The sequence below is a fragment of the Streptomyces sp. NPDC101237 genome (assembly GCF_044767465.1).
GTDB lineage: Bacteria > Actinomycetota > Actinomycetes > Streptomycetales > Streptomycetaceae > Streptomyces > Streptomyces gramineus.
The window spans coordinates 7,619-88,908 of sequence record NZ_JBIWNY010000017.1; the positions used below are offsets into that span (position 1 = coordinate 7,619).

General features: G+C 72.7%; 73 protein-coding genes, 1 tRNA gene and 1 pseudogene. 48 read left to right on the forward strand and 27 right to left on the reverse strand.

Annotated elements, in window-relative coordinates; translation table 11 throughout:
* The first annotated feature begins 544 nt into the window (after positions 1–544).
* The 4 genes from ACIRQ9_RS24995 to ACIRQ9_RS25010 all read left to right on the forward strand — a co-directional run bounded on the left by ACIRQ9_RS24995 (position 545) and on the right by ACIRQ9_RS25010 (position 5,613).
* Positions 545–1,732 (forward strand): acyltransferase family protein, encoded by a 1,188-nt coding sequence (locus ACIRQ9_RS24995; protein ID WP_404177521.1) that lies wholly within the window; start codon positions 545–547, stop codon positions 1,730–1,732.
* 188 nt (positions 1,733–1,920) lie between these two features.
* The gene (locus tag ACIRQ9_RS25000) at positions 1,921–2,727 is read left to right on the forward strand and encodes an SAM-dependent methyltransferase (RefSeq protein WP_404177524.1); all 807 of its coding nucleotides are present in this window, start codon (positions 1,921–1,923) and stop codon (positions 2,725–2,727) included.
* Between the two features lie 433 nt (positions 2,728–3,160).
* Complete coding sequence (locus ACIRQ9_RS25005) at positions 3,161–3,820, forward strand: hemerythrin domain-containing protein (protein WP_404177527.1); 660 nt, start codon at positions 3,161–3,163, stop codon at positions 3,818–3,820.
* 1,160 nt (positions 3,821–4,980) lie between these two features.
* Entirely contained in the window at positions 4,981–5,613 is a 633-nt protein-coding gene (locus tag ACIRQ9_RS25010; RefSeq protein WP_351935344.1) for a ScbR family autoregulator-binding transcription factor, read from the forward strand.
* An 89-nt stretch (positions 5,614–5,702) separates the two neighbouring features.
* Here the strand turns inward: ACIRQ9_RS25010 and ACIRQ9_RS25015 are convergent, their stop codons facing one another.
* Positions 5,703–6,284, reverse strand: a complete 582-nt coding sequence (locus ACIRQ9_RS25015; RefSeq protein ID WP_404177531.1) for a TetR family transcriptional regulator — start codon at positions 6,282–6,284, stop codon at positions 5,703–5,705.
* A gap of 399 nt (positions 6,285–6,683) precedes the next feature.
* On the opposite strand from ACIRQ9_RS25015, the gene ACIRQ9_RS25020 reads away from it, so the two are divergent.
* The 30 genes from ACIRQ9_RS25020 (at position 6,684) to ACIRQ9_RS25165 (ending at position 36,789) form a co-directional block, all read left to right on the forward strand.
* Positions 6,684–7,313 (forward strand): OvmZ protein, encoded by a 630-nt coding sequence (locus ACIRQ9_RS25020; protein ID WP_404177534.1) that lies wholly within the window; start codon positions 6,684–6,686, stop codon positions 7,311–7,313.
* Complete coding sequence (locus tag ACIRQ9_RS25025; protein ID WP_404177537.1) at positions 7,313–7,522, forward strand: hypothetical protein; 210 nt, start codon at positions 7,313–7,315, stop codon at positions 7,520–7,522. Before ACIRQ9_RS25020 ends, ACIRQ9_RS25025 begins: the two co-directional genes overlap by 1 nt.
* Positions 7,523–7,828: 306 nt before the next feature.
* Positions 7,829–8,200, forward strand: a complete 372-nt coding sequence (locus ACIRQ9_RS25030) for a dehydrogenase (RefSeq protein WP_351328170.1) — start codon at positions 7,829–7,831, stop codon at positions 8,198–8,200.
* Positions 8,197–9,183 (forward strand): ester cyclase, encoded by a 987-nt coding sequence (locus tag ACIRQ9_RS25035; RefSeq protein ID WP_404177540.1) that lies wholly within the window; start codon positions 8,197–8,199, stop codon positions 9,181–9,183. Before ACIRQ9_RS25030 ends, ACIRQ9_RS25035 begins: the two co-directional genes overlap by 4 nt.
* A gap of 157 nt (positions 9,184–9,340) precedes the next feature.
* Positions 9,341–9,745, forward strand: coding sequence for a nitroreductase family deazaflavin-dependent oxidoreductase (locus tag ACIRQ9_RS25040; RefSeq protein WP_404177543.1), 405 nt, complete (start codon positions 9,341–9,343; stop codon positions 9,743–9,745).
* Positions 9,742–10,335 (forward strand): NADPH-dependent FMN reductase, encoded by a 594-nt coding sequence (locus ACIRQ9_RS25045; RefSeq protein ID WP_404177546.1) that lies wholly within the window; start codon positions 9,742–9,744, stop codon positions 10,333–10,335. The genes ACIRQ9_RS25040 and ACIRQ9_RS25045 overlap by 4 nt, the downstream gene beginning before the upstream one ends.
* A 79-nt stretch (positions 10,336–10,414) precedes the next feature.
* The gene (locus ACIRQ9_RS25050; protein WP_404177549.1) at positions 10,415–11,734 is read left to right on the forward strand and encodes a cation:proton antiporter; all 1,320 of its coding nucleotides are present in this window, start codon (positions 10,415–10,417) and stop codon (positions 11,732–11,734) included.
* 276 nt (positions 11,735–12,010) lie between these two features.
* Positions 12,011–13,480: an MFS transporter gene (locus tag ACIRQ9_RS25055; RefSeq protein ID WP_404177552.1), complete on the forward strand. Its 1,470-nt coding sequence runs from the start codon at positions 12,011–12,013 to the stop codon at positions 13,478–13,480.
* An 88-nt stretch (positions 13,481–13,568) separates the two neighbouring features.
* A complete protein-coding gene (locus ACIRQ9_RS25060) occupies positions 13,569–14,609 on the forward strand; it encodes a methyltransferase (protein WP_404177555.1) in 1,041 nt (346 codons plus the stop codon).
* A 139-nt stretch (positions 14,610–14,748) separates the two neighbouring features.
* On the forward strand, positions 14,749–15,669 hold the full coding sequence (locus tag ACIRQ9_RS25065; protein WP_404177558.1) for a MarR family winged helix-turn-helix transcriptional regulator: 921 nt from the start codon (positions 14,749–14,751) through the stop codon (positions 15,667–15,669).
* A gap of 166 nt (positions 15,670–15,835) precedes the next feature.
* Positions 15,836–17,551, forward strand: a complete 1,716-nt coding sequence (locus ACIRQ9_RS25070) for an NAD(P)/FAD-dependent oxidoreductase (RefSeq protein ID WP_404177561.1) — start codon at positions 15,836–15,838, stop codon at positions 17,549–17,551.
* Between the two features lie 45 nt (positions 17,552–17,596).
* Positions 17,597–18,172, forward strand: a complete 576-nt coding sequence (locus tag ACIRQ9_RS25075; RefSeq protein ID WP_404177564.1) for a flavin reductase family protein — start codon at positions 17,597–17,599, stop codon at positions 18,170–18,172.
* Between the two features lies 1 nt (position 18,173).
* Entirely contained in the window at positions 18,174–19,943 is a 1,770-nt protein-coding gene (locus tag ACIRQ9_RS25080) for an acetyl/propionyl/methylcrotonyl-CoA carboxylase subunit alpha (RefSeq protein WP_404177567.1), read from the forward strand.
* A 29-nt stretch (positions 19,944–19,972) separates the two neighbouring features.
* Positions 19,973–20,917 (forward strand): hypothetical protein, encoded by a 945-nt coding sequence (locus ACIRQ9_RS25085; RefSeq protein WP_404177570.1) that lies wholly within the window; start codon positions 19,973–19,975, stop codon positions 20,915–20,917.
* Positions 20,918–20,976: 59 nt separating this feature from the next.
* A complete protein-coding gene (locus ACIRQ9_RS25090) occupies positions 20,977–22,443 on the forward strand; it encodes an FAD-dependent monooxygenase (RefSeq protein ID WP_404177573.1) in 1,467 nt (488 codons plus the stop codon).
* A 97-nt stretch (positions 22,444–22,540) separates the two neighbouring features.
* Positions 22,541–22,870, forward strand: a complete 330-nt coding sequence (locus ACIRQ9_RS25095; protein WP_351328191.1) for a TcmI family type II polyketide cyclase — start codon at positions 22,541–22,543, stop codon at positions 22,868–22,870.
* Positions 22,867–24,141: a beta-ketoacyl-[acyl-carrier-protein] synthase family protein gene (locus ACIRQ9_RS25100; RefSeq protein ID WP_404177576.1), complete on the forward strand. Its 1,275-nt coding sequence runs from the start codon at positions 22,867–22,869 to the stop codon at positions 24,139–24,141. Before ACIRQ9_RS25095 ends, ACIRQ9_RS25100 begins: the two co-directional genes overlap by 4 nt.
* Positions 24,138–25,346 carry a ketosynthase chain-length factor gene (locus tag ACIRQ9_RS25105; protein ID WP_404177579.1) on the forward strand — a complete coding sequence of 403 codons (1,209 nt, stop codon included), beginning with the start codon at positions 24,138–24,140 and terminating at the stop codon, positions 25,344–25,346. Before ACIRQ9_RS25100 ends, ACIRQ9_RS25105 begins: the two co-directional genes overlap by 4 nt.
* Before the next feature lie 373 nt (positions 25,347–25,719).
* Positions 25,720–25,995, forward strand: coding sequence for an acyl carrier protein (locus ACIRQ9_RS25110; protein WP_404177582.1), 276 nt, complete (start codon positions 25,720–25,722; stop codon positions 25,993–25,995).
* Between the two features lie 130 nt (positions 25,996–26,125).
* On the forward strand, positions 26,126–26,911 hold the full coding sequence (gene fabG, locus ACIRQ9_RS25115; protein ID WP_404177585.1) for a 3-oxoacyl-ACP reductase FabG: 786 nt from the start codon (positions 26,126–26,128) through the stop codon (positions 26,909–26,911).
* A gap of 29 nt (positions 26,912–26,940) precedes the next feature.
* Positions 26,941–27,879 carry an aromatase/cyclase gene (locus ACIRQ9_RS25120; protein ID WP_404177588.1) on the forward strand — a complete coding sequence of 313 codons (939 nt, stop codon included), beginning with the start codon at positions 26,941–26,943 and terminating at the stop codon, positions 27,877–27,879.
* A gap of 3 nt (positions 27,880–27,882) precedes the next feature.
* A complete protein-coding gene (locus ACIRQ9_RS25125; RefSeq protein WP_404177591.1) occupies positions 27,883–30,186 on the forward strand; it encodes an SDR family oxidoreductase in 2,304 nt (767 codons plus the stop codon).
* Positions 30,187–30,190: 4 nt separating this feature from the next.
* Positions 30,191–31,759: an MFS transporter gene (locus ACIRQ9_RS25130; protein ID WP_404177594.1), complete on the forward strand. Its 1,569-nt coding sequence runs from the start codon at positions 30,191–30,193 to the stop codon at positions 31,757–31,759.
* Positions 31,760–31,761: 2 nt separating this feature from the next.
* Complete coding sequence (locus ACIRQ9_RS25135; RefSeq protein WP_404177597.1) at positions 31,762–32,217, forward strand: acyl carrier protein; 456 nt, start codon at positions 31,762–31,764, stop codon at positions 32,215–32,217.
* Positions 32,214–33,071 carry a 4'-phosphopantetheinyl transferase family protein gene (locus ACIRQ9_RS25140; protein ID WP_404177600.1) on the forward strand — a complete coding sequence of 286 codons (858 nt, stop codon included), beginning with the start codon at positions 32,214–32,216 and terminating at the stop codon, positions 33,069–33,071. Before ACIRQ9_RS25135 ends, ACIRQ9_RS25140 begins: the two co-directional genes overlap by 4 nt.
* A 103-nt stretch (positions 33,072–33,174) precedes the next feature.
* Complete coding sequence (locus ACIRQ9_RS25145; RefSeq protein ID WP_404177942.1) at positions 33,175–34,686, forward strand: acyl-CoA carboxylase subunit beta; 1,512 nt, start codon at positions 33,175–33,177, stop codon at positions 34,684–34,686.
* A complete protein-coding gene (locus tag ACIRQ9_RS25150) occupies positions 34,683–35,012 on the forward strand; it encodes an acyl-CoA carboxylase epsilon subunit (RefSeq protein ID WP_404177603.1) in 330 nt (109 codons plus the stop codon). The genes ACIRQ9_RS25145 and ACIRQ9_RS25150 overlap by 4 nt, the downstream gene beginning before the upstream one ends.
* A gap of 35 nt (positions 35,013–35,047) precedes the next feature.
* Positions 35,048–35,623, forward strand: a complete 576-nt coding sequence (locus tag ACIRQ9_RS25155) for a nuclear transport factor 2 family protein (protein ID WP_404177606.1) — start codon at positions 35,048–35,050, stop codon at positions 35,621–35,623.
* A gap of 4 nt (positions 35,624–35,627) precedes the next feature.
* Positions 35,628–35,936: an acyl carrier protein gene (locus ACIRQ9_RS25160; RefSeq protein ID WP_404177609.1), complete on the forward strand. Its 309-nt coding sequence runs from the start codon at positions 35,628–35,630 to the stop codon at positions 35,934–35,936.
* A 163-nt stretch (positions 35,937–36,099) separates the two neighbouring features.
* Positions 36,100–36,789 carry a GAF and ANTAR domain-containing protein gene (locus ACIRQ9_RS25165; RefSeq protein WP_404177612.1) on the forward strand — a complete coding sequence of 230 codons (690 nt, stop codon included), beginning with the start codon at positions 36,100–36,102 and terminating at the stop codon, positions 36,787–36,789.
* 79 nt (positions 36,790–36,868) lie between these two features.
* Here ACIRQ9_RS25165 and ACIRQ9_RS25170 read toward each other — a convergent pair.
* Positions 36,869–36,941, reverse strand: a tRNA-Arg gene (locus ACIRQ9_RS25170).
* Positions 36,942–37,261: 320 nt separating this feature from the next.
* Here ACIRQ9_RS25170 and ACIRQ9_RS25175 point away from each other — a divergent pair.
* From ACIRQ9_RS25175 to ACIRQ9_RS25195, 5 genes are all read left to right on the forward strand, one after another.
* Positions 37,262–38,869: a dynamin family protein gene (locus ACIRQ9_RS25175; protein ID WP_404177615.1), complete on the forward strand. Its 1,608-nt coding sequence runs from the start codon at positions 37,262–37,264 to the stop codon at positions 38,867–38,869.
* A gap of 3 nt (positions 38,870–38,872) precedes the next feature.
* Entirely contained in the window at positions 38,873–41,254 is a 2,382-nt protein-coding gene (locus tag ACIRQ9_RS25180) for a GTPase (RefSeq protein ID WP_404177618.1), read from the forward strand.
* A gap of 216 nt (positions 41,255–41,470) precedes the next feature.
* Positions 41,471–41,938, forward strand: coding sequence for a single-stranded DNA-binding protein (locus tag ACIRQ9_RS25185; protein ID WP_404177622.1), 468 nt, complete (start codon positions 41,471–41,473; stop codon positions 41,936–41,938).
* Positions 41,939–42,309: 371 nt separating this feature from the next.
* Positions 42,310–43,692: a Cys-Gln thioester bond-forming surface protein gene (locus ACIRQ9_RS25190; RefSeq protein WP_404177625.1), complete on the forward strand. Its 1,383-nt coding sequence runs from the start codon at positions 42,310–42,312 to the stop codon at positions 43,690–43,692.
* 44 nt (positions 43,693–43,736) lie between these two features.
* Positions 43,737–44,105, forward strand: coding sequence for a hypothetical protein (locus ACIRQ9_RS25195; protein WP_404177628.1), 369 nt, complete (start codon positions 43,737–43,739; stop codon positions 44,103–44,105).
* Positions 44,106–44,154: 49 nt separating this feature from the next.
* On the opposite strand, the gene ACIRQ9_RS25200 is transcribed toward ACIRQ9_RS25195, so the two are convergent.
* From ACIRQ9_RS25200 to ACIRQ9_RS25225, 6 genes and pseudogenes are all read right to left on the reverse strand, one after another.
* A complete protein-coding gene (locus ACIRQ9_RS25200; RefSeq protein WP_404177631.1) occupies positions 44,155–44,646 on the reverse strand; it encodes a DUF3761 domain-containing protein in 492 nt (163 codons plus the stop codon).
* 198 nt (positions 44,647–44,844) lie between these two features.
* The gene (locus ACIRQ9_RS25205; protein WP_404177634.1) at positions 44,845–45,516 is read right to left on the reverse strand and encodes a hypothetical protein; all 672 of its coding nucleotides are present in this window, start codon (positions 45,514–45,516) and stop codon (positions 44,845–44,847) included.
* Positions 45,517–45,553: 37 nt separating this feature from the next.
* Positions 45,554–46,198: a DUF6000 family protein gene (locus ACIRQ9_RS25210; RefSeq protein WP_404177637.1), complete on the reverse strand. Its 645-nt coding sequence runs from the start codon at positions 46,196–46,198 to the stop codon at positions 45,554–45,556.
* Between the two features lie 311 nt (positions 46,199–46,509).
* On the reverse strand, positions 46,510–46,680 hold the full coding sequence (locus ACIRQ9_RS25215) for a hypothetical protein (protein ID WP_404177640.1): 171 nt from the start codon (positions 46,678–46,680) through the stop codon (positions 46,510–46,512).
* 331 nt (positions 46,681–47,011) lie between these two features.
* The gene (locus tag ACIRQ9_RS25220; RefSeq protein ID WP_404177945.1) at positions 47,012–47,335 is read right to left on the reverse strand and encodes a hypothetical protein; all 324 of its coding nucleotides are present in this window, start codon (positions 47,333–47,335) and stop codon (positions 47,012–47,014) included.
* Positions 47,336–47,928: 593 nt separating this feature from the next.
* Positions 47,929–48,206, reverse strand: a pseudogene (locus ACIRQ9_RS25225) (hypothetical protein).
* Positions 48,207–48,284: 78 nt separating this feature from the next.
* Here ACIRQ9_RS25225 and ACIRQ9_RS25230 point away from each other — a divergent pair.
* From ACIRQ9_RS25230 to ACIRQ9_RS25245, 4 genes are all read left to right on the forward strand, one after another.
* Entirely contained in the window at positions 48,285–49,040 is a 756-nt protein-coding gene (locus ACIRQ9_RS25230; protein WP_404177643.1) for a GntR family transcriptional regulator, read from the forward strand.
* Between the two features lie 595 nt (positions 49,041–49,635).
* The gene (gene ettA, locus ACIRQ9_RS25235) at positions 49,636–51,300 is read left to right on the forward strand and encodes an energy-dependent translational throttle protein EttA (RefSeq protein ID WP_404177646.1); all 1,665 of its coding nucleotides are present in this window, start codon (positions 49,636–49,638) and stop codon (positions 51,298–51,300) included.
* Between the two features lie 6 nt (positions 51,301–51,306).
* Positions 51,307–51,717: an acyl-CoA thioesterase gene (locus tag ACIRQ9_RS25240; protein ID WP_404177649.1), complete on the forward strand. Its 411-nt coding sequence runs from the start codon at positions 51,307–51,309 to the stop codon at positions 51,715–51,717.
* Positions 51,714–52,382, forward strand: coding sequence for a hypothetical protein (locus ACIRQ9_RS25245; protein ID WP_404177652.1), 669 nt, complete (start codon positions 51,714–51,716; stop codon positions 52,380–52,382). The genes ACIRQ9_RS25240 and ACIRQ9_RS25245 overlap by 4 nt, the downstream gene beginning before the upstream one ends.
* 15 nt (positions 52,383–52,397) lie before the next feature.
* Here ACIRQ9_RS25245 and ACIRQ9_RS25250 read toward each other — a convergent pair whose 3' ends face one another.
* Positions 52,398–52,802, reverse strand: coding sequence for a globin (locus ACIRQ9_RS25250; RefSeq protein ID WP_404177655.1), 405 nt, complete (start codon positions 52,800–52,802; stop codon positions 52,398–52,400).
* A 78-nt stretch (positions 52,803–52,880) separates the two neighbouring features.
* On the opposite strand from ACIRQ9_RS25250, the gene ACIRQ9_RS25255 reads away from it, so the two are divergent.
* Positions 52,881–53,864 (forward strand): methyltransferase domain-containing protein, encoded by a 984-nt coding sequence (locus ACIRQ9_RS25255; RefSeq protein WP_404177658.1) that lies wholly within the window; start codon positions 52,881–52,883, stop codon positions 53,862–53,864.
* Positions 53,865–53,885: 21 nt separating this feature from the next.
* On the opposite strand, the gene ACIRQ9_RS25260 is transcribed toward ACIRQ9_RS25255, so the two are convergent.
* From ACIRQ9_RS25260 to ACIRQ9_RS25325, 14 genes are all read right to left on the reverse strand, one after another.
* Entirely contained in the window at positions 53,886–55,388 is a 1,503-nt protein-coding gene (locus ACIRQ9_RS25260) for an FHA domain-containing protein (protein WP_404177661.1), read from the reverse strand.
* Between the two features lie 66 nt (positions 55,389–55,454).
* Complete coding sequence (locus tag ACIRQ9_RS25265; protein ID WP_404177664.1) at positions 55,455–56,795, reverse strand: VWA domain-containing protein; 1,341 nt, start codon at positions 56,793–56,795, stop codon at positions 55,455–55,457.
* 124 nt (positions 56,796–56,919) lie between these two features.
* Complete coding sequence (locus ACIRQ9_RS25270) at positions 56,920–58,233, reverse strand: PP2C family serine/threonine-protein phosphatase (protein WP_404177667.1); 1,314 nt, start codon at positions 58,231–58,233, stop codon at positions 56,920–56,922.
* Positions 58,234–58,236: 3 nt separating this feature from the next.
* Positions 58,237–60,747, reverse strand: coding sequence for a tetratricopeptide repeat protein (locus ACIRQ9_RS25275; protein WP_404177947.1), 2,511 nt, complete (start codon positions 60,745–60,747; stop codon positions 58,237–58,239).
* A gap of 23 nt (positions 60,748–60,770) precedes the next feature.
* Entirely contained in the window at positions 60,771–62,102 is a 1,332-nt protein-coding gene (locus tag ACIRQ9_RS25280) for a hypothetical protein (protein WP_404177670.1), read from the reverse strand.
* A gap of 47 nt (positions 62,103–62,149) precedes the next feature.
* On the reverse strand, positions 62,150–63,175 hold the full coding sequence (locus tag ACIRQ9_RS25285) for a glutamate ABC transporter substrate-binding protein (protein WP_404177673.1): 1,026 nt from the start codon (positions 63,173–63,175) through the stop codon (positions 62,150–62,152).
* Between the two features lie 29 nt (positions 63,176–63,204).
* Positions 63,205–64,617: a hypothetical protein gene (locus ACIRQ9_RS25290; protein WP_404177676.1), complete on the reverse strand. Its 1,413-nt coding sequence runs from the start codon at positions 64,615–64,617 to the stop codon at positions 63,205–63,207.
* Positions 64,618–64,931: 314 nt separating this feature from the next.
* Entirely contained in the window at positions 64,932–65,903 is a 972-nt protein-coding gene (locus ACIRQ9_RS25295; protein WP_404177679.1) for an N-acetylglucosamine kinase, read from the reverse strand.
* On the reverse strand, positions 65,894–67,162 hold the full coding sequence (locus tag ACIRQ9_RS25300) for a 6-phospho-beta-glucosidase (protein WP_404177682.1): 1,269 nt from the start codon (positions 67,160–67,162) through the stop codon (positions 65,894–65,896). The genes ACIRQ9_RS25295 and ACIRQ9_RS25300 overlap by 10 nt, the downstream gene beginning before the upstream one ends.
* A gap of 7 nt (positions 67,163–67,169) precedes the next feature.
* A complete protein-coding gene (locus ACIRQ9_RS25305) occupies positions 67,170–68,066 on the reverse strand; it encodes a carbohydrate ABC transporter permease (protein ID WP_404177685.1) in 897 nt (298 codons plus the stop codon).
* 2 nt (positions 68,067–68,068) lie between these two features.
* Entirely contained in the window at positions 68,069–69,010 is a 942-nt protein-coding gene (locus tag ACIRQ9_RS25310) for a sugar ABC transporter permease (RefSeq protein WP_351319291.1), read from the reverse strand.
* Positions 69,011–69,012: 2 nt separating this feature from the next.
* Positions 69,013–70,362: an ABC transporter substrate-binding protein gene (locus tag ACIRQ9_RS25315; protein WP_404177688.1), complete on the reverse strand. Its 1,350-nt coding sequence runs from the start codon at positions 70,360–70,362 to the stop codon at positions 69,013–69,015.
* A 73-nt stretch (positions 70,363–70,435) separates the two neighbouring features.
* Positions 70,436–71,647, reverse strand: a complete 1,212-nt coding sequence (locus ACIRQ9_RS25320; RefSeq protein WP_404177691.1) for an ROK family protein — start codon at positions 71,645–71,647, stop codon at positions 70,436–70,438.
* 506 nt (positions 71,648–72,153) lie between these two features.
* Entirely contained in the window at positions 72,154–73,257 is a 1,104-nt protein-coding gene (locus ACIRQ9_RS25325) for a mechanosensitive ion channel family protein (RefSeq protein ID WP_404177694.1), read from the reverse strand.
* Between the two features lie 347 nt (positions 73,258–73,604).
* Between ACIRQ9_RS25325 and ACIRQ9_RS25330 the strand changes: the two genes are divergently transcribed.
* Positions 73,605–74,141 (forward strand): HNH endonuclease, encoded by a 537-nt coding sequence (locus ACIRQ9_RS25330; RefSeq protein ID WP_351319301.1) that lies wholly within the window; start codon positions 73,605–73,607, stop codon positions 74,139–74,141.
* Positions 74,142–74,785: 644 nt separating this feature from the next.
* Here ACIRQ9_RS25330 and ACIRQ9_RS25335 read toward each other — a convergent pair.
* Genes ACIRQ9_RS25335 through ACIRQ9_RS25350 form a run of 4 tightly spaced genes read right to left on the reverse strand, consistent with a single transcriptional unit; the run spans position 74,786 to position 78,358 of the window.
* Positions 74,786–76,099 carry a hypothetical protein gene (locus tag ACIRQ9_RS25335; RefSeq protein ID WP_404177697.1) on the reverse strand — a complete coding sequence of 438 codons (1,314 nt, stop codon included), beginning with the start codon at positions 76,097–76,099 and terminating at the stop codon, positions 74,786–74,788.
* Positions 76,096–76,860, reverse strand: coding sequence for an ATP-binding cassette domain-containing protein (locus ACIRQ9_RS25340; protein WP_404177700.1), 765 nt, complete (start codon positions 76,858–76,860; stop codon positions 76,096–76,098). The genes ACIRQ9_RS25335 and ACIRQ9_RS25340 overlap by 4 nt, the downstream gene beginning before the upstream one ends.
* Positions 76,857–77,780: a zf-HC2 domain-containing protein gene (locus ACIRQ9_RS25345; protein ID WP_404177703.1), complete on the reverse strand. Its 924-nt coding sequence runs from the start codon at positions 77,778–77,780 to the stop codon at positions 76,857–76,859. The genes ACIRQ9_RS25340 and ACIRQ9_RS25345 overlap by 4 nt, the downstream gene beginning before the upstream one ends.
* Entirely contained in the window at positions 77,777–78,358 is a 582-nt protein-coding gene (locus ACIRQ9_RS25350; RefSeq protein ID WP_404177950.1) for an RNA polymerase sigma factor, read from the reverse strand. Before ACIRQ9_RS25350 ends, ACIRQ9_RS25345 begins: the two co-directional genes overlap by 4 nt.
* A gap of 179 nt (positions 78,359–78,537) precedes the next feature.
* Between ACIRQ9_RS25350 and ACIRQ9_RS25355 the strand changes: the two genes are divergently transcribed.
* The 3 genes from ACIRQ9_RS25355 to ACIRQ9_RS25365 all read left to right on the forward strand — a co-directional run bounded on the left by ACIRQ9_RS25355 (position 78,538) and on the right by ACIRQ9_RS25365 (position 81,176).
* Positions 78,538–78,726 carry a hypothetical protein gene (locus ACIRQ9_RS25355; RefSeq protein WP_404177953.1) on the forward strand — a complete coding sequence of 63 codons (189 nt, stop codon included), beginning with the start codon at positions 78,538–78,540 and terminating at the stop codon, positions 78,724–78,726.
* A complete protein-coding gene (gene malQ, locus ACIRQ9_RS25360; protein WP_404177706.1) occupies positions 78,727–80,817 on the forward strand; it encodes a 4-alpha-glucanotransferase in 2,091 nt (696 codons plus the stop codon).
* A gap of 92 nt (positions 80,818–80,909) precedes the next feature.
* On the forward strand, positions 80,910–81,176 hold the full coding sequence (locus ACIRQ9_RS25365; RefSeq protein WP_404177709.1) for a hypothetical protein: 267 nt from the start codon (positions 80,910–80,912) through the stop codon (positions 81,174–81,176).
* Positions 81,177–81,290 lie beyond the last annotated feature (114 nt).

Below are 81,290 nucleotides of genomic sequence, written 5' to 3' on the forward strand. Positions count from 1 at the left end.
CGGGGGGGGGTGGTGGGGGGGGGGGGGGGGGGGGGGGCGCCCGGGCCCCCCCCCGGGGCCCGCGGCCGCCGGCGCGCCGCGCGGGGGGGGCCCGGGCGTCCGGCGGCGGCTGACCCCGGCCGGCGGGCGACCGGGCGCCCCGCACGCGCGGCCCGGTGCCGCCGCCCGCGCCCCGCCGTCACCGGTGTGCCGGAACGGGGCGCGGAACTCCGGCACGCCCTCCCGTCGGACGCCCGCGCACCGCCCCTCTCCCGGGCCGGAAGACCCACCGCGGGGCCGTGCCGGGAACGGGTTGACTTCCGTGAAGCGGTCCTGTCACGCTCTTCGCGGCGGTCGATGTGCGTCTCCAGCACGCCCGTGGCCTCTCAGGCAGCCGGGCCCGCCGCCGTCGCTCCTCTCTCGTCGCGCTCTTCCCACCGCGCCTTCCACCGCGCTTCACCGTGCGCCGCCGACACCGCGCGGCGGGCCCTCGGGCCCGCCGCGCGGTGTTCGTCGTACGGCGCCAGCGCTTCCGTGCCGTTCGTGCCGTACGAAGGAGAGATCCATGACCATCCCCACCCAGCGTTCCCGAGCGGAGGCGCCCGGCCGGTCCGGGCGGGCGGTGTCGCTCGCCGGACTGCCCTCGCTCACCGGCCTGAGGTTCTACGCGGCGACGGCCGTGTTCCTATACCACGTCACGAGCCCCCAGCTCAGCCCGTTCAGCGGCAGCACCGCGCACGACGCGGCCCGGCTGTTCGGCATCGCCGGCGGCCTCGGGGTGTCGTTCTTCTTCCTCCTCAGCGGGTTCATCCTCACCTGGTCCGCCCGCACCACGGACACCCCGGGCCGGTTCATGCGCCGCCGCCTGGTCAAGCTGTTCCCCAACCACCTGGTCACCTTCGTGGTCGCGCTGCTGGTCTTCGCGGGCGCCACCGTCACCTCGGTGCGCCAGTGGCTGCCCAACCTGCTGCTCGTGCAGACCTGGTCCTGGGACCCGTCGGTCTCCTTCAGCGTCAACGCCCCGAGCTGGTCGCTCGGTTGCGAGCTGCTGTTCTACCTGTGCTTCCCGCTGCTGCTGCGTGCGGTGAACGCGATATCCCCGCGCCGGCTGTGGGCCTGGGCGATCGGCTTCGCCGTGGCCGTCGTCGCCGTACCCGCGTTCGCGTACGCCGTGCTGCCCGGCCGGGTGACCATTCCCGGCTGGCAGGTCAGCACCGTGCAGAACTGGTTCGTGTACCAGCTGCCGCCGGTGCGGATGCTGGAGTTCGTGCTCGGCATGCTGCTCGCCCGGGTCGTGCTGACCGGCCGGTGGGTGGGCGTCCGGCTGTGGCAGGCGGTGGTGCTGTGCGTCGCCGCGTACGCCGTCGCGCTCTACGTGCCCTACCTGTACGCCCTGTCCGCGGTCTGGGTGATCCCGCTCGGCCTGCTCATCCCGGCCGCCGCGGTCGCCGACACGGGCGGGCTGCGCTCGCCGTTCCGGGGACGGGTGATGACGTGGCTCGGCGAGGTGTCGTTCGCCTTCTACCTGTTGCAGGCCACCGTGCTGATAGGGGGCAACAAGTACCTCGCCGGGCACGCCCCGTACGGCGTCGGCGAGGCGGTCGGGCTGAGCCTGCTCGCCTGGGCGCTCACCACCGTTCTCGCGTACCTGCTGTACACCCTCGTGGAGCGGCCGGCGATGAAGCACCTGAGCCGTCCCCGCCGGAAGGCCGCACAGGCGCCCGCAACTGAACGGCCGGTCAGCATCCGTTGACAACGGAAGCGTGCACATGTCACGCTTTTCCGCAGAGCCCTTATGCCTTGAAACGGCACGACAAAGGCGATGTCCACCGGTAAGCACCGGTTCGGACATCGCCTTTTCTGTGTGCCCGTCCACGTGCCGGCCGGTCCCGCACGGGCTCCTCCGCAGCAAATCCAGCCCCTCACCAAGGATGTGTGGCCATGCCCGAGACCCCCACCCCCGACCAGATCCCGCACGCCGCGCGCATCATGGACTACTTCCTGGGAGGTTCCGAGAACCTCCCGGTGGACCGCGCCGCGGCGGACGGCATCGTCAAGCTGCTGCCCGGCGGCCCGCTGGGGGCGCGTGCCAACCGGCGCTTCCTCAACCGCGCGGTGCGCGAGGCCACCCGGCGCGGCATCACCCAGTTCCTCGACATCGGCAGCGGCATCCCGGCCGCCGAGGCCACGCACGAGGTGGCGCCCGAGGCCCAGGTCGTCTACGTCGACAACGACCAGGTCGTCGGCGTCATCGCGCGCCGGCTCCTGGGTGAGGCCTCGGACGGCCGCACCGCCTACGTCGACGCGGACTTCCGCGAGCCCGAGGCCGTGCTGTCGGCGCCCGCGACCAAGGAACTGCTGGACTTCTCCCAGCCGGTGGCGGTGCTCTTCGGCGCACTGCTGCACTTCATCGTGGACGCCGACGACCCGTACGCCACGGTCGAGCGCTACAAGGAGGCGCTGGCCCCCGGCAGCCTCGTCATCCTCACCCACTCCAGCCCCGACTACGTCTCCGCGCCGGTGCGGGCCGCCGTCGACGAGCTGTACACGAACCTGCGGGTCGACCTCGCCTCGCGGTCCCGTGCGGAGATCGCGCGGTTCGTGGAGACCGACGGCTGGACGGTGCTCGACCCGGGTGTGGTCTCCGTCAACGAGTGGGAGACCGAGAACGAGCGGGCCGCCGACGCGGACTACCAGACCAACCGCGAGGACACGGCCGGCTTCGCCGCCGTCGCCGTGAAGAACTGATCCACCGTGCCGCGGCCGGCCCGGCCCCCGCGGGCCGGCCGTACGGGTGGTTCGACCGCAAGTCGCTGCTGAAGAAGCCGAGTTGACGGCTCTCCGGGCGAAGTGTCACACTTTTTTCGGCGGCTCCATGCCCTGAATCCTGTTCCGTGTCCGATCGGTGTCCCCGACCCGGGCGCGGTTTTTTCGTTTCGCCCGCGCGGCCGGACCTGCCGGGGTCCGGATCCGGACCACAACCCGTCCGGAATCAGCCAAGAAGGGCCGGGCCGGGCTTCTTCCCCGACCGGGCCGAGGGCCCTCGCACCGCATCTGACCTGCCGTTTCAGGTACTAGTGGGCGGCTCTGATAGTTGGCTAACTGCTAGTTAGCAAGTTGATGGATAAGCAGGTTGACGATACCCTCGGGGTACGGCAACGCAGCAGTGAGGGAGACAGCGATGAGCCAGGAGTTCAAGAACCACGACATGACGATGATGTTCGCAATCCACGACGCCCTGCGGCGTGAGCTGGAGCGGATCGCCCGGATCACCGCCCGGGTCGACGAGGACCCCCGTCATGTGCTGAGCACCGCGGTGGGCTGGGAGCTGTTCAAGAAGTTCCTGACCATCCACCACACCTCCGAGGACGTCACCGTCTGGCCCGTGATGCAGCGGGCGCTGGCCGGGCAGCCGGACGAACTGGCCCTGCTGGACGCGATGGAGGCCGAGCACGCGGTCATCGACCCGCTGCTCGCCGACATCGACGCGGCCCTCGCCGACCGGGACTCCGGGCTGGAGCGCCTCGGCGGTCTGACCGACACCCTGTACACCCAGCTCGGCGGCCACCTCGACCACGAGGAGGGCGAGGCGCTGAAGCTCATGGACATCACCATGACCACGGAGGAGTGGGTGACGTTCTCCAAGGAGCAGAGCGGCCGCGTCGGCGACGACGCCCGCCGCTACCTGCCCTGGCTGCTCGACGACATGGCCGCCGCCAAGGTCGCCGGCATCCTCGGCAAGATGCCGGAGCACCTGCGCAACGCCTACGAGACCGAGTGGCGCGCGGCCTACGAGGACCTGGACATCTGGGGGACCCGCGCCCACACCAGCGCCCGCTGACACCCTCCCGGCGACGTCCCGCCCACGGCCGGAGCCGAGCCCCGCGGGTTCGGGGCGGTACCGGCCGGGGCGTCCGCCCCGGGCCCCCGCCCCAGGGCGGGCGTGCCCGGCGGGCGCCGGCCACGCCGGTGGGCGCCCTGCCGACGGTCCCACGCCCGGACGGCCGCTCTCACCCGGAGCAACCGCTTCACTCCACCTCATCGCCGAGGCCGCCCGCCGTCGGTCGCCCGCCGTCGGCGCGGACCCCGCGAGGCCCCCTCGGAAGGCGCCACTCCCGGGAGATGCCCGCGCGGATGGCGTCAACTCCGTGAGCCGCCGGTCGACGGACCGCCGGTCCCGTGAGGCGCCCGCCTGGAAGCCGGGTCCGGGAGCCGTCTGCCCGGCAGGCGTCGGTCCCACCAGATGCCCGCCCGGAAGGCCAACCCGTGAGCCGCCCTGTCGGCGGACCGCCGGGTCCGTGACGACCGCCCGGACGCCGGTCCCGCCGGCGGTGCGCGGGAAGCCGCCGGTCCGTGTGGCGCCGCCCGCCCGGCCGCCGCCGCTCTCCCAGCCGCCCGCCCGAGGTCGCCGGGCCCGTGAGCACCCCGCAGGCGTCGCTCCCGCGAGCCGCCCGCCCGGTGGCCGCCGGGCCGAACTGCCGGCCGGCGTGGTCGGGTCCCCGGCCCCGCTTCGGCCCCGCGCCCGAGGTGACGCGCATCCATGACGATCCCGTGTGCCTCCGGCCCCCGCGGCTTCGCCGGGGTTCCGCCGACCGGCAAGGCCCCCCGGCCCCCGCCCCCGTCGGCGCGCGAGCCTCACCGCCGGGTCCGGTCATCCCCCTCGGCCGATCGCCACCCCGCACGTCCCCCCGCCGCGCCACTCCACCGTCCCCCGGAGGGGCTCCCGGTGGGCTTTCCGGTGGGCTTTCCGGTGGGCGCGTCGACCCGCCGTCTCCCGTGCGGGGTCCGCCCCGCCTCTCCCCGTACCGTGATCGCGCCCGGAGCGCCCCGGTGACTCTTCCCGGCCGGATCCGCATGTCGCCAGGTCACGCCCGGTTCCGGTGAGGGTTCCCGGAACCGCTTTCACGACAACTCCCCACGTGCCACTGACCGTATGCCGGGTCCGGGGCATACGATACAGACAAGTCTGTTGAATTCAGTGGGAGAGCGTAAGGAACTGGCATGGCTCAGCAAGAACGCGGGAAGCGGTCACGGCGTTCGATCCTGGAGGCGGCGGCCCAGGTCTTCGACGAGCGCGGCTACGACGCCGCCAGCACCAACGAGATCCTGGCCCGTACCGGCCTCACCCGGGGTTCCCTCTATCATCACTTCCCCTCCAAGGAGGCCATCGCGCTCGCCCTGGTGCAGGCGCACGGCGAGGCCCTGGAGGTCCCCGACCGGCCGGTGCGGCTGCAGTCGGTCATCGACCTGACCCTCGAATTCGCCCGCCGCCTCCAGCACGACGCGGTGCTGCGCGCGAGCGTGCGGCTGACCATAGAGCAGACGTCGTTCGACTGTCCGCCGAGGACCACCTACGAACAGTCCACGGACACCATCCTGATGCTGCTCCAGGAGGCCGAGAAGCGCGACGAGATACTCCCCGGTGTCGACGTGCGGGAGGTCACCTCCCTGATCGTCGGCTCCTTCACCGGCCTGCAGATCATGTCCCAGGCCTACAGCAACCGCGCCGATCTGCCCGAACGCACCGGCGTCTTCTGGAAGTTCCTGCTCCCGGGCCTCGCCACGCCCGGCCTGATCGGCCGGCTGCGCGTCACGCCTCCGGACGTCTCCGAGATCCCCGACCCCCTGAACTGACCTGCCCCGCCCCGCGCTTCGGCCGGCGATCTGCCGGCCCGCGCGTGCGCGGCCCCGTGCCGGGTGGACGACCGCCCGGGCACGGATCCTCAGATCCGGCGCTCGCCGCCCCGGTTGGGCCGGTCGCGGTCGAAGAGCGGCCGCAGCAGCCGCCACAGCCGATCGGCTATCTCCCCGTCCCACCAGCTCGGATCGGTGTGGCCGAGCGTCTCGATGCCCGCCGCCACCACCACGGCCAGATCGGCCAGATCCTCCGCCGGTTCCTCCGCCGCCTTCTGCGCCTGCGTGACCCGCTCGTGCACGGTGGCCAGCAGGTCGTCGCGCAGCCGGGGCGGGCCCGCCGAGCCGTCGGCGGCCAGCTGCATCCCCGCCCGGACCACCTTCTCCGTGCGCATCGCCTCGCCGAGCGCCGCCAGGAAGCGCCGGGGCGTGTCCGCCACCGGCCCCTTGAACGCCTCCTCCGTCAACGCCTCGACCCGCTGCCGGGCCTCCTCGTAGACGGCGGCGGTCAGGGCGGCGGTCGAGGAGAAGTGGTGGTACAGCGCGCCCCGGCTGACCCCGGCGCGTCGGCAGATGTTGATCAGCCCCGCGTCCGACAGGCCGCCGTCCGCGATGAGTTCGGCGGTGGCCTGGACGAGAACCTGACGTGTCTGTTCGGATCGCGCCTGCATCCGGTGGCACCTGCCTTCTCTCCCTGGTGCGCTGGCTCCGCACATCTCCCCGCAGGCGCTGCCGTCGACGGTGCAGCGAATCATACAGGCATGCCTGTTTATGGAGGGACCCCTCGTACAGTGCTACCCGTGTGCGATCTCCAGGGAATCCAAATGCGCGGATTATGGCGGTCTTTGTCCGGAAAGTGGCCCATCGGGCCGAGGCGTCGACGATCTTCAATCAGATAGGTCTGTTTGGTATGAGTGATCCATTCCGGTCACTTGACGCGGGTTTGACACTGCGCTGACACAGCTGCGGAGGATTGTGGGAACCCTGAACCGCCGTCCGTTGAAGCCGTCCGCACCCCCCGTGAGACTGGATGCAGTTCCGGTTGGACCAAGGAAACGGGGGAGATTCGAATGGAAGAGACCGAGCGGCTGACGACCGGACATCGCAGCCGCGACTGCCGACGGCTCTGCGGCCGGATCTGCGCCCGCTGCGTGGACCGGATCGACAGCGCACTGCGCACCCTGCTCGACCTGTACCGGGAGAGCGACCAGGCGCTGGTGCCCGGCGCGCCGGTGCTGCGCGAGCGGGTGAGCGGCAGCCGCGCCTCCGTCGGCATCGTCCTCGACGAGCGGGCCCTGGCGCTGCGGACCCGTACGGCCGAGGTGATGACGCTGTGGGCGCGGATGGTCGTGGACGAGCGGGCCGGCGCCCGGCCCGGCTCCGGCGAACGCGGGGTGGCCGCGCTGGTGCGGTTCCTGCGCCGCCAGCTGCCCTGGCTCGCCGGGCACCCGGCGGGAGCCGACTTCGACGAGGAACTCATCGAACTGCTCGGGGAGTTCGGCGGCCTGCTCGGCCCCGGACCGGCCCGCAGGCTCGAACTCGGGCCGTGCACCAGGCCGGAGTGCGCCGGCACCCTGTACGGCGTGCTGCCGGCCGACGACGGTGACCGGGTGCCGTCCCAGGTGTCCTGCGACGGCGGCCACTCGCTGCCGCCGCGCCAGTGGCTGCTGGTGGCCGGCCGGATGCGGGAGGCGGCCTGATGGCGGCCGGGTTCGAGAGGACGGCGGGCGGCAGGGCCCGCACGCGCCGGGTGCCGACCGAACTGGCCGCCCTGGCGATGGGGGTGACCCCGGCGACCATCCGCAAATGGGCCAGCCGCGGCAAGATCACCCGCCATGGCGGCCCGCAGCGCGCCGAGTACGACCTCGACGAACTGTTCGCGATCGCCCGACGGGACGCGGACGAGTAGACCATCACCGAGAGACGCGGATCCGTGCGGGGATCCGTGCGAAGAAGCCCCTGCGGCCCATCCCCCCGCCGCAGGGGCTTCTTTGGTGCATTGATAATCAACTAACCATATTCTAGAAGAAGTTGACTCCATCCGAGCATGGGTGTCACACTTTTCCCGGCGCCCCATGCCCGAATCCGGGCGGCGCCCGTCCCGGGCTCCGGTCTCCGAGCCCGCAGGACCCTTCACAACCCTCGCGAATCCGCGTCCCGTCCGGGGCGCGGATTTTCTGTTTCCTTCTCGCCCCGACTTGAGGAAGTGTGGTCCATGCCTGTTTCCACCTGGACACCCGTCGGTCAATGGACGGGGACGGTCACGCACGACGGTGAGGTGGACGAGTACACCGTCACCTTCGTGCCGGACGGTTCCCTCTCGGTCACCACCAAGAAGAGCACCGGCTACGGCTCCTGGACCGTCACCGGCGAGGACTCGCTCCAGTTCTCCCTGCGCGAGGACTTCAACCTCGACGTCACCCAGATCAGCCCCAACGGCCACCGGGCCGCCTACATACAGATCGACATCGACGCGCGGCACGACGACGGCGCGCTCACCGGCGAGGGCAAGGCCGTCGTGCACGGCCCGGACGACGTCGTGATCTACGCGACGGGCGCCCAGACCGAAGCACGCCGGGTGTCATGACGTCCGAGGTCGCCCGGCTGGCCGACCTGGTGAGCCTCAGGAACCTGGTCGGGCACTATCTGGCCAGCCTCGACGAGGGTGGCTTCGACGAGGCCTGGGCCCGGTCCCTGTTCACCGAGGACATCGAGATGACGTTCCCGGTGGGCAGCCACGGCGGCCTGGCCGGCGTGGCCGGGTTCACCGCGGAGATCATGGCGCGCTGGGGACGCACCCACCACCACGGCTCGGAGAGCCAGGTGGAGGTGGACGGTGACACGGCCCGGCTCAGCTGGAGCCTGATCGCCTCCCACGTGCACCACGGCTCGCCGCTCCCGCCGGACCCCACGCAGTACTTCCAGCTCGGCGGCCGGTTCACCGGCACCGCCCGGCGCACCCCCGACGGCTGGCGCTTCGACCGGCTGGGGCTGCGGATCGTCTGGACCACCGGAGCCGTGCCCAAGGGCGTCACCCAGGTGGACCGGCAGACGCTCGACACCCGGGGCAACACCACCACTTCAGCAGAGGAGAACGCACCCATGCCCACCACGCTCACCCCCGCGCAGCAGAGGGAACTGATCGAGAAGGTCTTCCACGAGGGCCTGGACCTGGGCGACCTCTCGGCCGCCGACCGCTACCTGACGGCGGACTTCCGCAACAACGGCAGCCACGACGACTCCATGCGGGGCCCGGAGGCCTTCAAGCACACCATCCGGATCCAGCAGTCCGCGTTCAGCGAGATCAAGTACGAGATCCTCGACTTCATCGCGGACGGCGACAAGGCCGCCATCCGCTGGGTCATGCACGGCAAGCACACCGGTCCGTTCATCGGCATCCAGCCGACCGGGCTCCAGGTGCAGCACCAGGCGATCATCTGGTTCCGCTTCGAGGGCGACAAGATCGCCGAGCGCTGGGGCATCGTCGACAACTTCTCGCTCCAGAAGTTCCTCCAGTCCGGCGGCAAGCCGGTCGGCCCGCTGACCCCCGCGGGCAAGCCCGGGGCCTGAGCAGGCCGCCCGGCGCGCCCGGCCCCCGCCGACGGTGCGGGGGCCGGGCGCGCCCGTGCCGCGGGGCCTACCGCCGACGGAAACCGCGCGGATCCGCGAGCGCCCGGATCCGTGTCGCACGAAATCGAAGGAACCGACGGAGCAAGGGACCAAGACCATGCCGATCGACAGAAAAGTCGCCCGTTTCAACCGGCGGTTCGCCAACCATCTCGTCGGGCCGCTGTTCAGCCGGCTGCCCGGGTTCGGGAAGGTCCACCACCGCGGCCGCAAGTCCGGGCGGGAGTTCGCCACGCCGGTGAAGCTGTTCCGGCGCGGCTCGGACATCATCATCACGCTGCCGTACGGACCCGGCTCCGACTGGGTCAAGAACGTGCTGGCGGCGGGCGGTTGCGAGATCACCACCCGCGGCCGCCGGATCCAGCTCGGCAACCCGGTGGTCTTCAGCGACGACGGTACGACGAAGATGCCCGCCCTGACCCGGCGGATCCTCTCCCGGGTCGAGGCCACCGAGTTCATCGCGCTGACGCCGGTCCAGGCGTCGGTGCCGGCGGCCCGGCCGTGACCGCCGCCGGCCTGGTGACCCGGCCGGCACGGGTCGCGCTGCTGGTCGGCTCCGCCCGGGACGGCCGGCTCGCCCCGGACGTCGCGGGCTGGTTCGCGCGGGTCGTCGCCCGCCGCGACGACCTCGTCCTCGACGTCGTCGACGTGGCCGAGCACCCGCTGCCGGCAAGCCTGGACGCCGACGACCCGAGGGCCGCGGCGCTGCGCCCCCGGCTCGCCGGCGCCGAGGCGTACGTCGTCGTCGTACCGGAGTACAACCGCAGCGTTCCCGGTCCGCTGAAGACCCTCATCGACAGCTTCCAGAGCGAGTGGGAGGCCAAGCCGGTCGGCTTCGTGGGCTACGGGCTCGGCATGGCCGGCGGGGTGCGGGCGATCGAGCACCTGCGGCAGATCTTCGCCGAGTTCCACTGCGTGGGGATGAAGGACACCGTCACGTTCCCGCGCGTGCTCGACCACTACGACGCGGACGGCGCCTTCCCGGCGGAGCCGGCCGGCGCCGAGGCCGCCGCCAAGCTGATGCTGGACCAACTCCTCTGGTGGGCGACGGCGCTGCGCGACGCCAAGGCCGTCCGGCCGTACAGCGCCCCGTGAGGGCGCGGGGAACCCGCGGTTCCCCGCGCCCCGGAAAAAAGGGGCGTTCCCCTCACCCCCTCTTCACCAGGAGAACGCGATGGCTGCTGCCGCCGCCCCCGATCCCCTCACCCCGCTCCTCGTCGCCGTACCGGTCGTGATCCTCGCCTGCCGGGCCGGCGCCCAGCTCCTCCGACGGCTCGGACAGCCGCCCGTGGTCGGCGAGATACTCGTCGGCATCCTGCTCGGCCCCTCGCTGCTCGGCTGGCTCTGGCCCGCGGCGCAGACCTGGCTGTTCCCGGCGGCGGCGCTGCCCTACATCGGCGTGCTCGGCAACATCGGGCTGCTGGTGTTCATGTTCCTCGTCGGGCTCGAACTCGACCTCAAGTCGCTGCGCGGCAACAGCAGAACCGCCGTCGCCGTCTCCCAGGCCGGGATCGCGCTGCCGCTGCTGCTGGGCACGCTGCTGGCGCTCGGCATGTACGGCGACTTCGCGCCGGAGGGCACGAAGAAGCTGCCGTTCGTGCTGTTCATCGCCGTGTCCATGAGCATCACCGCGTTCCCGGTGCTGGCCCGCATCCTCACCGACCGCGGTCTGTACCGCACGAAGGTCGGCGCGCTCGCCATGGCCGCCGCCGCGGTGGACGACGTCAGCGCCTGGTGCCTGCTGGCCGTCGTGGTGGCGGTGACCAAGAGCAACTCGCCCATGGACGCGCTCACCACGGCCGGATACGCCGTCGCCTTCGTGGCCGTCATGCTCCTCGTCGTACGGCCGCTGCTGGCCCGGTGGGCCGCGCGGGCCGAGCGCCGCCACTCCGACGGCGTCGTGCTGGTCGTGCTGTTCAGCGGGCTGAGCGTGGCCGCCTACGCCACCGACCGGATCGGCGTGCACGCGCTGTTCGGGGCCTTCCTGTTCGGAGTGGTGACCCCGCGCGGCAGCCGGCGGGTCGAGGCGACCGCGGCCCGGATGCGGGCCTTCGCCGTGCCCGTGCTGCTGCCGCTGTTCTTCGTCAGCACCGGGCTGAAGACCGACGTCGGACTGCTCGGCGGCGGCGCGGCCCAGTGGCTGTGGACGGCCGCGGTGCTCGTGGTCGCGGTGGTCGGCAAGTTCGGCGGCGGCGCGCTCGCCGCCCGGCTGTCCGGCCGCGGCTGGCGGGACTCCCTGTCGCTCGGCGCGCTCATGAACTGCCGGGGCCTGACCGAGCTGATCGTGCTGAACATCGGCCTCGGCCTCGGGGTGATCGGCCCCGGCCTGTTCACCGTCCTGGTGCTGATGGCGCTGCTCACCACGGCCATGACCACGCCCGCGCTGAGCCGGTTCCGCAAGGGGATCGACGAGGAGCGGGAGGGAGACCAGAACCAGGAAGCGAACGGAATCGGTCAGGACGAACCGGCCCTCGGAGCGACCGCAGGCCGTTGACCTGCGGGCTCGGCGCGGGCGCGGTCCGAGGCGCCTCCCCGGCGCATAGTTCAGGCCCTGATGGTTGGAAAACTGCTGGTTGCCTGGTTGATAGATAAGCACGTTGACGATACGATCGCTGTGCGAAACCGAAGCAGTGACGAGCCAGACCCGCGGGACTCCCGGCGACCGGGACAGCGCGGCCGGCTCCACCAGCCGCGGAACCCGAGGGCCGGCCGCCGCTCGGCGTACGGCCAGTCCACCCCCCAAAGTCCCGAGAAGACACGGAGACATCTCATGTCGCTGCAAGACCGCACTCAGGCCGTCCCCAAGGCCGCGGCTCCGCCGCAGCAGGACGGCAAACTCGGCCTCGCATTGCTGGTCATCGCCGCAGCCCAGCTCATGCTCGTCCTCGACAACACGATCGTCACCGTCGCCCTGCCGAGCATGCAGAGCGCCCTGGGCCTGAGCGAGTCCAGCCTCGGCTGGATCGTCACCGCCTACGCCCTCGCCTTCGGCGGGCTGCTGCTGGCCGGCGGACGCGCCGGCGACCTCTTCGGCCGCCGCCGGGTCTTCCGCATCGGACTGATCCTGTTCACCGGCGCCTCGCTGCTCGGCGGCCTGGCGCAGAGCGGGGAACTGCTGATCACGGCCCGTGTCATCCAGGGCGCCGGAGCCGCCATCGCGGCACCCACCGCCCTGTCCCTGCTGGCCACCACCTTCCCGGCGGGCCCCGCCCGCAACAAGGCGCTCGGCGTGTACGGCGCGATGGGCGGCCTCGGCTCGGTCGTCGGCCTGCTGCTCGGCGGCGCGCTCACCGAGTACCTCAGCTGGCGCTGGGTGATGTTCGTGAACATCCCGATCGCGCTCGCCGTCCTGATCGGCACCGGCGTCCTCGTCGAGGGCGGCCGTGAGCGCGGCAAGGTCGACTTCCTCGGCGCCCTCACCGCCACCCTGGGCTTCGGCTCGCTCGTCTACGCCATCAACCGCGCCGGCGACAAGGGCTTCGACGGCGTCACCCTGATCGGCCTCGGCGCCGCGCTCGTCCTGCTCCTCGCCTTCGTCCTGATCCAGCGCAGCAGCTCCGCGCCGATGATCCCGCGCGGTGTGCTGGCCGACCGCAGCCGCGTCGGCGCCAACCTGATCATGCTGCTGGTCGGCGCGGGCATGCTCGCCACCTTCTACTTCCTGACCCTCTACATGCAGGTCGTCAAGGGCTACGCCCCCATGATCACCGGTGTCGCCTACCTGCCCTTCGCGCTCGGCATGGGCATCGCGGCCGGCGGCATCGGCCCGCAGCTGCTCGCCCGGATGTCCGAGCGCAAGGTCGTCGCCCTCGGCCTGCTGATCGGCATCCTCGGCATGGTCTGGTTCAGCTTCATCGAGCCCGGCCAGAACCCGTGGGCGGTCCTGCTGCCGGCCCAGCTGGTCGCCGGTCTCGGCCTCGGTTCGGTCTTCGTGGCCGTCACCATCGTCAGCGTCCGCGGCGTCGAGCCCCAGGCCACCGGCGCGGCCTCCGGCCTGGTCAACACCGCCCAGCAGATCGGTGGCGCCATCGGCCTCGCCGGCCTCGCGGCGGCGGCCACCGCCATCACCGACCACGAGCTGCCCGGCAACGTGTCGCACGCCCTGACCACCGGCTACTCCTACGGGTTCCTGCTCGGCGGCGCGCTGTACCTGGTGGCCCTGATCGTGGCGCTGACCACGCTCCCGGCCACGGCCCCGCAGCACCACCAGGAGGGCGAGGCCGCGCCCGCCGCCCTGTGATCCGGCCCCGGCGGCCCCGCCCTGTCCACTCGGGCGGGGCCGCCGGCACCCCCCTCTCCCATCCCCCCACGCACGCCAGGAGGCCGACATGACCGACCGGAGCGCATCCCAGGGACAGCGGCGTTCCCTCGCCCTGTGGGAGCTGGCCGACCTCGTCACCCCGATGGCCGTGCGGGTGGCCGCCACCTACCGCGTCGCCGACCACGTCGCCGCCGGAACGGCCACCGCGTCCGGCATCGCCCGGGCCGAGCGGCTGCACGCCGAGTCCCTCGACCGGGTGCTGCGCCACCTCGTCACCGCCGGCGTCCTCACCCGGGCCGAGGACGGCTCGGCCTACGGACTGACCGGGCTGGGCGAGCAGCTGCGCTCGGACCACCCCGACGGCCAGGTCCTGCTGCTAGACGCCGCGGGCGCGCTCGGCCGCGGCGACCTCAGCCTGACCGACCTGGCCCACACCGTCCGCACCGGCGACCCCGCCTACCCGGCGCGCTACCGGACCGGCTTCTGGGACGACCTGGACGCCGACCGCGCGCTCGCCGAGTCCTTCGACCGGGTGATGGCCGACAACCTCTCCCGCGACCTCCCCTCGATCGCCGCCGCCTACGACTGGTCCGCACGCGGTCACGTCTACGACCTCGGCGGCGGCAGCGGGGCGCTGCTCGCCGGTCTGCTCCACGCCCACCCGGCGCTGCGCGGCACGGTCGTGGACCTGCCCGGCACGGTGGCCCGCGCCCAGGCGCACTTCCGGGCGGCGGGACTGGCCGACCGCGCCGACGTCGTGCCCGGCAGCTTCTTCGACGAGCTGCCCGCGGGCGGCGGCGCCTACGTGCTCTCCTCCGTCCTGCACAACTGGACCGACAAGGAGGCCGTGCAGATCCTGCGGCGCTGCGCCGACGCCGTCGCCGACGACGGACGGGTCGTCGTCGTCGAGGAGACCGGCGAGGGCTCCGAGACCGGCATGGACCTGCGGATGATGGCCTACTTCGGCGGCGCCGAACGCACCCGGGACGAGCTGGCACGGCTCGCCGCGCAGGCGGGTCTCGCGGTCGTGGGGGTGTACCGGGCCGGCGGCCAGGCGGCCGCCGTCCGCACCTTGATCGAACTGGTGCGCGACGATCGAGCACGGTGACCCATCGGGGCCGCGGACCGCTCCGGGCGTGCTCCCGGGGCGGTCCAGCGGGCCGAACGGTGTGCGGGCCGGTGCATATACTTGCGAAGGAGGTGCTGTCGTGCGGAGTTCGGGCGATTCAGGTGGTGCGCACGGTCCGGTGACCCGGACCGAGGAGACCGCGGAGGTTCCCGGAGCCCTCCCGGAGTCACTCACGGACTTCATCAGCTATCTCCTGCGCCGGGTCTACGCGCAGTTCTCGTCCACCGGTGACGGCGGCGACAGCGACTCCCGGGACTTCCTGGTCCTCGACGCGCTCACCGGCCGCGACTGGGAGTCCCAGCTCGACCTCGCGGAGCGGCTCGGCATCAACCGCACCATCATGGTCTCGGTCATCGACCGGCTGGAGGCCCGCGGCGAGGTCCGGCGCACCCGCAACCCCGACAACCGCCGCCAGTACGTGCTGTCCCTGACCGACCGGGGGCGCGAGGCCGTCGAGGCCAGACGCCGCACGGTCGCCGCCCGGGACGCCCGGCTCACCGCCGTCCTGACCGACGAGGAGACCGCCCGGCTCGACGAGCTGCTGGCCCGGCTGCTGCCCGAGTCGGCGCAGCCCCTGGTGCAGGGCACCGAGTACCTGGTCGCCCAGGCCCACCACCGGCTGCGCAAGCACGGTGACGACAAGCTGGCCGGCACCGGTCTCAGGGTGCGCCACTACGGCCCGCTCTCCGCCCTCGACGTCTTCGGGCCCATCTCCCAGCAGCGGCTCGCCGAACTGCTCGCCATCACCGGGCCGGCCGCCTCCCAGCTGGTCGACGAACTGGTCAAGCTGGGCCTGGTCCAGCGCGGCCGCGACCCGCACGACCGGCGCCGGTACGCGCTCGAAGTGACCGCGACGGGCCGGGAGAAGCTCGCCCTCATCGCGGAGGCCGTCGCCGAACTCGCCACCGACATCTCCGACCGGCTCGGCCCGGACGGCGACGAGGAACTGCGCGCCCTGCTGGTGAAGCTGCTGGCTCCCACGCATTCCGGACCGGCATTCTCAGGCACCGTCAAGTCATCGGTTTCCGCCAGGGGTTGATTCTCTGGCCAAAGGCTGTCACGCTTGATTCGGCGGTAGACGCACGCCTTTCCCAGGCTCCTCGTATCCACGAGGGGCCTTTTTTCATGCGGACTTTTCCACGGATTCGACACGGACGTTCACGCGGATTTCCGACCCTCGACGCCTTCGACGAAGGAGACAGCTCATGGTCGCGCAGAAGACCGACGGCTCGCCCGAGCCGGCGCGCATACCCGAGGACATGACCTACGACGTCATCATCCTCGGCTCGGGCCTCGCCGGCTCCGTCACCGGCACCATCCTCGCCAAGCACGGCGCCAAGGTGCTGCTGGTCGACGCGGCCGCCCACCCGCGCTTCGCCATCGGCGAGTCCATGACCCCGCAGCTCGTGGAATGGATCCACATCCTCTCCGAGCGCCACGACATCCCCGAGCTGAAAAGCCTGTCCAGTGTCCAGGCCTCCACCCGGGACATCGGGCCGACCTTCGGCACCAAGGCGCATTTCGGCTTCATGAAGCACGAGGTGGGAAAGGAACCCGACCCGCGCGCCGCCACCCAGCTCGCCCTGCCGAAGATATTCCACCAGAACAGCCACATGTTCCGGCAGGACAGCGACGCATTCATGTTCCACGTCGCGATCAAATACGGCTGCACCCCGCGGCAGAACTGGCGCGCCAACGAGGTCGATTTCGACGACGACGGCGTCACCGTCACCGGAAAGAGCGCCGCACCGGGCGCCGCGTCCGAGCAGTACCGTGCCAAGTACCTGGTGGACGCCTCCGGTTTCCGCTCGCCGCTGGCCGACAAGTTCGACCTGCGCGACAAGCCCACCGCCCGCTTCAAGCACCACTCCCGCTCGATGTTCACGCACTACGTCGGCATCAAGCGGTTCGACGACGTCAGCGGCCACCCGCAGAACCTGCGCCCGCCGGCCGACTGGCACACCGGCACCATGCACCACCTCATCGAACGCGGCTGGTTCTGGATCATCCCGTTCGACAACCACCCCGACTCCCGCAACCCGCTGTGCAGCATCGGCCTGACCATGGACGAGCGCACCTACCCCAAGCCCAAGGACATCACCCCGGAGCAGGAGTTCCAGCTCTTCCTCGACAAGTACCCGGCGGTCAAGCGCCAGTTCGACGGCGCCACCCGGGTCCGCGAGTGGATCTCCACCGACCGGCTGCAGTACTCCTCGAAGCAGACCATCGGCGACCGCTGGTGCCTGATGTCCCACGCGGCCGGCTTCCTGGACCCGCTGTTCTCCCGCGGCCTGTCCAACACCCTGGAGGTCGTCGACGCCCTCACCTCCCGGCTGATCCCCGCCCTCGGGGACGGCGACTTCTCCGCCGAGCGCTTCGAGTACGTCGAGCGGGTCGAGCAGGGCCTGCTCCAGTACAACGACGACCTGGTCAACAGCTCCTTCATCGCCTTCTCCCACTTCCGCCTGTGGAACGCGGTGTTCCGGGTCTGGGGCTCCTTCATCACCCCCGGCACCATGCGGCTGACCCGGGCCCGCCTCAAGCACTTCAAGGACCACGACGTCCGGCACTTCGACGAGCTGGAGAACGTGCCCTACCCGGGCCTGTGGTGGCCGCAGAGCGACTCCTTCAAGAAGATCCTGGAGGCCACCGCCGAGACCTGTGAGAAGTACGAGGCCGGCGCGCTCACCGGCGACGAGGCCGCCGACATCGTCTTCGGGCTGCTCAAGGAGTCGCCCGTCGTCAACCCGGTCTTCGGCTGGAAGGACGAGGAGCAGCGCTTCATCTACCCGTCGGTCGGGACGATGGCCCGCTTCCTGTACTGGGCCTCGGTCCAGGCCCCGCCCGAGATGAACAGCGTCGGCCGCGAGTTCCTGCTCGGCATCGTCAAGGCCGGGGCGAAGGTCCGCAAGCTCCTCTGACCCGCGCGGCACCCCCCTCGACACACACCCCAGAAAGGGATGCGCATGTCCGCAGCAGCGCGGTCACTGACCCGCGCCCAGGAGACCCGGACCGCCGAGCAGACCCGGAGCGTCGAGCCACTGAGCCTGCGCCGCGTGTGCGGTCTGTTCACGACCGGTGTCACGGTCATCACCACCGGCCCGGACGGCGACGCGGACGGTACCACCGTCAACTCCTTCACCTCCGTCTCGCTGGAACCCCCGCTGGTGCTGTTCTGTCTGCACCGCAACTCCCGGCTGCACACGCTCCTGGAGCAGAGCGGCGGGTTCACCGTCAACTTCCTGTCCGGGCGCCAGCAGCCGCTGGCCCGGCACTTCGCCGGGCGCCGCGCCACCGCCTTCGAGGGCATCCCGCACCACTTCACCGAGGACGGGCTGCCCGTGCTCAGCGAGGCCCTCGCCTACCTGACCTGCACCACGGTCGACATCCACACGGCCGGCGACCACGAGATCGTCATCGGCGAGGTGGTCGACCTCGGCGTGCCCGAGCACGGCCTGGAGCCGCTGGTCTTCTTCGACGGCTCACTCGGCCCGCTGCAGTCCGGCACGGACCGCTTCCACCACACCGAACAGGCGTCCTGACATGCGCCGGGTGCTCATCGCCAACCGTGGCGAGATAGCCGTACGTGTCGCCCGGGCCTGCCGGGACGCCGGGATCGCCAGCGTCGCCGTCTACGCGGACCCCGACCGGGACGCCCTGCACGTCCGGGTCGCCGACGCGGCCTACGCCCTGGGCGGTGACACTCCGGCCACCAGCTACCTGGACATCGACAAGGTCCTGCGGGCCGCCCGGGAGACCGGCGCGGACGCCGTCCACCCGGGCTACGGCTTCCTCTCCGAGAACGCGGAGTTCGCCCAGGCCGTGCTGGACGCGGGCCTGACGTGGATCGGGCCGCCGCCGCAGGCCATCCGCGACCTCGGCGACAAGGTCGCCGCCCGGCACATCGCCCAGCGCGCCGGCGCGCCGCTGGTCGCCGGCACCCCGGACCCGGTCTCGGGCTCGGACGAGGTCGTGGCCTTCGCGGAGGAGCACGGCCTGCCGATCGCCATCAAGGCCGCCTTCGGCGGCGGCGGGCGCGGGCTGAAGGTCGCCCGGACGCTGGAGGAGGTGCCGGAGCTCTATGAGTCGGCGGTGCGGGAGGCGGTGGCCGCCTTCGGGCGCGGCGAATGTTTCGTGGAGCGCTACCTGGACCGGCCGCGGCATGTGGAGACGCAGTGCCTCGCCGACGGGCACGGCAACGTGGTCGTCGTATCGACGCGTGACTGTTCGCTGCAGCGTCGGCACCAGAAGCTCGTGGAGGAGGCGCCGGCACCGTTCCTGACGGCGGAGCAGACCGCCGAGCTGTACCGCGCCTCCAAGGCGATCCTGCGGGAGGCCGGCTATGTCGGCGCCGGGACCTGCGAGTTCCTGGTCGGCCAGGACGGCACGGTCTCCTTCCTGGAGGTCAACACCCGGCTCCAGGTCGAGCACCCGGTGTCCGAGGAGGTCGCCGGCATCGACCTGGTCCGCGAGATGTTCCGGATCGCCGACGGCGAGGAACTCGGCTACGACGACCCCGAGCTGCGCGGTCATTCGTTCGAGTTCCGGATCAACGGCGAGGATCCGGGCCGGGGCTTCCTGCCCGCTCCGGGCACGGTCACCCGCTTCGACCCGCCGTCGGGTCCGGGCGTCCGCCTGGACGCGGGCGTGGAGTCGGGCAGCGTGATCGGCCCGGCCTGGGACTCCCTGCTGGCCAAGCTGATCGTCACCGGCCGCACCCGCGAGGAGGCCCTGGAGCGGGCCGCCCGCGCCCTGGACGAGTTCCGGGTCGAGGGCATGGCCACGGCCATCCCGTTCCACCGGGTCGTCGTCCGGGATCCGGCGTTCGCCCCGCAGGCGGGCCCGTTCACCGTCCACACCCGGTGGATCGAGACCGAGTTCGCCAACGGGATCGAACCCTTCACCCCGCCCGCCCCCGGCGCCGCTCCGGCGGCGGACGACCGCGAGACCGTGGTCGTCGAGGTCGGCGGACACCGCCTGGAGGTCTCGCTGCCCGCGGTCCTCGGCCGGGTCCCGGACCGGATGCCGGGCCTGGTGGGGGCGCCCGCGCCGCGGACCCGGCGCCGCGGCGCGGGCGGCCCCGCGCCGGCCGCGTCCGGCGACACGCTCACCTCGCCGATGCAGGGCACCGTCGTCAAGGTCGCCGTCACCGACGGGCAGAGCGTCGAGAAGGGCGACCTGATCGTGGTCGTCGAGGCCATGAAGATGGAACAGCCGCTCACCGCGCACCGCTCCGGCACCGTGACCGGGATCGCCGCCGAGGTGGGGCAGGCCCTCGCCGCCGGCGCCACCGTGTGCGCCATCAAGGACTGAACCAGCCGACGGATCGAGGACCGGTCGACGTGGCACACCTCACCTACACCGACGCCATGGACGAAGCGCTGGACCGGCTGCGTTCCGTGGGATACGAGCACGGGCGCAGCTTCGTCAACCACGCGCCGATGGCCGCCGAGGCCCTGGCGCACATGGGATACGCCGACGAGGTGCCCGGCTGGGTGGAGGGGCACCTGCGCAGCCACTCCTTCCACGACGTGCCCGAGCGGCGGTTCGCCATCGACCCGGCGGACGAGGCCGAATGGCGCCACGCGCTCGGCGAGTTCGGCCGGGTCGCCGACTGGACCGCCCTGTTCGAGAGGGAACTGGCCGAGGACCCGTGGACCGAGGTGCTGGCCCGCTGGTGGCCCCGGCTGCTGCCCGGCATGTCCGGGATGCTCACCCACGGGGTGATCCGCACCGCGCACGCGGTCCGCGCGGTGGCGACGGCCGGCCCCGGCCACCGCAGGCAACTGACCGAACTGGCCCAGGGCCTGGGCTACTGGGCGGCCCGCTACTCCGAGGGCGGCGTCGTCGTCGAGGCGGATCCGGGCGAGGACCCGGACCTGGACGCGACGGCGGCCCTGGACGGACTCGTCGCCGAATTCTCCGGGATCTACGCCACCCTCTCCCACCGTCACCCCGTCCCGCTGATCCACTCGGTCACCGGGCCCGCCGCCGTACGCCTGGTGGTGGAACACCTGCCGCCGGAGCAGCGCCTGCCCTCCTACCGGGTCGCGCGGGCCGTCAGCCGCACCATGCTCGACTGGTTCCACGCCGTGCCCCGGCCCGCCGCCCCGCTGCCCGACGCCCCCGACGTGGCCGCCCTGTTCGCCGAGGCCGTGCAGATCGGCGACGAGCACGCCATCAAGCTCGCCGAAGTGGCCGTACGGCACGAGGCGGCGGCGCCCGATCCGCGGCACGCGGCGGCCGCGCACGTCGCCAACCGGGCCATCGGGCGCTTCAACCGCTGACAGATCGTCTTCGACGGTCCCGCAGACCGGACCGTACGGAACCGTTCCCGAGGAGTGTCATGGACGCACAAGTCATCGTCGTGGGCGCCGGTCCGGCCGGCATGATGCTCGCGGGCGAGCTACGGCTCGCGGGCGCCGACGTCATCGTTCTGGAGAAGCTGCCCGCGCGCACCGGAGAGTCGCGCGGCCTCGGCTTCACCGCCCGCACCATGGAGGTCTTCGACCAGCGTGGCCTGCTGCCCCGCTTCGGGGACATCGAGGTCAGCAACGTGGGCCACTTCGGCGGCCTGCCCGTCGACTTCGGTGTCCTGGACGGCGCCCACCAGGCCGCCAAAACGATCCCTCAGTCGGTCACCGAGACCGTCCTGGAGGAGTGGGCCGGCCGCCTCGGCGCCGACATCCGCCGCCGGCACGAGGTGCTGTCCGTCAAGGAGAAGGAGGACAGCGTCGAGGTCGAGGTGCGCGGCCCCGAGGGTGTGCACCGGCTGCGCGCCGAATACCTGGTGGGCTGCGACGGCGGCCGCTCGACCATCCGCAAGGCGGCCGGCTTCGACTTCCCCGGCACCCCCTCGACGCTGGAGATGTACCTCGCCGACGTCAAGGGCATCGAGCTGGAGCCCCGGATGATCGGCGAGACCCTGCCCGGCGGCATGGTCATGGTCGGCCCGCTGCCCGGCGGCATCACCCGCCTGATCATCTGCGAGCGCGGCACCCCGCCGCAGCGCCGGGACAAGCCGCCCACCTGGGCCGAGGCCGCGGCCGCCTGGGAGCGGCTGACCGGCGACGACATCTCGCACGCCGAAGCGGTGTGGGTCTCCTCCTTCGGTGACGGCACCCGCCTGGTCACCGAGTACCGGCGCGGCCGGATCCTGCTCGCCGGCGACTCCGCGCACATCCACCTCCCGGCCGGCGGCCAGGGCATGAACACGAGCATCCAGGACGCCGTGAACCTGGGCTGGAAACTCGGCGCGGTGGTCGGCGGCCGGGCCCCGGAGGGCTTGCTCGACACCTACCACGACGAACGGCACCCGGTCGGCGAGCGGCTGATGATGAACACCCGCGCCCAGGGCCTGCTGTTCCTGTCCGGCCCCGAGGTGCAGCCGCTGCGCGACGTGCTGAACGAACTGATCCGCTACCCCGAGGTCAGCAAGCACCTGGCCGCGATGGTCTCCGGCCTGGAGATCCACTACGACCTGGACGGCGGCGCGGGCGCCCTGCTCGGCCGGCGGCTGCCGAACGTGCCGCTCACCGGCCACTCCAGGGTGGCCTCCAGCACGGAGGCGCTGCGCGCCGGGCGGGGCGTGCTGCTCGACCTGGCCGGCAACCCGCGGCTGCGGGAGCGGGCCTGGGCCTGGCGGGACCGGGTGGACGTGGTGACGGCGACGGCGGACCTGCCGGCCGGCAGCCCGCTCGCGGACACCACGGCCGTGCTGGTCCGGCCCGACGGCTACGTGGCCTGGGTGGCGCCGGGCAGCCACGCGGATCTGCCGATGGCGCTGGAGCGGTGGTTCGGGCCGGCCCGGTGAGGCCGTGCCGCGGTTTGTCGTCGTGCGGCTGCCCCGCCGTCGTGGCTTGTCGCGCAGTTCCCCACGCCCCTTCGGGCGCTTTCCTCGAGGAGTTCTCATGCACAGCACCCTGATAGTCGCCCGGATGGAGCCGGCCCACAGCCAGGAAGTGGCCCGGCTGTTCAAGGAGTTCGACGAGACCGAGATGCCGCACCTGATGGGCACCCGGCGACGTGAGCTGTTCGCCTACCGCGGGCTGTACTTCCACCTCCAGCACTTCGACACCGACAACGGCGGCGAGCTGATCGAGTCGGCCAAGACCGACCCGCGGTTCGTGCAGATCAGCGAGGACCTGAAGCCGTTCATCCAGGCGTACGACCCGGCCACCTGGCGGTCTCCCGCCGACGCGGTCGCCACGCGCTTCTACGACTGGGAGGGCCGGGCGTGAACGCCAGGCGAGTGGTCATCACCGGGGTCGGGGTCATCGCCCCGGGCGGTGTCGGCACCAAGAACTTCTGGAACCTGCTCAGCGAGGGCCGCACCGCGACCCGCGGCATCACCTTCTTCGACCCGTCGTCCTTCCGGTCCCGGGTCGCCGCCGAGGTCGACTTCGACCCGGAGGAGCACGGGCTGAGCCCGCAGGAGATACGGCGCATGGACCGGGCGGCGCAACTGGCCGTCGTCAGCGCCCGCGAGGCCCTCGCCGACAGCGGCCTGGACCTGTCCGGCGCCGACCCGCACCGGGTCGGGGTCACCATCGGCAGCGCGGTCGGCGCGACCATGGGCCTGGACCAGGAGTACCGCGTGGTCAGCGACGGCGGCCGGCTCGACCTGGTCGACCACACCTACGCCGTCCCGCACCTCTACAACTACCTGGTGCCCAGCTCCTTCGCCGCCGAGGTCGCCTGGTCGGTGGGCGCCGAGGGCCCGGCCACCGTCGTCTCCACCGGCTGCACCTCGGGTCTGGACTCCGTCGGGCACGCCGTCGAGCTGATCCGGGAGGGCTCCGCCTGCGCGGTGATCGCCGGCGCCACCGACGCCCCGATCTCCCCGATCACGCTGGCCTGCTTCGACGCCATCAAGGCCACCACCCCGCGCAACGACGACCCCGAGCACGCCTCGCGCCCCTTCGACGGCACCCGCAACGGGTTCGTGCTGGGCGAGGGATCGGCCGTCTTCGTCCTGGAGGAGCTGGAGTCGGCCCGCAGCCGCGGCGCGCACATCTACGCCGAGATCGCCGGGTACGCCTCGCGCTGCAACGCCTTCCACATGACCGGACTGCGGCCGGACGGCGCCGAGATGGCCGAGGCGATCTCGGTCGCCCTGGACGAGGCCCGCCTGAACCCCGAGGCCATCGACTACATCAACGCGCACGGCTCAGGCACCAAGCAGAACGACCGGCACGAGACCGCCGCGTTCAAGAAGAGCCTCGGCGACCACGCGTACCGGACCCCGGTCTCCTCCATCAAGTCGATGGTCGGACACTCGCTCGGCGCGATCGGCTCCATCGAGATCGCCGCGTCCGTCCTCGCCATGGAGCACCACGTGGTGCCCCCGACCGCGAACCTGCACACCCCCGACCCCGAGTGCGACCTGGACTACGTCCCGCTCACCGCCCGCGAGCACCGCACCGACGCGGTGCTCACCGTGGGCAGCGGGTTCGGCGGCTTCCAGAGCGCGATGGTGCTCGCCCGACCGGAGAGGAACACGGCAGCATGAGCACGCGCACGGTTGTCACCGGGCTCGGCATCGCCGCGCCCAACGGACTGGGAACCGCCGACTACTGGGCGGCGGCCCGCGCCGGCAAGAGCGGCATTGCCCGGATCACCCGGTTCGACCCGTCCGGCTACCCGGCGAAACTGGCCGGGGAGGTCCCCGGGTTCAACGCCGGGGAGCACCTGCCGAGCCGGCTGCTCGCCCAGACCGACCACATGACCCGCCTCGCGCTCGTCGCGACGGACTGGGCGCTGGCCGACGCCGACGTCACCCCGGCCGACCTGCCCGCGTACGACATGGGCGTGGTCACCGCCAGTTCCTCCGGCGGCTTCGAGTTCGGCCAGGGGGAGCTGCAGAAGCTGTGGAGCCAGGGCAGTCAGTTCGTCTCGGCATACCAGTCGTTCGCCTGGTTCTACGCGGTCAACAGCGGTCAGATCTCCATCCGCAACGGGATGAAGGGGCCCAGCGGGGTCGTCGTCTCGGACCAGGCGGGCGGGCTCGAGGCACTGGCCCACGCCCGGCGGCAGATCCGCAAGGGGACCCAGCTCATCGTCTCCGGGGCGATCGACGCGTCCGTCTGCCCGTGGGGGTGGGTGGCGCAGCTGGCCAGCGACCGGCTGTCCACGTCCGAGGAGCCCGAGCGCTCCTACCTGCCGTTCGATCCGGCCGCGGCCGGGCACGTGGCCGGCGAGGGCGGGGCGATCCTGATCCTGGAGGCCGAGGAGACGGCCGTACGGCGCGGCGCGCGGGTGTACGGGGAGATCGCCGGGTACGGCGCCACCTTCGACCCGGCGCCGGGCAGCGAGCGGCCGCCGGGGCTGCGCAAGGCCGTCGAACTGGCCCTCGCCGACGCCGGCGTGGACGCGGCCGACGTGGACGTCGTGTTCGCCGACGCGGCGGCCGTGCCGGAGCTGGACCGGGTGGAGGCGGACGCGCTGAGCGACGTCTTCGGCCCGCACGGCGTGCCGGTGACCGCGCCGAAGACGATGACCGGGCGGCTGTACTCGGGTGCGGCGCCGCTGGACGTGGCGACGGCACTCCTCGCCATCAGGGACGGGGTCGTGCCGGCGACGGTGCACGTCTCGCCGGAGGCGGGCTACGACCTCGACCTGGTGGTGGGGGAGGCCCGGCTGACCGAGGTGCGCACGGCGCTGGTGCTGGCGCGCGGCCACGGCGGCTTCAACTCGGCGATGGTCGTGCGGGCCTGACGCGCCGTGGGGGGGCGCGGCCGGGGGCCGGGCGCCGGCCCGCCCGGGCCGCGCGCGCCGGTGCCCGCCCCCCCCCAGGGCCCGGGCGGCTACACCGGGGCGTGGGGGGGGCGGGCCTGCGGCGCGGGGGGGGCGCGCGCCGGGGCCCCGGCCGCGCCCCCGCCGTGGCCGAGCTCGCGGTTCCCCGCGCCCCCGAGGGGGCGCGGCGGCACTGCGCAAGCGCCGGTCAGCGTCCCCACCCTCAGCCCCCGCCGTCCCCCGCCCCCCAAAGACACACCCGCCCTTCCGGCCCACCACTCTCTCCCACGCCGGGCCGGAAGGGCGGGTGTTCCCGTTCGTGGAAACGATTCGCAGAACCGAAAGGAAGATCACCGTGGCCACCCAGTCCTTCACCCTCGACGACCTCAAGCGGATCCTGCTGGAGGCCGCCGGTGCCGACGAGAGCGTCGACCTCGACGGGGACATCCTCGACACCGACTTCGAGGAGCTCAGCTACGAGTCGCTCGCCATCCTGGAGACCTGCGGGCGCATCGAGCGGGAGTACGCCATCACGCTCGACGACTCCGTGGTGACCGAGGCCAAGACCCCCCGCGAGCTGCTCGCCCTCGTCAACACCCAGCTCGGTGACGTCACCGCCACCGCCGCCTGACCACGCTCCGTCCCCTCCTGCCGCCGGCGCCCGCCCCCGATCGTTCCGGGCGCCGGCGGCACCCCCACGCCCTGTGCACGACCCCCACGCCCTGTGCACGACCCGAACGCCCTGAAAGGGAGCGGCAGACATGTCCGAACAGCAGCAGAAGGTCGCCCTGGTCTCCGGGGCCACCAGCGGGATCGGCCTCGCCTCGGCGCGGCTGCTGGCCCAGCAGGGCCACCGCGTCTTCATCGGCTCCCGCGACGCCGCCAACGTGGAGCGGACCGTCAAGGAACTGCGCGCGGAGGGCCTGGAGGTCGACGGCGCCACCCTCGACGTCCGGTCCGCGCTGTCCATCGCGAACTTCGTCCAGGCCGCCGTCGACCGCTACGGCACCGTCGACGTCCTGGTCAACAACGCCGGCCGGTCCGGCGGCGGGGTCACCGCCGACATCGACGACGAACTCTGGTACGACGTCGTCGAGACCAACCTCAACAGCGTCTTCCGCCTCACCCGCGCCGTCCTCACCACCGGCGGCATGCGGGACAAGAGCCGCGGCCGGATCATCAACATCGCCTCGACCGCCGGCAAGCAGGGCGTGGTCCTCGGTGCGCCGTACTCCGCCTCCAAGCACGGCGTGGTGGGCTTCACCAAGGCCCTCGGCAACGAGCTGGCCCCCACCGGCATCACCGTCAACGCGGTCTGCCCGGGATACGTCGAGACGCCCATGGCCCAGCGCGTCCGGGCCGGCTACGCGGCCGCCTACGCCACCTCCGAGGACGCCATCCTCGACAAGTTCCAGGCGAAGATCCCGCTCGGCCGCTACTCCACGCCCGAGGAGGTCGCCGGACTCGTCGGCTACCTCGCCTCCGACACCGCCGCCTCCATCACCGCCCAGGCCCTGAACGTCTGCGGCGGCCTCGGCAACTTCTGAAAACCCCGGCACCCTCTAGGAGTTCACGCATGTCCGAGCCGAAGGAAGTCGAGCACGAGATCACGATCTCGGCGCCGGCCGCCGAGGTCTACCGGCTGATCGCCGACGTGGCCAACTGGCCGCGGATCTTTCCGCCGACCATCTACGTCGACCACCTGGAGCGCTCCGCCGACCAGGAGCTGATCGGGATCTGGGCCACCGCCAACGGCGAGGCCAAGAACTGGACGTCGCACCGGGTGCTGGACCCCGCCGGTCTGCGGATCACCTTCCGGCAGACGGTCTCCACCCCGCCCGTCGCGAGCATGGGCGGCACCTGGATCATCGAGCCGCTCGACGACGCCAGTGCCCGGGTCCGGCTGCTGCACGACTACACCGCCGTCGACGACGACCCGGCCGGGCTCGCCTGGATCGACGAGGCCGTCGACCGCAACTCCCGCTCCGAACTGGCCGCGCTGAAGACCAACATCGAACTCGCCACCGCCTCCGAGGAACTGACCTTCTCCTTCGAGGACACCGTCGAGGTCGACGGCTCCGCCAAGGACCTCTACGACTTCGTCAACGAGGCCGACCGCTGGTCCGAGCGGCTGCCGCACGTGGCGACCGTCCGCCTCACCGAGGACACCCCGGGCCTGCAGACCCTGGAGATGGACACCCGCGCCAAGGACGGCTCGACGCACACCACCAAGTCCTACCGGGTCTGCCTGGACGGCCGGAAGATCGCCTACAAGCAGACCACCCTGCCGGCCCTGATGAACCTGCACACCGGCTACTGGACGTTCCGCGAGACCGACGAGGGCACCTTCGCCTCCTCGCAGCACACCGTCGTGCTGCGCCCGGAGAACATCGAGAAGATCCTCGGCCCGGACGCCGGAGTCGCCGAGGCCCGCGCGTACGTGCAGGGCGCGCTCAGCACCAACAGCCGCGCCACCCTGAACCACGCCAAGGCGTACGCCGAAGCGAGGCGCTGACCCATGGCCGGTGCCGACGCTGTCGAGACGCATGTCGTGGTGGTCGGCGCCGGACCCGTCGGGCTGATGCTCGCCGGGGAACTGCTGCTCGGCGGCGCCGAAGTGACCGTACTGGAAAGCCTGGACGCCCCGACCACGGAGTCGCGGGCGTCCACCCTGCACGCCCGCACCATGGAACTGCTGCGCCAGCGCGGCCTGCTCGACGGGCCCGGCGGCTTCGGCGACCCCGAGCCGCCGCCCCAGGAGCCGCGCGGCCACTTCGGCGGCCTCCCGCTCGACCTCACCCTGCCCAGCAGCCACCCCGGCCAGTGGAAGGTGCCGCAGACCCGCACCGAGGAACTCCTCGGCGCCTGGGCGCGCCGGCTCGGGGCCCGGGTGCTGCGCGGCCACCGGGTCGTGGCGCTGCGGCAGGAGCCCGACCGGGTGCTCGTCACCGCCGAACGCGGCGGCGAACGGCGGGAGTTCACCGCACGGTACGTGGTCGGCTGCGACGGCGAGCACTCCGTCGTACGCCGCCTCGCGGGCATCGCCTTCCCCGGCGACGACGCCGGACGGGAGCTGATCCGCGCCGACGTCGACGGCATCGACATCCAGAACCGGCGCTTCCAGCGGCTCCCGAACGGACTCGCCATCGCGGCCCGCCGCGGCGACGGCGTCACCCGCGTCATGGTCCACCGGTTCGGCACCCCGCCCCGCGGCTCGGGCGAGGCGGAGTTCGCCGACATCGTGACCGCCTGGCGGGACGTCACCGGCGAGGACATCGCCCACGGCACCCCGCTGTGGGTCAACTCCTTCGGCGACGCCTCCCGGCAGGCCGAGCAGTACCGCACCGGCCGCGTGCTGCTGGCCGGCGACGCGGCCCACCAGCAGATGCCGATCGGCGGCCAGGCCCTGAACCTCGGCCTCCAGGACGCCGTCAACCTGGGCTGGAAGCTAGCGGCCACCGTCCTCGGCCGGGCCCCGGCGCACCTGCTGGACACCTATCACGACGAACGGCACGCGGTCGGACGGCGCGTCCTGTCCAACATCCGCGCCCAGGCCCGGCTGCTGCTCGGCGGCCCCGAGGTGGACCCGGTCCGCTCGGTCGTCGGCGAACTCACCTCGTACGAGAACGTCCGCGCCCACCTCGCCGGGATGATCAGCGGTCTCGACGTGCGGTACGGCGACGCCCCGCCGGGCGACGAGCCCGGTCCCGTCGGCGCACGGCTGCCCGAGCTGCGGCTCGACTCGGGCGCGACCACCGCCGACCTGCTGCACTCCGCGCGCGGGCTGCTGCTCGTCACGGACGGGTCGCTGACCGGGGCGGCCGGCGACTGGTCGGCCTCCGTCGACACGGTCACCGCCCGCCCCCGGGACACCGGCCCGCTCTCCTTCGGAGCCGTGCTCGTACGACCCGACGGTTACGTCGCCTGGGCGGGCGGCTCCGCGGACGGACTGCGCGAGGCCCTCGGCCGCTGGTTCGCACCCGTGACGGCCGTCCCGGCCGCCCCGTCCGCCGCGCACACCGGCACGCGATCACCACAACTGACTGGCAGGAGAAGAAAGATGGGCAACCTGACGGGAAAGACCGCCCTGGTCACCGGCGCCAGCCGGGGCATGGGCCGGGCCACCGCCGAGCGGCTCGCCGCCGACGGCGCGCTGGTCGCCGTGCACTACGGCACCAGCGAGGAGGCCGCCGCCGAGGTGGTCACCGGGATCGAGAAGGACGGCGGCCGGGCGTTCGCGGTCAAGGCCGAACTGGGCACGCCCGGCGACGTCCACGAGCTGTTCCTGGCCGTCGAGGCCGGGCTGAAGGAGCGCACCGGCGAGACCGACCTGAACATCCTGGTCAACAACGCCGGTGTGATGGGCGGTGTCAAGGCCGAGGACACCACCCCGGAGCAGTTCGACCGGATCTTCGCCGTCAACGCGAAGGCGCCGTTCTTCGTCATCCAGCGCGCCCTGGCCAACATGCCCGACGGCGGCCGCATCGTGAACATCTCCTCGGGCCTGACCCGGTTCGCCAACCCGGACGAGATCGCCTACGCCATGAGCAAGGGCGCGGTGGAGCAGCTGGCGCTCCACTACGCCAAGCTGCTCGGCCCGCGCGGGATCACCGTCAACAGCGTCGCCCCGGGCATCACCCGCAACGGCAACCCGGTGTTCGGCATCCCCGAGGCCGTCGAGGCCATGTCGGCGCTGTCCACCTTCAACCGGGTCGGCGAACCGCAGGACGTCGCCGACGTCATCGCCTTCCTCGTCTCCGACGACGCCCGCTGGGTCACCGGCTCCTTCGTCGACGCGAGCGGCGGCACGCTCCTCGGGTGACGCGGTGACCAGGACCCTTCCGTCACCGGTCGCCGCCGGTCCGGACGAGCGGTTCGGCCCCCGCCTGTGGGGCCTGCTGCTCGTCCTCGCCGGCAACATGCTCATCGACGCGCTGGAGGTGTCCGTCGCGGTGGTGGCGCTGCCCGCCATCGGCACGGACCTCGGCGCCGCGCCGACCGTCACCCAGTGGGCGATGACCGGCTTCGCCGCGGGCTTCGGCGGACTGCTGCTGTTCGGCGCCCGCGCGGTGACCCTGCTCGGCCGCCGCCCGGTCTACCTCGCGGCGCTGCTCGCCTTCGCCGCGGCCTCCGTGCTCAGCGCCCTCGCCCAGGACCCGTGGCTGCTGCTGGCCACCCGCCTGGTCAAGGGCTTCTGCGCGGCCCTCACCGCCCCCACCGGCCTCGCCATCATCACCAGCACCTTCCCCGAGGGCAGGCAGCGCAGCCGGGCGGTCTCGGTCTACACCCTGTTCGGCGCGGGCGGCTTCACGGCCGGCCTGATCCTCTCCGGCTGGCTGACGGAGACCTCCTGGCGCTGGGCGTTCGCGTTCCCGGCGCCGGTGGTGCTGGTGCTGTTCGCGTTCGGGCTGGCCGTGATTCCGAAGGAAGCCGACCCGAACTTCCCGACGAGGAGCGGTGACAGCGCCCCGAAGGGGCGCGGGGCCGTCCTGGACCTGCGGCCACCGCCGCGCGGGCGCGACCTGCCCCAGCGGCGCCGCACCATCGCCACGACGGCACAGCGCTACGACCTCCCCGGCGCCCTCACCCTCCTGGCGGCCCTCCTCGCCCTCGTCCAGGGCATCACCCGGCTCCCCGGCCACGGCTGGAGCGACCCGAGAGCCGTCGGGCCGCTCTGCCTGGCCGTCGTGCTGCTGGCGGTGTTCTGCCTCGTCGAGCGCGGCGCGCCCCACCCGCTGCTCACGTTCGGCCCCTCCGTGCGCGGCAACCCCGCCCTGCTCCGCTCCGCCGCGGGCGCCGCCTGTCTCAACGGCTCCTACCTGGGCCTCCTGTTCGTCCTCACCTACCAGACCCAGACCCTGGCCCACTGGTCCCCGCTGCGCGCGGCCCTCGCCCTCACCCCGGCCGCCGTACCCCCGGCACTGACCGCGCTGGCCTCCGGCCGCCTGGTCGCCAGGTTCGGCGCCCCTCGCCTGATCGTGGCCGGTGCCGCCTGCGCGTTCGCCGGTTACCTGCTCCAACTGCGGCCGCACTCCTGGCCGTTGGACTATCCCGGCCGGATGCTGCCCACGCTGCTGCTGGTCGGCGCCGGCTTCGTGCTGTCCTTCGCCGCGCTGAACATGCAGGCGATGTCCCGCCTCGCGCCCGCGGACAGGCTCACCGGCAGTGGCCTGTACCAGACGGCCGTACAGCTCGCCGCGGTCGTCACCGTCGCCGTCGTCGCCGCCCTGCTCGTCGCCGGGACACCCGCGGCGGGCGCCGGCCCGGCCGCCGCGGCGGACGCCTGCCGGCCCGCGCTGACCCTGGTCGCCGTCCTCGGCTTCCTGGGCCTGCTCGTCGGCCTCACCGGCCTGCTCCGGAGAACCCCACCCTCCTCACTCCATCACGGGGAATGACCATGGACCAGACAACGCAGAGCTGGGTCTTCGACGACCTGGAGGACGAATTAGACGATCTGGACTACGAGTTCGAGCGCGACCAGGTCGTCGAGGTGATCCCGCCCAGCCTGCCGCACCTCGCCTCCGCCGGCCTCGCCGAACGCACCCGGATCATCGACGCGTACGTGCGCGGCGAACTCGCCCGGGTCCTGCGGGTGTCACCCGAGAGCATCGACACCGTGGGCCGCCCGATGAACAGCCTGGGCATCGGCTCCATCAACGGCCTGGAACTCCAGCGCCGGATGGAGGCCGCGCTCGGCGTGGACGTCAACCTCAACCGGCTGCTGCGCGCCAACAGCGCCGCCGAGCTGGTGGAGTGCCTGGCCGGACAGCTCGGTCCGGAGGACAGCCCGCACAAGCACGCCGGGAGGGCCGAGTACCACCTGGTCGCGCACGACATACCGAGCCCGACGTGATCGGGCGGATGCCGGTCCTGCGGTCCGGCACCGAAACCCTCGCGGCCGCGCCCCGGCTGCCGGCCGTCGGGCAGCTGGACGTCTGGATGGTCCGCCGGGCGCCGCTGGAGACCGCGGCCGAACTGCTCGACCTGACCGAGCTGAGCGAGGCGGAACGACGGCGGACCGCGTCCTTCGTCCGGCCCACGGACGGGGTGACGTACGCCTCCGCGCACGTCGCCCTGCGCCGGCTGCTCGGCGCCTACCTGGGGCTGGCCCCCCAGGACGTGCCGTTCGTGCGCGAGCCCTGCCCGGGCTGCGCCGAGCCGCACGGCCGCCCGGCCGTCGCCCACCCCGACCCGCCGCTGCACTTCTCGCTGGCGCACAGCCACGGCATGGCCGTGATCGCCGTCTCCCGGACGGTCGTCGGCGCCGACGTGGAGCGGCTGCCGCGGGCCGAGACGGTCGAGGTGTGCGCCCCGGCCCTCCACCCCGGGGAGCAGGCGGAGCTGGCGGCGCTCGACGACGCGAGCCGGCGGCGCGCGGCCTTCGGGCGGCTGTGGACCCGCAAGGAGGCCTACCTCAAGGCGCTGGGCACCGGTCTGTCCCGCGACCCCGGCCACGACTACCTCGGTGCCGACCGGCACCGCAGGCCGGCCGGCTGGACGCTGCTCGACCTGCCGTCCGGGCCCCGGCACAACGCGGCCGTCGCCGTGCGCGGCGGGGCCCCCGAGCAGGTCACCGTGCGCTGGGTGCCGCCCTACGCGCTGTACGCCGGACAGACGGTCGACCTGGACGCCGACGGCACCGTGGGCGTGCCCGTGCACCGGGGCACCGACGGCACGAACACCGCAGTATCCGACTGGGGAGCGTGACCCACCAATGTCACTCGAACAGAAAGCCGACCGACCGAGCCTGCACGACCGCGAGCACCGCGGCCAGTGGAGCGCCACCGAGCGGATCGAGGAACTCGGTCTCATGAAGGAGGCCGCCCGGCACGGCGATCCGCTCGCCACCGAGCGCCAGCACGCCAAGGGCAAGCTCACCGCCTACGAGCGCATCGAACTCCTGCTCGACGAGGGGTCGTTCAACGAGGTCGAGATGCTCCGCCGGCACCGGGCCACCGGCTTCGGCCTGGAGAAGAAGCGGCCGTACACCGACGGCGTGATCACCGGCTGGGGCACCGTCCACGGCCGTACCGTCTTCGTCTACGCGCACGACTTCCGCATCTTCGGCGGTGCCCTCGGCGAGGCCCACGCCCAGAAGATCCACAAGATCATGGACATGGCCGTCTCGGCCGGCGCCCCGCTGGTGTCCCTCAACGACGGCGCCGGCGCCCGGATCCAGGAGGGCGTCTCCGCGCTCGCCGGCTACGGCGGCATCTTCCAGCGCAACACCCGCGCCTCCGGGGTGATCCCGCAGATCAGCGTGATGCTCGGCCCGTGCGCGGGCGGCGCCGCCTACTCGCCGGCGCTGACCGACTTCGTCTTCATGGTCCGGGACATCGCGCAGATGTTCATCACCGGACCGGACGTCGTCAAGGCGGTGACCGGCGAGGAGATCAGCCAGAACGACCTCGGCGGCGCCGACGTCCACGCCACCGCCTCCGGCGTCGCCCACTTCGCCTACGACGACGTGCGCAGCTGCCTGGAGGACGTACGGCACCTGCTGTCGCTGCTGCCCTCCAACAACCGCGACCTGCCGCCCCGGGTGCCGACCGAGGACCCCGCCGACCGGCGCACCGACCGCCTCCTGGAACTGGTCCCGGACGATCCCGGCCGGGTCTACGACATCCGGTCCGTCATCGAGGAGATCGTCGACGACGGCGACTACTTCGAGATCCAGCCCAGCTTCGCGACCAACGTGGTGTGCGCGCTGTCCCGGCTGGACGGCGAGGTCGTCGGCATCGTCGCCAGCCAGCCGGCGTCCTTCGCGGGCGTCCTGGACATCGACGCCAGCGAGAAGGCGGCGCGGTTCGTGCAGTTCTGCGACGCGTTCAACATCCCGCTGGTCACCCTGATCGACGTGCCGGGCTTCCTGCCGGGCGTCGACCAGGAGCACAACGGCATCATCCGGCGCGGCGCGAAGCTGCTGTACGCCTACTGCAACGCCACCGTGCCGCGCATCTCCCTGGTGCTGCGCAAGGCCTACGGCGGCGCCTACATCGTCATGGACTCCCGTTCCATCGGCACCGACCTGGCGCTGGCCTGGCCGTCCAACGAGATCGCCGTGATGGGCGCGGAGGGCGCGGCGAACGTCATCTTCCGCCGGGAGATCGCGGCCGCGGACGACCCCGAGTCCACCCGCGCGCAGAAGATCAAGGAGTACCAGGCGGAGCTGATGCACCCCTACTACGCGGCCGAACGCGGTCTGATCGACGACGTCATCGACCCGCGGCAGACCCGTGGCACCCTGATCCGCGCCCTCGCGATGCTGCGCGGCAAGCAGGCCGACCTGCCGTGCCGCAAGCACGGCAACCCGCCGCAGTGACGGCCGCCCGGACCGCGGCGCCCGCCGCGGTGGACGCCACCCTCACCGGCGGCCCGCGCGTCGCCGGCGGCGCGAAGGCCGCCGGCGGTGCCACCGGTCCCGCCGGCCAGGACGGCGCGCTGGTCATCAAGGTCGTCAAGGGCACGGCGGGCCCCGCCGAGCTGGCCGCGCTGACCACCGTCCTGCTGGCCCGCGCGGCCGCCCTGGCCGCCGCGGACCCGTGCCCGCTGGAGCCCCGCCCGGTGGCCGGCTGGCGCCGCCCGGAACGCCTCGCGGCGCACCGCGACCCCCGCGGCTGGCGGGTCGCGGGTTCACCCGCGGCCTGACCCGGCCCCTCACCCGAATTGGAGCCACGGACCCCATGACGTCCCCGTCCCTCGACCGGGCCGCCACGGTCCTCGAACTGCGTGCCGAACTCGACGCCCTGCGCGCCGAGTTCACCGCACTCGCGGACCGTGCGGCCGTCGCCGAACTGATCGACCGCTACATCACCCTGCTCGACACCCAGGACGAGAACGGCTTCGACCCCGCCTGGCCGGCCGCGGTCTTCACCGAGGACTGCCGCCTGGAGTTCCCGGTCGGCACCGTCGAGGGCCGCGACCAGGCCGCCGCCTTCCACTACGACCGCAAGTCCCGCTTCGCCCGCACCCACCACCTGGCCGCCAACTACGGCATCCGGGTGGACGGGGACACCGCGCGGATCCGCATCCACCTCGTCGCGTCCCACGTGCACCACGGCGACGGTCCGGACCCGGACGGCCGCTTCGACATCGGCGGCCACAGCGAGGGCGAGGCGGTCCGCACCCCGGAGGGCTGGCGGCTCAGCCGCTGGCGCTTCCACCTGATGTGGTCCGACGGCGCGGGCCCGCGCCCCGGCCCCGACCCCGACGTACTGCGCAGTTCCCAGCCCCGCCCACGCCAGACGAAAGGACGATGAGACCGTGTCAGGTACACCGACCACCGCGCTCGACCTGGGCGCCCTGCGCGAGACTCCCGGCGACGACCGCCGGCGCGCCTTCGAGACCTTCCTCTGCCGGAATCTGGCCCAGCACCTGGACATCCCGCCGGCCCACCGCATCGCCCGCGACCGTCCCCTCTACACCCAGGGCATCGACTCCCTCACGGCCCTGACCCTCCAGCGCACCCTGGAGTCGGCCCTGAACATCCCGGTGCCCGCCCACCACCTCCTGCGCGAGCAGTCGGTGGGCGAACTGGCCGCGACACTCAGCGACTTGGTGGACCGGACCTGAGCCTCGCGGACGCTCCTGTGCCGTTGGGTGCGAGATGCCCGGCATCTGGCACCCAACGGCACAGCAGCCCTCCGACAACGATGTCGGAATCGGGTTCGCGCCGGGCCCGGCGCGCGGCGCGTGGCATGCTGAGGGCCGGACGGACCGAGAGGCGGCGGACGCGATGGACTGGGCGCGGTTCGCGCAGCAGCTGGCGGCGATGGCGCGCGACCTGCTGGCGCAGGAGTCGGTCGACGCCACCCTGGCGCGGATCACCGGCTCGGCCACGGAACTGGTGGAGGGCTGCGACGCGGCCGGCATCCTGGTGCTGCGCGGCACGGAGGTGCGCACGCTCGCGCCCACGGACCGGCTGGTCGTCGAGAGCGACCGGCTCCAGGAGCGGCTCGCCGAGGGGCCGTGCTTCGACGTCGCCCAGGCCGAGACCGACGAGCGGGTGTTCCGCATCCGCGACTTCACCCGCGAGCAGCCCCGCTGGCCCGCCTACGCGCCCGCGGCCCACCGGCTGGGCGTGGGCAGCATGATGGGCTTCCTGCTGTACACCGAGGACGAGGAACTGGGCGCGCTGAACGTCTACTCCCGCCGCCCCGGGGCCTTCACTGAGGCCAGTGAACTGGCCGGCTGGCTGCTCGCCTCCCACGGGGCGGTCGCCTTCTCCAGCGCCCGCACCCAGGCCCAGCTGGAACAGGCCGTCGCCACTCGGCACGTGATCGGCGAGGCCATGGGCATCCTGATGGGCGGCCACCACCTCTCCGAGGAGGAGGCCTTCGGCGTGCTGCGCCGCTACTCGCAGGAGAACAACGTCAAACTCCGCGAGGTCGCCCGCCGGATCTGCGAAGAGGGCCCGCTGCCCTGAGCACCGCGGGTGACCGGTGACCGGCCTTCCGTGCCCGCGGGCGCCGCGTGCGCCCGGTGGGGACGAGCCGTCTTCTGGGCGCCCCCGGCAGGACTCGAACCTGCGGCCAAGCGCTTAGAAGGCGCCTGCTCTATCCACTGAGCTACGGGGGCTCGCTGTGCTGGCCTCGCACGTCCTGCCCTGGCCGGACCGGACCGTGACGGTGCCGGGGACAAGGATAGAACTCCCCGGTCCTCGTCCCGGTTGCTTCGCCTCCGTGGCTCGATGTGGAGGTTCGGTGAAGCGGTCCTGATAATCGCAGGCAGGTACGAATCGTGCATCGCTTTTGGCGCCTGACGCACCGGGTGTTGTGCACTCGTTATGCCTGGACTGTGCCTCCGTCCCGGTCGTCCCTTCCGCCCGTTGTGTCCTGTCGGCGCGCAGACATGTCTATATGCTTCAGAATTCCCCTAAAATTGGGCATTCTTCGCATGTGGTGACCTTGGACGTACGGCCCCAGCTGCTCGACACGCTCTCCGCTCTGCGCGACCGTGTCGCCGCCGCACGCTTCCCGCTGCCCCTGGCCGGGGCCGCACGCGCGCGTGCCAATCGCGACGAACTGCTCGCCCAGCTCGACGACTATCTGGTGCCCCGGCTCAAAGAGCCCGAAGCGCCACTGCTCGCCGTCGTGGGCGGCTCCACCGGCGCGGGCAAGTCGACCCTCGTCAACTCCCTGGTGGGCCGCCGGGTCAGTGAGGCCGGCGTGCTGCGGCCCACGACCCGCACACCGGTACTGGTCTGTCATCCCGAGGACCATCACTGGTTCAGCGGCATGCGCGTGCTGCCCGAACTCACGCGCGTGTGGGTGCCGCACCAGGAGCCCGGCGACGACCCCCTCCTCCCCGGCGAGAACCCCGCGCGCGTGCTGCGGGTCGAGACCGTCGACAGCCTCCCGCGCGGACTGGCCCTCCTCGACGCACCCGACATCGACTCCCTCGTCGTCGACAACCGGGTCCTCGCCGCCGAACTGATCTGCGCCGCCGACATCTGGGTGATGGTCACGACGGCCGCGCGCTACGCGGACGCCGTCCCCTGGCACCTGCTGCGCACCGCCAAGGAGTACGACGCCACCCTGGTGACGGTCCTCGACCGGGTACCGCACACGGTCGTCTCGGAGGTCTCCCGGCAGTACGGCGCCCTCCTCACCAAGGCCGGACTCGGCGAGGTGCCCCGGTTCACGGTGCCCGAGCTGCCCGAGTCCGCCTGGGGCGGCGGCCTGCTCCCGGCCACCGCCGTCGCCCCGCTGCGCGCCTGGCTCCTGCAGCAGGCCCAGGACCCCGGCGCCCGCCGGCAGACCCTGGCCCGCACCGCCCACGGCGTCCTCGACTCCCTCAAGGCCCGGCTGCCCGAGCTGGCCGGCGCCGCCGCCGCCCAGTACGCCGCGGCCCTTCGGCTGAACTCCGCCGTCGAGACGGCCTACGACAGCGAGCACACGCGCGTGCGCGGCCGGCTCCAGAGCGGCGCGGTCCTCGCCGGGGACGCCCTCAAACGCTGGCGCGCCTTCCCCGTCGACTGCGCCGCGGGCGAACTCCTGGACGCCCTGGTGGAGAGCCTCGCCGCGCTGCTGCTGTGCGCCGTCACCGCCGCCGACGAGCGGGTCGACGACTCCTGGCGCCGCGAACCCGCCTCCTCCGCCCCCGGACTCACCGACCGGGACCCCTCCCTGGAGAGCGCCGAGCACCGCATCGGCATCGCCGTCCGGCGCTGGCGGCGCGAGCTGGAGGAGTGCGCCGACGACGAGGTGCGCGAGCTGGACCGCAGCGTCGCACCGGACTCCGAGGGCGTCGCCGCCCTGGTGGCCACCGCGCTGCTCGGCGGGCGCCGCACCCGGGCCGCGGGGGAGCGGCTCGCCGAGCGCATCGGCGCCCACGGCGCGCTGCGGCTGCGGGACCGCGCCGGACGGCTGCTCGGGGAGCACGTGGACCGCGTCATGCACACCGAACGCGAACGCCGCCTCGCCCCGCTGGACGCCCTGGACGTCCACCCCGAGCCGCAGGCCGAACTCATCGCCGCCCTGTCCGTCCTCCAGAAGGAGAGGTGACCGGTGACCGCCGTCACTGACCACGACCACACGGATCGCATGGAACGCATGGATCACACCGGTGACTACACAGGCGACCGTCCGGGTGACGGCACCGGCGGGTACGCCGCCGACCGCGAGGGCGCCCCGACGGTGCCCGGCTCCGCGCAGGAACCGGGACGCGAGCCCGCGCGCGAGCCGGGACGACAGGCGGGGCACCGGCCGGGACGGGCGCCCGGACGGGAGACGGGCCGGGACGCCGGACACGAGACCGTGCCGGACCCCGGCCACGAACGGGGCGAGGACCCGGTGAGGGCCGCCGCGAAGGACACCGCGAAGGGCACCGCGATGGAGTCGGTCAGGGATTCGGGGAGGGACGCGGGGCAGGTCCGGGGACGGGAGCCGGGGACCGGCTCCGCGCAGGGCGCCGGGACGGACGCGTCCGCACCGGACCACCGCGGGGACGCCGCGCCCCGCCTCGCGAAGGACCCGGCACCGGAGGCGTCCGGCGACCGGCGTGAGGGGACCGGCGCGGACCCCGCGGACCGGCCCGGGGGTGCCGAGGGGACCGACACCGAGACCGTCCCGCACGCGCGCGGGCGGGAACAACGCGAGCAGCCGCAGCGCGATCAGCGGCAGGAGCGGCAGGAGCGGCAGCAGCCGGGCGAGACCGGCGGGGACGGCAGGGACGGCGAGGCCGGTGCCGAGGAGGACGTCTGGGACGACGGCCTCATCGCCCGCCGGGTCACCGAGACCGCCAAACCCGCCGTCCCCGTCGTGGAGACCCGGGGTCCGGGCGCCCCGCCCCCGGCCCCGCTGGCCTACGAGGGCCCGCTGCGCTCCCGCCTCGACGCGCTGCGCGAACTGGTCGGCCTCTCCCGCACCCGCCTCGACAGCCAGACCCTCTCCGAGGCCGGCCGGGTCCTCGACGAGGCCGCCGCCCGGCGCCGGCTCTCCGGCCAGCACACCGTCATCGCCATCGCCGGCGCCACCGGAAGCGGCAAGTCGCAGCTGTTCAACGCGCTCGCCGGCGTCGCCATCTCGGAGACCGGCGTACGGCGCCCGACCACCGCCGCGCCCATCGCGTGCAGCTGGAGCGACGGCAGCGCCGCCCTCATCGACCGGCTCGGCATCCCGGGCCGGCTGCGCCGCCGCCCCGTGCACAACCCGGAGGCGGACGCCCAGCTGCGCGGCCTGATCCTGATCGACCTGCCCGACCACGACTCGGCGGTGGTCCAGCACCGCGAACACGTCGACCGGATCCTGAAGCTGGTGGACGCGGTGATCTGGGTCGTCGACCCGGAGAAGTACGCCGACGCGGTGCTCCACGAGCGCTACCTGCGGCCCCTGTCCGGCCACGCCGAGGTCATGTTCATCGTCCTCAACCAGACCGACCGGCTGCCCGGCGAGGCCGCCGACCTGGTCCTGGACGACCTGCGCCGGGTGCTGGACGAGGACGGCGTCGCGCTCGGCGAGTACGGCGAACCGGGCGCCACGGTGCTGGCGCTGTCCGCGCTCACCGGCGAGGGCGTCGGCGAACTGCGCGAGTCCCTCGGCCAGTTCGTCTCCGAGCGGGGCGCCGCGGCGCGCCGGGTCGCCGCCGACGTCGACGCCGCCGCGGCCGGGCTGCGGCCCGTGTACGCCACCGGGCGCCGCGCCGGACTCAGCGAGGAGGCGCGCGAGGACTTCGCGGCCCGGCTCGCCGACGCGGTGGGCGCCACCGCCGCCGGCGACGCCGCCGAACGCGCCTGGCTGCGCAACGCCAACCGGGCCTGCGGCACCCCGTGGCTGAGGCTGTGGCGCTGGCACCAGGGACGCGCCGACCAGCCCACCGGACGCCTCCAGCAGGCCCAGCCGGAGGAGGAGGCCACCGCCCGCCAGCGCGTCGAGCAGGCCGTGCGCACGGTCTCCGACCGGGCCTCGGCGGGACTGCCCGCGCCGTGGGCACAGGCGGTGCGCGAGGCGGCCGTCCGCGGATCGCAGGGCCTACCGGAGGCGCTGGACGACCTCGCCACCCAGGCCGGGCTGCCGCCGGGCCGCCCGCCGCGGCCCGGCTGGTGGCCGGTGGCGGTGCTCGCCCAGGCCGCCATGACGCTCCTCCAGGTGGTCGGCGGGCTGTGGCTGGTCGGGCAGATCGCCGGGATGATGGCGCCCAATCTGGGCGTGCCGGTGCTGCTGATGGTCGCCGGCATCGTCGGCGGACCCCTGGTCGAATGGGGCTGCCGGATGGCCGCCCGGGGACCGGCCCGGCGGTACGGACTGGAGGCGGAACGCCGGCTGCGGGAGGCGGCGGCCGGGTGCGGCCGGGCCCGGGTGCTGGATCCGGTGGCGGCTGAGCTGCTGCGCTACCAGGAGGTGCGCGAGCAGTACGCGAGGGTGGCGCGCACGGGGGCCGGCGTGGGGTGAGGCCGCCTGGGGGAAACGGATCACTCGTGCGGGTGGTGGAGTTCTCCACAGGCCGGCGGCGGTCCACAGCGCTCGGCGGGGCCGCTCCGGCGGCGGCAGTCTGGGTCCCGCGGCGATCGCCACGAGGGCGGTGGCCGCGCAGGACACAGCCGTACGGGACGGGCCCGTGGGCGGATCCGGCCCGGCCGTGGCGGCCGGGCGAGGGAGGGATGCCTGATGAACGAGACACTGGTCTGCGCGGTGGGCAACGTGGCGACGCAGCCGGTCTACCGGGAACTGGCGGCGGGACCGTCGGCGCGGTTCCGGCTGGCGGTGACCTCGCGTTACTGGGACCGCGACAAGAACACCTGGACGGACGGCCACACCAACTTCTTCACGGTGTGGGCCAACCGGCAGCTCGCCACCAACGCGGCCGCCTCGCTCTCCGTCGGCGATCCGGTCGTCGTGCAGGGGCGGCTCAAGGTGCGCACCGAGACGCGCGAGGGCCAGCAGTGGACCTCCGCCGACATCGACGCGGTGGCGATCGGCCACGACCTCGCCCGCGGCACGGCGGCCTTCCGGCGGGCGGCCAAGCCGGAGACGGCGGCACCGGCACCGCCCCGCCCGGAGCCGGACTGGCAGACACCCGAGGAACCCGCCGACGCCTCGGAGCGACAGCGGTCGGAACCTGTGGCGGTGACGTGAAGCCCCTGTGCGGGACGCTCCGTTCGCGCCAGGTCCCACGAACTGCCGCCTGTTGACGCCCCCTTGACGGTGTATCGGCGGCTGAGCTCGCAAGTGTCCGCCGCGAAGGCCGAGTGGGGGCGCCGACGGCAGCCGCCCGCCCGGCGTCCCGCGATAACGATTACGGATCGGATCGCTCATCGGACCATCTCACCGGGAGGGGGCGGTCCGGCTGATCCATAGGATGCCGGGCGTGGCCCCTGGGGTCGCTGATTCTGCTGGTGGGACCACCCCCCGCGTTCAAGGGGTCCTGCTCGAAGGGGAATTCTGTGCTCGTTGCGTTCTCTGGTCCCTCGGCGCCCGGTGCGTCGGCCAGGCACTCCGGCACGCCCGTGGCCGCGAGAGGCGTGGCCCGCCTCGCCGCCGCGGTGCTGGCGTCCGGGCTGGTGGCGGCCGCCGTGCTGACCGGCGCCGGCCGGGCCGCGGCCGACGACGGGACCGGGCAGAGCCAGAGCGGGGCGACGGCGACCATTGGCGCCCTGAAGACCTACGGCGAGGCCGTCGTGCACGGCGCGGACGGCGACGAACGGGTCTCCGCGGGCCTGTTCGAGATGTCCGTGGACGGCGGCGGCACGCTCCAGACGTACTGCGTCGACCTCCACAACCCCACCCAGCGGGACGCCAAGTACCACGAGACGCCCTGGAGCGGCACGTCGCTGGGTGCCAACACGAACGCCGGCCGGATCCGCTGGATCCTGCAGAACTCCTACCCGCAGGTCAACGACCTCGCCGCGCTCGCCCGCAAGGCCGGGGCCGGCGCCCTCAGCGAGCAGGACGCGGCGGCCGGCACCCAGGTGGCGATCTGGCGCTACTCCGACGGCGCGCACGTCGACGCCGTGGACCCGCAGGCCGAGAAGCTCGCCGACTACCTGGAGAGGAACGCCCGCGGCCAGTCGGAGCCCGAGGCGTCGCTGACCCTGGACCCGCCCGCGGTCTCCGGCCGGCCCGGCGCCCTGCTCGGCCCGGTCACGGTGCACACCAACGCGCGCACCGTCACGGTGGTCCCGCCCGCCGACGCGGCCCTGACCGGCGTACGCATCACCGACAAGAGCGGCCGGCCCGTCACCGCGGCGCGCAACGGCGCCGAGCTGTACTTCCAGGTTCCCGACGACGCCACGGACGCCTCCGCCGAACTCACCGTGCAGGCGTCGACCACCGTCCCGGTCGGCCGCGCCTTCACCTCCGAGAGCCGCAGCCAGACGCAGATCCTGGCCGGGTCCAGCGAGTCCACGGTCGCCGCGACCGCGAACGCGACCTGGGCGGCACAGGGCGCGATACCGGCGCTGTCCGCCGAGAAGAACTGCGCCAAGGGCGGCGTGGACATCACCGCGGCCAACACCGGCGACCAGCCGTTCACCTTCGAGCTGATGGACACCGAGCACACCATCCCCGCGAACACCTCGCGGACGGTGACCATCCCGCTCCAGGAGGACCAGGTCTACGACTTCACGATCACCGGCGCGGGCGGCCTGGAGCGGCGCTTCACCGGCGTCTTCGACTGCAAGACCCAGGCCGCCGACAGCGGGCTCGCCGCCCAGACCCTCAGCGAGCCGAGCCCCGCCTCGGTCGGCGGCACCGCCTCCGACGTCAACCTCGCCGCGACCGGCGGTGACTCCGCGACCGGCGTGATCACCGGTGTCGCCATCGGCCTGGTGGTGATCGGCGGCGCGGTCCTGGTGATCCTCCGCCGCCGCGAGAACCCGACGGCCGACTGACCGACCCGCCTCCGCCGAGGGGCCGCGCGGGGCAGTATGGCCCCATGACCAAGTCATCCCGCGGCACCTCGTCCGGCTCGGTGCTGTCCCTGTGGTCCGAGGACTCGGTCCTGTCGATCGGCTCCGTGGGATCCGTCCTGTCCATCGGCTCGGTCGGCTCGGCCCTGTCCGTCGGCTCGATCGGCAGCGCCCTGTCGGTCGGCTCCATCGGCTCGGCCCTGTCCCTGATCTCGGCGGGCTCATGGCTGAGCACGGGCTCCGTCCTGTCGGCCCAGTCCCGCTGGTCGGTCCTGTCCTGGCGCTCGTCCTCGGCCTTCCGCACGGCCGGGACCCTCGCCGCGGCCACCCTGACCGCCACCCTCCTGCACCACTCCCTGAACAGCCCGCGGCTCGGCACCGCGCGGAAGGGATGACGCCGAGGAAGGCCCGCGCGAGCGGTACGAAGACCCCGGGCCGCCGGGACTACCGGTAGAAGACGGCCACGCCGCCGTGGTGGGAGCAGGCCCCCTGATGGTGGGCGGCGTACGAGTACGTACCGTCGTTGCACCTGGCCGTAGCACCGCCGCCGGCGGAACCGGACCCACCCGACGAGCCGGACCCACCGCCGGACGTTCCCGACCCCGACCCCGCGGCGGCGGCATGCGCGGTGACGGTCACCTTCACTTTGACCTTGACCGTCTTCGTCACCGTCGGAGCGGGCTCAGGCCGCGCGGTCTCCGTGGCCGTGGCCGTCGCGGTGACGGTGGCCGTCGCCGCGGGCCGCGCCCGATGGTCGGCCACCGTCTTTGTCGCGTTCGAGTCCTGGCCGTCCGCGCCGGCGCTCCCCACGCCGATGACGAACGCGAGGCCGAGCGCGGGCAGCACGAACCGCTTCCGGGCCCACTTGGGCGCCGGCCGAACGGGCGGCGGCCCGGCCGGAGGCTGGAACGGCGGCTGAGGCGGGTAGTAGCTCACAGGATCCCCCCTGCTCAAGTACGAGAGGGGCGAAGCTACCTACGCGAGCACGTCGGATGTGAGGGACCTGTGAACAAGGTGACCGAGTTGTGACATCCGCGCTGTCTGCGCCCTGCCGCCCTGCCCGGCGCGTCCCTGACCGGTCGGCACGGGTGCCACAGGGCGGACCGCGGTGAAGTCATGGAACTCGTAGCAAGCTCAGGGCTCGTCTACGCGACCGTTCAGATGGAAGAGAAGCCACTCAAGCCAGTCCGCCGTGACTCCCAGAGACGAGGCCCAGCCGTGCATGGAGCTGACGTAGGCGGCGTATCGAGTGGGCCAGTGGCGTGTGCCGGCCGCCTTCCAACTGGTCCACCCGAGGGCGTTCAGCGAGCGAAAGACCCGGTCGTCGAGGATCAAGGCCCGGTCACACATGGCGTCTCGGTCGTCCACCGCCGCGAACCACTTGGTGAAGAAGGACCGCCCCACCCCGTTGAGGACGAACTGCCGGTAGGCCCCGCTCAGGTCGCCATCTCGGACCGCTTCGCGCGTGGCCCGGAGGACCGTGGGCATGCGGACGTCGGACAGGGCCACTTCGGTATACCGGGGCCCGCGTCCGTTTGTGGTGCCCGAACCCCAGATCATGACGGCTACGAACAGGTCACGCAGGCTGTCGGGATCGTCGCCGACACGGTCACGAAGATGTGTCAGGTCACCCCTGCCGATGAGGCGGTCACCGTTCGGTCCATTTGCACATTCCACGCCGATGTCGAGTACGTGCGCCGCGTCGTGCGGCTCCAGCCGTGAGCGCCACGTTCCTGGACGGAAGCGCACGGGCTTCTGTTCGCAATCGCCGTAGCGGACGACGAGCTTGTGAAGCTGCTCCATCATGCTCCCCTCTGGTCATGACAGCGGCGTGGTGTGGTGGCTATATACGGCGAAATATCACACCGTGCCTGCCCTTCTGGCAGTGCTCGGCACTTTCATCAGCGAAAGAGCAGAGCCGGCCGATGAACTCTCGGTAGCTGCCGGGGGTATCGCGGTCTTTCCGGGGCGGCCCTTCGATCCACTGCTGCCAGAGCCCATTCGGGGTGAGGAACCGGGCCGCCTGGTCAGCACCGAGCCTGGTATCGAGCAACAAGAGCGCGCCGAGGGCGGCCGTCTGGTCGTAGTAGAGGTCATGGCGCGGCAGGTAGCGGTCAAGGTAGGCGACCAAGGGGTCTGCGTCGGCCGAGGTGCCGAAGGTAGCCAGAGCGACGCAGTACGCCTGCCCCGCGTACGGCCCTTCACTGGCGAGCAGGAGTTCGCCCAGACGTTCCCGGAACTCGGATCGGCCGGCAACGGCGATGAGCCAGGCTGCCGTCTTCCGCTCGCGCCATCCTCCGTCGAGCAGCAAGCCCAGTTCACGAGGACTGATCTCACCGGCGTCCTGGCCCAGCTTCCGCATGAACTTGGCACGGTCCCGCCCGCCCATACCGAGAAGGACGCCCCCTAGTTTGAGGTACCGCCGGTCGGGCGTGACGTAGCGGCGGATCAACTTGAGCCGCTCGTCGTCTTCGTCGGTACCACGCATGGCAGCATCCTCGTATGGACGAAGCTGTCAGACCAGCAATCTGGCAGGTCGGACGCCTCGACCCTGCGTACCCATCCGTCTCAGTTTCCGTCTCATTCAGCGCCGTTCGCGCCGTTCAGACGGGACCGAAGCCCGTAGCCACTCCCGCAAGCGGCCGCCCATGAACCCAGGTGAACGGCCCCGAACGACACCCAAGACCCCACCACCACAGTTGGAAAGCGTGCGAGTGGTCTTGACGGTGGTGTGGTGCGCGGCCAGTGCCGCTCAGTCGGGTTCTTCCCGAGTTCGGAACTTCATCGGGGGACCGGCTTTCAGTAGACGGTGACTCGCCAACGGTCGACCCACAGCAGCCATTCACCGGCCGCTCCGCGCACTTGGACACGGTCGGCTTCCACCCGCCAGACGGTGCCGTAGAGCGTGGCGTCGGGGAGGTCCACCCGGACGACGTCATAGACGTCGAGATCATCCTCAACGGGTCGCACCCATGCACTCGCGCAGTGATCACAGCGGTAGCCGACCACATTGTGTCCATCAACGGTCATCGAGTTGCCAGGACGGACCGCTTCGACGAGGCACCGGGGGCACGGGTCGGCGGTGTGCGCGCCTACTGATCGTGACATCGTCCGATCCTGCGGTACAGCAGCGAAGTACAGCAACCCCCGCAACCGTCAACAACCGGCACTGGCCCTCACAACCCTCCCAGGGGTCCGTATGACTACCAATGACCGATCTCTACAGAGCTACGGATCAGAAGGTTTCGGGGTGGGACAACCCGGCCTCTTGCGGGGGCGTCCCACCCTGTCCCAACTCCATCTACCCAGTTTGTAAGCCGGATTCAGCGTCCGCGTTCAAGCTGGGCGCATGATCGCTGCCGCGGCTGGTAGCCACCCGCAGCACATCACGCAGTGCGCCAGCTAGCTGCGCGGCGAGGAGACTCAACTCCTCCCGATTCGCTGTCTCGTCATCAAGTACGGGATGTGCTTGCTTCAGGAGTTCGGACGCCATGCCGAGTTGAATCGACTCGATATGGTCCGCGAGGCGGGACATGAAGCCTTCCGGGTCGTCGGTGTTCAGGTAGCAGGGCTTGCCCTCCGGACCGACCCACGGAAGAAGCCTCAGCCCGCTGTGTGCGGTCACCCCTGCGCCTGCCTCTCGATCATCGATGTTGGATGTCGGTTGACCGCCAGCGTCCCCGGCGCTCACCGCGTTGACGCCCTGGGAGCGGATGGTGCGGATGTCGCGTGGCACGAGCAGTCACACGCTTCGTAGATCACTGGGACGTCGACTGGTGCCGAAGCCGGAGAGGACTCCGCGCACTCGTGGTGCGTGCCGACGCGGCAGGCAGTTGAGCGGTATGGGGTGGCCCAAGCGTCCAGGTCGCCCGACTGCTGTTGCGGGGGCATCAGCCGACCCCCAGAAGGACGGACCTCGCGTCGGCCGGCGCCTCACCGGCCACGGCGTCCACCGAGTGCTGTCGTACGCGCTTCTCCCAAGCCAGCAAGTACGGGCGGACAAGCGGGGTGTCCTCCCCTCTGAGCAAGTCGCGGTGGCCCGTCCGGGCGGAGACCATTCCCAGGGCGACCGTTGGCCCGTCAACGGGCGCGGGGGACACGCGGGCAGCTGGCAGCCGAGGTGGCGCTAAGCAGCGGCGGTGCCTGCCCTTGGGGACGTACCGCGCCCTGGTGCGGGCGACGGCGCGGCGGATACGGTTGAGCACGCTGAATCAGCTCCTATCGCTGATGGCTCGGTCCCCCGGCATCGCCCGCCGCGGGACCGCTTTGCGTACGACCGCCCAGAGGGTGCGGCCGCTCAAGCTGGTGGCGTGGAGCCCGAACCGGTCGGCTTCGGCGACCACCTCCAGGACCTCCCTCCACGACTCGGCGGAGAGCGATTCCGGTAACTCCGCCTCGACCGACGTGAAGTCGGCGCGTTCCTCCACGCGCGTGGGGAGCCCGACGGCGGACAGCCGGGCGGCGATGGCCGCCGCGCTAACTCCCGAAGCGGGCACAGGGCAGCCTCCGTCACCGGCGATCACTTTCAGTGAAGCTAGTTAACTAGATTAGAGCTAGTGGACTAGATTTTCCACATGTCTGAGCAGCCGCCTTACCTCCGCATCGCCGACGAACTCCGGCGGCGGATCGCGGAGCATGTGTGGGAGCCGGGAGATCGCCTCCCCTCCCGCGCGCAGATCGGCCAGGAGTGCGGCGTGGGCGAGAACGTCGTCCGCCGGGCGCAGGAACTGCTGATCTCGCAGGGTGTGCTGGAGGGGCGAGCCGGATCGGGTACGTACGTCGCCGAGCCACGGCAGCGCGTGCGGGTCGTCCGGTCCTCTGCGCGCGAGCAGCCCCAAGGGTCGCCGTTCCGCGCGGGCATGCAGGCCCTCGGCAAGCAAGGCGACTGGGAGAGCCGTACCGATGCCAAGGTCCCCGCTCCCGCCGACATCGCCGCACGGCTGGGCATCGCCGAGGGCGACCTGTGCGTGCGGACCTCGTACGAGTTCCTGGCCGACGGCAGGCCTGTGCAGCTCTCCACGAGCTGGGAGCCCTACGACCTCACCGCCGGCACCCTCGTCGTCCTCCCCGAGGGCGGCCCGCACGCCGGGACGGGCGTCGTGAACCGGATGGCCGCCATCGGGATCACCGTCAGCCACGCCGTGGAGCAGCCCGAGCCCCGGCAGGCGACCGCCGAGGAGGCATCACTCCTCGGCATCCAGAAGGCCGCTCTCGTCACCCACATCCGGCGGACCTACTACAGCGACCAGGGACGGCCCGTCGAGACCGCGGACATCATCGTGCCCGCCGCTCACTGCGAGATCGTCTACGAGATTCCCATCAACCGGTAGGCGACAGCCCCTCAGTCCGTGATCCGAGGCCCTGAAGCCGTGCCCCTTGCGTGCCCGATAGAGCGGGAAACCAGGGAGAACAGCGGTGTCCGACGGGGAGCGCACACGGTAACGGTCCCTGACCGTCTTACCTGGTCAGGGGCCGTTCGCGTCATGCGGTGGGTGTGGGATTTGAACCCACGGTGACGCGTGCCACGACGGTTTTCAAGGTCGTTCGTGTGATCGGTCCCCGACTTCCTCGCGTCCACAACACCGTGCCCGATGTCCACCTCTCTCAGGGAGGCGCCAGCTGGAGGGGCAAGGCATCCTCGCCAGGGACCGCCACGGTCCCGACGGTACCGAACAGGCCCTGTCCTTACCGAACAGGCCCTGTCCTTGGTCCACGAGTCAGCTGGCTGCTGGGCCGTTCCTGGGCCGTCCGAGGGGCGCCGTGGGTGACCGGTGGTAACCGACAGTGACAGGTGGACCACGGAGAACACCGGCGAACCCCCAGGTCACAGCCCCCCGACCAAACGGGTTAACACCCAAGCCTGGACGTCAGGCAAGATGGGGTGTATCTGCCCACTGCCAGATTCAAGCTGCCGGACGGTTTCTCTTGGCTGAGTTCATTTACACCATGCGCAAGGCGCGTAAAGCGCACGGCGACAAGGTGATCCTCGACGATGTCACCCTGAACTTCCTGCCGGGGGCGAAGATCGGCGTCGTCGGTCCGAACGGCGCCGGCAAGTCGACCGTGCTGAAGATCATGGCGGGCCTGGAGCAGCCGTCCAACGGCGACGCCTTCATCTCGCCCGGTTACAGCGTCGGCATCCTGATGCAGGAGCCCACGCTCACCGAGGACAAGACCGTCCTGGAGAACGTCCAGGAGGGCGTCGCCGAGATCAAGGGCAAGCTCGACCGGTTCAACGAGATCGCCGAGCTGATGGCGACCGACTACTCGGACGCGCTGCTCGACGAGATGGGCAAACTGCAGGAGGACCTGGACCACGCCAACGCGTGGGACCTCGACGCCCAGCTGGAGCAGGCCATGGACGCGCTGGGCTGCCCGCCCGGCGACTGGCCCGTCACCACCCTCTCCGGTGGTGAGAAGCGCCGTGTCGCGCTCTGCAAGCTGCTCCTGGAAGCCCCTGACCTGCTGCTCCTCGACGAGCCCACCAACCACCTCGACGCCGAGTCGGTGAACTGGCTGGAGCAGCACCTCGCCAAGTACGCCGGCACCGTCGTGGCCATCACCCACGACCGGTACTTCCTGGACAACGTCGCCGAGTGGATCCTCGAACTCGACCGCGGCCGCGCCTACCCGTACGAGGGCAACTACTCCACGTACCTGGAGACCAAGGCGACCCGCCTCAAGGTCGAGGGCCAGAAGGACGCCAAGCGGCAGAAGCGCCTCAAGGAAGAGCTGGAGTGGGTCCGCTCCAACGCCAAGGGACGCCAGGCCAAGTCCAAGGCCCGGCTCGCGCGGTACGAGGAGATGGCCGCCGAGGCCGACAAGATGCGGAAGCTGGACTTCGAGGAGATCCAGATCCCGCCGGGCCCGCGGCTCGGCAGCGTCGTGGTCGAGGTCGACAAGCTGAACAAGGCCTTCGGTGAGAAGGTCCTCGTCGACGGCCTCAGCTTCACGCTGCCGCGCAACGGCATCGTCGGCGTCATCGGTCCGAACGGCGCCGGCAAGACCACCCTGTTCAAGATGATCCAGGGCCTGGAGACGCCGGACTCCGGCGACATCAAGGTCGGCGAGACCGTCAAGATCTCCTACGTCGACCAGGGCCGTTCCCACCTCGACCCGAAGAAGACGCTGTGGGAGGTCGTGTCCGACGGGCTCGACTACATCAACGTCGGCCAGGTCGAGATGCCGAGCCGGGCGTACGTGTCCGCGTTCGGGTTCAAGGGCCCGGACCAGCAGAAGCCGACCGGTGTCCTGTCCGGCGGTGAGCGCAACCGCCTCAACCTGGCGCTCACCCTCAAGCAGGGCGGCAACCTGCTGCTCCTCGACGAGCCGACCAACGACCTGGACGTCGAGACCCTCTCCAGCCTGGAGAACGCGCTGCTGGAGTTCCCCGGCTGCGCCGTGGTCGTCTCCCACGACCGCTGGTTCCTGGACCGGGTCGCCACCCACATCCTCGCCTACGAGGGCGAGTCCAAGTGGTTCTGGTTCGAGGGCAACTTCGAGTCGTACGAGAAGAACAAGATCGAGCGGCTCGGACCGGACGCCGCGCGTCCGCACCGCGCCACCTACAAGAAGCTGACCCGGGGCTGATCGCACTTGCGCCACCACTACCGCTGCCCCCTGCGCTGGTCCGACATGGACGCGTACGGCCATGTCAACAACGTGGTCTTCATCCGCTACCTGGAAGAAGCGCGTATCGATTTCCTGTTCCGGCCGGAAAAGGACTTCAAGCAGGGGTCGGTGGTGGCCCGCCACGAGATCGACTACAAGCGGCAGCTCGTCCACCGGCATCACCCGGTGGACATCGAGCTGTGGATCACGGAGATCAGGGCCGCCTCCTTCACCATCACCTACGAGGTGAAGGACGACGACACGATCTACGTACGGGCCTCCACGGTGGTCGTGCCCTTCGACTTCGAGACGGGCCGGCCGCGCCGGATCACCGCCGAGGAGCGGGACTTCCTGGAGGAGTACCGGGACGACAAGGAGGAGGCCGTCGCCGCATGACGGTGCTCCATCTGGCCGACGACGGGGAGGCGGCGGATCTCGCGGCCTTCCTGTCCCGGCTGCTGCACTACGACCGTTCGGCCGCGGTACGCCTCCAGGCGGCCGGCACCGCGCTGGCCGTCTTCGGGCGGCCGCCGTCCTTCGAGGTGCTGGCGATCCGCGCGGTCCGGCTCGCCAAGCCGTACGAGAGCGGCCTGGACATCACGCTCGATCTGACCGTCTCCGCGGGTCAGTTGCTGGAGTCGGTGGACGAGCAGGCCGCCACGGCCGGAGTGCCGGGCGCGGTCACCGGACCGCCGTGGGCGGGCGTGCTGCCGCCACGCGGCGGCTGGACCGAGGAACCGGGACTGCCCGCACCCCGGGCGCTGGCGGCCACCGTGGCCGCCGCGGTGAGTGAATTCCGCTCCCGTACGGCGGAGTTGGCGCCGCAGAGCCGAACCAGGGCCGAACTCGACCGGATCGGGCGGGACATCTGGTCCCGGACCGTGGGCGGCACCCGGCTTCCGGTACGGGCCGTGCACGCGGCCCAGTCGCTGCGCTTCCTGCGCCCGGCCGACGAGGCCGTCCTGCTCTCCGCGGGCGCGTGGCTGCGGCTGCGCACGCCGTTCGGGTCGATCGCCGTACGGCGGGCGGGACTCGGGGCGCTGGACGTCAGCGTCCGCTGACCCGGCGTCCCGCGGTCAGTCCGGGGTGTTCACCATCGAGGCGGCCGCGTAGGTGAGGTAGTTCCACAGGGTCTCGCGGTGTTCCTCGGACAGGCCCAGCTCGTCCACGGCCACCCGCATGTGCCGCAGCCAGGCGTCGTGCGCGGCCCGGTCCACGGTGAAGGGGGCGTGCCGCATCCGCAGCCGGGGGTGGCCGCGGTTGTCGCTGTAGGTCGTGGGGCCGCCCCAGTACTGCATGAGGAACAGGGTGAGCCGTTCCTCGGCCGGGCCCAGGTCCTCCTCCGGGTACATCGCCTTGAGGAGCGGGTCCCCGGCGACGCCCTCGTAGAAACGGTGGACCAGCCTGCGGAAGGTCTCCTCCCCGCCGACCTGCTCGTAGAAGGTCTTCTCCTGCAGCGTGCCGCGCCGAATCTCTCTCACCCGTACATGGTCTCAGACGCGCAGGCCGAGGACTGAAGGCTTAGGACCCTCGCCCGTGCGGGGTTCTAGGGTGGACGCATGGGCGCTCAGGACTTCGAGGTCCCCGACATCGAAGGGCTCGCCGCGATCGCGCGGGGCGAGCTGGTGCGGGAGATCGACGCCGAGGGCGTCTGGGCGGCGGAGCCGGTGTGGCGGGAGGCCTTCGCCGCGGTGCCCCGGCATCTGTTCGTGCCGTACTACTACGTGACCGGAGCGGACGGTCAGGAACGCCGCTGGGGCGAGAGCGCCGACCCGCGGGCCCGGGAGCGCTGGGTGCGGGGCGCCTACGAGGACGTGCCGCTGGCCACCCGGCTGCGCGACGGCCGGCTGCTCTCCTCCAGCAGCCAGCCCTCGCTGATGGCCCGGATGCTGGTCGCGCTGGGGGTGGCCGACGGCGACCGGGTGCTGGAGATCGGCGCCGGCACCGGGTACAACGCGGCGCTGCTGGCACACCGGCTCGGCGACGACGATCTCGTCACCACCGTCGACGTCGATCCGGAGATCACCGAGTCGGCGCGGCGGCACCTGGCCGCGGCCGGGCACCGGCCGGCCGTCGTCACCGGGGACGGGACGCGGGGCGTGCCGGCCCGCGCGCCGTTCGACCGGATCATCGCGACCTGCGCCACGACGGGTGTGCCGCGGGCGTGGGTCGCGCAGTGCACGGCGGGCGGCCGGATCCTCGCGCCGGTGGCCACGGGCCTGCTGGCGCTGGCCGTCCGGGGCGGCGGGTGCGCCGAGGGCCGGTTCCTGCCGTCGGCGGCCTTCTTCGTGCCGCTGCGCGGGCCGCGCCCCCAGGAGCCGCCGGACGTGACCGGAGTGCCGTCCCGGGCCCTCGACGAGGAGCTGTTCCGGTTCCTGCTGGAGCTGACCCGGGGCGTGCTCGGCCCACGGGAGGCGCACCGGGTCTGGGAGCGCGCGGGCAGGCCGGGACGGGAGCGGTACGGGGTCACCGTCGCGCCGGACGGCGCGTGGCTGTGGCTGGACGACCGGGAGGGGCCGTGGGTCTGGCCGCTCCCGGTCTGAGTCCCCCGCGGGCGGTCCGGCTCAGCCCCGGCGGACGGTGATCGTCGTCCAGGCGCCCACGTGCACCCGGTCCCCGTCCTGCAGCGGCACCGGGACGAAGGGCTGGATCGGCTCCTCGCCGCCGTTCACCGTGGTGCCGTTCGTCGAGTTCTGGTCGACGACCGCCCAGCTGCCGTCCGGCTGCTGGACCAGGACCGCGTGCTGGTGCGAGACGCCCGGGTCCTCCGGCGGCACCGCCAGGTCGATGTCCGGGGTGTCGCCGGTGGAGTGCCGGCGGCGGCCGATGGTGACCTGGTTGCCGGCCAGGGTGCGCTGCTGCTCGGGGGAGTAGGCGGGCAGGTTGAGGCCGGCCGCCTCCGGGCCCGAGCGCTGCATCATGGCCATGAAGTACGCGCGGTCCGGGCCGATCGTCGCCGTCCAGGTCGCCGGGCCCTGAGGGGCCTGCGGGAAGCCGGGACCGGCAGGGGCGCCGGGCTGCGGGTAGCCGTAACCGCCCTGCGCGGGAGCCTGGGGTCCGCCGGGGCCGCCCGCGGGCGGCGAGATCACCCAGTCGTCGTCGCCGCCGAAGGACGGGCCGCCGGGCGCGGGCCTGCCGGTCTCCTGCGGGAAGCCGGGCGGTGCGGGCGGAGCCGACTGCTGGAAGGCACCGGGAGCGCCGCCGGTGGTCGCGCCGGACTGCGGGCGGGACGGGTCGCGGCTGAAGGGACCGGAGGACGGGCCGGCGCCGGGCGGGCCGCCGAACGCGGACGGGCCGCCGGAGGTCTGCGCCGGAGCGCCGCCGTAGGCCGGCGGGGGAGCCGAGGGGCCGCGCTCGCCGCCGAAGGGCGGGGGCGAGGACGGGCCGCGGTCGCCGCCGAACCCGGAGGGTCCGGACTGGCCGCGGTCACCGAACGGCGGAGGGCCGGAGGGCCCGCGGTCGCCGCCGAAGGCGGGGGGTCCCTGCTGGCCGCGGTCGCCGCCGAACGCGGGCGGGCCGCCCTGGCCGCGGTCGCCGAAGGCCGGAGGTCCGGGCGGGCCCGACGGGCCGCCGCCGCGCTCGTTCGCGAACGGCGTCGGGCCCGAGGGCTCGCTGCCGAACGAGGGGATCGGCTCCGCGGGGCGGTTCACCTGGGAGGGGCGCGAGCCCTGGTACTCGTAGGAGTCGGTGTTGCCGCCGTACGACGGCGGGGCGGGCGGCCGGAAGGTCGGCGCGGCCGGGCCGCCGCCGGCGGGCGGGCGCGGGGCGGCCGGGGTGTACGAGGTGGCCGTGTTGGTCAGGAAGTTCCAGCGGCACTCCTCGCAGAACGGCGCGCCGCCCTCCCGGGGCGTGCGGCACTGCGGGCACAGCTCCGGCTCGTGCGCGTTCGGCACCGCGGACAGGTGGCGGCCGCCGGACTGGGCGCCGGGCCCGGGCGGCGGGAAGCCGTAACCGTCGGCGGTCGGCGGGGGCGGGGGCAGCGGGGGCACGGCACCGGCCATGCGGTGACCGCACACCTCGCACCAGTCGTCGGAACCCGACTGGTGTCCGTTCGGGCAGGTCGGCATGTCGGTGGTTCCCTCTCTGTCAGGTTCGTCCTGAGCCTGTCTGGGTGTCCTGCGCGTGCTGTCAGGTCACTTCTTTACACGAACAGTCTTTGTGGACCGCGTCTCGAGAGTCATCTCGTCGGCCTCCGCAACCTTCGCTTTCAATCGCACAGTACCCGTCGCGGCGTCGACCACGTCCACCACCTTCGCAAGCAGTTTCGCAGTATCCGCGTTCCCGGAGGCGCTGGCGAGCTGAACGGCCCGGCCCAGTTTGGCCGTTGCTCCGTCCATATCGCCCACTTTGCGAAGATCCAGCCCTTGCTGGATGGCTTGTGCCAGTTCGGCCTGGCCGGTGTAGTGGGCGACTTGGGGATTGATGGAGGTCGAGGCGACCATGTCGTCGGTCCACACCGCCCTGACGAGCCCCTGCGCGCCCAGGTTCTGGACGCTGCCGTCGGACCGGGGGACCACCAACGACACCCGGGCGGCGAGCATTTCCTGCCCTAGGCCGGCCGTCGGGACCTCCACGCAGACGTGGTAGTCCCGGGACTCGTCGCCCCAGGAGCCGGTCGGATAGTCCCCGGCGCGCGGCCCGGCCTCGGTGCGGCGGCCGGTCAACTCCTCCACGGTGGGCGCCACTTGCTTGACGAACTTGATGGTCGTGCCGACCGGGGTCCACAGCCGCAGCGCGACGTCCGCGACCTCCTTGCCCATCGCCGTCTCCATCATCCGCGTGAAGTCGGCGGCCAGGCCCGTGGGGTCGGCGACGATGTCCGCGGTACCGAGGAGCGCGGAGGCTATCCCTGTGACTTCTTTCACTTCCCAGTCGGTGCCCACACCGCGGGCGTCACAGGTGAACCGTCCGGCGCAGGAGTCCAGCGCGGCCCTGAGGTCCTCCGGCGACTCGTGCTCGTTGCGGCCGTCGGTGAGCAGGATGCCGTGCCGGATCGTGACGTCCGCCGAGGACAGCAGCCGGTCGGCCAGCCGCAGCCAGGTCCCGATCGCCGTACCGCCGCCCGCGCTCAGCCGGCGCAGCGCCTGCTTGGCCTGCTCCCGGGTGGTGCGGTCGGCCACCGCGAGCCGCCCGCCGCCCGGGTAGACCTCCTTGGCGACGTGCGTGCCGCCGACCACCGCGAAATGGGTGCCGTCGCGCAGGGTGTCGATCGCGGCGGCGGTGGCGTCCCGGGCGTTGCGCATCTTGGTCGGCGGATAGTCCATCGAACCCGAGCAGTCCACCATGATCACCACACCGGCGCCCGGCCCCTGGCCGGGCGCGTACGTCGGGCCCGCCGCGCTGCCGGCGGTGCCCCCGCCCGTCGACGTCACCGTGACGATCGCGTTGACCTCGCGGCCGCCGTCCGGCAGGTACTCGTTCTGGTAGACGTCCACCGAGAACTGCGGCACGTTCGACTTCGAGAAATTGGCCATGACTGCTCTGGTCCCCCTCCACCCCACGCGCGGTGGGTGCTGACGGTGTGCGGACCGGTCCCCTCCGGTCCGCGGGTGGTGCCTCGTGCGTCTCGTCCCCGTTTACGGCCGTTTTGCGGCGGCCTCAGGCGGATCCTGCCCCCCGCGGCGGTGCCGGGAACGGGACCAGCGCCACTGTTACGTTGTCGTGGCCCCCGCCGTCCAGGGCGTGGCCGACCAGGACCCGGGCCGCGTGCAGCGGCCGTGCCGCCGCGTCGCCGGGCATCACCTCGGCCATCTCCTCGGCCGACTCCGCGTAGTTCCACAGGCCGTCCGTGCACACCACCACCACACCCGGCCGGTCCGGCTTGAAGGACGCGGTGTGCGGTTCCAGTTCGTAGGCGTCCGCGCCGAGCCAGCCGGTGATCGCGTGGGCCCGCTCGTCGGCGTACGCCTCGGCCTCGCTCATCAGCCCCGCGGCCACCATCTGCGCCGCCCAGGAGTCGTCCTCGGTGAGGCGGGCCGGCGGCGCGTCGCGGTCCACCGGCACCCAGTACACCCGGCTGTCGCCGACCCAGCCGACCACCAGCAGGCCCGCGGCGACGACCGAGCCGACGAGCGTGCACGCCGGGGCGTTCTGGTGCGGGGTGTGCTCGCGGGCCTCCGGGGGCTCCTCGGCGAGTGAGTTGACCGCCTCGGAGGCGGCCACGATCGCCTCGTGCATCGCCGCCTGCGGATGCGTGCCCTGCGGCAGCGCGGCCAGCAGCGCCTCGCTCGCGGCCCGGGACGCGGCCAGCGAGGCCTCGTCGGGGCGGGTCGCGGAGGAGACGCCGTCGCAGACGACCGCGAACACCGCCGGGGTCCCGTCCGGCAGCGTGGTGCGGCCCACGCTGAACGCGTCCTCGTTGCGGTGGTGGCGCAGCCCGCGGTCGCTGACGGCGGCCACCGGACCGGACTCCTGTTCCATGTGGTCGCGTTCGCGCGGCTGGGCGTGCCCGCAGTTCTCGCAGTAGCCGTCGTCGTCGACCCGGCCCGCCCGGCAGGCCACGCACACCTTCGGCAGCTCGGCCGTCTCGGCGCTCTCCGTGGCGGAGGCGGCCACCCGCGGGTCCGGCGCCTGGAGGGCGTAGTCGTCGTCGGGCGCCGGCGGCCGGTCGAAACGCACCCCGGAGGCCGACGCGCCGTGCGGCGCCGAACCCGGCAGCGGTTTGCCGCCCGAGTCCGTGCCGGGCAGGTCGGACGGCAGGTGCGGGGCCGTCGTCGGGCCGGAGTTGTCCGGATCGGGCGGTGGCCAGGCCACACCGGAGGAGCCCATGGTGAGGGTCGGGTGGTCCTGCGGGGCGGCGGGCACGGCCGACAGGTCGTACCCGCACGCACCGCAGAACAGGTCACCCGATTCGAGCGGCTCGGCGCAGCTCGGGCACTTCGCCGGTGCTGCCTGCTGGGGCATCTGCGACATCAACTACACCCACGTCCGGGGGCGGTAACGGTTGGCCCGTTCCACCAGCTCGATCCTCTCCTCACCGCCGGTCGCCAGTCTGGCCAGCGTGCGGTACGAGCGCTCCAGGCCGAAGCGCAGGCCCCGCTCGTCCAGACCGCTGCCGAGCAGCACCCGGCCGCCGACGACGGGCTGGAAGTCCGGGCCTCCGGAGAGTATCCAGTCCAGCGCGCAGCCGAGGACTTCCGCCGACAACTGCTCGCGCCGCGCCGGATCCAGACCGTACGCGTCCAACGCCTCGATCTGCCCGGCGGCGGCCGTCAGATCGTCCAGGAACGGCGTGTCGTCGGGGGTCGCGGTCCGGTGGCGCAGCCGCGACCGTACGGCCGCCACCCGGGCGGCCGTGTAGTGGATCGACGCCTCCGGCACGGACTCCAGGGTACGCACCGCGCCGCGCCTGTCCCCGGCCGCCAGCTGCACCCGGGCCAGGCCGAAGGCGGAGCTGACGAAGCCCGGGTCGGTCGCCCACACCAGCCGGTAGTACTCGGCCGCGTTGTCCAGCTGGCCGAGCACCTCCGCGCACAGGCCGAGCGCCAGCTTGGGCGCGGTCTCGCCCGGGAAGGCGTCGTAGATCGCGTCGAAGGACAGCGCCGCGCCCTCGTGGTCGCCGGTGACCAGCGCGCTCACCCCGCGGTACCAGACCACCCGCCAGTCGTCGGGCTGCTCGTCCTCCAGCAGGCCGAGGGTCAGCAGCGCCGCCTCGAAGTCACCGTTCTCCAGCCGCGCCCGGATCTGGCGCAGCCGGGTCTCGACCGTCTGCGACGGGGCCGCGGCCAGCGCGCCGAGCAGGCTGACCTCGCCCGCTCCCGAGGTGGTGAGTCCCGCCAGGAACCCGGCGTTCGGGTCGTTCGGGTCGACCGTCGGGACGGGCAGCGCGAGCGCCACCGCCGGGACGGGGACGGGCCGCACCAGGGCCGGGGAGACCGGGAGCGCCCCGCCGGCCGCGCCCGGCGGGTCCAGCGCGAGCGTCTTCGAGGCCACCGCCCGCCCGCCCAGCCGGGACACGTCCCCGGCCAGCTTCGGGAACAGCTCCGTGTCCATGACCTTGACCTCGGGCCCGAACAGGGTCGACAGCGCGGGCCTGGCCCTGCCGGACTGCACCGACACGACCTCGCGCAGCACGCCCGTCAGCTGCTCCGCCATCTCCTGCGCGGAGCCGAACCGGCGGGCCGGGTCGGGATCGGTGGCCCGCACCAGCAGCCGGTAGAAGGACTCGTAGCTCCGGAACACCTCGATGGTGTCCGGGTCGGGCAGCGAGTCCACGAAGACGGTCGTGTAGCCCTGGAAGTCGAACGTGAGGACCGCGAGGGTACGGCCGACCGTGTACAGGTCGGAGGCGACCGACGGGCCGACCTCGGCGACCTCCGGGGCCTGGTAGCCGACCGTGCCGTAGATCGCCGACTCGTCGTCGTCCATGCGGCGCACCGCGCCCATGTCGATCAGCTTGAGCTGGTCCTCGGTCTGGATGGCGTTGTCGACCTTGAAGTCGCAGTACAGCAGGTTGCGGCTGTGCAGATGACCGAGGGCCTCCAGGGCCTCGATGCCGTAGGCACAGGCCTGCTCCACCGGCAGCGGGTCGCGGCGGCCCTCCGGGGTGCGCCGGTCGTTGGCGATCTCCTTGAGGGACTTGCCGCCGACGTACTCCATGACGATGTAGCCGTCGAGCGAACCGGTGCGCTGGTCCAGGTGCTCCACGAAGTTGTAGATCCGGACGATGTTGGCGTGCTCGATCTCCGCGAGGAACCGCCGCTCGGAGATCGCGGCGGCCATCGCGTCCTGGTCGCCGGTGTCCAGCAGGCCCTTGAGCACCACCCACCGGTCGGAGACCGCCCGGTCCACCGCCAGGTAGATCCAGCCCAGACCGCCGTGCGCGATACAGCCCACGACCTCGTACTGGCCGTGCACGACGTCCCCGGCCTTCAGCTTGGGCACGAACGAGTACGGGTTCCCGCACTTGGTGCAGAACCCCTCGGTGCGCCCCTCCCGCTCCCCGCGGGCCCGGCCGACCGGCGCCCCGCAGTCCGACCGCGAGCAGAACCGCTTCCGCTCGGGCACCTCGGGATTGTCCAGGACCATCTCGCGCGGGTCGGGCCTCGGCACCTGCGGGACCGTGACCAGCCCCGCGCCCAGCCGGCTGCGCCCCGACCCGCTGGTCGACGAACCCGAGCTGCGCACCGACACCGAACGGCCCGTCGACCTGCCCGACAGGGACCGCGAGAGCCGCCCGGAGACCGAGCGCCGTGACTTCGACGACTGCGAGGACGTACGCGAACTGCGGCCGGTGGAGCGCGCGCTGGCGCTGCTCGCCGAGCCCCGGCCGCCGGCCGTGACCCCGGTGGGCGGCGATTCCACCGAGCCGTTCACCGAGACCACCGGGGCCAGGCCACAGGTGTCGCAGTACAGCTCGCCGTCGCCGACGTCCTCGTACGTGCCCTCGCAGTCCGGCCGCTGGCACGTCTGTCCCGCCTGGCTCATCGCCGACGCATCCCCCTTGTCGCTCACGCTCCGGGTCCCCTCCGGTCCTCGGGACCGCTCTGCTGCGGCACCCGCGGCGCACCCAGCGCCTCGGCCGCCGCCTGCTGGTAGCGCAGCACCGCCTGCTCCGCGACCCGCAGGTCGCAGGGCGCGCTCCACAGCATCCGCCGGGCCGCGTCGTACCGCTCGATCAGGAACGGATCCTCCGCCAGCCCGTGCCGGGCCACCTTCGCCTTGTACGCGTCCAGCCGGCCGCGCAGCTCCGCGCGCACCGCCAGCGGCGCGGTGACCGCCGTCAACGACTCCCGCGCGCGCAGCAGTTCGTCCTCCGCCTTCTGCTCCAGGGACTCCAGGAGCGGCGACAGCCGGTGCCACTGGGCCGTCCTGCGGTACTCGGCGGCCGTCGCCAACTGCTCCTGCAGCGCGGTCGGCGGGCCGCTGACCACCGGCACCTCGGTCGCCGCGATCTTCGCCAGCACCTCGCCGCGCGCGGTACGCGCCTCGGCGAGGGTCCGGTCCGCCCGCGACAGCACGTCCCGCAGCTTGATCAGCCGGGCCTCGGCGTCCTGCCGGACCGTCAGCACGGCGTCGATCTCCCGCCGCACCTCCTCCAGCGCCCGCGCCTGACGGTCGTACGCCGCGGTGTCCGGCCGGCCGCCGCCCGGCGCCGAACTGCCCTGCGCCGGAACCCAGAAGCCCAGCGGGTCCGACACCACGTCCTCGCGCAGCTTCGTCAGTATCCGGGTGATCCGCTCCAGGTCGTCGCCCGACGGGTGCTCACCGGGCCGCACGCCGACGGAGTGCGCCAGCTTGCGGGTGCGCTGCAGCTCCGCGGCGAGTAAATCGATCCGCGCGGGCAGCGCCGACCACACCGCGTCGGCGGTGACGACCATGTCCAGCGAGGTCGCGTACAGCTCGTTCATCCGGTCGACCAGGGTCTCCAGGGAGAAACGCTCGCTGAGCCGGCCGGGCGCGGACAGCAGCGTCGGCGCGTTCGCCGCCGCCGCGGCGCTGCCGGCGACCGTGACCGACTCGCCGCGCAGCAGCTCGGTCAGCTCCACCAGGTCCTCACGGCTGGACCAGCGGCGCCGCGCCCTGATCTCCCGGGCCGCGCGCAGGGCGTCCGTGTAGGCGTCGAAGTACGCCCACAGCAAGGTGATCGAGGCGTCGGCGGACGTCCAGCGCTCCCGGGTCGTCCCGGTGAGCTCGGCGCCCTCCAGGAGCCTGCGGCCCGCGTGGTCCTGGAGGGCGAGCAGCGAGGTCTCGATCGCCTCGTGCTCGGCGCCGAGCCGCGCCAGCGCACGGTCCACCTCGTCCCGGTCCATCACCGGCCCGGTGGGGTCCGTGACGCCCATCGATCACCTCTCGCTCGCTCGTCGGGGCTGGGCCTCGCGGATGCGGGTCAGCTGGTACGCAGGTACTGCGGCGCCGACGGCTTCGACGCCGACGAGTCCGCTCCCAGTGTCGCCGACAGCCACTTGTCGTACGACGCCTGCCAGCCGTCGGCCCGGTAGCCGACCAGGATGTGATTGACCCGGCGTACCAGATCGGTCGCACCCTGCTTCATCGCCACGCCGTAGTACTCGGTGGTGAAGGCCGCGCCCTTCAGCTCGACCGTCGGGTCCTGCGCGGCCTGGCTGGCGGCCAGCGCCCCGTCGGTGACCACCGCGTCGGCCTCACCGAGCTGCAGCCTCACCAGACAGTCGAGTTGGTTGGGCACCGTCGCGGAGATGTCGGCCGAGACGGGCAGCCTCCCGGACCTCTTGTCCGCGTCCAGCTTCGCGTACGCCGTCGAACCGGCCGCCGTGCAGATCCGCCGGTGCGCGAGCGAGTCGTCGTACCCGGTGATCGGCGACGACTTGGGCGCCAGCACCTGCTGGCCGGTCTTGAAGTACGGGGCGGAGAAGGCCACGTGCTTCAGCCGGTCGCAGTTGATGGTCATCGTGCGCACCACCATGTCGACCCGGCCGTCCTGGATCGCCGGTATCCGCTGGCTGGTCGGAATCGCCTTGAACTGCACCGCGTCCGGGTCGCCGAGGATGTCCTGGGCGATCCGGTGCACCAGGTCGATGTCAAAACCCTCCAGCTCCGCACCCGCGTTGTTCGGGTTGCGGTAGCCCCAGCGGTAGCTGTTCTGGTCGACGCCGACGATCAGCTTCCGCTTGGCGCCGGTACGGGACTTGATGGCGTCGATCGTCGCGCCGTCCGCGCCCGACGGCGACCAGGTCTCGTCCTGCGCCTTCGCGTCGGTGCAGCTGTCGGCCTTCGCCTGGCTCGCGTTTGCCCGCCCCGACCCGCCGCGCCCCGCACCCGTCGCGCTCCCCGCGGAGGACTGGGTCAGCGGCAGCAGCAGCGCGAACGCCAGCGCCACAGCGCAGCCGACCGCCATCGCGCCCACTCCGCCCCAGCCGCGCAAGGAGGCCCGCATCCTCCGCACGAACACCGTCCCGCCCCCTCTCACCGGTACTCCGAAAGCCTGCGCCCGATGCCGAACAGCGCGCCCGACGCCGCCGCCACACCCAGCATGGCGGCACCGATCGGCAGCCCGGACATCGCGTCCCGGCCGTCGGTGGCCCGCTGCTGGAACTCGGTCTCCTCGTGGGCGAGCGCGTTCTTCAGGTTCGCGTCGACGCTGTCGAAGCACTCGGCGGTCGCGCCCTTGTCGCCTATCACCTTGTCCAGCGCGGCCTGGTAGTCGCCGTTCTCGTCCTCGGTGCGGGCGTCGGCGTGCCGCTCCTTCCACACCTTCATGTTCCCCTGGGCCGCCTGCACGGGCTTGCTGCCCGCCGTGTCGTCGGCGAGCGCCGCGGCCTGCGAGAGGCCCTTGGCCAGGGCCGTCATGTCCTGGTCGAAGTCGTAGTAGTACGCGTCGTAGGTGCGGCCGTCGACCGTGACCGTCTCCGCGCCGCGCGAGACCAGGCTGAGGTTCTCGTTGCCCCGGGCCTTCAGGGAGGCGATCCGCGCGTCGTGCAGCACGTTCAGCGAGCGGACGCCGTGGTCGTAGGAGCCGTCCAGGCCGGCGCGGGCGAAGCTGTGGCCGACGACCAGCCACAGCAGCGTGACGACGGTGGCCGCGGACGCCGCCACCAGGCCGTGGTTGAGCACGCGGTTGGTACGGCGGTAGTGGCGCAGCTGCGCCCAGCCGAGCGCGACGAGGGCGAGCAGGCCGAGGACGATCGCCGCCCACGGATAGGGCGTCGCGTCCGCGTAGTCGGACGACAGCCGGCCGTTCTCCTTGGTGTAGAGATCCTCCGCCGCCGGGAGCATCTCCTTCTGCATCTTCTCGTTCGCGTACCGCAGGTAGGCGCCGCCGACCGGATAGCCCTGCCGGTTGTACACGCTGGCCCGCTCGACCAGCCCCTTGTACTCCGGGAGCAGCTTGTTCAGCTTCGCCACGGCCGCCTCGGAGGGCGAACCGGGCTCGGAGTTGGCGGCGGCGGTGACGAGTTTCGCGGCCGCGGTCCGGATGTCCGTCTCGTACCGGGCCCGGGAGGCCGCCGTCTCCTGGCCGCCCGCCAGGAAGCCGCTGGCGGCCGCGGTGTTGGCGTCCGCCAGCGAACGGTAGATGTCGGCCGCGCCCGAACTGAGCGGCTGGCTGCGGTGCAGCACGTCGTCGGCGGCGGCCGCGCGGTCGGTCGTCTGCCACGCGGTGACCGCGCCGAAGGCGACGATCAGGACCGCGAGGACGGCGCCGATCAGCCGGAGCCGGCCGGGCTCGGTGGTGACGGCGGCCCGCACCCGCCCGACACCCTCCGCGAAGGCGGTACGCCGCCGGGGCGTCACCTCGGGCGCGGGAGAGCCGGTCCGCTGTGCGGGCAGGACGGTGCCCGCACCCGGCGGTGCCGCGCTCTTCGTCGGCGGGTGTGTCACTCGACCTCCCCCATGGTCATCCGGTCGCCGCCCAGTATCGCCGCCCGGACTGACATTCGGCACCGGCCGTCACGGGATCTTGATCCGATCGCAGCGGAACCCCTGCTCATGAATACGCCGGGGGAATCGGTTCGGTTCCGCGAGGGTGGTGCGGGGGCGCGGGGCGGGCGCCGAGGGGTGGTGTCGCTTCGGCGCGGACTGCGGGGCGGCGGGGGCCGGCCGCGCAGTTCCCCGCGCCCCTGAAGGGGCGCTTCAGCGAGGGCGGCGCCCCGTGAGCGCCGGTGGGCGACACCCCCACCCCGCCCTCGCCCCTGTCACCCTTCGAAGTACGCCCGCACCCTCTCCTGCACGGGCAACTGCGCGCCCACCGTGTCCAGTCCCAGCAGCGCGGCGCCCAGCACCGGCCGGGCCCGGACCACGCTCGGCACCGCCTTGGGCGCGCGCGCCGCCAGCAGTTCCCGTACGCCGTCGTCCAGTTGCGGGTGACCGCCGGTCAGCACGCCGCCGCCCAGCAGGACCGGCGTCTCCTCGTCCAGCAGGTCGAGGCGGGTCAGGGCGACCGTGGCCATCGTCGCGACCTCCTGCGCCAGCCGGTCCACCACCGAGCGCGCCACCGGGTCGCCGGCGGCCGCCGTGGCGAACAGCACCGGCGTCAGCTCGTGCCGCCTGCCGTACGCGACGTGCTCCAGGTGCAGCGCCTCGATCAGCGCGTACATGGACGTCAGCCCGAAGTGCGCCGGCAGGGTGTCCACCAGGGCCGTCGGCCCCCCGCGCCCGTCCTCGGCCCGCGCCGCGTGCCACAGCGCCTCCTCGGCCAGACCCCACCCGCCGCCCCAGTCACCGGAGATGCGGCCTATCGCGGGGAAGCGGGCGGTGCGGCCGTCGGGGCGCATGCCGACGCAGTTGATGCCCGCCCCGCAGACCACCGCGACCCCCCGGGGCTCGGCCACGCCCGCCCGCAGGATCGCGAAGGTGTCGTTGCGGACGGTCACCGCGCCGCCCCAGCCGCGGGCGGCCAGCGCGGTGGCCAACTGCTCCTCCTCCACCGGCAGATCGGCGTTGGCGAGACAGGCGGAGACATGGCCGGCCGAGGTGACGCCGGCGGCGGCGTACGCCTCGGTGACCGCCGCCGCCACCTCGTCCACGGCCTGCTCCACGCCGACCACGGGCGGCCGGAAGCCGCCGCCGCGAGCCGTGGCGAGGACCTCGCCGTCCGCGGCGACCACCGCGACGTCGGTCTTGCTGTTGCCCGCGTCGATGGCGAGGACACTTGCGGTCAGGCCCACGCGAGGTGCTCCCGGTTGTGCGCGATCAGCTGGTCGGTGAGGGCTTCGGCGTACGCGTACTGGCCGACGAGGGGATGCGAGAGCAGGGCCCGGAAGACCCGGTCCCGGCCGCCGCGCAGAGCCGCCTCCAGCGCCAGTTCCTCGTACGCCGTCACGTTCGCCACCAGCCCCGCGAAGAGCGGGTCGACGTCCGCGACGGGCAGCGGCACGGGCCCGCCCGAGCCGACCGCGGCCTGCACCTCGATCACCGCGTCGTCGGGGAGGAACGGGAGCGTCCCGCCGTTGTACGTGTTGACCACCTGGTACGGGTTGCCGGAGCCGCCCAGCAGCGCCGCCGCCAGGTCCACCGCCGCCTCCGAGTAGTAGGCGCCGCCCCGCTTCGCGAGCAGCTCCGGCTTCTCGTCCAGCGCCGGGTCGCCGTACATCTCCAGCAACCGCTTCTCCATCGCGGCCACTTCGGCGGCCCGGGACGGCTTGGTGCGCAGCTCCCGCACGACCTCGTCGTGGGCGTAGTAGTAGCGCAGGTAGTACGAGGGGATCACGCCGCCCAGCCGGTCCAGGAGCGCCGGTGTCAGCCCCAGGTCGGCGGCGATGGTGTCGCCGTGCTCCCCGAGCAGCTTGGGCAGCACGTTCTCGCCCTCGGGGCCGCCGAGGCGGACCGCCGTCTCCCAGGTGAGGTGGTTGAGGCCGACGTGTTCGAGGTGCACCTCGGAGGCGGTGACGCCGAGCAGACCGGCGAACTTCCGCTGGAAGCCGATCGCCACGTTGCACAGGCCGACCGCGCGGTGCCCGGCCTGCAGCAGCGCGCGGGTCACGATCCCCACCGGGTTGGTGAAGTCGATGATCCAGGCGTTCGGGTTGGCGCGGCGCACGCGTTCGGCGATGTCCAGGACGACGGGCACGGTCCGCAGCGCCTTGGCGAGGCCGCCGGCGCCGGTGGTCTCCTGCCCGATGCAGCCGCACTCCAGCGGCCACGTCTCGTCCTGCTGCCGGGCCGCCTGACCGCCGACGCGCAGTTGCAGCAGCACCGCGTCGGCGCCCTCGACACCGGCGTCCAGGTCCGAGGTGGTGACGATCCGGCCGCCGTGGCCCTGCTTGGCGAAGATCCGGCGGGCCAGCCCGCCCACCAGCTCCAGGCGGTCGGCGGCCGGGTCCACCAGGACCAGTTCCTCGATGGGCAGGGTGTCCCTGAGCCGCGCGAAGCCGTCGATGAGTTCGGGGGTGTAGGTCGAGCCTCCGCCGACCACGGTGAGTTTCATAAAAGGGTTAACCCTTCACTCCGGTGAGCGTGACGCCCTCGACGAACGCCTTCTGGGCGAAGAAGAACACGAGGATCACGGGGGCCATGACCAGTACGGTCGCGGCCATGGTGAGGTTCCAGTCGGTGTGGTGCATGCCCTTGAACGACTCCAGGCCGTAGGACAGGGTCCAGGCGCCCGGGTTCTCCGAGGCGTAGATCTGGGGTCCGAAGTAGTCGTTCCACGCGTAGAAGAACTGGAAGAGGGCGACGGCGGCGATGCCCGGTTTCGCCATGGGGATCACCACCCGCAGCAGGGTGCGCAGGTCCCCGCAGCCGTCCACCTTCGCCGCGTCCAGGTACTCGTTCGGGATTGTCATCAGGAACTGGCGCAGCAGGAAGATGGAGAACGCGTCGCCGAAGGCCATCGGGATGATCAGCGGCCACAGCGTGCCGGACAGGTCCAGCTGCTTCGCCCAGAACAGGTACATCGGGATGATGACCACCTGCGGCGGCAGCATCATCATCGAGATGACCAGCATCAGCGAGAGATTACGGCCCCGGAAGCGGAACTTGGCGAGCGCGTACGCCACCGGCAGCGAGGACACGACGGTCAGGACGGTGCCCAGACCGGCGTAGATCAGCGTGTTCTTCCACCAGGTCAGGAAGCCCGGGGTGTCGAACACCTTCGTGTAGTTGCCCCACTCCCAGGTGTGCGGGATCAGGTCCCGGCTCAGTGCCTGGCTGTCGCTCATCAGCGAGGTCAGGAACACGAACACGAACGGGAGCGTGAAGAACAGGGCGGCGGCGACGCCGAGGGAGTGCACGGCCACCCAGTGCAGCAGCGCCTTGCGGCGGGCGGTGCGCTCGGCCGGGGAGACCGGCTGGGGCGCCAGCCGGGCCGGCCGGTCCAGTACCTGGGTCATCGTCAGTCACCTGCCTGGATGAGACCGCCCCGGCGCCGCATCAGGAACGCGGTGAACACCATCGACAGGGCGAAGAGGACGAGGGCGACGACACAGGCGGAGCCGTAGTCGAAGCGCTGGAAGCCGAGGTTGTAGACGAGCTGGGGGAGGGTGAGCGTCGACTTCTCGGGATAGCCGGGCTCGAACTGGGTGCCGGCGCCCTGGATGACGCCCGAGGCGACCTTCCCGGCGATCAGCGGCTGCGTGTAGTACTGCATCGTCTGGATGACACCGGTCACGACCGCGAACATCACGATCGGCGAGATGTTCGGCAGCGTCACGAACCGGAACCGCTGCCACGCGGACGCCCCGTCCAGCTCGGCGGCCTCGTACTGCTCCGTCGGCACGTCGAGCAGCGCGGCCATGAAGATGACCATGAGGTCGCCGATGCCCCACAGCGCCAGCAGGGTCAGCGCCGGCTTGGACCAGGTGGGGTCGTTGAACCAGCCCGGCGCCGGGATGCCGACCTTCTCCAGGATCGAGTTGACCGGCCCGGTGCCCGGGTTGAGCAGGAACGCGAAGGCCATGGTCGCCGCGACCGGCGGAGCCAGGTAGGGCAGGTAGAAGAGGGTACGGAAGACGCCGGTACCCGTCTTGATCTTCGTGATGAGCATGCCGACGCCGAGTCCGAAGACGACCCGCAGCGACACCATCACGACGACCAGCCACAGCGTGTTGCGCAGCGCCGGCCAGAAGTAGGGGTAGTGCTCGAAGACGTAGCTCCAGTTCTTGGTGCCGGTCCACGTCGGCGGCCTGAAGCCGTCGTAGTGCATGAACGAGAAGTAGACCGTGGAGATCAGCGGGTAGGCGAAGAACACCGCGAACCCGATCAGCCAGGGCGACATGAAGGCGGCCGTACGCAGCGCCGACCGGCGGCGCTTCGACGCGAGGGTGATGGCGCTCATGGCTACTTCGCCTGCGCGATGTCCGTGTCGATCTGCTTGGCCGTGGCCGCGAGGCCGGCCTTCAGGTCCTTGGCCTTGCCGCTCTCGTAGTCGTAGCCGAAGTTCTGGATCGTCGTGAGGTAGACACCGCCGTTGATGGAGGCGGGAGACGTCGTCGAGTCCGGGTTCGCGGCGATGTCCAGGAAGGTCTTGAAGCGCGGGTCGTACTTCAGCTTCGGCGACTTGAGGGCGGCGAGCGTGGACGGCACGTTGTGGATGGCGTTGGAGAAGTTCACCACCGCGTCGGTGTCCGTGGTGATGTACTTGACGAACTCCCAGGCCGCGTTCTGCTTCTTGCTGGTGGAGGCGATGCCGGCGATGGTGCCGGTGATGTAGCCCTTGCCGTACTGCGCGGCCCGGTCGTCGGGGACCGGCAGCGGCGCCACGCCTATGTCGAACTTCGGCTTGGTCGCCAGCGCCATCCCGAGCCGCCACTCGCCGTCGAGCTGCATGGCGACCTGTCCGGTGTGGAAGGGGTGCTTGTCGCCCCACTCGTCGCCGAGCGTCGCCCGGTACTTCTCCAGCTTCTGGAACCCGCCGAGGTCGTCGACGAGGTTCTTCTGGAGGGTGAACGCCTGCGTGAAGGCCGGGTCCTTGGCGATGTCCGACGTGCCGTCGGAGCTGAAGTACCGCGGCGAGAACTGGGCCGCGTAGTGCTCGGTCGTGGTCTCCCAGCCGTGGTAGTCCGGCATGAATCCGAGCTGCTGGTAGCTGTCGCCCTTGGCGATCGTCAGCTTCTTGGCGTCCGCCCGGAACTCGCTCCACGTCTTCGGCGGCGAGGTGATGCCGGCCTTCTTGAACGCCGTCTTGTTGTAGTAGAGGCCGTACGCGTCACCGAGCAGCGGGGCCGTACAGCGGTTCCCGTCGAACTGGGTGTACTCGTTCATCGCCTTCGGGAACGTCGTCTCGGGGTCGATGCCCGCCTTCTTGAAGAACGGGTTGAGGTCGATCAGCGCGCCCGACGAGCAGAACTTGCCCACGTTGTTCGTGGTGAACGAGGAGATCACGTCCGGGGCCTTGTCGCCGCCGCCGCGCAGTGCCTGGTTGACCTTGTCGTCGGTCATGTTGCCGACCACGTTGACGTGGATGTTGGGGTGCGCCTTCTCGAAGTCGGCGACCAGCGACTTGACCGCGGCGACCTCGCTCGCCGAACTCCAGCCGTGCCAGAAGTTGATGGTGGTGTTCGCGGAGGCGTCGTCGTCGGCTCCGGAGGAGGACTGGCCGGTGCAGGCGGTGAGCAGGGCCAGCGAACTCGCGGCGGCGGTCAGGGCAAAAGCCGTCTTTCGGGCCACTGCGGGGGTGCGTGAGGGCATGACGGGGTCTCCCAAGGGCGGGCGGTGACGGAGGAAGCTGCTGTGCGGGAAGCCGGGCGGGACGGGCGGGTGGTCAGCGCGAGGTGTCGAAGACCTCGTCGCGGGTGGTCGCGAGCGCGCTCTCCAGCGCGCCGCGCAGCACGGGGTGTTCCTGGACCTCGCCGACGACGAGCCGTGGCCGGGCGGCCGCCAGCTCCTCCAGCTCGGCCTGGACCAGGGCGCGCAGGACCTCGCCGCCCGCGGTCAGGACCGTGCCGCTGAGGACGACGAGTTCGGGGTCGAGGACGGAGACGAGGGAGGCCAGACCGGTGGCGATCCGGGTCGCGTAGGTCCGCAGGAGGTCGTGGTGCGGCCCGCTGCCGTGATCGGCGGCGCGGGCGACGAGCGCGGCGGCCGCCTCGGAGTGCGAACCGGCCGGCAGGTCGCCGATGCCCAGTGCCTCGGCCAGCCTGGGCAGCGACTGCGCGCCGGCGAGTTCCTGGTAACCGCCGCTGTTGGCCTTGGTGACCTGGCGCACCAGCGGGGCGCCCGGCACCGGCAGGAAGCCGACCTCGCCGGCGCCGCCGGTCCAGCCGCGGTGCAGCCTGCCGCCGAGGACCAGGGCGGCGCCGAGGCCCTCCTCGTTCCACAGCAGGACGAAGTCGCCGTGGCCGCGGGCCGCGCCGAGCCGCTGTTCGGCGATGGCGGCGAGGTTGACGTCGTTCTCGTACTCGACGGGCATCGGCAGCGCGGCGGCGAGGTCGTCGAGCAGTGCGGGGGAGTGCCAGCCCGGCAGGTGCGAGGCGTAGCGCAGCCGGCCGGTGTTGGGGTCGAAGGCGCCGGGTGTGCCGATGACCAGCCGCCGGACGTCGTCCCGGGCCAGTCCCGCCGCCTTCACCGCGCCGTCCAGGGCGTCGGTGACCTGCCGTACGACGGACTGGGCGGACCGGCGTCCCGGGGTGGGCAGTTCGTACTCGCCGACGGTGCGGCCGGTGACGTCGGCGACCGCGGCCCGGATGCGGGCCGGGTTGACGTCGAGTCCCGCGGCGTGGGCGGCTCGCGGATTCACCGCGTACAGCTGGGCGTTCGGGCCCGGCCGGCCCTCGCTGGTGCCGGTCGCGAGCACCAGTCCCGCCGCCTCCAGGCGGGCCAGCAGCTGCGAGGCGGTCGGCTTGGAGAGGCCGGTGAGCTTGCCGATCCGGGTCCGCGACAGCGGGCCGTGCTCCAGCAGCAGGTCCAGTGCGGCGCGGTCGTTCATGGCGCGCAGTACGCGCGGGGTGCCCGGCGTGCCGGCGGTTCCTGCCATGCGGTTCGACACCTGCCTTTCCAGCCGCTCAGTTTCCCAGTGATCGGGGTGTCGGGTCCACCCGGGTGACGCGTCGGGTTCACGGGCCGGGATCACCGGCCGGGACCGCTCACCCATGATCACTGTTAGGAAAGTTTCCTGTTGGCTGGAAAACGTAGGCCGCCGGAGGGAGAGCGTCAATAGCCCGACTGCGCGGCAACCCACTCGTTACCTGCGCTCGGACGTGCGCGGGGCCCCTCCGGAAGTCCGGACGGGCCCTTGTGGTGAGGCGGCCGCGGGTGTTACTCGACCTTGACGAAGTCGTCGGTCTTCGGTCGCCGGTCTTCGGTCGCCGGTCTTCGGTCGCCGGTCTTCGGTCGCCGGATCACCGGTCGCCGCCGCCGGCGCGGTGGCCGCCGTGCCCGAGCCCGTGCCGGGCGCCCTCGGCGGAACGACGGGGCACCCCGCGCCCGTCGGCGTCGGGGTGCCCCGTCTGTTCACTCGAACGAGTGTGCTGGACCGGTCCGCTACTTCCCGGGTGCCGCCGGCCGCTGCGGCACGATCGGGGCCGTCGCCGCCACCTGCGGCGAGTCCGCGTTGGAGAACACCGACGGGGCCGCCACGGCCGCCGAGGGATCCGGCTGCTCCTCCTCGGTGAGCGCGACCGGCACCCCGCCGACGATCCGGATGTCCGCCTCGTCGAAGGCCCGCTTGATCCGCCAGCGCAGCTCGCGCTCCACCGTCAGGGCCTTGCCCGGCATGGTCTTCGCGGAGAGCCGGACCACCATCGAGTCGATGAGGACGGAGTCCAGGCCGAGGATCTGGATCGGACCCCAGAGCAGTTCGTTCCAGGGCTCCTCCTTGGCCATCTTCTCGGCGACCTCCTCCAGGGTGGCCCGGACCCGGTACAGGTCCTCGGTGGGCCGGACGGTGACGTCCACGCCGGCCGTGGCCCAGCCCTGCGACAGGTTGCCGATCCGCTTGATCTCGCCGTTGCGCACATACCAGATCTCGCCGCTGTCGCCGCGCAGCTTCGTCACCCGCAGGCCGACCTCGACCACCTCGCCGGAGGCGACCCCCGCGTCGATCGAGTCGCCGACGCCGTACTGGTCCTCCAGGATCATGAACACGCCGGACAGGAAGTCCGTGACCAGGTTGCGGGCGCCGAAGCCGATCGCCACACCGGCCACACCGGCCGACGCCAGCAACGGCGCCAGATCTATCTGGAAGCTGCTGAGCACCATCAGCGCCGCCGTGCCGAGGATCAGGAAGCTCGCCACCGACCGCAGCACGGACCCGATCGCCTGCGAGCGCTGGCGCCGCCGCTCGGCGTTGACCAGCAGTCCGCCGAGCGTGATGCCCTCCGCCGACTCGGACGTCCGGTTCATCCGGTCGATGAGCTTGGTGATCGCCCGGAGCACGATGTTTCTCAGCACCACCGCGATCACCAGGACGAGCAGCACCTTCAGCCCGATCGCCAGCCATGTCGACCAGTTCTGCTCGACCCAGGTTGCGGCGTTGGTGGCGCTCTCCTGGGCGTCCTGGAGCGTGGGCACCGCCGGTGTCGCCGACCCCGAGGGGGTCGGGGACGGCGACGGACCGGCGGCCGGCAGGGCGACGGGCAAGGACACGGCGGGTACCTCCAGGCGGTGCGGTACTGCCCTCCGGCACGGCGTTCACGGTCACGTACGGCTTCAAGGTCACGAAAAGGTCACCGGACGGGCAGGATCACCACACTAACGGGGCATCGCGGGTGCGCCCGACGGATGCGAGAAGGAGAGACCGCACTCACGCCCCGGGCCTCCCGTTGAACTGGCCCGCGAGGACGCGGGCGCACTCGCGGGACCCGTGGGGTGTGGTCGAAAACACTCCCAGGCCGTTACGCGGACATGGTGGCGCGTCCACCAGGCAAGAGGGGAGACTGGCCACAGATCGTCCCGGCGCGAGCCACGCGCCGCCGACGCCCAAGGAGGCCCCTGTGCCGCATGTCCTGGTCCTCAACGCGTCGTACGAGCCCCTCGGCGTCGTACCGCTCCGCCGCGCGCTCGTCCTCGTCCTGGAGAACAAGGCAGTCGCCTTGGAGGAATCCGGCGCCTTCATGCACAGCGCAACCGTCACAGTCCCCGCACCCAGCGTGGTCCGGCTCAAGCGATTCGTCCGGGTTCCCTACCGCGGGCCCGTTCCGCTCACCCGAAGGGCGCTCTTCGCGCGCGACGGAGGCCGGTGCATGTACTGCGGTGGCGTCGCAACCAGCGTCGACCACGTCATCCCGCGCAGCCGCGGGGGTCAGCACGTCTGGGACAACGTGGTCGCGTCGTGCCGTCGCTGCAACCACGTCAAGGCCGACCGCCATCTCTTCGAGATCGGCTGGCGGCTGCGGCACAAACCAGCACCGCCCACCGGCCTGGCCTGGCGCATCATCGGGACCGGCCATAGGGATCCGCGCTGGCTGCCCTATTTGCAGCCCTACGGCGCGGACGACGCCCTGGCCCGGATCGACGGCATCTCCGCCTGACGATCCGGGCCTTCGCACACCCCGTGGCTGCCCGCCTCGGCCACGGGGCCCCTCGCCGCGCGCCCCCGTACGGCATACGGCGCGGCGCCCCCCCCCGCGAACGCCTCCAGCGCCGCCGCCCGGGCGCCCGGTTGCGCCCCCGGTTGCACGGGCCACGCCCACCCGGCCACCGCACTCCCACGCGCCCCCCCAGGTACCCGGCGCTCACGTAGCCGAGCGCGGGGCAGCCGGCTCAGCCGCGCGCCCAGCAGCACCGGACCGCCGGGTCCCGGTGCTCAGCGCCGGCCCCGCCGCCGGCGGCCGCAGTGCTCGGGGTGAGCCCGTACGCGCCCTCGGACCAACTGGACCGTACGGCGGTACGGCCCTGGTGACCGCGCCGGCTGGTGCAGTGGGCCGGGCTGAGCGCGGTCGCGGGCGGGCTGCTGTCGCCGGCGGTGCCGGGGCACCCGGAGACCTTCGGGCCGCCCGCCATGGTCCGTGACACGCTGGGCTGTGCCGGCACCAGGGCCGCGGACGGGGGGCCACGTAGGCGTCCAGCCCGGCCGCCGCCCAGGCCGCGCAGGCCGCCGTGCGCGCGAGCGCGGCCAGGGTGGCGGGCACCGTGCGCGAGCGGGCGTGGAGCCCCAGCTGCCCGTCGAGCGGAGTCACAGGGCCGGCACCCCCTTCGCGTCGCACGCGGCCCGGGCCGCGAAGTACGCCGACAGCCAGGTCCTGCGTTCCGCGCCGCCCATCGCCGCCAGCCGGGCGCGGGCGGCGCGGCGCTCGGCCAGCGCTGCCCGCTGCCGCGCGTCGCCCAGGGCGTCCAGGCGGTCGAAGTACTCCTGGTCCGGCTGCGGCGCGAGGTAGTTCAGGACCGCGTCGTCGGCCGTCGAGGCCGCGTCGTCAGGGCAGCCGCCACGCAGCTGAAGCGCCCCCACCGCCTGCCACGCGAACATCACCGGGTCGGTCAGGCGGCCCCGCACGAACGACCGGCCGAGCGGCGTCAGCGACGGCAGCCCCGCCTCGTCCGCACGCGGCCCGTCCCACCGGTCCGACCAGCGCACCGGCAGGTTCCGCACCCCCTCCAGCCTGCCGGTGACGTCCGACAGCGCGTCGGTGAGCTGCGGCAGCGCACCCGCGTACCGGGCGTTCACGCACACCGCGGGCGCCACGGACGTGTCGCACACCTGCCGGCGGACCACCGGGTCGGTGCGCCACAGCCCGTCCCCTGTCTGCGTGAGCAGCACGGCCGCGGCCGTCGCGGCGGCCAGCGGCAGCACCGCCGTCCACCGGCGCCGCGCCGCGTACGCCAGGACGGCCGCCCCCGCCAGGCCGCCTGTCCACAGGACCATCGCCGGCGGAAGCCACCACACCGGCACGGACGTGTCCAGGACCATGAACGCCGGGTCGAGGTGGCGCCCGGCCCCCGAGTCCGCCACCGCGGGCACGCCCAGTCCCACGTAGCAGGCGACGGCCAGCAGCGGCGCCGCCGCCCGCCACGGCACCACCCGCCCGACCACCTGGCCGACGAGCACGGCCGCCCCCGTGACGGCCGCGTCGGCGGGCACCTGCGCGAGACGGGGTCCGTCGCCCGCGGCCCCCAGGGCGTACGGCCAGGTCGCGAGCAGCGCCAGCCCCGCCGCGGCCAGGTACCCGGCGGCCACCCAGAGCGCCGTCGGCAGCGCCGACACGAGGAACCGGGCCAGCGGCGACCGTACGGCCGTCTCCCACAGCTCCCGGGTGCGCCGCCGCCGCTCCCGGCCGCCCTGCCAGCAGCCCGCGGCCGCGGCCGCCGGGACCGCGATCAGCACGGCCGTGTGCAGTGCGGTGGCCGTCTCGGCCCAGCCGCCCTGCCACCGGTCGGCCTCGGCGGCGAGCGTCCCGGCCAGCGTCAGCAGCACGGCCAGGCCGGCCCAGGGCGCGAAGCCCCGGCGTGCCTCCGTGAGCAGAGGGGTCCGCACCGCGGCCACGGCGCTCATCGCCGGGCCTCCGGAGCGGCGCGGTGGGTCCGCAGGGCCGTCGTGTAGCCGCGCTCGATCGGATGGTCGCCGGGGCCGTCGGACGCCTCGCCGAGGGCGGCCAGCGTGCCGGGCGTGCCCCGGTAGGCGACCCGGCCCGCGTCCAGCAGGGTGACCTCCGTACAGGCCGCGGCCACGTCCTCCACCAGGTGCGTGGAGACGACCACGGTCGCCGAGGCGCCCAGCTCGCGCAGCAGCTCCCGGAACTCGACGCGCTGCTCGGGGTCGAGGCCGGCGGTCGGTTCGTCCAGCAGCAGGACCTCCGGTTCGTTGACGACCGCCTGCGCGATGCCGACCCGGCGGACCATGCCCCCGGACAGCGTCCGGATCTTCGCGTCGGCCCGGTCGGCGAGCCCGACCCGTTCCACCGCCCGCGCCACCGCGGCCGGGACCCCGGCGGCCGGCATGTCCTTCAGCCAGGCCACGTACGCCACGAACTCCCGCACGGTGAAGCCCGGGTAGTGGCCGAACTCCTGCGGCAGATAGCCGAGCCGGGCCCGGACCTCGCCGAGTGCGCGGTGCCCGGCGGTGTCCCGGCCGAGCACCTCCACCCGGCCCGCGGCCGGCCGGCCGACCGTCGCCAGCACTCTGATCAGCGAGGTCTTCCCGGCGCCGTTCGGGCCCAGCAGCCCGTGCACTCCCGTGCCGAGCGCGAGGTCGACGGAGTCCAGGGCGACGGTCCCGCGGTGCCGGACCCGCAGGCCGGTGACTCGTATGCTCAACGGTTCTCCATGTGGTCGTAGGCGTCCCGGCGGACGGCCAGCAGCGCGGCGCACGCGACGGCGGCCGCGGCCCACACGGCCTGGCTCCCGTCGAAGCGGGCGGACAGCTGACCGGCCAGCCGGGCCGTGAACGGGCCGCCGTGGGCGGCGACGGCCGGGACGAGGACGGCGGCCAGCCAGCCCCCGCCGGTCACCGCCGTCGCGGTACGGCAGCCGACGTAGGAGGCGAGCGCCAGGGACCCGAGGGTCAGGGCCAGGCCCGGCAGCAGCCAGGCGGCGGCCCCGGGCGCGCCGGAGGCGGGCAGCGCGGCGCCGGTGAGGGCCAGCGCGGGCAGGCTCACGGCGAGGACCGCGGCGGTGCGCACGAGCGCGAGGCGCAGGCCGCCGGACGGGGTGGCCGCGGTGATCTCGTGCAGGGGGTCGGCGTGCGGCCCGTAGGAGAGGGCGACGCCGGCCACGGGGATCACCGGGGCGACAGTGAGCAGGAGCGTGCGGGTGGCCGCGTAGTCCGCGGCGCGGGCCAGGAGGAGGGCGCCCACGACCACGCAGAGCAGGGCCAGGAGCCAGGAGCCGCGCACGGCGGGGCCGAGGGACCACAGGGCGGCCTTCGCACGAGGGGCCCGACGCGGGTGCGCGCGGGCCGGCCGCCCGGTCCCGCGCCCTCCGGCGGCGGACTCCCGCACCTGGTGAGCAGCGGTTCCGCGCGCCTCCCGGGCAGGTGACACGGCCGTCAGCACCGCGCCGCGTGTCTCGTCGAGGACCGGACCGGCCGCGGTGCGCCGTACCGCAGCCGACACCCGGGCCGCGCATCCGGCGCAGGTCTCCAGGTGCTTCTCCAGGGACCACGCGTCCGGGTCGGGCAGCGAGCCGTCGGCGTACCGCAGGGTGAGGTCCTCGGAAGCGTGCCAGGACTTCCTCATGCCGGGCCTCCCGTCGGTGCGGGGTGCAGCAGGGCCAGGGCCGTGCGGAGTTCGGCCCTGGCCCGCAGCGCGCGGGACTTGACCGTGCCCTCCGGTATGCCGAGCAGGACGGCGGTCTCGCGGGTGCTCAGGCCGTCCACGACCGTCGCCCGCAACACCTCGCGCAGTTCCGGCGAGATCCGGTCCAGGGCGGTGCCGACGTCGCCGTACTCCAGGCCCGCGAGGACCCGGTCCTCCGCGGACGGCGTGGCGGCCGGGCCCGGAAGGGGCTCCACCCGGGCGGCCCGTTCCTGCACCCGGCGGGCGTCCACCAGCCGGCGGGCGGCGATCGTCCACAGCCAGCCGCCGGCCTCTTGCCCCCGGTGCCCGGCCGCCGACCGCCACACCGTGACGAAGGTGTCCTGCAGCACCTCCCGGACCACCTCGGGGTCGGCGCAGCGCCGGGTCAGGCGGGCGTGCAGCCAGCCCGCGTGCCGGTCGTACAGCGCGGCCAGCGCCGCGTCGTCCCCGGACGCGACGGATCGCAGCAGCGACGCGTCCGTGACGGCCCGAACGTCGTCCTGCCGGTGGCCCCCCATGGGGCGGAACAGTCTCACACCGTCTCTATCGGTCACCCGGGCGCGCGCGGTTCGCGGGGCGCGTGGGCGGACGGGGGGAGTGCCCTCGGCGCATCGGGGTAGGCCTGCCGTGACGTGGCGTCCGCCGTGTCACCCGACGTCAGGACAAGGAGGCCACCGTGGCCGCAGCGGTTCATCATTTGATCCCGGCCCGGTTCAAACCCCCGGTGGAGGACGAGGAGGATTCCCTGCTGTGCGTGTTCAGCGCCGAGACCGTCTGCGCGCAGGCACCGCTGACCAGCGAGCCGCCGCTGCCCGACACCGAGCCGCTGACCAGCGAGCCTCCGCTCGCCGACCTGGCGCCGCTGACCAGTGAGCCGGGGTTGTAGATGAGCGGAGCCCTGGACGGGGAACTGCGCCGGCTCGCCGGACTCTACGGCGTCGCCACCTCCTACAGCCCGTCACCGGACCGCACGGTCGAGGCCTCGGCCGCTGCCGTGACGGCCGCGCTGGCGGCGCTGGACGTCGACGCGAGCGGCCCGGAGGCCGTCCGCGCCGCCCTTGCCGACCGCGAACGGCACCTCGCCGGACGACTGCTGCCGCCGACGCTCGTGCACTGGTCCGGCTCCGGCGATCCCGCCCTCGACCTGCCCGCCGGCACCCGCCTCGAGGTAAGGACCGAGGACGGCCGGACCCGCGACGACGTGACCGGCCTGCCGACCGGCGTGCACCGGCTGAGCGCCGTCGCCCCCGACGGCCGTACCGCGCACGCCCACCTGATCGTCGCCCCCGACCGGCTGCCCGCGCCCCCCGGCCGCTGCCACGGCCTCCTCGTCCAGCTGTACTCCCTCCTGTCCCACCGCTCCTGGGGCATGGGCGACCTCGGTGACCTCGCCGACCTGGCCGACTGGGCCGGACGCACGGCCGGGGCCGGGTTCGTCCAGGTCAACCCGCTGCACGCGGCCGTGCCCGGTCCGCCGACCGACCCCTCCCCGTACCGGCCCTCCTCCCGCCGCTTCCCCGACCCGGTGCACCTGAGGCCGGAGTCCGTGCCCGAGTACGTGCCGGACCCCGCGCTCACGGAACGCGCCGCGGGGCTGCGTGCCACCGTCCTCGGCCAGGGCGCCCACATCGACCGGGACGCGGTCTGGGAGCTGAAGCGGCAGGCCCTTCAGGAGCCGGCCACCGCGCCGCTCTCCGCCGCCCGGCAGGCCGCCTACGACGCCTTCCGCGCCGACCAGGGGCAGGCCCTGGAGGACCACGCCACCTGGTACGCGCTCGCCGAGCGGCACGGCCCGGACTGGCACCGGTGGCCGGAGCCGCTGCGCGACCCGCGGTCGCCGCAGACCGCCCGCGCCCGCGCCGAGCTGAGCGACCGGGTCGCCTTCCACACCCGGCTGGCCTGGCTCACCGACACCCAGCTCACCGCGGCCCAGCGCACCGCCCGCGAGGCGGGGATGCCGGTCGGGATCGTGCACGACCTCGCCGTCGGCGTGCACCCGGCGGGCGCGGACGCCTGGGCGCAGCGCGCGTTCTTCGCCGCCGGGATGTCCGTCGGCGCCCCGCCCGACGCCTTCAACGCCCGCGGCCAGGACTGGGGCCTGCCGCCCTGGCGTCCCGACCGCCTGGCCGAGTCCGGCCACGCCCCCTACCGCGAGCTGCTGCGCGCCCTGTTCCGCTACGCGGGCGCGCTGCGCATCGACCACGTGATGGGCCTGTTCCGGCTGTGGTGGGTGCCGGAGGGCCTGCCGCCCACCGAGGGCACCTACGTCCGCTACGACGCCGAGGCGATGCTGGCGCTGCTGGCCCTGGAGGCGACCCGGGCGGGCGCGGTGGTGATCGGGGAGGACCTCGGGACGGTGGAGCCGGGGGTGCGCGAGACGCTGCAGCGGCGTGGGGTGCTCGGCACGTCGGTGCTCTGGTTCGAACGGGACTGGGACGGCGACGGCAGTCCGCTCCCCCCGGAGAGCTGGCGCGCGGACTGCCTGGCCACCGCCACCACCCACGACCTGCCGCCCACCGCCGCCCGCCTCACCGGTGAACACGTCGAGCTGCGCGACCGCCTCGGCCTGCTGACCCGCCCGGTGGCCCTGGAGCGGGCGGAGGCGGCGGCGGACACGGCGGAGTGGCTGGCCGTGCTGACCCGGCTGGGCCTGCTGGCCGCCTCCGACGCCGGTGACGAGGAGGCCGAGATCCGGGCCGTGCACCGCTTCCTGCTGCGCACCCCGGCCCGCATGGCCGGCGTCTGGCTCCCGGACACGGTCGGCGACCGCCGCCCGCAGAACCTCCCCGGCACCTGGGACCAGTACCCGAACTGGCGGCTGCCGATCGCCGACGCCACCGGCCGGCCGGTGACCCTGGAGGAGCTGATGGCCGCGCCGAGGGTCCGGGATCTCCTGGCGGTCCTGCGGCCGGACGGCCCGCCGGACGAGGAGGAGGACGGCCGCCCGGTCTCGGTACCGAGCCCGTCGGGGGCCTGAGAGCCGCGGCCCGGGAGGGCCGCGGCGGCCTGGGCGGCGCCTACCGGTACCCCGGCCGCGCGGCCCCCAAGTCGGCCCGCTAGTTTGGGAGGGTGGACAAGAAGAACGCCCTGCGCGCCGGCGCCCTGGCTGCCGGTACGACGCTGATGATGCTGCTCATGTCGTCCCCCGCTCTCGCGCTCACGCGTGACGACGGCGACGACCCCGGCAAGGGCCTGAGCGTCATCGAGACGCTGGGTCTCTACGTCCTGATCCCGCTCGTGCTGTTCGTGGTCATCGCGGGCCTGGTCATGGTGCTGGACAAGTCCAAGATCCGGGTCACCAAGCCCGGCGCCGTGAAGGCCAAGGCGAAGGCCTGACCCAGCTTTTCCGCGGAGGGCGGCCGGCGCCCACGCCACCACCCCCCCCCCCGGGGGGACGACCGCCGCCGGCGCCCCCCCCGGGGGGAGGGGGGAAGGCCCGGCCGGGCGAGC

Excerpts from the sequence above, each read along its gene's own strand:
- ACIRQ9_RS24995 (WP_404177521.1), top strand. The coding sequence starts at position 545 with ATGACCATCCCCACCCAGCGTTCCCGAGCGGAGGCGCCCGGCCGGTCC.
- ACIRQ9_RS25000 (WP_404177524.1), top strand. The coding sequence starts at position 1,921 with ATGCCCGAGACCCCCACCCCCGACCAGATCCCGCACGCCGCGCGCATC.
- ACIRQ9_RS25005 (WP_404177527.1), top strand. The coding sequence starts at position 3,161 with ATGAGCCAGGAGTTCAAGAACCACGACATGACGATGATGTTCGCAATC.
- ACIRQ9_RS25010 (WP_351935344.1), top strand. The coding sequence starts at position 4,981 with ATGGCTCAGCAAGAACGCGGGAAGCGGTCACGGCGTTCGATCCTGGAG.
- ACIRQ9_RS25015 (WP_404177531.1), bottom strand. The coding sequence starts at position 6,284 with ATGCAGGCGCGATCCGAACAGACACGTCAGGTTCTCGTCCAGGCCACC.
- ACIRQ9_RS25020 (WP_404177534.1), top strand. The coding sequence starts at position 6,684 with ATGGAAGAGACCGAGCGGCTGACGACCGGACATCGCAGCCGCGACTGC.
- ACIRQ9_RS25025 (WP_404177537.1), top strand. The coding sequence starts at position 7,313 with ATGGCGGCCGGGTTCGAGAGGACGGCGGGCGGCAGGGCCCGCACGCGC.
- ACIRQ9_RS25030 (WP_351328170.1), top strand. The coding sequence starts at position 7,829 with ATGCCTGTTTCCACCTGGACACCCGTCGGTCAATGGACGGGGACGGTC.
- ACIRQ9_RS25035 (WP_404177540.1), top strand. The coding sequence starts at position 8,197 with ATGACGTCCGAGGTCGCCCGGCTGGCCGACCTGGTGAGCCTCAGGAAC.
- ACIRQ9_RS25040 (WP_404177543.1), top strand. The coding sequence starts at position 9,341 with ATGCCGATCGACAGAAAAGTCGCCCGTTTCAACCGGCGGTTCGCCAAC.
- ACIRQ9_RS25050 (WP_404177549.1), top strand. The coding sequence starts at position 10,415 with ATGGCTGCTGCCGCCGCCCCCGATCCCCTCACCCCGCTCCTCGTCGCC.
- ACIRQ9_RS25055 (WP_404177552.1), top strand. The coding sequence starts at position 12,011 with ATGTCGCTGCAAGACCGCACTCAGGCCGTCCCCAAGGCCGCGGCTCCG.
- ACIRQ9_RS25060 (WP_404177555.1), top strand. The coding sequence starts at position 13,569 with ATGACCGACCGGAGCGCATCCCAGGGACAGCGGCGTTCCCTCGCCCTG.
- ACIRQ9_RS25070 (WP_404177561.1), top strand. The coding sequence starts at position 15,836 with ATGGTCGCGCAGAAGACCGACGGCTCGCCCGAGCCGGCGCGCATACCC.
- ACIRQ9_RS25075 (WP_404177564.1), top strand. The coding sequence starts at position 17,597 with ATGTCCGCAGCAGCGCGGTCACTGACCCGCGCCCAGGAGACCCGGACC.
- ACIRQ9_RS25080 (WP_404177567.1), top strand. The coding sequence starts at position 18,174 with ATGCGCCGGGTGCTCATCGCCAACCGTGGCGAGATAGCCGTACGTGTC.
- ACIRQ9_RS25090 (WP_404177573.1), top strand. The coding sequence starts at position 20,977 with ATGGACGCACAAGTCATCGTCGTGGGCGCCGGTCCGGCCGGCATGATG.
- ACIRQ9_RS25095 (WP_351328191.1), top strand. The coding sequence starts at position 22,541 with ATGCACAGCACCCTGATAGTCGCCCGGATGGAGCCGGCCCACAGCCAG.
- ACIRQ9_RS25105 (WP_404177579.1), top strand. The coding sequence starts at position 24,138 with ATGAGCACGCGCACGGTTGTCACCGGGCTCGGCATCGCCGCGCCCAAC.
- fabG (WP_404177585.1), top strand. The coding sequence starts at position 26,126 with ATGTCCGAACAGCAGCAGAAGGTCGCCCTGGTCTCCGGGGCCACCAGC.
- ACIRQ9_RS25120 (WP_404177588.1), top strand. The coding sequence starts at position 26,941 with ATGTCCGAGCCGAAGGAAGTCGAGCACGAGATCACGATCTCGGCGCCG.
- ACIRQ9_RS25125 (WP_404177591.1), top strand. The coding sequence starts at position 27,883 with ATGGCCGGTGCCGACGCTGTCGAGACGCATGTCGTGGTGGTCGGCGCC.
- ACIRQ9_RS25135 (WP_404177597.1), top strand. The coding sequence starts at position 31,762 with ATGGACCAGACAACGCAGAGCTGGGTCTTCGACGACCTGGAGGACGAA.
- ACIRQ9_RS25145 (WP_404177942.1), top strand. The coding sequence starts at position 33,175 with ATGAAGGAGGCCGCCCGGCACGGCGATCCGCTCGCCACCGAGCGCCAG.
- ACIRQ9_RS25155 (WP_404177606.1), top strand. The coding sequence starts at position 35,048 with ATGACGTCCCCGTCCCTCGACCGGGCCGCCACGGTCCTCGAACTGCGT.
- ACIRQ9_RS25165 (WP_404177612.1), top strand. The coding sequence starts at position 36,100 with ATGGACTGGGCGCGGTTCGCGCAGCAGCTGGCGGCGATGGCGCGCGAC.
- ACIRQ9_RS25185 (WP_404177622.1), top strand. The coding sequence starts at position 41,471 with ATGAACGAGACACTGGTCTGCGCGGTGGGCAACGTGGCGACGCAGCCG.
- ACIRQ9_RS25195 (WP_404177628.1), top strand. The coding sequence starts at position 43,737 with ATGACCAAGTCATCCCGCGGCACCTCGTCCGGCTCGGTGCTGTCCCTG.
- ACIRQ9_RS25205 (WP_404177634.1), bottom strand. The coding sequence starts at position 45,516 with ATGATGGAGCAGCTTCACAAGCTCGTCGTCCGCTACGGCGATTGCGAA.
- ACIRQ9_RS25210 (WP_404177637.1), bottom strand. The coding sequence starts at position 46,198 with ATGCGTGGTACCGACGAAGACGACGAGCGGCTCAAGTTGATCCGCCGC.
- ACIRQ9_RS25230 (WP_404177643.1), top strand. The coding sequence starts at position 48,285 with ATGTCTGAGCAGCCGCCTTACCTCCGCATCGCCGACGAACTCCGGCGG.
- ACIRQ9_RS25245 (WP_404177652.1), top strand. The coding sequence starts at position 51,714 with ATGACGGTGCTCCATCTGGCCGACGACGGGGAGGCGGCGGATCTCGCG.
- ACIRQ9_RS25255 (WP_404177658.1), top strand. The coding sequence starts at position 52,881 with ATGGGCGCTCAGGACTTCGAGGTCCCCGACATCGAAGGGCTCGCCGCG.
- ACIRQ9_RS25260 (WP_404177661.1), bottom strand. The coding sequence starts at position 55,388 with ATGCCGACCTGCCCGAACGGACACCAGTCGGGTTCCGACGACTGGTGC.
- ACIRQ9_RS25265 (WP_404177664.1), bottom strand. The coding sequence starts at position 56,795 with ATGGCCAATTTCTCGAAGTCGAACGTGCCGCAGTTCTCGGTGGACGTC.
- ACIRQ9_RS25270 (WP_404177667.1), bottom strand. The coding sequence starts at position 58,233 with ATGTCGCAGATGCCCCAGCAGGCAGCACCGGCGAAGTGCCCGAGCTGC.
- ACIRQ9_RS25275 (WP_404177947.1), bottom strand. The coding sequence starts at position 60,747 with ATGAGCCAGGCGGGACAGACGTGCCAGCGGCCGGACTGCGAGGGCACG.
- ACIRQ9_RS25280 (WP_404177670.1), bottom strand. The coding sequence starts at position 62,102 with ATGGGCGTCACGGACCCCACCGGGCCGGTGATGGACCGGGACGAGGTG.
- ACIRQ9_RS25285 (WP_404177673.1), bottom strand. The coding sequence starts at position 63,175 with ATGCGGGCCTCCTTGCGCGGCTGGGGCGGAGTGGGCGCGATGGCGGTC.
- ACIRQ9_RS25300 (WP_404177682.1), bottom strand. The coding sequence starts at position 67,162 with ATGAAACTCACCGTGGTCGGCGGAGGCTCGACCTACACCCCCGAACTC.
- ACIRQ9_RS25305 (WP_404177685.1), bottom strand. The coding sequence starts at position 68,066 with ATGACCCAGGTACTGGACCGGCCGGCCCGGCTGGCGCCCCAGCCGGTC.
- ACIRQ9_RS25310 (WP_351319291.1), bottom strand. The coding sequence starts at position 69,010 with ATGAGCGCCATCACCCTCGCGTCGAAGCGCCGCCGGTCGGCGCTGCGT.
- ACIRQ9_RS25315 (WP_404177688.1), bottom strand. The coding sequence starts at position 70,362 with ATGCCCTCACGCACCCCCGCAGTGGCCCGAAAGACGGCTTTTGCCCTG.
- ACIRQ9_RS25320 (WP_404177691.1), bottom strand. The coding sequence starts at position 71,647 with ATGGCAGGAACCGCCGGCACGCCGGGCACCCCGCGCGTACTGCGCGCC.
- ACIRQ9_RS25335 (WP_404177697.1), bottom strand. The coding sequence starts at position 76,099 with ATGAGCGCCGTGGCCGCGGTGCGGACCCCTCTGCTCACGGAGGCACGC.
- ACIRQ9_RS25345 (WP_404177703.1), bottom strand. The coding sequence starts at position 77,780 with ATGAGGAAGTCCTGGCACGCTTCCGAGGACCTCACCCTGCGGTACGCC.
- ACIRQ9_RS25350 (WP_404177950.1), bottom strand. The coding sequence starts at position 78,358 with ATGGGGGGCCACCGGCAGGACGACGTTCGGGCCGTCACGGACGCGTCG.
- malQ (WP_404177706.1), top strand. The coding sequence starts at position 78,727 with ATGAGCGGAGCCCTGGACGGGGAACTGCGCCGGCTCGCCGGACTCTAC.